General features: G+C 70.0%; 75 protein-coding genes and 1 pseudogene. 34 read left to right on the plus strand and 42 right to left on the minus strand.

Annotated features, from left to right (window positions below; all coding sequences use genetic code 11):
• Positions 1-143: 143 nt before the first annotated feature.
• The gene (locus AC16DP_RS23845; protein ID WP_329734667.1) at positions 144-662 is read right to left on the minus strand and encodes a hypothetical protein; all 519 of its coding nucleotides are present in this window, start codon (positions 660-662) and stop codon (positions 144-146) included.
• Between the two features lie 119 nt (positions 663-781).
• Between AC16DP_RS23845 and AC16DP_RS23850 the strand changes: the two genes are divergently transcribed.
• Positions 782-1,036: a hypothetical protein gene (locus AC16DP_RS23850; protein WP_329734668.1), complete on the plus strand. Its 255-nt coding sequence runs from the start codon at positions 782-784 to the stop codon at positions 1,034-1,036.
• A 93-nt stretch (positions 1,037-1,129) separates the two neighbouring features.
• Here AC16DP_RS23850 and AC16DP_RS23855 read toward each other — a convergent pair whose 3' ends face one another.
• From AC16DP_RS23855 to AC16DP_RS23880, 6 genes are all read right to left on the minus strand, one after another.
• Positions 1,130-1,630, minus strand: a complete 501-nt coding sequence (locus tag AC16DP_RS23855; protein WP_329734669.1) for a hypothetical protein — start codon at positions 1,628-1,630, stop codon at positions 1,130-1,132.
• 80 nt (positions 1,631-1,710) lie between these two features.
• On the minus strand, positions 1,711-3,183 hold the full coding sequence (locus AC16DP_RS23860) for a S8 family serine peptidase (RefSeq protein ID WP_329734670.1): 1,473 nt from the start codon (positions 3,181-3,183) through the stop codon (positions 1,711-1,713).
• Positions 3,184-3,652: 469 nt separating this feature from the next.
• On the minus strand, positions 3,653-4,684 hold the full coding sequence (locus AC16DP_RS23865) for an Rpn family recombination-promoting nuclease/putative transposase (RefSeq protein ID WP_329734671.1): 1,032 nt from the start codon (positions 4,682-4,684) through the stop codon (positions 3,653-3,655).
• A gap of 116 nt (positions 4,685-4,800) precedes the next feature.
• Positions 4,801-5,160, minus strand: a complete 360-nt coding sequence (locus tag AC16DP_RS23870) for a hypothetical protein (RefSeq protein ID WP_329734672.1) — start codon at positions 5,158-5,160, stop codon at positions 4,801-4,803.
• 218 nt (positions 5,161-5,378) lie between these two features.
• The gene (locus AC16DP_RS23875; RefSeq protein ID WP_329734673.1) at positions 5,379-9,794 is read right to left on the minus strand and encodes a trifunctional serine/threonine-protein kinase/ATP-binding protein/sensor histidine kinase; all 4,416 of its coding nucleotides are present in this window, start codon (positions 9,792-9,794) and stop codon (positions 5,379-5,381) included.
• A gap of 139 nt (positions 9,795-9,933) precedes the next feature.
• The gene (locus AC16DP_RS23880) at positions 9,934-11,310 is read right to left on the minus strand and encodes a carotenoid oxygenase family protein (protein ID WP_329734674.1); all 1,377 of its coding nucleotides are present in this window, start codon (positions 11,308-11,310) and stop codon (positions 9,934-9,936) included.
• A gap of 103 nt (positions 11,311-11,413) precedes the next feature.
• Here AC16DP_RS23880 and AC16DP_RS23885 point away from each other — a divergent pair, with 103 nt between their 5' ends.
• The gene (locus tag AC16DP_RS23885; protein WP_329734675.1) at positions 11,414-12,067 is read left to right on the plus strand and encodes a TetR/AcrR family transcriptional regulator; all 654 of its coding nucleotides are present in this window, start codon (positions 11,414-11,416) and stop codon (positions 12,065-12,067) included.
• Positions 12,068-12,115: 48 nt separating this feature from the next.
• Here the strand turns inward: AC16DP_RS23885 and AC16DP_RS23890 are convergent, their stop codons facing one another.
• Entirely contained in the window at positions 12,116-13,153 is a 1,038-nt protein-coding gene (locus AC16DP_RS23890; RefSeq protein WP_329734676.1) for a hypothetical protein, read from the minus strand.
• Between the two features lie 125 nt (positions 13,154-13,278).
• Between AC16DP_RS23890 and AC16DP_RS23895 the strand changes: the two genes are divergently transcribed.
• From AC16DP_RS23895 to AC16DP_RS23910, 4 genes are read left to right on the plus strand one after another with little or no spacing between them, the layout of a single operon-like run.
• Entirely contained in the window at positions 13,279-13,920 is a 642-nt protein-coding gene (locus tag AC16DP_RS23895) for an RNA polymerase sigma factor (RefSeq protein WP_329734677.1), read from the plus strand.
• Positions 13,917-14,516, plus strand: a complete 600-nt coding sequence (locus AC16DP_RS23900; protein WP_329734678.1) for a hypothetical protein — start codon at positions 13,917-13,919, stop codon at positions 14,514-14,516. The genes AC16DP_RS23895 and AC16DP_RS23900 overlap by 4 nt, the downstream gene beginning before the upstream one ends.
• The gene (locus AC16DP_RS23905; protein ID WP_329734679.1) at positions 14,513-15,025 is read left to right on the plus strand and encodes a hypothetical protein; all 513 of its coding nucleotides are present in this window, start codon (positions 14,513-14,515) and stop codon (positions 15,023-15,025) included. The genes AC16DP_RS23900 and AC16DP_RS23905 overlap by 4 nt, the downstream gene beginning before the upstream one ends.
• Positions 15,026-15,052: 27 nt before the next feature.
• On the plus strand, positions 15,053-16,822 hold the full coding sequence (locus AC16DP_RS23910) for a tetratricopeptide repeat protein (protein WP_329734680.1): 1,770 nt from the start codon (positions 15,053-15,055) through the stop codon (positions 16,820-16,822).
• A gap of 4 nt (positions 16,823-16,826) precedes the next feature.
• On the opposite strand, the gene AC16DP_RS23915 is transcribed toward AC16DP_RS23910, so the two are convergent.
• The gene (locus tag AC16DP_RS23915; protein WP_329734681.1) at positions 16,827-17,234 is read right to left on the minus strand and encodes a hypothetical protein; all 408 of its coding nucleotides are present in this window, start codon (positions 17,232-17,234) and stop codon (positions 16,827-16,829) included.
• Between the two features lie 10 nt (positions 17,235-17,244).
• Positions 17,245-17,880: a helix-turn-helix transcriptional regulator gene (locus AC16DP_RS23920; protein WP_329734682.1), complete on the minus strand. Its 636-nt coding sequence runs from the start codon at positions 17,878-17,880 to the stop codon at positions 17,245-17,247.
• On the opposite strand from AC16DP_RS23920, the gene AC16DP_RS23925 reads away from it, so the two are divergent.
• Together AC16DP_RS23925 and AC16DP_RS23930 are read left to right on the plus strand one after the other, a co-directional pair.
• Positions 17,872-18,522, plus strand: coding sequence for a cytochrome b/b6 domain-containing protein (locus tag AC16DP_RS23925; protein WP_329734683.1), 651 nt, complete (start codon positions 17,872-17,874; stop codon positions 18,520-18,522). The genes AC16DP_RS23920 and AC16DP_RS23925 overlap by 9 nt on opposite strands.
• On the plus strand, positions 18,515-19,222 hold the full coding sequence (locus AC16DP_RS23930; RefSeq protein WP_329734684.1) for a molybdopterin-dependent oxidoreductase: 708 nt from the start codon (positions 18,515-18,517) through the stop codon (positions 19,220-19,222). The genes AC16DP_RS23925 and AC16DP_RS23930 overlap by 8 nt, the downstream gene beginning before the upstream one ends.
• Positions 19,223-19,238: 16 nt before the next feature.
• On the opposite strand, the gene AC16DP_RS23935 is transcribed toward AC16DP_RS23930, so the two are convergent.
• Both AC16DP_RS23935 and AC16DP_RS23940 read right to left on the minus strand, forming a co-directional pair.
• The gene (locus tag AC16DP_RS23935) at positions 19,239-19,655 is read right to left on the minus strand and encodes a hypothetical protein (protein WP_329734685.1); all 417 of its coding nucleotides are present in this window, start codon (positions 19,653-19,655) and stop codon (positions 19,239-19,241) included.
• 12 nt (positions 19,656-19,667) lie between these two features.
• Positions 19,668-20,456: an alpha/beta fold hydrolase gene (locus AC16DP_RS23940; protein ID WP_329734686.1), complete on the minus strand. Its 789-nt coding sequence runs from the start codon at positions 20,454-20,456 to the stop codon at positions 19,668-19,670.
• Positions 20,457-20,785: 329 nt separating this feature from the next.
• On the opposite strand from AC16DP_RS23940, the gene AC16DP_RS23945 reads away from it, so the two are divergent.
• The gene (locus AC16DP_RS23945) at positions 20,786-23,170 is read left to right on the plus strand and encodes an isoamylase (RefSeq protein ID WP_329734687.1); all 2,385 of its coding nucleotides are present in this window, start codon (positions 20,786-20,788) and stop codon (positions 23,168-23,170) included.
• Between the two features lie 130 nt (positions 23,171-23,300).
• On the opposite strand, the gene AC16DP_RS23950 is transcribed toward AC16DP_RS23945, so the two are convergent.
• Positions 23,301-24,626, minus strand: a complete 1,326-nt coding sequence (locus AC16DP_RS23950) for a DUF4032 domain-containing protein (RefSeq protein WP_329734688.1) — start codon at positions 24,624-24,626, stop codon at positions 23,301-23,303.
• A 255-nt stretch (positions 24,627-24,881) separates the two neighbouring features.
• On the opposite strand from AC16DP_RS23950, the gene AC16DP_RS23955 reads away from it, so the two are divergent.
• From AC16DP_RS23955 to AC16DP_RS23970, 4 genes are all read left to right on the plus strand, one after another.
• The gene (locus AC16DP_RS23955) at positions 24,882-25,907 is read left to right on the plus strand and encodes a helix-turn-helix domain-containing protein (protein WP_329734740.1); all 1,026 of its coding nucleotides are present in this window, start codon (positions 24,882-24,884) and stop codon (positions 25,905-25,907) included.
• Entirely contained in the window at positions 25,897-26,754 is an 858-nt protein-coding gene (locus tag AC16DP_RS23960) for a nucleotidyl transferase AbiEii/AbiGii toxin family protein (RefSeq protein WP_329734689.1), read from the plus strand. The genes AC16DP_RS23955 and AC16DP_RS23960 overlap by 11 nt, the downstream gene beginning before the upstream one ends.
• 79 nt (positions 26,755-26,833) lie before the next feature.
• A complete protein-coding gene (locus AC16DP_RS23965) occupies positions 26,834-27,595 on the plus strand; it encodes an SDR family oxidoreductase (RefSeq protein WP_329734690.1) in 762 nt (253 codons plus the stop codon).
• A gap of 17 nt (positions 27,596-27,612) precedes the next feature.
• Complete coding sequence (locus tag AC16DP_RS23970) at positions 27,613-28,326, plus strand: TRM11 family methyltransferase (RefSeq protein ID WP_329734691.1); 714 nt, start codon at positions 27,613-27,615, stop codon at positions 28,324-28,326.
• A gap of 244 nt (positions 28,327-28,570) precedes the next feature.
• Here the strand turns inward: AC16DP_RS23970 and AC16DP_RS23975 are convergent, their stop codons facing one another.
• Complete coding sequence (locus AC16DP_RS23975) at positions 28,571-29,443, minus strand: alpha/beta fold hydrolase (protein WP_329734692.1); 873 nt, start codon at positions 29,441-29,443, stop codon at positions 28,571-28,573.
• The gene (locus AC16DP_RS23980) at positions 29,440-30,342 is read right to left on the minus strand and encodes a halocarboxylic acid dehydrogenase DehI family protein (RefSeq protein WP_329734693.1); all 903 of its coding nucleotides are present in this window, start codon (positions 30,340-30,342) and stop codon (positions 29,440-29,442) included. Before AC16DP_RS23980 ends, AC16DP_RS23975 begins: the two co-directional genes overlap by 4 nt.
• A 180-nt stretch (positions 30,343-30,522) precedes the next feature.
• On the opposite strand from AC16DP_RS23980, the gene AC16DP_RS23985 reads away from it, so the two are divergent.
• From AC16DP_RS23985 to AC16DP_RS24015, 7 genes are all read left to right on the plus strand, one after another.
• Positions 30,523-31,083 carry a Uma2 family endonuclease gene (locus AC16DP_RS23985; protein WP_329734694.1) on the plus strand — a complete coding sequence of 187 codons (561 nt, stop codon included), beginning with the start codon at positions 30,523-30,525 and terminating at the stop codon, positions 31,081-31,083.
• Between the two features lie 148 nt (positions 31,084-31,231).
• Positions 31,232-32,113, plus strand: a complete 882-nt coding sequence (locus AC16DP_RS23990; RefSeq protein WP_329734695.1) for a Dyp-type peroxidase — start codon at positions 31,232-31,234, stop codon at positions 32,111-32,113.
• On the plus strand, positions 32,110-32,472 hold the full coding sequence (locus AC16DP_RS23995; protein ID WP_329734696.1) for a response regulator: 363 nt from the start codon (positions 32,110-32,112) through the stop codon (positions 32,470-32,472). The genes AC16DP_RS23990 and AC16DP_RS23995 overlap by 4 nt, the downstream gene beginning before the upstream one ends.
• A gap of 77 nt (positions 32,473-32,549) precedes the next feature.
• Entirely contained in the window at positions 32,550-32,864 is a 315-nt protein-coding gene (locus tag AC16DP_RS24000) for a hypothetical protein (protein WP_329734697.1), read from the plus strand.
• Entirely contained in the window at positions 32,861-34,213 is a 1,353-nt protein-coding gene (locus tag AC16DP_RS24005; protein ID WP_329734698.1) for a sensor histidine kinase, read from the plus strand. Before AC16DP_RS24000 ends, AC16DP_RS24005 begins: the two co-directional genes overlap by 4 nt.
• Positions 34,210-34,932, plus strand: coding sequence for a hypothetical protein (locus AC16DP_RS24010; RefSeq protein WP_329734699.1), 723 nt, complete (start codon positions 34,210-34,212; stop codon positions 34,930-34,932). The genes AC16DP_RS24005 and AC16DP_RS24010 overlap by 4 nt, the downstream gene beginning before the upstream one ends.
• Before the next feature lie 149 nt (positions 34,933-35,081).
• Positions 35,082-35,543, plus strand: a complete 462-nt coding sequence (locus tag AC16DP_RS24015) for a hypothetical protein (protein ID WP_329734700.1) — start codon at positions 35,082-35,084, stop codon at positions 35,541-35,543.
• Here the strand turns inward: AC16DP_RS24015 and AC16DP_RS24020 are convergent.
• Positions 35,540-36,919: a sensor histidine kinase gene (locus AC16DP_RS24020; protein ID WP_329734701.1), complete on the minus strand. Its 1,380-nt coding sequence runs from the start codon at positions 36,917-36,919 to the stop codon at positions 35,540-35,542. The genes AC16DP_RS24015 and AC16DP_RS24020 overlap by 4 nt on opposite strands.
• A 158-nt stretch (positions 36,920-37,077) precedes the next feature.
• Between AC16DP_RS24020 and AC16DP_RS24025 the strand changes: the two genes are divergently transcribed.
• From AC16DP_RS24025 to AC16DP_RS24035, 3 genes are all read left to right on the plus strand, one after another.
• Entirely contained in the window at positions 37,078-38,226 is a 1,149-nt protein-coding gene (locus tag AC16DP_RS24025; protein ID WP_329734702.1) for a Gfo/Idh/MocA family protein, read from the plus strand.
• 125 nt (positions 38,227-38,351) lie between these two features.
• Positions 38,352-39,104, plus strand: coding sequence for a hypothetical protein (locus AC16DP_RS24030; RefSeq protein ID WP_329734703.1), 753 nt, complete (start codon positions 38,352-38,354; stop codon positions 39,102-39,104).
• Positions 39,105-39,296: 192 nt separating this feature from the next.
• Positions 39,297-39,854: a Uma2 family endonuclease gene (locus AC16DP_RS24035; RefSeq protein WP_329734704.1), complete on the plus strand. Its 558-nt coding sequence runs from the start codon at positions 39,297-39,299 to the stop codon at positions 39,852-39,854.
• 18 nt (positions 39,855-39,872) lie between these two features.
• On the opposite strand, the gene AC16DP_RS24040 is transcribed toward AC16DP_RS24035, so the two are convergent.
• The 4 genes from AC16DP_RS24040 to AC16DP_RS24055 form a co-directional block, all read right to left on the minus strand.
• A complete protein-coding gene (locus AC16DP_RS24040) occupies positions 39,873-41,078 on the minus strand; it encodes a glycosyltransferase family 4 protein (protein WP_329734705.1) in 1,206 nt (401 codons plus the stop codon).
• Positions 41,079-41,303: 225 nt separating this feature from the next.
• On the minus strand, positions 41,304-42,113 hold the full coding sequence (locus AC16DP_RS24045) for a hypothetical protein (protein ID WP_329734706.1): 810 nt from the start codon (positions 42,111-42,113) through the stop codon (positions 41,304-41,306).
• 148 nt (positions 42,114-42,261) lie between these two features.
• Positions 42,262-42,723 (minus strand): SRPBCC domain-containing protein, encoded by a 462-nt coding sequence (locus AC16DP_RS24050; protein ID WP_329734707.1) that lies wholly within the window; start codon positions 42,721-42,723, stop codon positions 42,262-42,264.
• A gap of 55 nt (positions 42,724-42,778) precedes the next feature.
• Positions 42,779-44,653, minus strand: coding sequence for a Fic family protein (locus AC16DP_RS24055; protein WP_329734708.1), 1,875 nt, complete (start codon positions 44,651-44,653; stop codon positions 42,779-42,781).
• 261 nt (positions 44,654-44,914) lie between these two features.
• On the opposite strand from AC16DP_RS24055, the gene AC16DP_RS24060 reads away from it, so the two are divergent.
• Positions 44,915-47,638 carry a hypothetical protein gene (locus AC16DP_RS24060; protein WP_329734709.1) on the plus strand — a complete coding sequence of 908 codons (2,724 nt, stop codon included), beginning with the start codon at positions 44,915-44,917 and terminating at the stop codon, positions 47,636-47,638.
• 21 nt (positions 47,639-47,659) lie between these two features.
• Here AC16DP_RS24060 and AC16DP_RS24065 read toward each other — a convergent pair whose 3' ends face one another.
• A complete protein-coding gene (locus tag AC16DP_RS24065; RefSeq protein ID WP_329734710.1) occupies positions 47,660-48,082 on the minus strand; it encodes a hypothetical protein in 423 nt (140 codons plus the stop codon).
• A gap of 603 nt (positions 48,083-48,685) precedes the next feature.
• On the opposite strand from AC16DP_RS24065, the gene AC16DP_RS24070 reads away from it, so the two are divergent.
• Both AC16DP_RS24070 and AC16DP_RS24075 read left to right on the plus strand, forming a co-directional pair.
• Positions 48,686-55,162 carry a HEAT repeat domain-containing protein gene (locus tag AC16DP_RS24070; protein ID WP_329734711.1) on the plus strand — a complete coding sequence of 2,159 codons (6,477 nt, stop codon included), beginning with the start codon at positions 48,686-48,688 and terminating at the stop codon, positions 55,160-55,162.
• Positions 55,159-57,000 carry an SWIM zinc finger family protein gene (locus AC16DP_RS24075; RefSeq protein ID WP_329734712.1) on the plus strand — a complete coding sequence of 614 codons (1,842 nt, stop codon included), beginning with the start codon at positions 55,159-55,161 and terminating at the stop codon, positions 56,998-57,000. Before AC16DP_RS24070 ends, AC16DP_RS24075 begins: the two co-directional genes overlap by 4 nt.
• A gap of 37 nt (positions 57,001-57,037) precedes the next feature.
• On the opposite strand, the gene AC16DP_RS24080 is transcribed toward AC16DP_RS24075, so the two are convergent.
• Genes AC16DP_RS24080 through AC16DP_RS24100 form a run of 5 tightly spaced genes read right to left on the minus strand, consistent with a single transcriptional unit; the run spans position 57,038 to position 63,868 of the window.
• Positions 57,038-58,189: a VWA domain-containing protein gene (locus tag AC16DP_RS24080; RefSeq protein WP_329734713.1), complete on the minus strand. Its 1,152-nt coding sequence runs from the start codon at positions 58,187-58,189 to the stop codon at positions 57,038-57,040.
• Positions 58,186-60,672: a DUF5682 family protein gene (locus AC16DP_RS24085; protein ID WP_329734714.1), complete on the minus strand. Its 2,487-nt coding sequence runs from the start codon at positions 60,670-60,672 to the stop codon at positions 58,186-58,188. Before AC16DP_RS24085 ends, AC16DP_RS24080 begins: the two co-directional genes overlap by 4 nt.
• Before the next feature lie 3 nt (positions 60,673-60,675).
• Positions 60,676-61,842, minus strand: a complete 1,167-nt coding sequence (locus AC16DP_RS24090) for an AAA family ATPase (RefSeq protein WP_329734715.1) — start codon at positions 61,840-61,842, stop codon at positions 60,676-60,678.
• A 10-nt stretch (positions 61,843-61,852) separates the two neighbouring features.
• Positions 61,853-63,460, minus strand: a complete 1,608-nt coding sequence (locus AC16DP_RS24095; RefSeq protein ID WP_329734716.1) for a hypothetical protein — start codon at positions 63,458-63,460, stop codon at positions 61,853-61,855.
• Between the two features lie 12 nt (positions 63,461-63,472).
• On the minus strand, positions 63,473-63,868 hold the full coding sequence (locus tag AC16DP_RS24100; RefSeq protein WP_329734717.1) for a hypothetical protein: 396 nt from the start codon (positions 63,866-63,868) through the stop codon (positions 63,473-63,475).
• Positions 63,869-64,317: 449 nt separating this feature from the next.
• On the opposite strand from AC16DP_RS24100, the gene AC16DP_RS24105 reads away from it, so the two are divergent.
• Both AC16DP_RS24105 and AC16DP_RS24110 read left to right on the plus strand, forming a co-directional pair.
• On the plus strand, positions 64,318-65,049 hold the full coding sequence (locus AC16DP_RS24105; protein WP_329734718.1) for an immunity 52 family protein: 732 nt from the start codon (positions 64,318-64,320) through the stop codon (positions 65,047-65,049).
• Positions 65,050-65,489: 440 nt separating this feature from the next.
• Positions 65,490-66,914 (plus strand): reverse transcriptase family protein, encoded by a 1,425-nt coding sequence (locus tag AC16DP_RS24110; RefSeq protein WP_329734719.1) that lies wholly within the window; start codon positions 65,490-65,492, stop codon positions 66,912-66,914.
• 3 nt (positions 66,915-66,917) lie between these two features.
• Here AC16DP_RS24110 and AC16DP_RS24115 read toward each other — a convergent pair whose 3' ends face one another.
• Positions 66,918-67,574: a cyclase family protein gene (locus tag AC16DP_RS24115; protein ID WP_329734720.1), complete on the minus strand. Its 657-nt coding sequence runs from the start codon at positions 67,572-67,574 to the stop codon at positions 66,918-66,920.
• Between the two features lie 183 nt (positions 67,575-67,757).
• Here AC16DP_RS24115 and AC16DP_RS24120 point away from each other — a divergent pair, with 183 nt between their 5' ends.
• Positions 67,758-71,855: an AAA family ATPase gene (locus tag AC16DP_RS24120; RefSeq protein ID WP_329734721.1), complete on the plus strand. Its 4,098-nt coding sequence runs from the start codon at positions 67,758-67,760 to the stop codon at positions 71,853-71,855.
• 15 nt (positions 71,856-71,870) lie between these two features.
• On the opposite strand, the gene AC16DP_RS24125 is transcribed toward AC16DP_RS24120, so the two are convergent.
• The 7 genes from AC16DP_RS24125 to AC16DP_RS24155 all read right to left on the minus strand — a co-directional run bounded on the left by AC16DP_RS24125 (position 71,871) and on the right by AC16DP_RS24155 (position 82,538).
• A complete protein-coding gene (locus tag AC16DP_RS24125) occupies positions 71,871-73,991 on the minus strand; it encodes an alkaline phosphatase D family protein (RefSeq protein WP_329734722.1) in 2,121 nt (706 codons plus the stop codon).
• Between the two features lie 357 nt (positions 73,992-74,348).
• A complete protein-coding gene (locus AC16DP_RS24130) occupies positions 74,349-77,207 on the minus strand; it encodes a vanadium-dependent haloperoxidase (protein ID WP_329734723.1) in 2,859 nt (952 codons plus the stop codon).
• Positions 77,208-77,235: 28 nt separating this feature from the next.
• Entirely contained in the window at positions 77,236-77,757 is a 522-nt protein-coding gene (locus tag AC16DP_RS24135; RefSeq protein ID WP_329734724.1) for a hypothetical protein, read from the minus strand.
• 265 nt (positions 77,758-78,022) lie between these two features.
• Entirely contained in the window at positions 78,023-78,517 is a 495-nt protein-coding gene (locus AC16DP_RS24140) for a GNAT family N-acetyltransferase (protein WP_329734725.1), read from the minus strand.
• A 16-nt stretch (positions 78,518-78,533) separates the two neighbouring features.
• On the minus strand, positions 78,534-79,880 hold the full coding sequence (locus AC16DP_RS24145; protein WP_329734726.1) for a hybrid sensor histidine kinase/response regulator: 1,347 nt from the start codon (positions 79,878-79,880) through the stop codon (positions 78,534-78,536).
• Complete coding sequence (locus AC16DP_RS24150; RefSeq protein WP_329734727.1) at positions 79,877-81,787, minus strand: ATP-binding protein; 1,911 nt, start codon at positions 81,785-81,787, stop codon at positions 79,877-79,879. The genes AC16DP_RS24145 and AC16DP_RS24150 overlap by 4 nt, the downstream gene beginning before the upstream one ends.
• Positions 81,788-81,920: 133 nt before the next feature.
• On the minus strand, positions 81,921-82,538 hold the full coding sequence (locus AC16DP_RS24155) for a DUF2378 family protein (protein ID WP_329734728.1): 618 nt from the start codon (positions 82,536-82,538) through the stop codon (positions 81,921-81,923).
• A 250-nt stretch (positions 82,539-82,788) separates the two neighbouring features.
• Here AC16DP_RS24155 and AC16DP_RS24160 point away from each other — a divergent pair, with 250 nt between their 5' ends.
• Positions 82,789-83,112, plus strand: a complete 324-nt coding sequence (locus AC16DP_RS24160) for a ubiquitin carboxyl-terminal hydrolase 14 (protein ID WP_329734729.1) — start codon at positions 82,789-82,791, stop codon at positions 83,110-83,112.
• A 17-nt stretch (positions 83,113-83,129) separates the two neighbouring features.
• On the opposite strand, the gene AC16DP_RS24165 is transcribed toward AC16DP_RS24160, so the two are convergent.
• Both AC16DP_RS24165 and AC16DP_RS24170 read right to left on the minus strand, forming a co-directional pair.
• Positions 83,130-83,519 carry a VOC family protein gene (locus AC16DP_RS24165; protein WP_329734730.1) on the minus strand — a complete coding sequence of 130 codons (390 nt, stop codon included), beginning with the start codon at positions 83,517-83,519 and terminating at the stop codon, positions 83,130-83,132.
• A 22-nt stretch (positions 83,520-83,541) separates the two neighbouring features.
• Complete coding sequence (locus AC16DP_RS24170) at positions 83,542-84,096, minus strand: GrpB family protein (RefSeq protein WP_329734731.1); 555 nt, start codon at positions 84,094-84,096, stop codon at positions 83,542-83,544.
• Positions 84,097-84,330: 234 nt separating this feature from the next.
• Here AC16DP_RS24170 and AC16DP_RS24175 point away from each other — a divergent pair, with 234 nt between their 5' ends.
• Together AC16DP_RS24175 and AC16DP_RS24180 are read left to right on the plus strand one after the other, a co-directional pair.
• Positions 84,331-85,617 carry an AAA family ATPase gene (locus AC16DP_RS24175; RefSeq protein ID WP_329734732.1) on the plus strand — a complete coding sequence of 429 codons (1,287 nt, stop codon included), beginning with the start codon at positions 84,331-84,333 and terminating at the stop codon, positions 85,615-85,617.
• Positions 85,614-86,396 carry a hypothetical protein gene (locus tag AC16DP_RS24180; protein WP_329734733.1) on the plus strand — a complete coding sequence of 261 codons (783 nt, stop codon included), beginning with the start codon at positions 85,614-85,616 and terminating at the stop codon, positions 86,394-86,396. Before AC16DP_RS24175 ends, AC16DP_RS24180 begins: the two co-directional genes overlap by 4 nt.
• A 93-nt stretch (positions 86,397-86,489) precedes the next feature.
• Here the strand turns inward: AC16DP_RS24180 and AC16DP_RS24185 are convergent, their stop codons facing one another.
• The gene (locus AC16DP_RS24185; protein ID WP_329734734.1) at positions 86,490-87,281 is read right to left on the minus strand and encodes a DUSAM domain-containing protein; all 792 of its coding nucleotides are present in this window, start codon (positions 87,279-87,281) and stop codon (positions 86,490-86,492) included.
• A gap of 99 nt (positions 87,282-87,380) precedes the next feature.
• Between AC16DP_RS24185 and AC16DP_RS24190 the strand changes: the two genes are divergently transcribed.
• Positions 87,381-88,364, plus strand: a complete 984-nt coding sequence (locus AC16DP_RS24190; protein ID WP_329734735.1) for a DUF2381 family protein — start codon at positions 87,381-87,383, stop codon at positions 88,362-88,364.
• A gap of 53 nt (positions 88,365-88,417) precedes the next feature.
• Positions 88,418-88,864, plus strand: a complete 447-nt coding sequence (locus tag AC16DP_RS24195; RefSeq protein ID WP_329734736.1) for a serine/threonine protein kinase — start codon at positions 88,418-88,420, stop codon at positions 88,862-88,864.
• A gap of 20 nt (positions 88,865-88,884) precedes the next feature.
• Here the strand turns inward: AC16DP_RS24195 and AC16DP_RS24200 are convergent, their stop codons facing one another.
• From AC16DP_RS24200 to AC16DP_RS24220, 5 genes and pseudogenes are all read right to left on the minus strand, one after another.
• Positions 88,885-90,225, minus strand: coding sequence for a hypothetical protein (locus AC16DP_RS24200; RefSeq protein ID WP_329734737.1), 1,341 nt, complete (start codon positions 90,223-90,225; stop codon positions 88,885-88,887).
• Entirely contained in the window at positions 90,222-90,593 is a 372-nt protein-coding gene (locus tag AC16DP_RS24205; RefSeq protein WP_329734738.1) for a hypothetical protein, read from the minus strand. Before AC16DP_RS24205 ends, AC16DP_RS24200 begins: the two co-directional genes overlap by 4 nt.
• A gap of 54 nt (positions 90,594-90,647) precedes the next feature.
• Positions 90,648-93,017, minus strand: coding sequence for a recombinase family protein (locus tag AC16DP_RS24210; protein ID WP_329734739.1), 2,370 nt, complete (start codon positions 93,015-93,017; stop codon positions 90,648-90,650).
• Positions 93,014-93,439, minus strand: a complete 426-nt coding sequence (locus AC16DP_RS24215; protein ID WP_414640815.1) for a DUF5372 family protein — start codon at positions 93,437-93,439, stop codon at positions 93,014-93,016. Before AC16DP_RS24215 ends, AC16DP_RS24210 begins: the two co-directional genes overlap by 4 nt.
• Positions 93,336-93,836: pseudogene (locus tag AC16DP_RS24220) on the minus strand (hypothetical protein); the annotation flags it as partial. The pseudogene AC16DP_RS24220 and the gene AC16DP_RS24215, both read right to left, overlap by 104 nt.

Raw genomic sequence — 93,836 nt, forward strand, 5'->3', positions numbered from 1 at the left:
CACAGCAGGAGCACGGAGGCGAGGGCCTTGCGGTTCATGGGAGCGGGGGGTGCCCAGTGTAGCCCGGAGCCCGGGAGCCGGCAGGGCGGGTTTTGCCCGTCCGCGCGTCCCGGCCGTCCGGGGAGCAGGCGCCCACCCCCCCGTCAATCGCAGACCGCCGTGGAGTCGCGGTGGAGCTCCATGCGCATGTCGTCCTTGGACACGTCCAGTATCCCGAAGCCGTTGCACCCTTCGTAACAGGTGCTGGGCGTGAGGAGGTACGTGCGTCCGTCCAGCACCAGGGAGGCAAGGGGGAAGGTACCGCCCGGGAGGTAATCCCCCGCTTCGCAATAGTGCACGGACTGGAAGATGCGGGGGGCCTCCCCGCTCATGTCCACCCAGTCCTCCGAGCGGCACCACTGGGTACACGCGGAGGCGCTGCCCTTCTCGCCGGAGGTGAAGGTGCGCCGGCGCTGGACGTAGCAGAGCCGCCTGCCCTCCGGCGCGGCCCCCGAGCACACCGTGGTGAGGCGGGAGTTGGGGTCCGGCACCTCGCGCCACGCCTTGAACGGCTCGCACGTGGGCTTGGAGTCGGGCGCCCAGGACACGGCGCTCAGCACGGCCCCGGGCGAGCGCGCCGTGAGGCGCTCCAGCGAGGCGCGCAGCTCCGGCGGGCTCGACACAGGTGGAGTGGCCCTCCTTCAGGTACTTGCGGGTCTTCGGGCCGCGATCGCCGGACGAGGCCAGGAGGGCCGCGGCGACGTACTGAGGGCCCTGGTCATTTCGAAGGTGAAACTTCAGGATGCGCCGCGCCGCCTCGAGCGCGCGAGGATTCTTCGCGACGCGTTGGAGCGGCTCCCAGCGCACGACGACATCCTCGCAGTGGAGCTCGAAGGTGACGGCCGTCCGCTCTCGAGCGTTCATCCTGCTCAACTGGAGCAGCAATCGCACCAACCGCTCCTCCTCCGGCTCGGCGGCGGGAGGCGCTGGCTCCACGGGGGCCGCGCCCAGGCTGGAGAGCCCCAACAGACAGGTGAGCCAGAGGGCGGCGAGGTGACTTCGGGTCTTCATCATCGGGAAGCTCCTGGAGGCTCGACCGAACAGCCCGCACGCGCATTGTGGCCGAAACCCAGAGGAGCCGAGCCTCCCTTCACCTTCCCGGTGCGGGCGCGGGGCGTGGGACGGTCTGGACGCTCTCCACCTCCGGGAGTTGCCGGAAGGCCGCCGCGATGCGCTCCGTGTCCGGTCCCGGTGGCAGCCGCAGCCGGAAGTACAGGTTCAGGTCCGGCAGGGGCTGGCCGGTGTTGCGCTGGCCCTCGGCCCGCATCGCGTCCAACGTCTCCTCGGACACCTCCTGCGAGCGTGTCCACTGCCCTCCCGCCACCTGCCGCAGCAGCTCCCGCGCCCGTGCGTGGGTGAGAAGCCCCTGGCCCGCGACGTCCGTGGGCACGCCGTCGCGCAGCCGGATGTGCTGGCCCTCGCGGAATTTGATCTCCAGGGTGTCCGGCTCGGCGCGCGGCGCCTCCACCCCTGGCGCCGGGCGGGGCTCGGCTCCCGCATCCGCCGGTACCCGGCCTGGCGCCGTGCACCCCGCGGCCAACATCAGCCACACCCCCCACCCGTACCACACCCGGCTCGTTGCTTCGTGCATGCCTGTCTTTCCTCCAGGGAAATGCAAAGGGGGGCCGCCCCACACGGACAGCCCCCCAGGCGCGATAGCCCTGCTCCAGCCTACAGGCCGGTGAGCGCCCGCCGGAGGTCCGGCAGGGGGCCGATGTTCTTGGTGCCCGTCTGCGCGGTGCCGTAGGTGCGCAGGCGGGACTTGACCGAGGCCGGCGACAGGGTGGTGCCGTACAGGGACTTGTAGCGGCCCTGGAGGCTGGCCACCGAGCCGGCGACGACGGGCGTGGCGCTCGAGGTGCCGTTGAACCCGCTGGCGAAGTAGCGGTTGACGCCCTCGGCGCTGTAGAGGGTGCCGTAGCCGGTCGTCACCACGCCATCGCCCCAGCCCTGCAGGTCCACCGTGGAGCCGTAGGTGGAGAAGTCATGAGCGGAGCGCGCCGCGGTGCCATAGGCGGGCGACTTGCCAGCCCCGACGATGATGGCGCCCGAGTCGTTCTGCGCCAGGAAGGGGTAGTGCCCGTTGTTGCCCGTGCTGTACATGGGATCGTCCAGGTTCTGCGAGCCGTTGCCCGCCGCCTCGACGACGATCTTGTTGGCGGCCACCGCCGTGCGGATGGCGTCGTACCACGGCTTGTACCACTCCACCGGCACGAACTTGCCGCTGATGGGGCCGCTCATCTGCTGCTCGATGACGATGACGTCACCGGCGGAGATGTTGGCCGCGCAGGTGGTGACGGCCGCGCCCACGTTGTAGCCGGACGCGGTGTTGGCCGCCGCGAACAGCTTCTGCGCGGCGTAGGCGATGCCCGTCACGCCCTCGGTGTTGGCGACCGCGCCGTAGACGCCGAGCACCGCGGTGCCGTGGTTGTTGTTGTTGTAGGGATCCACCGGAGCGCTGCCCACCAGCGTCACCGTCCCCAGGTCCACGTGCGAGGCGTTGTAGCTGTACTCGACGTCGCAGATCTTCACCCCGGTGCCGCGCGCGCCCACCAGGGTGCCGGCGTAGCGCCCGTCCACGCCCGCGGGCGCCGCGTCCTGGTACTTCTGGTAGGAGCCGGAGCTCACCGTGTAGTAGTCAGGCGCCACGGGGGACGGCGCCGGGAGGGGCACGCGGTAGACGGCCTCCACCTCCGGGAGCTGCCGGAAGGCCGCCGCGATGCGCTCCGTGTCCAGTCCCGGTGGCAGCCGCAGCTGGAAGTACAGGTTCAGGTCCGGCAGCGCCTCGCGGGTGCGCAGCTCGCCCTCGGAGCGCAGCGCCTCCAGCGCCTCCTCGGCCACCTGGTGCGAGCGCGACCACTGCCCACCCGCCACCTGCCGCAGCAGTTCGTGCGCCTGCGCGTGGCGCAACCCCCGGCCCCCGAGGTCCGTCGGCGCGCCGTTGCGCAGGCGGATGTACTGGTTCTCGTGGAACTTGATCTCCAGCAGGTTCCGCTCCACCCAGGCCTCGCCGCCCAGCGCGCGGACCTGCTCCTCACCGGCCGCCCGCGCGGCCTCCAGGGCCGGCGCCGCCAGCGCGCCCCCGCTCCCCGCCAGCCCGAGGGCCACCACCCACGAACTCAATGCCCGGCTCGTTGTCTTCATGTGCATGTTTCCTTCACTGTGTCTCGGAGGAAACAAGCTAAACGAGCTTTACTTGCACAACAAGACAATCGCGAGGAACGTGAATGTGCTGGCTCGATTCGCGGCCGCTCACCATCTCCGCCTTGGGAAGTACGGCGCCCGGGGTCTCCACCTGGGCGCCGGGGTCCACCCTGACAGCATTGCCCCGGTTCACCGTGACATCGACGTCGCGATTCACTCTCCACGGACAAAGGACAGGTCTCGACCGAGGACGAGCTTCCCAAGGGCTACTCCGTCACTCCCGGCATGTGCCAGGCAGGAGCGGTGCGAGGCAGCCGACGATCTCCGTCCTCTCGGACTCGCTGGTGAGCGTCATCGACGACTTCACGATGACCCAGGGCAAGCAGAAGATCACCGGCCGCAACACCTCCCTGCTCGTGAAGCGTGACGGCCAGTGGAAGTGGAAGCAGGAGGGGTCGGAAGGGCGCGTCTACTGCGCGCGCTCGTCCAGCACGTCGGAGAGAGTCGTGGCGTTCAGGGCGCGGTCGAACCAGCGGTCGAGGGTGGCCATGTCCGTGCAGGTGAGGATGCGCTGTCGGGCCCCCTCCTCGACGGACACGCCGCGCGCGGTGAGGATCCGCAGGATGGCCTCGCTCAGCCCCTGCTGCAACCCCTCCGCCCGGCCCTCCTGCCGGCCCCTGACCAGACCCTTCTGGACGCCCCGCTCGATCATTTCCTCGGCCCAGCTGCCCATCAACTCCTCCGCGCGCTGCTCATCCAGCACCGAATTTAACACCCGTTTCGCCGCTGCGTGGACGGCCGCATCCTTCCCCACCCACAGCAGGTAACGGATGACCACCACCAGATGCTCGGCGCCCCCGGTGTCCGCGTACACCTGGGCGAAGAGCGCCACCCACTCCGGCAGCTTCCGGGCCAGTTCCCCGGTACGTCCGTAACGCAGCACCAGCCACGCCAGCCGGGCCAGAGGTGGACCGGAACGCGCTCGCAGCGCCACCTCCCGCTCGGCCGTCAGGTCATCGAGCAGGTACTCGAATCGCGGCACCAGCGCTCGCCATTGCGCCCGTGCCTCTTCCCCATCCGGCAGTTCGAAGAGGTCCTCCACCCGGCGCGGCGCCGTCCAGACGCCATCCGCCCCGTGGTACATGACGAGCGGGATGATGACCGGCAGCCGCGTACTCCGCGGGTGTTCCTGTCTCCAACGCTCCACCTGCCGCACCACGTAGCGCAGCATCCGCAGCGCCATCCACGAATCCACCGATGACTGGTGTTCCAGCAACACGTACAACAGCAGCGGCTGGCCCGTGCGCAGGCGCGCAGTGAAGAGCAGATCGCTCTCGGTCTCGCGCAGCTCCGGGTCCACCACGCTGACAGGCTCTCGCCTCAGGGACGCCCAGTCCACTTCCGAGACGATGTGCGCGGGCAGCACCGCGCGCAGTTCAGCGGCGGCCCGCTCGGGATGACCGAAGGTGTAGCGGGCGAAGAGGTCATGCGGTCCAGACATGGCCAGCCGCGCTCAAGCATGCGGCGGGCCAGCGGCGCACGACCTTCAACGGGGTGTCGTCCAGAGGCATTACAAATCCTCTGACACCTTCCGCGGACACCTTCCGCGGGCAATGCCTAGCAATTACAGTCGCCCCACTTGACGTGTTCGACGCGCTTGTGATGCTGGCCGCAATAGTAGGCACCGAATTCGGTGCAGTTCCCATATTTGACCTTCGGGAACGGGCCTCTGTAAGCCGTATCCCCCTTGCACTTGACGAAGCAGCATGCGGAAAGGTCCCCGACGGCCCTGTCCTCTTCCTGCGTCGCGTCATCCTGGGAGACCTGGTCTCCGTCTCCGGTAGGCGCTTCATCGATGACGATGGGTGTGGTGGGGCTCTCGAAGGTGTCCTGCTCCTGCATGTCGGCGGGGCCGCACCCGACAGCGAGAGTGATTCCGAGGACGAACAGGCACACGCGGCTCAGTCTGGTCTTCACGAGTGTTTCCTTTGGGCGAGGGAAGTGAACCGTCGGTGTGGTTGCCGTCCAGTTCGTAGCGGAATCTCGTGCTCGGTCCTCACAGCGACCAGCCGACCTGCAGGGCAGGCTTCTGCGCCCTACTGGCTATTCGCGAATACCAAGGATTAATAGAAGTCGCCGCTTTATTGGAGTCCAAAGTACCCCAAGGAAGTGGCTTCGTAGCCACGGGGGCCCGCTCACGCGAGCGGCAGCTCCAGCGTGGCCGTGGCGCCCTGGCCCGGCCCGTCGCTCTCCAGCGTGAGCCGCCCTCCCAGTGACTTCGCCGCCAGCGCGCTCGAGTGCAGCCCCAGCCCCTGCCCGTCCGCGCGCGTGGTGAAGCCCAGTGAGAACAACCGCTCGCGGTGCTCCGGCGCGATCCCCTTGCCGCTGTCCACCACCTGGATGCGCGCCGTGCTCCCCTCCGCGTCCAACCGCACGAGCAGCCGACGCCGCGTCTCGGGCATCTCGCTCATCGCGTTGCGCGCGTTGGTGAGCAGGTTGATGAGGATCTGCAACACCCGGTGCTTGTCCAGCCGCGCCCTCGGTTGCGCGCGGAACTCCCGCGTCACGGTGATGCCATGCCGCTGGAGCGCGGGCAGTTGGATGCTCAAGGCATCCTCCACCAACTGCGAGAGCGGGAACTCCTCGGGCAGGAGCGAGCCGCGTGAATAGGACTGCTGGACCTGGAGGATGGCGCGCAGGTGCTCGAGGTGCTCGTTCAACTTCCCCGCGCTCTGCTTCATCGACGCGTGCTCGCGCAGCAGCTCATCCGACAGGCTGAAGAGGTACTCCAGGAGCTGCGCGCCCTGCTGCTCCCGTGTCAGGAACTCCCCCAGGTGCTCCCGGTGCGTCTCGAGCAGGTCCGTGAGCTGCTTGAGCCGGACCATGCGCGAGGTGCTCACCTTCTCGTTGAGCATCTGGGCATTGAGCAGGGCGCTGGTGAGGACGTTGCCCACGTTGTGCAGCACGCTGGCGATCATCTCGCCCAGCCCCGCCTCGCGCGTGGCGTCCGCCAGCCGCGCCTGGGCCTGCTCGAGCCGCCACGTCTGCTCCTCCACGCGCTGCGTGAGCGCGTCATTGGCACTCCGCAGCGAGGCCTCGGAGCGCTGGAGCTCGGCGTACCGCCGCGCGCTCTCGAGGAAGAGCGCGGCCTGGGCGGCCAGGTGTCCGAGCAGCGACAGGCGCGCCGGGGTGAAGGCCTGGGAAGACACGCGGTTCTCCAGGTACAGCACTCCCCGGAGATTCTCCGGACTCCCCAGCGGCAGGCAGAGCACCGACCGGAGCCCGCCGCGCCCGAAGTAGACATCCGACGAGAACGGGTGCGGCAGGGAGGCATCGGCGATGAGCACGTGCTCCCCGGTGCGCTGCACGTAGGCGAGCAGGCTCCAGGGCAGCGCGTCCTCCCCGGGCTCCGAGCGCGCCGCGATCGAGAGCACGCCTTCCCGCGCGAGCAGCACCACCCCCCGCTGGGCCTCCGCGTGCTCGACGGCCACACGCACCAGCGCCGCCGTCAGCCGCCCGAGGTCCAGCTCCCCGGCGAGGGCCCGCACCGCGGAGAGCGCGTCCTCCTGCGCCCTCATTCCCGGCTCGGGCGGGGAGGCGGAAGGCGCCACGAAGGAGACGAGCTGGGGCCACAGCGCCTCCAGTTGCCGGACCTTCCCCAGGGCGCCCCATTTCACATAGGCCTCGCGGGCCTGCCGGGCATAGGTGTCGGAGACGGTGGCGGCCCGCCGCTCGCGCCAGAACCTCGCCGCGAGCTCGCTGGCCAGGGCCACGTTCTGGAGGAAGCCGTGCGCGCGCGCGGAGTGGATGGCCTCCTCGTAGGCCTGGAGCGCCTCCTCCAGATGGCCGGTGAGGCGGGCGAGCTCCGCGGACACCATCCGCTCGGGAGCACGGAAGGTGTCGGGACAATGGCCCGCCCACTCCGCCAGTTGCCGGTGGTGCCGCCGCATCTCCTCGAGGTACCGCCGCTGCTCCTCCGGCGGTGCTGACGGATGGCACGCCGCCAGCGCCAGCGCCCGGTAGAGGTGGAAGCTCAGGAGCTGGATGTGGCCGAGCGAGGTCCAGGTGAGCCCGGCGGCCCGGTTCCCCGCCTCCAGCGCGCGCGCGAAATCCCCGCTCATGAAGCGCGACTGCAGCTGGATGATCCAATACCAGCAGGCGCCCATGTGCTCGGAGGCCATGCCGGCCTCGAAGGACGCCTCGTCGAAGGTGTCGCTGCTCAGCGTCTCGAACGAGCGCGACAGCCCGCGCATCTGCTGCACGTAGCACTGCACGTGGTGGATGACGTCCTCCACGGCCGGGAAGCCGGCGCGGCGCGCGAAGTGGAGGCGCGCGACGGACTCCTGGTAGACCTCCTCCAGGGGGTGGCCCAGGGTGAGGCGGTCCGTGACGATGTGGTTGCTGCAATAGCAGGCGATCTGGAAGTCCCCGCCGTGCAGCGCGTGGAGGAAGGCATCGCGCGCGTACTGCAGCGAGCGGGAGAGCGGCCGGACCCAGCAGCTCGTCATCTCCAGGGCGTAGAGCGCCCGTCCCCGCGCGGAGGAGAAGCCGTGGCGCTCGGCCAGCGCGCACGCGAGCAACCCGAAGGCATGGCCTTCCGGGTAGCGCGCGAAGAGCGACCCCAGCACCAGGCCGTACCAGCCGTACCCATGGACGGACGCCTCGGTGTTGCCGTGCTGGAGGCTCAGGGAGACCATCCGGCACAGGTGGAGCGCGAGCAGGTTCGGGTCGCTGTAGATGGCCGGCGTGAACAGCGCGGCGAGCACGTCCATGAGCGCCCGGGTGTCCGGGTCGGTCATGAGGGGCAGCTCGACGAGGCGCTCGATGGGGCGCTCCCCCATCAGGGTCCACACCTCCGCGTTGGCGGCCTCCACCTCCTCGCGCGAGGGGTGGGGCGACATGTGCATGCCCATCCGGGCCAGGCACTCCAGGAGGCAGGTGATGGCGCCCTGGATGTCGTTGGCGGCGAGCAGGATGTCGTTGCGCAGGCGGTAGACGGCCGCCAGTTGCACCCGGGTGCGGACCCGCGGCAGGAGCTCCAGCACCAGGCGACGGGCCTCGGCGGCGTTGCCACCCATGAACTCACCGTGGGCCCGGTCCAGCTGGAGCTTGAACGCCAGCTCGGGGTCCGTCTCCCAGGGCTCTCCGGGGATGAGCGAGAAGGCCAACGTGAAGTGGTCCACGGCCGAGCGGAACGCGGTGGAGGCCCGCGCCTTCCCGCCCGCCTCGGCGTTCAGCCGGGCGAGGCGGTGGCGCTCTCCCGCGTCGGAGATCTGCGCCACCCCCGCGTTGAGCTGCCCCACCACGTCGAAGATCTTCTCGTGCACCTGCTCCGGGGGCAGGCTCGCCAACATCAGGCGGCCGATGCGCAGGTGCACGGCCTCGCGCTCCCGCTCGGGGATGAGCGCATGGGCCGCCTGCTGGATGCGGTCATGGGCGAACCGGTACTGCTCCGGACCCTGGGCCACCAACATGCCCTCGCGCAACACCTCCTCCAGGCCCGCCTCCACCTCGCCCGGCTCCGCGCCGGAGACGATGACCAGGAGCTGGCGCGGGAAGACATTGCCCACGCACGCGGCGAGCTGCAGCAGGAGCTGCGTCCGGACGGGCAACTGGCGCAGCCGGCTCACCATGAAGTCGGCGACGTTGCCGGAGTAGCCCCGGGCCCGGACGCCCGCGGCATCCCACCGCCACTCCCCTTCCGGCGTCCGGGTCAGCAGGCCGTCCTGGTGCAACGTCAGCAGGAAGCGGGTGATGAAGAACGGATTGCCGCCCGTCTTCTCGTGGACGAGGGCGGACAGGGGCCCGACCGTGCTCTCCGCCGCGCCCGGGAGCGAATCCGCGACGAGCTGCTGGACGTGCTCGCGGCTCAGCGGCTCGAGCCGCAGCTCCGACATGCGCACCCCCGCCTCGCGCAGCTCCGTCAGCGCCAGCGCCAGCGCATGGGAGGGACTCACCTCGTTGTCGCGGTAGGCGCCGGCCAGCAGCAGCGGCGGCGTCCCCGGGCGGGTGAGCAGGTATTGAAGGAGCTGGAGGCTGGCCAGGTCGATCCACTGCAGGTCATCCAGGAACAGGACGAGCGGGCGGGAGGACCCGGCGAACACGCCGAGGAAGCGTTGGACCAGCCGGTGGAAGCGATGCTGGGCCTCACCGTGGGGGAGCTCGGGGAGGGCGGGCTGCCGGCCCAGCACCTGTTCGAGCAGGGGCACCACATCCACGAGGAGCTGGCCCTGTTCGCCGAGGGCGTCGCGCAGCCGCTCGCGCCACCGGGCGAGCTGTTCATCCGGGCCCGCCAGGAGCTGCCGCGCCAGTGCGTGGAAGGCCTGCGCCAGGGTGGCGTAGGGGATGTGCTGCTGGAACTGATCCGCCTTCCCGCTCAGGAAGAATCCCTGCTTGCCGGCCACGGGCTCGCGCAGCGCGTGCACCACCGAGGACTTGCCGATGCCGGAGTAGCCACAGACCAGGAGGAGCTCCGACCGGCCTTCCTGGGCCACCCGCTCGAAAGCCCGTAACAGTTGGGCGATGTGCGTCTCCCGCCCGTACAAGCGGTGGGAGGAGGGCCACGAGTCTGGCGGTGGACTGGGGAGGGAACCGCCGGGAGGGGGTCGCATGGGAAGGGCCGGAAGGAGGCAAGGGAATCATGCCACCTCTCGCGCTCCAGCACCTCGCGAAGTCCCACACCCGCTAGAGCCTCCCACTTGCGCCCGTGCGGAATCGCTGCGTTTCTGGGTGCGATAACGACCTGGAGCCTCAGCTCGCGGCGGCGAAGCCCCCGTGGAAGGTGACGGGGATGGGGTGGTCGAAGTGCACGGTCGCCAGGGGACCGTCCTCCAGGTGCTTCCCATCCAGGACGGCCACGTAGGAGTGATCGCTCGTCCCGTCATAGACGAGGTCCAGCACGAAGGCGTCGTCCTCTGCCTCGCCACGCGGCACGAGCACCGGCTCGCTCGGCACATGCCCGGCCGGCACGGCCCACTCCGCGCCCTTCCCGCCGTCGAGCGCGATGCGCGTCACGCCCGAATACTTCCGGTCCGCCCCCCGGCGCTCGGTCTGCGCGAAGAGGGTGCCGTAGCGCGCCCCGTGCACCCGCGGGTGCAGCTGCGGGAACTCGCAGGGGACGTCGAAGAGCCTCGTCTCCCGCACCTTGCCCGTCTTCAGGTCCAGGTGCAGGCGCGTCAGCAGCGGAGGCGGTCCCTTCTCCTCGAGCTCGCCGATGTCGTCGAGCCGGAACTCCGGGTAGCGGCACAGGTCGACACACGGACCGCCCTCGTCCTCGAAGGCATTGGCGAAGTGCCAGGTCCAGAAGGCATCGAGCTCGAAGGTCCGAGGGGACTGGATGTCGTCCAGCGGGACGACGATGAGCCGCGCGCCGAGCTCGGGCTTCCACTGGAAGAGCTTCGTGAAGTCGGAGAGGCCCATCATCGCGCGCAGGAGATGGAGCTTCACCGGCCCCAGGAAGAAGATGAGGTGCCGCTCGGTCGCGATGAAGTCGTGCAGCATGCCCAGCCAGGGCGCCTCCACCGTGCCGAGCTTCGAGGGGACTCCCGCGTCCGGCAGCGCGTAGAGGTCGATGAGCATCTTCGGGCCGTAGCGCACGCCGAAATTGAAGGTCGTCCGCAGCGAGGCCACGCGGTGCGGGTGCGCGGAGAAGGCGCCTGACACCACGCCCAGGTCCGTGGCCGCGAGCGTGTCCAGCGTGTCCGGGTTCATCTCCTGCAACAGTCCGCCCTCCATCAGCGCGAAGAGCCGGTCCTGCCACCAGAAGGTCGAGGTGTTCCCCGTCGTCTTCGCCGTCCCGCTGCGCGCGGCGCGCATGCGATCCAGCCACGAGGCCGCCGAGCTGTAGAGGAACCGCCCCGCCTTCTCCTCCTCACGGTAGCCGGCGCTCTCGACGATGCGGCAGGCCCCCTGCGCGCCACGGCCATCGAAGCGCACCGCGGTGATGGCGCCGTCCGCCTCGAACGCGTGCGAGAGGCTCGCGCCGAAGCGCTCGAAGAGCCCCGGGCCCGCACGGAAGAGCGTGCCCCGGAGCGCCTCGGGAAGCCGTCCCTCGACCCGCAGCGGCTCGAAGCCGTGGGGCCGCGCGAGGGACCGCAACAGGGGACTCACGGCGTTCTGGCGGCTCATCGGCACTGCTCCTCGGAAGGGTGGACCCGCGACCGCATTGAAAGTAAGTGAGTCTTACTTACTTTGCAACGGACTTCGTTTCCGGTCCAATCCGGAGCCACACATGACCCGAAAGACGGCCCCGCGCCCCTACCACCATGGGGACCTCAAGCGCGCCCTGCTGGAGGCGAGCCTCGAGCTCATCCGCGAGGAAGGCGTGGACGCGCTCACCGTGGCCGAGGTCGGCCGCCGCGTCGGCGTGTCCTCCGCCGCGCCCTACAAGCACTTCGCGGACCGCCCGGCGCTGTTGCGCGCGCTCGCCACCGAGGGCAACCGCCAGCTCGGCGAGGCCATCGTCGCGGCGACGCGGGGGAGCACCGACCCGCTCGAGGCCTTCCGCCTCTCGGGCGTGGCCTACATCCGCTGGGCGGCGGAGAACCCGGCCCTCTACCGCATCGCCACGGATCCCTCGCACATCGACTACGCGTCGACGGAGCATGACGTCGAGGCGCCCGAGGCCCTCCGGGGCACCCTGGAGACGTTCTGGCCGGAGCTGGCGGCCCTGGTGCGCTCGGGCGCCGCCCTCCCCGCTTCTCATCCGCTGATACAGCAACTGCACGGCCGCGCCCTGGCGCAGGGCATGGCCAGCCTCTTCGTCAGCGGCATCTTCGCCTCGCTCGGCATCACCACCGCGGACGCGGAGCGGATGGCGCGCGCGGTGACGGGAGAGGACGTCCCGGCCACGTCGCGCCGGAGCCCTCCCTCGCGCTCCCGCTGAGTCGTGAAACGAGGGCGCGGCCCGGGGGTGGCTTGGAGGGGGGGCGTCTCAGTGACGCCCCTTCCCGCCCGCACCGCGAGCGGGCATCTCCACGGCGGTGCCGTCGAGCGTCGCGGTTCCGCAGTCCGGCCCGAAGACGAGCACGTGCGTCTGCCCGTCACTGCTGGTCCGCGACAAGGTGCCGGAGGTCGGCCACGGGCACACGTTCCTCGGAGGCCGCACGATGCTCTCGAGCGTCACCGCGCCCGTCGTCCCGTCGAGGAACTCCTCGGTGTAGAAGCCGTTGAGCGTGCGGACCGGGGGCGTGTCGCTGGAGAACTCGACGTGGGTGGCGCCCTTGAGGTGCACCGAGCGCACCACCGCGCCCGTCGCGTCGGTGAGCGTGCGCGTCACGTCCGACTCCGTGCTCTTCTTGCGCGGCGGCTCGTCGCCGATGAGCTCCGCGCTCGAGGCGCTGGTGCCCTCCACCTTCGAGACGGCGCCCTCGTCGTCCGTGCGCGAGATGCTGAACGTCACCGCCTGGTTCTGCGTGATGGCGCCATCGCAGTTCGGCGGCGCCGAGTACGTGTACGTGATGTCCACCGTGCCGCTGGAGGGACCGCCGTGCGGCCGGCCAAAGCCCTCGGGACGGGGGCCATCGGTGGGAGGAGCTCCCCGGGCGGGCCGGCCACCGAAGAGCGTCGAGAGCACTCCGCTTCCCGTGCCCTCCCCCGGGGGCGGAGGACGACGGCCGTCACCGCGCCCGCCACCCCCGTGTCCGCCACCACCGGGCCGCATGGGCGCCGCGCACTCCGTCCACTCGAGGTGGACCGTGGCCGGCAGGCTCTTGCCACAGACGTCCACGTGGGTGATGTCCGGGCTCGCGTCACAGTGGAAGCCCTCCACCGCGTCCGAGCGTACCGCGTGCAGCCCGCGCATCAGGCTCGAGACCTCCACCGCATCGGTCGAGTCGGAGGACGCCTCCACGGCCTGGGACACCATCGTCGTGGCGTCCTCCGCCGTCGCCGGCGCGCCGCAACCACTCGCCATCGCGCCCGCGACGAGTGCACCCGCGAGCCACAGACCACCCCTCATCTTGTGATTCATTCGTGCTCCCTTGTGTTTCACCACCGCAACCGCACCCGTAGGACGAAAAGGGTATTTTTCGTGTTCCCGGAACCCGCGCTCCGCTTCTTGCGGAACGGCCCGCGCGGGCGGCTACACTGGGAAACGTGAGTGAGAACGAGGAGCTGCGCGCATTGATCGCCGAGGCCCAGGACGGCAACGTCCGCGCCTTCGAGCTCCTCGTCTCGTCCCACCTGCCCCAGGTGCGCCGCTTCGCGCGGGCCTTCGCGTCCTCGGACGCGGACGTGGATGACCTGGCGCAGGAGGCCCTGGTGAAGGTGTACAAGAGCCTGCGCTCGTACCGCTCCCAGTCCGCCTTCAAGACGTGGCTCTACTCCGTGGTGCGCAACGCCTTCTTCGACGCCCTGCGCGGCCGCGCGGGCCGGGAGCGCTCCCTGGAGGAGCCGCTCGCCGCGGACCACGCCCAGGCCCCCTCCACCGCCGATACGGCCGACGAGCGCCTGCTCCGAGAGGAGGAACGTCAACGTTTGTGGCGGGCCCTGCGCGCCCTTCCCCCGGAGTTCCGCACGGCGGTGGTACTCTTCGACGTGGAAGGGCACACCTATGAGGAGGTCGCCGCCATCGAGGCGGTGCCCATCGGGACGATCAAATCGCGCCTCTCCCGGGGCCGGGCCCTGTTGCGCACCCTGCTGGCGGGCGGGCAGGCGCCAGAGGCCTCGGAGAGTACAGGCGGGGCGGGAACATCCGACGGCGGTGTTTCGTCCCAAGGACGTAGGAGTGGGAAATGACTGAGCCCGAAGACATGGAAGATCGCGCGCTGCGGGAGCGGCTGGCCGGGCTGCGGGAAGAGCCCGCCGAGCGCGGCTTCCAGGCCTCGCTCCACCGCCGGTTGGTGGCGGCCGGTCCTCCCGAGCCCGCTCCGGGGTGGGACCGTGTGCGTTGGCTCTTCCGGCGGCGTGCGCCCTGGCTCTGGCCGGCGATGGGCGCGGCGGCGGGGGTCGCGGCCTTCCTGGTGATGAGCGCGGTGCAGCCGCCGCCGGTGCCTCCAGCCGTGCTCGCCGAGGCCTCGCGCCCGCTCGAGACGCCGGGCACCCAGGTGCCGGTGAGCAAGGTGGCGGTCATCAAGCTGGACTTCACGGCGGACGTGGCCGTGGAGCAGGCGGACTTCCAGGTGAGCCTGCCCGAGGGCCTGTCCTTCTGGGCGGATGGGCAGGAGCTCGAGCTGCGCTCCTTCCGGTGGACGCAGGCATTGAACGCGGGGAGCAACGTCATCCCCATCGCGGTGCGCGGGCAGAAGCCGGGCCGCTACCTCGTGACGGCCGAGGCGCGCACCGGAGACCAGCGAATCGAGCACGACGTGGTGCTCGAGGTGACAGAGGGATGAACACGACCCGGGCCCAACTCTCCGCGGTGCTCGCGGCGCTCTCGTTGTGCGTGGCCGGGACCGCGCACGCGCAGACGCCGGCGGCACCGCCTCCCGTGGACACCGGAGCGGCCCGTGCGCCCGAGGTGCCTCCCCCCTCCGAGCGGCCGGCACCCCCGGCCCCGCCGCCTCCGGAGTCGCGCGCCCACGTGCGCAGCTCCCACACGGTGGACGTCATCGCCCCGGGCGAGCAGGTGGACACCGTGCTCGGACGGATGCGCGTGGAACGCACCGCGCCACCGCCCCGGGGTGACACGGCCGGGCCACCGCCCGGGCAGGAGCCCCGGGGGCCTCGCGGCCAGGAGCCCCGTGGACCTCGCGGCCAGGAGACACGCGGACCGCCCGCGGGTCCGGGCCGCTCGGGGCCGCCTCGTCCGGGCGATGACGGACGCGGACGGCATACCTCGCCGAGAACCGATGGCGCCCGGCCGCCCCCCTCATCGCAGCCGCCGCCGCCGCCGCCCCGGTGATATCTCTGCGCCGGAATGCTCCTTCCGGTGCTCACCCTCCTGACGCTGCTGACCGCGGCGGACCCGCTCTCCGAGGCACGGCAGGCATTCGCCGACGGCCAGTACCCGGAGGCGGAGCGGCTGGCGCTCCAGGCCGCACAGCCGCCCCAGGAGGGAGCCGCGCTCTACCTGGTGGGGCTGGCGCGCTTTCGTGACGGGCGGCCCACCGAGGCGCTGGAGGCCCTCGACGCCGCGGGACGGGCACCGGACGCCCCCGAGCGTGCCGGGTGGAGCTTCAACCGGGGCGCCTGTCTCTACGCCCTGGAGCGCTTCGCCGAGGCCGAGCAGGCCTTCCTCGAGGCCACGCCGGATGAATCGCTCGCACGCCTCGCGTGGGTGAACGCCGGTTTCGCGGCGTTGGACGGAGGCTCGCCCGAGCGCGCCGAGCAGTGGGCGAAGCGCGCCAGGCCCGGCGCCTCCGAGCGGGAGACGGTGCTGGTGGAGGAGCTGCTCGCGCTCGTCGCCCGTACGCGGGGGCTCGCCGAGGACGCGGCGGCGGAGGCGTACCGTCAGGGCCTCGTGTCCTTCGACGCGGGGCGCTTCGAGGAGGCCCGCGCCTTCTTCCTCCAGGCCGCGAAGGGGGACACGGCTTCGGGACGGGCACGGCTCATGGCGGGGGCCTCGGCCTGGCGGTTGGGGGAGCGCGAGACGGCGCGCGAGGACATCACCTCGGCGCTCGCGCTGCCGCTGGAGCCCCGGGACAGCCAGACGGCGCGCGACTACCTCGACCGGCTGTCCTTCGGGTTGCGCGCCCAGGGGAAGGGATTCCAGGCGTCGGCGGGCGCGGGCCTGGGCTTCGACAGCAACGTGCTGCAGGTGGGCGTGGCGGCGCGCGATGTCTCCACCGGCACCGCGAGCGCTTTCGCGGAGGCCGGGCTCGGGCTCGTGGCGCGCTGGCGGCTGTCGGACACGCTGTTCACCGAGCTCTCCTACGGCGGGACGCAGCGGGCGTACGCGCTGTCCTCCGCGCAGGACTATTCGCTTCAGCTCCACCGCGCGGCCGTGGCGTTGGAGTGGGACGTGGCGCGCCGCGTGCGCCTGGGCGCCTCGTCCTGGGGGGACCTGTTCTTCACCGGCCTGTCGGCCTTCCGTGGGCTGCAGGGCTCCGTGAGTGGCTCGGCGTGGCTCGCGCTGGACGAGAGCGAGTGGACGAGCAGCCGGCTCGACGTGGCCTTCGCGCACAAGGCCGGGCTCGTCAGCGAATTCGACTTCCTCACCGGACAGCGCCTGGACGCGACGCTGTCCCAGGAGCTCCGCCTGAAGACCCTGGGGCTCACCGCGTGGTACCGCTACCGGCAGGACCGCATCGGAACGCTGGAGCAGGCCGTGTCCGGAGACACGACGCGGACGTACGTCATCCCCTTCGCGTGGACGGGGCACGCGGTGGGTGCCGCCGCGCGGTGGGTGCTGAACGAGCAGCTCGACGCGAGCCTGAACGCCGAGGCCGAGTGGCGTGACTACCTGAGCGACAGCTACCTGCGGGTGCGGACGGCGGAGGGAGCCGTGGAGGAGTGGGGCCGGCGCCGGCGAGAGGACTTCCGCTTCGTCCTCGGCCCCGCGGTGAGCGCCCGGTTGTCGAAGCACCTCCAGCTCTCAGCGCGGTACGAGCTGCTGGTGAATGCCTCCAACGTGGACACGCGGCTGACCGACACCGCGGGAGCGTGCGTGGCCCCCGAGTACGTGTGCCACCGCTACGACTACACGAACGGGAACTACACGAAGCACCTGGTGATGCTGGAGCTGGGCGCCACGTGGTGAGGGCTCAACCCGCCGCGGGGTGGCAGGACACCGCCAGCGGCAGTCCGAGCGCGGCGAGCTCCGCCAGCTCCTCGGGGGCGAGCACGAAGTCGCACTGCCGCTCGTAGGCGACGACCAGGTAGAGCGAGACCTCGGTGGCCCCCAGGCTCCGCAGCTCCGGCAGCCGTGCCTTCAACGCGCGCAGGGGCTCCAGGGCGGAGACTCCGGGCTCCAGGTCCTCGTCGAACAGCACCAGCATGGCGCTCCCGTACGGCAGGGCCCTGCCCTCGTAGCGGCCCGAGGGGGCCACCTCGCCGGGCTCGTTCGCATCCACCAGCAGCAGCCCCGTGCGCTCCTGGGCGAGCGATGGAGAGAAGGCATCTCCCTGGAGCAGACAGTAGAGGAAACGCCGTGCCGGGAGCGGCTGGCTCATGCGGCCCATCTCACTCCACGTCCACCCGGAGCGCCAGACGCCGGGCCCGCCCCGTGCGCGAGTGGGAGCGCGAGCGCCGGGACGCGGGCTGCCGGGAACGGCTCGCACCGGAAGGCTTCGCCGCCGGCTCCGAGGCGTCCTCCCCACACTCGGGGCCGAGCAGCTCGTCCACGGAGCTCTCCAGCACCCGGTACATGCGCCGCAGCGTCGAGGCACTCGGCACGAGGCTCGAGCTGTCGCGCTCGAAGCGGCCATAGGCCTGCTCGGGCATGCCGATGCGCTGGGCCATGTCCGCCTGCGAGAGCTCCACCAACTGCCTCACGGTGCGGAGGGTGTTCCGAAGGGGTTCGGCCAATCGTTTGCGGACCTCGGGAGGCACATGACCTGGCATGGTGGCCACAACCCTATCTACCAGCGACGTCAAGTCAACCCCATATCCTATTTTGGCGGTCACTTGTTTCATTCCCGCCGCCCCAAGTAGGGTCTCGCGCGGTGTCGGTTGCGAGACGGAGTCCGGGGTCCTGGCGTCCGGAACCGTGCGCCTGCCCCGGAGGGCACCTGCGTGGAAGTGGCGCGCGTGCTCCGCTCCGGGCGCACGGCGGCTCACGGTCCGCCACTCCCCGGGGGGAACCGCACCATGCCCCATGCCCGACGTCCGCAGCCCGGGCCCGTCCGCCTCGCGCACTGGGCCAACGTGCCGCTGCTCGCCCTCCTGGCGATGAGCGGCCTGCAGATTCTCACCGCCTACCCGATGATGGGTCCGCAGGGAGCGCCCTACGGCGTGTACCCCTTCCAGGGCACACCGCCTCCCGAGTGGGCCCGGCTGGGCGCGTGGCTCGCGGGGGGGCGGCACTGGCACTTCGCCTTCGGCTGGTTCTTCGTCCTCAATGGCGTCTTCTACGTGGCCTGGCTGGTGGGCAGCGGCGAGTGGCGGCGGCGCCTCTTCCTTCCCCGCCGCGACGCTCGCGACGCGCTGCACACGGCCGCGTACTACCTCCGGCTGCGCAAGGAGGCCCCACGGCAGGAGCCCTACAACGGCCTGCAGCGCTTCGCGTACACGGGCGTGCTGATGCTGGCCATCCTCGAGGTGCTCTCCGGGCTCGTGCTCTACAAGCCCGTGCAACTGCACGCGCTCACCTCCCTCTTCGGAGGCTACGACCCGGCGCGGCTGGTGCACCTCGGGATACTCGCGCTGCTGGCGCTCTTCACCGTGGGGCACGTGGTGATGGTGGCGCTCCACCCGCGCACGCTCGGGGAGATGGTGACGGGAGGCCGGCGCCATGAGTGACACGCGAGACAGACGGCTCCTCACCCGGCGCGCGTGGCTGCTCGGCACGGCGGCGGTGACCCTGGGCGCCTGTGACAGCAGCCGGCCCCGTCAGGGCTTCCTCGGGGCCATGGAGCGCTTCAACCAGCGCTTCCAGTCGGCGCTCTTCGATCCGGAGCAGCTCGCGCCCGAGGAGCCCGCGGAGGCCCTCACGCGGCCCGGGGCCTTCCCGCAGTACTTCATCTCGGACCGGGTGCCGCTGGCACCGGCGGGCTGGGCGCTCCAGGTGGGCGGACGGGTGGCGCGGCCGGGGGTGCTCTCGTTGGAGGAGCTGCGGAGGATGCCTCGCACGGACTACCGCATCCGCCACCACTGCGTGGAGGGCTGGAGCGCGGTGGCCTCGTGGCACGGCGTGCGGGTGAGCGAGCTCGCGAAACTGGTGGGCGCGGACCCGCGGGCCCGCTTCGTGGAGTTCCGCTCCTTCGACGCGGGCTATTACTCCTCCTGGGACGGGCCGAGCGCCTTCCACCCCCAGACGATTCTGGCCTACGGGATGAACGGCGAGCCGCTGCCTCCCGAGCACGGCGCACCGCTGCGCCTCTACTCGGGGGTGAAGCTCGGCTACAAGATGGTGAAGTACCTCACCGCGGTGAACTTCCTCCCAGAGCCCACGGGTGGCTACTGGGAGGATCGCGGCTACGAGTGGTTCGCCGGGGTGTGACGCACCGGCGAGCCGCTCAGATGGCCCTCTTGCCGGATAACGGGGCAAGCCCACCCGAGGCCCGGTCCGCCAGCAGCGCCCGCAGTGCCTCGTCGCGCGAGCGGTAGACGTTCACCGCCGCGCCGTTGATGACGCCGCTGGTGCTGACGAACATCTTCGTCATCTCGTCGCCGCCGTAGCGGAAGGAGCGCTGGGTGTAGCGCGACAGCACCTCGGAGCGCTCGCGCCCGAAGACGCGGCCCGCCGTGTACTTCACCACCAGCCCATCCAGGTTGATGAGCAGGTCCACCTTCGAGGGGTACTTCGACAGGTGGCCCTCCACCTCGGTGCGCCAGCGCGCCACGTCCAGCGAGTTGTTGAGGATGCAGTCCTCGAACGTCGCCGTCACGACGTCGTGCTCCTCGTCGTAGTCGAAGGACATTCTCCAGGCCATGGCACGAGCCTCCTAGGCGGCGCGGCCCAGGCCGGTGAGGAAGGAGGTGAGCAGCGCGGCCGTCTCGGCGGGGCGCTCCACCTGCGGGTAGTGCCCCGGCCCGGGCAGGTACACCAGGCGCGCGTTCTGGATGGGGCGCACCACCGCCTCGCGCAGGAAGGCCGGCGGCAGGAACGGGTCATCCGTGGCCACCACCAGCGTGGGCGCGGTGATGGAGGCCAGCTTCTCCACGAAGCCACCGCCCGTCCATGCATCGAAGCTGCCCTCGATGGAGCCCTTGGCCACCGCGCCCGCGACCTTCAGCAGCCGCTCCAGCGCCTCGGGCGACAGCTGCTTGCACGCCAGGCCGAGGATGATCTTCTGCTTCTCCCTGTCGTTGGCCGAGGTGCGGAACAGCCCGGCGGCGTCCGGCGGCAGCTGCATGCCCGAGGCGGGCACCGTGTTGAGCAGCACCACGCCGTCCACGCGCGAGGGCTCCTGCGCCGCCACCCACTGGGCCAGCTGGCCGCCCATGCTGTGGCCCACCACCGTGAAGCGCTTCAGGCCCGCGTGGTCCGCCACCGCCAGCACGTCGCGCGCGTGCTGCTCGAGCGTGTAGCCGCTCGCGGGCGCCCCGGAGCCACCCGAGCCCCGCAGGTCCGGAATCACCAGCCGCAGCCCCGGGGTGTCCATCAGCGCCACCAGCTCGTTGAACACCTCGCCCGACATCATCCACCCGTGGACGAGCAACACGTTGCGCGGGCCGTCTCCGATGACGCGGTAGTGGATGGACGTCTGATCGCTGGAAGCAACAGTGGGCATGGAAGGCTCTCCGTCAGAGGGGGGTGTCCCGCGGTGGGGGGGGCCGCGGTGAGGGACAGCGAAAGGGCGCGGATGCTACGCCAACTCTCCGACACGACTGTAGCCTGTCCCGGGCGTGAAATCGCCTCCCCGCCTGACACGCCGCGGCATGACCCCGCGGCTTCCACCCGCCCCCCGTGCTCATCACCGGGCAGAACGTAGGAGGGAGGGTGAGTCGGGAGCACCCCGGATTGACTCCCAGGAGGGGAAGGTGCTGGAAGGTAGGATAGGCGGGTAGGCGCGGGCCCGCCTCCTCGGCCGTTCCCCCTAACCGCGCTGGGAGTCACTCCATGAAGTCTGTCATCGGAAAGTTCCGCCCCTGGAGGGCGGCCCTGCTCACCGCGGGCCTCGTCACCACACCCCTGCTGTCCTGCGGCCCGGCCACCGAGGCCGAGGTCGTCTCCGTCGAGGGCACTCCGGAGGCAGTGGGTGATGCGCGTCAGGCCGCCATCTCCTGGACGCTGGGCGCCCAGTACGACGCGACGAAGAGCAACATCACCTTCAACGTCTACTCGTCGCGCGCCACCCGCATCGAGGTCTACATCTACAAGACGCCCAACGGCGCGCAGGAGGTGGCGAAGTACGTGCTGACGAAGAACACGACCACCCACGTGTGGTCCACCACCGTCTCCGTGGCCACGCTGCAGAACACCTACGGCGTCACCGGCCCGGTGTACTACGGCTACCGCGCCTGGGGCCCCAACTGGACGTACAACAGCAGCTGGACCAAGGGCTCCAGCCTGGGCTTCGTCTCCGACGTGGACGCACAGGGCAACCGCTTCAATCCCAACAAGCTCCTGGTGGATCCCTACGCGCTGGAGATGAGCCACGATCCCATCAACCCCAACAACACCGACGGCACCCTGTACGCCACGGGAGCCACGCACCGGCTCAAGGACAGCGGCGCCGTGGCGCCCAAGGGCGTGGTGCTGGCACCGGACACCACCAGCTACGGCACCAAGCCCACGCGCGCCCTGAAGGATGACGTCATCTACGAGGTGCACGTGCGCGGCCTCACCCAGGGCGACTTGAGCATCACCTCGTGCCGCGGCACCTACGCGGGCGCGGCGCAGAAGGCCGCGTCCCTGGCGGCGCTCGGCGTCACCGCCGTCGAGTTCCTCCCGCTGCAGGAGACGGACAACGACGCCAACGACGTCAATCCCACCACCACCACGGGCGACAACTACTGGGGGTACATGACCCTCAACTACTTCGCGCCGGACCGCCGCTACGCCTGCGACAAGAGCGCGGGCGGCCCCACGCGCGAGTTCAAGGCCATGGTGAAGGCCTTCCATGACCAGGGCATCAAGGTCTTCATCGACGTGGTCTACAACCACACCGGCGAGGGCGGCGCGTGGAGCTCCACGGACAAGACGACGTACAACGTCTTCACCTTCCGTGGCCTGGACAACCCCACGTACTACAGCCTCACCAGCGACTTCCAGAACAGCTGGGACAACACGGGCGTGGGCGGCAACTTCAATACGTTCAACCCGGTGGCGCAGGACCTCATCGTCCACTCGCTCAAGTACTGGAAGGACGAGCTGGGCGTGGACGGGTTCCGCTTCGACCTGGCCTCGGTGCTGGGCAACACGTGCCAGCACGGGTGCTTCAACTACGACAAGCTGAACAGCGGCACGGCGCTCAACCGCATCTGGCGGGACCTGGCTCCGCGCCCGGCGGCGGGCGGCACCGGGGCGGACCTCATCGCCGAGCCGTGGGCCATTGGCGGCAACAGCTACCAGGTGGGCAACTTCCCCAGCGGCTGGTCCGAGTGGAACGGCATCTACCGCGACACCCTGCGCAAGGACCAGAACCAGATGGGCCTGGAGACGGTGACGCCGGGACAGCTGGCCTCGCGCTTCGCGGGCTCCTCGGACCTGTACGGGGATGACGGCCGCAAGCCGTACAACTCCATCAACTTCATGGTGGCCCACGACGGCATGACGTTGAAGGACCTGTATGCCTGCAACAGCAAGAACAACCTGCAGCCGTGGCCGTACGGCCCGTCCGACGGTGGCGAGGACAACAACCACAGCTGGGATCAGGGCGGAGTGCTCGCCGACCAGCGCAAGGCGGCGCGCAACGGCTTCGCCTTCCTGATGCTGAGCGCCGGCACGCCCATGTTCAACGGCGGCGACGAGTTCCTGCGCACGCAGTACTGCAACAACAACGTGTACAACCTGGACTCGAGCGCCAACTGGCTCAACTACACGCTGAACACGGACCAGGCGAACTTCAAGACGTTCGCCCAGCGCCTCATCGCCTTCCGCAAGGCGCACCCGGCGCTGCGTCCGGCCAACTTCTTCAGCAGCGTGGACAACAACGGCAACGTGATGGAGCAGATGCGCTGGTTCCAGCCGAACGGCGCCGTGGCCGACTCGACGTACATGGGCAACGGTGGCAACCACGCGCTGGCCTACCGCATCGACGGCAGCGAGCTGGGTGACTCGGCGAGCGCCATCTACGTGGCCTACAACGGCTGGAGCGGCACGGTGAACTTCTCGCTGCCGTGGCCGGGCACGGGCAAGCAGTGGTACCGGGTGACGGACACCTGCCCCTGGGCCGAGGGCGCCAACCAGGTGAACAGCCCCGGCTCCGAGACGCTCATCGGCGGCGAGGGCTACAGCTACGGCGTGTGCGGCCGCGGCATGCTGCTGCTGATCGCGAAGTAGTCCGCTGACGCGGGGCCGTTCATTCGCGGGGCGCGGTGCCTTCCGGGGCCGCGCCCCGTGGTGTTTCCAGCCAGGACCCCGCGAAACGGCATGGCGGCCAGCGGCGGAGGTCTGGGTTTTCCGCGAGGGCTCAGTCCCGTGCCGACAGGGCCGTGGGAGCCTCCGGCGCGGCGGACGGGGACGCCTCGGCGCTGGCCTCCACGACGGGCAACGGGGCGCTCGCGGAGCGCAGGAGCGCGAGGGCGGGCTGCTCGCGGCGCAGCGCCACGTACCCCTTCACCGCCACCTCCAGGCCCACGTCCCGCTTCGCCCGCTCGGACAGGAACCACTTGTGCTCCAGCACCTGGCAGTAGAGCTCGGCCTCGTCCGCCGCCGGCCCGAGCTCCCGCTCCAGCTGGCCCAACGTCGGCCGGAAGCGCTCGTCGAGCCAGCGGAACGCCGCCACGCTCAGGGGCACGCTCCGGTTCACCTCGCGGGTGAGCGTGGCCTTCAGCTCGCGGATTTCGTTGAGCAGCAACGCCGCCTGCCGCTCCTCGGCCACCAGCCCCGTCAGATTGTGGAGCTGGTGCCGGTGGTACTCGCGGTCCGTCACGATGGTCCGCATGCGCAGCTGGCTGCCGTCGCCGCTGGCCACCAGGTCCACCTCGCCCACCGAGAAGCCCAGCTCGTTGAGCGCGCGGATCCGCTCGTGGATGCGGTAGCTCTCGCCGGGGGTGATGGTGAGCTCCTTGTTGATCTCCGCCCACAACCGCTCGTAGCGCTGGCGGATGCTCGGGGCCGTCTCGTAGACGTCGAGCGTCGCGGGCAGCTCCACCATCGCCGCGAGGTCCGCGAGCCCTCCGGTGATGTTCTCCTCCATGATGAGCAGGTCCAACTCGCGCTGGCCGTCGGAGAGCTTGGGGTGCAGCTCCGAGGTCTCCGCGTCCACCGCGTAGGCCTGGAGCTCGCCCGCGTCGCGGCGGAAGAGGACGTTGGACAGGGAGCAGTCGCCCCAGAAGAAGCCACCGAGGTGCAGCCGCACGAGCAGGCTGGCCATGGAGTCCAGCAGGCGCTCGCGGTAGCGCTCCAGGCCCTTGTTCATGAAGAGCACGCGGTAGGGCAGCGACGAGGGCAGGTATTGCGTGAGGAGGACGGCCACCTCGTCACCGGGCTCGCCCAGGGCGCGCACCCGGGCGAGTCCCACCACCATCACCGCGGGCAGGTGGCGCTCCTCGAGTCCGCGCAGCACGTCGTACTCGCGCTGTCCCACGGACACGGGCAGCTCCTTGAGCGCGTAGATGTGAGCGCCGTAGCTGACGAAGACGACCGTGTGCCGGGAGAGGCCACGGGGGACCTCGACGAGCCGGGAGCACACCTCCGGGCGCCACTCCTCCAGGGGCAGGTGCCACGGCAGGTCCAGGAAGTCCGGGTGGCCCTGGTGCAGGTGCAGCGCGTTGAGCCCGCGAAGTGGCGTCATGCCGGCAATCCTAGCGCCAGCGCGCCAGCCGGAGGGGGACACCATGGATGCAGAGGAGGACAACGAGGGCTTTTCAGGCTTTCACCCAGGGAGCATCTTCCTCTTCGAGTGAAAAAACCTCCCTGGTGAAAATGGATCTCTCAAACCATTGAACTCACGAGACCTCCTCAGGACATGAGGTAGAGAATCCGACGGGGCCCCTTTTTCACCTGGGCTTGATTTTCACTTCTCACCGAAGGAGGCTCCTGAGTGAAGATGACCGCTGAGATCCACCTTCCCACCCGACTTGCCCGCTGGCTACAGCCCCAGCCCTGGCTTCATGTCCGGAGCTCTGACAAGGCGGTGTTGAAGCTGGGTGGCCGCGTCATCCGCCTTCGATTCGTGGACGTTCCAGCGTCATTCCGCGTGGAGCACATCGACTTTCTGCTGCACAGCGTGCGCGCGTGGGAAGCGGATGAGGCAACGCACGGCATCCCGGTCATCGCGAGCCCGTTGCTCAGTCAAACCATCCGGCGGTCGCTCGCCGAGCGGAATGCCAGCTACCTGGACTCCAAGGGCCATTGCCATCTGGTGGCAACAGGAGTGCTCGTCCACCTGGATGAACCCCCGGCGCCGCTCGTCAAGAAGCGCGGGAAGAGCGGAGTGGGCGTCCATGGGGTCAGAGCCCTCCAGGTGCTGCTGGAACAGCAGGAGCCCATTTCCGTCTCCCAACTCGCGCAGCTGTCAGCCGTCTCCCTGGGGCAGGCGCACAAGTTGCTCGAGCAGCTCGAGCAGCTGGGATTGGTGCGCGCCTTCGGCAAGGGGCCCGCCAAGCGGCGTGTCGTGAGGGAGCGGACGGAGCTCCTCGACTGGCTCGAGCAACAACCCAGCGCCACCCGCTGGGAGCCTTCACTCGATGTGGCACTCTACGCGCGCCGGCCCGAGGAACTCTGGTCGCGGATGAGCACGAGGCTCACACAAGCGGGAATCCCGCACGCGCTCACGGGAGCCGCCGCGACGAGCTTGTACGGGGTGGGCCCGACCCACGTTCCGATATCCCTCGTCCGCATCTCCCCGGAGATCCGCCTGGAGCAGGCCGCCCAGGAGCTCGGAGCGGAAATCACCGATCGTGGCGCGAACCTCGCCTTGCTGCATGACACCGGCAAGGTGGGTTGCTGGCGTACGGAAACGAAGAACGGCATCCAGGTGGCGCCCGCGATTCGCATCTATCTGGACGCGCGCTCCGAACGCCGCGGCGACGACATCGCCCGGCAATTCCGTGAGGTGGTGCTTGGCTATTGAGGGGGGTCATCTCGACGAATACAACCCGGCGGTCCTATCGCAGCTGCTGGGAGAGGCCGCACGCGTCGTGCGCGCGTTCAGCTTCGCGGGAGCACATGTCGTCATCGTGGGAGGACTCGCCCCCTCCCTGCTCGTGCCAACGCTCGAGCCCGGCTTCGAGCCGCATATCGGCACCCAGGACCTCGACCTCTGCCTGCGCGTGGCGCTCATCGAAGGCGAAGTCGGCAACTACGAGCGCCTGGAGACGTGCCTCAAAGGCGCGAGCTTCAAGATGCTGAACGGTGAGAGCTGGCGCTGGCAAGGAGGCGTCGCCCTGCCGCTGACCGTCGAGTTCTTCTGTCCCCCAGTTCCGGAACGCAAACCTGGGCAGCTGCATCGTCCCGGCGGGGTCGTGGGTGGAAGACTGTCGGCGATGGTCCTCGCGACCGGAGGACTGGTCGACAAGGACTTCCGGGAAGTGGTGGTCGAGGTCCTCCTGCCGGGAGGAGGAGGAAAGACACACCAGCCGCTGAATGTGGCCGGACCCGCAGCCTATCTGGCCACGAAGGCCGATGCGCTCCAGCGGCGCAACAAGAACAAGGACGCCTACGACATCATCTGGCTCGTGGAGTCCTGGCCGGGAGGTCAGGCCGCGTTGGCTCCCGACATCCGCGCGAGTGTCGTCTTCAACGATCCCATCTTCCAGGCGGCCCTGGTCACCCTGAAGCGGGAGTTCGAGAACCTCGATTCCGCTGGGGCAAGGAAGTACGCACGTTTCATGGGTGGAGGGGGAGTAGACCCCGACCAACTCGCTCGCCGTGCCGTCGGCGCCATCAAGCTCCTTCTCGAGCAACTGAGCAGGCCGTAGCGGACGCGCTGCCCTCCATCATGAAACATGATGGAACGTGGCGTGCACTCCTCCGGCGGCCCATTAGAATCCGCGCCCCATGCAAACCCTTCAAGGATGGACGGCTCTCGTCACCGGCGCCAGCGCGGGAATCGGCGAGGCCTGCGCGATCGCCCTCTCCCAGGCGGGCGCCAGGCTCGTGCTCGCGGGCCGCCGCGGTGACCGGCTCGAGGCCCTCGCGGCGAAGCTCCCCAACCCCGCCCACCCCCTCGTCCTCGACGTCCGCTCGCGCCAGGATGTCGAGGCCTCGCTCTCCTCGCTCCCCGCCGGGTTCTCCGACGTGGACATCCTCGTCAACAACGCCGGCCTCGGCCTCGGCCTCGAGCCCGCCCACGAGGCGTCGCTCGATGACTGGGAGACGATGATCGACACCAACTGCAAGGGGGTCGTCTACGTGACGCGCGCCCTGCTGCCCGGCATGGTGAAGCGCAACCGCGGGCACGTGGTGAACCTCGGCTCGGTGGCCGCCACCTACCCCTACCCCGGTGGCAACGTCTACGGCGCCACCAAGGCCTTCGTGCACCAGTTCTCCGAGAACCTGAAGGCCGACCTCGTGGGCACCCGCGTGCGCGTCACCGACATCCAGCCCGGCATGGTCGAGACCGACTTCTCGCTCGTGCGCTTCAAGGGCGATGCCCAGCGCGCCCGCAAGACCTACGAGGGTATGGAGGCCCTCACCGCGGGCGACATCGCCGACATCATGCTCTGGGCCGTCACCCGCCCCGCGCGCGTGAACATCAACGTCGTCGAGGTCATGCCCGCCGACCAGGGCTTCGGCCCCTTCAACATCAAGCGCCGCTGAGCTCCGGGAGCCATCGCGTGGAGCAGGCACCTTCACAGGGAAAGAGGACGGTCCACTGCGCGGATGCCCTGGCGTGGCTGGAGGGCCAGGGCGTGCTCGCCGGGTGCTCGCTCATCACCTCGATGCCCGACGTGTCCGAGTTCCCTTCCCTGTCGCTCGCCGAGTGGAAGGAGTGGTTCGTCCGCACCGCGTCGCTCGTGCTCTCGCGCTGCCCCGACGACGGCGTCACCATCTTCTACCAGACCGACATCAAGAAGGACGGGACCTGGGTCGACAAGGGATACCTCGTGCAGAAGGCCGCCGAGCAGCTGGGGCACTCGCTGCTCTGGCACAAGGTCGTCTGCCGCACTCCGCCCGGGAGCACCACCTTCGGGAGGCCCGCGTACTCGCACATGCTGTGCTTCTCGCGAGGACTCCACGCGGACCTCTCGAAGTCCACCGCCGATGTGCTCCCCCAGGCGGGCGAAGTCACCTGGACCCGGGGCATGGGCGTGCAGGCGTGCCTCGTGGCCTGCCGGTACGTGCTGGAGAACACGCCCACGCGCACCATCGTGGACCCCTTCTGCGGCCATGGCTCCGTGCTCGCGGTGGCCAACTGGCTGGGACTCGATGCCGTGGGCGTCGAGCTCAGCCGCAAACGCGCGAAGAAGGCACGGGCGCTCCAGATGCCGATTGGAGACTCGGAGCCCTCGGAAGGTCCGGAGCCCGAGGGTGGTGACGGGGACGAATGAGCCGGGGCTCATCCCAGCGCGGAGGTCGGGAGCCCTCGGCCCGGCAGCTTGTTCATCCTGGATGGCAGCCTGCTTGTTCGCCGCACCATGCGACATCTTGAGCCTGCTGACGTGGGCGACATCGACGGCGAACTGACGCCTCCGTTCCTCCGTCTCCTTCGCCAGGATGGTCTTCTCTTTCTTTCCCCCTGGAACTCTCGGAGCAGGGCTGCAAGCTCCCTTGGCTGGACGCGGCCGCCTACGCTCAGCTCGACGAGCCCTGAAGGCCCTCCAGCCGGGGCCGCTCCTCCACCCCCAGGAATCCGTAGAGCGCCGTCATCACCGCGTGCGGCTGATCCCACATGAGGAAATGCCTCGCGTGCTCCACCCGCACGAGCCTCGCGCCCGGAATCTCCCACGCGAGCCGCTCGCCCCACTTCACCGGCTGGAAGGTGTCCTCCACGCCCCAGATGATTCGCGTGGGCACGCCCATGTGCGGCAGCCTCGGCACCAGCTCCTGCGTCTGGTTGGTGTCCAGCGCCGCCGCGTCGCGCACCAGGGATGTCTTTCCCACCTCCGTCGCGTACGGCGCCAGCAGCCCGTCCAACACTCCGTCCGGCGGAGCCGTGGCGAAGCCCGTCCGCTTCAGCGCCAGCCTCAACATCCGTTGCAGCGCCCGCGCCGACAGCCGCTTCACCACCGCCGGGTGTCCCAGCTGCACCATCATCTCGATGGGCCACGAGTCGAAGCAGATGCTGTTCATCAGGCACAGCCGGGACACGCGCCGCGGGAAGCGGATGGCCAGGTGTTGCGCGATGCCTCCGCCGATGTCGTGCCCCACCACCACCGCGTCCCGCACGCCCAGCCGGTCCATCCACGCATCCAGCGCCTCGGCCTGCCGCGCGATGGAGCGGTCGAAGCCCTCGCGCCGGTCCGAGTACCCGTACCCCAGCAGGTCCGGAATCAGCACCCGGTGCGTCAGCGACAGCGCCGGCAGCAGCCCGCTCCACAGGAAGCCCCACGTGGGAATGCCATGCAGCAGCACCAGCGGCTCGCCCCGCCCCGCGTCCACGTAGCTGATGAAGCGGTGGCCCAGCTCCACCACCCGCTGCTCCGCCTGGTACTCGCGCCAGTTCATCGCAGCTCCTCCCCCACCACGAAGTCCGGCACCAGCCGCGCCTCCCCCGGGAAGGGCAACCGCCGCTCGAGGTCGCTCACGTCGCCCACCAGCGTCGCCATCCCGAGCACCAGCACCGGCAGCCGCCACTCGCTCTGCACCGTCACCCGCTGGATGAGCTCCGCGTCCTCGCGCAGCACCTCCAGCCGCTCCTTCGACAGCGCCACCTCGTAGGGCAGTTGCCTCGCCAGCCGCCGCGACGTCTCCAACAGCGCGTCACAGGCTCGCGCCCACTCCTCCGTCCTCATCCGCGGCTTCAGCCGCTCCCACGCCGCTTCCAGGTATCCGGGCCACAGCGCCAGGCCCCGGAACTCTCCCGGCAACGCGGGCGGCCCCACCGTCTCCTCGATGTCCTCGAAGAGTCCGCGCAGCCGCGCATCGTCCGGCCGCTCCTCCACCGTCTCCATGGCCATCATCCGCGCCGGAGCCCCCCGCGCCACCCGCTCCGCGCTCCCCAGCGGCTGGAGCGTCCCCACGCGCTCGTCCTGCAGGGCCAGCTTCACCGCCGAGGTGAACACCAGCATCTTCGGGTTGAGGTAGTGGTACAGCTCCAGCGCCCCTCGCACGTGGTAGCGCTGGCTCTCGCCCAGCATCGCCGCCTCCCACGCGCCCAGACGGCCCAGACGCTCGGCGGCCTCCACCGCCCGCGCCCTCACCTCGTCCGCCGCCGACTCGAACGCCCGCGTCTCCGTGTTCGGCCCCATCGCCTCCCACATCGCCACCAGGAAGCGCTCGAAGCCCGCCCACGTGCGCACCGTCACATCCAGCCCCGTCACCCGCAGCGTCTGTCTCATCTCGTGGAGGACCCGCTCCACCTCGCCTTGCGCCTCGTGCTCGCTCACCTGCCCGGGACTCGCCATGGACGCGCCTCCTCCGGTCGGAAGATGGACGGTGCTTCCAGAGCCGGCAGCCGAGCACGTCCGCATGGTTGCCCCACGAAGGGGCGGACGATGGGTAGGGGCCCGGCTCCTGGAAACCCGGATGACCTGTCCCGAGGGGTAAGGCTACCCTATTTCAAAAGTAGGACATAGACTCCGGACATGAGCGGAAGCCAACAGCGCAAGGCGAGCTACGCGGACCTGGAGGCGCTCCCGGCGCACGTCGTCGGAGAGCTCATTCATGGAGAACTGTATGTCAGTCCCCGGCCCGCGCCTCTGTATGCAATGGCCAAAGCAGAGCTGGTGGGTGAGCTGTTCGGACCCTTCCATAGAGGGCGGAACGGGCCTGGAGGTTGGCGACTGTTCTTCGAGCCCGAGCTGCACCTGGGAGAGGACGTTCTGGTGCCAGACATCGCGGGCTGGCGGCATGAACGGATGCCCCAGATTCCAGACACGGCGGCCGTCACGCTCGCTCCAGATTGGGTATGCGAGGTGCTCTCTCCCTCCACGTGGGTGCTGGACCGCAAGGCGAAGCTGCCGGTGTACGCGCGCGAGGGCGTGCGGCATGTGTGGTGGGTGGACCCGGACACACGCACGCTGGAGGTGTTCCGGCTAGCGGGAACCCACTACCTCCCGATGACGCCCCACTCGGGCCCCGCCCGCGTTCGCGCCGAGCCCTTCGAGGCACTCGAATGGGAGCTATCCGTCCTTTGGAGGAAGTGAGACGACGCGGAGATGACATTCCTTCCACCCCCCCTTTGACATCACGCGACCCCATGGGTTCTCCTTGTCCATGCGCGGCGGCCTCCAATCCTCCGCGCACACAACCCTCCGTGCCGGAGCATCGGTGCGAGGGTGGGGGGATACAGAGATGCGGCCACAAGAAGGGCTCTTTCACGCGCCTGGCGCGTTCAGTGCCATTGCCGTTCTCCGGCTCAGCCGCAACGAGGCCCTCCCGCAGCTGCGGGAGACGGTCCGCGCGCTCTACACCGAGCTGAGCGCCGCCGGGGGTCTGCACACGGTGCTCGGCCTCCAACCCTCGCTGCTCCCCGGCGCTCCCGCCGCCTCCGCGCTCCTGCCCCGCGAGGGCCCCACCGCGCGCTTCCCCTCCACCCAGTCCCACGTGCTCGTCCAGGTGAGCGCCAACGGCCGCGAGCTGCTGCTGTGGGCCCTGCGCCGCGTGCTCGCCCTCTCCCAGGCGGTGCTGTACCTGGAAGAAGAGGTGCTCGGCGGCCGCATCGGCGAGGGCCGTGACGCCTTCGGTTTCCGCGACGGTCTGCTGCGCCCCACCCGCGAGCAGGTGCGCCGCGCTGCCCTCGTGCCCTCGGGGCCCCTGGCCGGCGCTTCCTGGCTGCTCTACCTGCGCTTCCTGCAGGACCTGGAGCGCTTCGGCCGCCTCAAGCCCCAGGCCCGGGAGCGCGTGGTGGGCCGCACCCCCGACGGAGAGCTCGTCCCGGACGCTCCCGCCGAGGCCCACCTCCACCGCGCGCGCGCCTCCGGCGCCGGGGAGAATCAGCTCCTCATCCGCCGCGGCTTCCCCTTCCGCCACACGGGCGAGGAGGGCCTCGCCTTCGTCTCCGCCTCGGCGGATCCGCAGTACTACGAGCGCTCGCTGGACGCGCTGCTCGGCGTGGGCGGCCAGACTCCGGACGCCCTGCTCCGCTACGCCCGGGCCGTGAGCGGCGGCCTCTACCTGGCGCCCCCCACCAACTGGTTCGACGCCTCCTCCTCCCAGCGGGAGACGCCCCCATGAAGGTGCTCGTCCTGGACGGGGATGACCGGGTGTCCCGCGGACTGGAGCGCACCCTGCGGGTGCTCGGCCATGACGTGCTCCGGCCCACCTCCGCCGCCCAGGCCCGCGCCACCCTCGAGGCGGAGCCGGCCGTGGACATCATCCTCGCCGCGCAGCACCTGGACGCGGGCGAGACGGGCACCGGCTTCCTGCGCTGGGCCGCGGCCCAGGTCCCCCAGGCGCGCCGCGTCCTCATCTCCGGCACGCACTGCCCTCCCGACTTCATCGAGCAGCCCGGCCTCCAATGGTTCCTGCCCAAGCCCTTCGGCCGCCGCGAGCTGGAGGCCCTGCTGTCCACCCCTCAACCGACACGCTCATGACCCTCCCCCCCGACGACGACCCCCCGAATCAAACAGACAACAGTCCGGCTCCCTGGGCCGGCGGAGGCAATGCTGTCATGAGCTACAACGACATCCGTGGGCCCCGTGTGGTGGGATTGAACGTGGCTTCGTCGCTCAGCGAGTACTTGATGCGCATCCAGGAGCTCGGCGCCGTGGAAGGACCCGACGGCGCGTTGGAGATCAGCCCCGAGGTGATGCCCATCCTCGAGGCCATCCACCAGGTGCTGGCCGGCGGCACGGTGGAGGTGAAGGTGGTGCACCGGGGCAACCCGGACATCTTCCATGAGCTCAAGCGCCGCGTGGAACAGGTGGGCCGGGAAGCCAACGCCATCAACAAGGCGGCGGGCTTCTATCTGACCGCGACCTTATGAGCCCTCTGCCCCGCTGGCGCCGACTCGTCCACGACTCCTTCAAGCGCTGGGTGCGCTCGCAGGACCCCCAGGAGGTGCTGGCCGCCTCGTCGCTGCAGGCGTGGTTGAGCTCCGCCCTGGTCATCCCAGCGGTGCTGGCGCTCGCGGTGTGGGCTCCCGGGGCCCAGAGCTTCTTCGACCTGCCCTTCGCCAAGGCGCTGGCGTGCCTGGCACCGAGTCTGGTGCTGGGCATCGTCTTCGCGCTGCTGCACCGGGGCCGCCAGCGCCTGGAGTGGTGGGGCTGGCTGTACCTGGTGGCGGGGACGGGCGCCCTGCAGTTCTACCTGGCCGCGCTGATGGCCCTGGCGAAGATGCCGGGGGCCATGGTGTTCGGCGCGGTGCTGCTCTTCACCACCGGCTACCACGGCCGGCTCCACCGCGTGGCGCCCTCGCAGCCCTTCCTCGCGCTGGGCTCGGCGGTGGCGCTGGGGCTGGCGGCGCTGCTGTCGCGCACCGAGCAGCACGTGGCCCTCTTCGCCGTCATGGGGCCGCTGGCCGTGCTCCTCGAGCTGTACACGGGCACCTTCGCCCTGCAGCACGACCTGGCCCGCGCCGAGGCCGAGCAGCTGCGCGCCGCCGTGCAGGCGCAGATGCTGGAGCAGCAGGAGCGCGACGTGGGCCGACTGTCCCAGGCCCTGGTGCAGATTCTCGGGTACAACCACGACATCAACAACACGTTGATGAGCGTGAGCGCCGCGGCGGACATGCTCTCGGTCATGGGCGTGCAGCGCAACGCCCTGCCGCGCGCCGAGTTCGAGGAGCTGGTGCGCGAGGTCAACGAGGGCCTGGCGCGCATCCGGGAGATGGTCATCGAGATCCGCCAGAAGGGGCGGCGCTCGGTGAGCCACGAGCCGGAGAACGTGCACCTGGTGCCGGTGCTGGAGTCGGTGCGCTCGAGCCTCGGCTGGCGCTTCCCGGACGTGGACATCCACGTGAAGGTGGAGGACCAGGCCACGCACGCGCTGCTGCGCGGGGGCGCCACCACGCTGCGCCGGGTGGTGGAGAACCTGGTGCTCAACGCGTGCGAGGGCAATGGCCAGCAGGGCGCCGCGAAGGTGGACATCCTCGCGCGCTCCGAGCCGTACAGCGGCCGGCTGGAGCTGCTCATCGCCGATGATGGGCCGGGCTTCCCCGCGGAGAGGCTGAAGGCGCCCATCGAGGGGCTGTCCACCACCAAGCCGAACGGCACGGGGCTGGGCCTGTACACCTCCGAGTGTCTCATCCGCGCGAGTGGCGGCATCCTGGAGCGCCACAACCGGCCCACCGGAGGAGCGCAGCTGCGCATCCTGCTCCCGCGGGAATTGGGATGAGCGCGGGCGCCATCTTCCAGGAGGCCCTGCGCGCGCTGCGCCGGCACGGGCTCCCGGAAGAGGCCGAGCGGCAGGTGCTGGCGGCGATGGAGGCGGGCCGGCCCGGGCCCCTGGCGCTGCTGTACGCGGCGGGGGCCGAGGTGGGGCTCGGGCGCGAGGTGCTGCTGCGGCGCGCGGCGGGGCTCTTCTTCTGCTCCTGCGCGGCGAACCTCGCGGATGACCTGGCGGATGGCGAGTGCGCGTACCTGGAGGCGCCCCAGCGGGTGGGGCCCGGAGCGCAGTTCGTCCTGCAGTCGCTGTGCTTCGCCACGCTGGCCCGGGCGGAGCTCTCCGCGCCCGTGCTGGCCGAGGCCGCCGGGGACATGGTGACGGCCGCGGGCCTGCAGGTGCTCGAGGTGCGCACGGCGGCGTGGACGGCGTCGCGCTTCAAACAGGTGGCCGAGGGCATCTCCGGACAACAGTGGGCGCTCTACCTGCGGGTGCTGTGGGAGGGCACGGCGCGGGCCGGGCGGGCGGTGGAGGTGGGGAGGAGCCTGGGCGTGGCGGCGCACGTGGCCGAGGACGTCCGCTCGGGGGACTGGCGCTTCCACGGCATGCCCGAGGAGGACCGGCACGAGGTGGTGGCGTGGGCCAGGCAAGCGATGGACACCGTGCGCCGCGAGGGCCTCGCGAGCCTGGACGCGGCCCTGCGCACGGTGGAGGGCCTTCTTCCGTCTTGAGCCCATTTCCCCTCGCCCCGAGGGCGAGGGAGGAGTGACGGAGTAGGGCTCATTCTCTCCAGGGCTCACTGTCTCGGATGCACAGCGGACGGGCGAGCGTCTGTCTCCCGCCATCCCCATCTTCCTCCTTCAGAGCACCGGAGGAGCACATGGAGGCAGTCGAGCAACTCGAGTCCGAGCACGCCGAGCCAATGGCCTCGGGACTGGCCGTCACCCAGGGCGTCTTCTACCTCGCCACCGGCCTGTGGCCCATCGTCCACCTGCGCAGCTTCGAGGCCGTCACCGGCCCCAAGCTCGAGGGCTGGTGGGTGAAGACCGTGGGCGCGCTCATCGCCGTCGTCGGCGGCACCCTGCTGGCCGCCGGCCTGCGCCGCCGCGTCCACCCCGAGCTCATGTCCCTCGCCGCCGGCAGCGCCGCCTCGCTCGCGGCCGTGGACCTCCTCTACTCGCCCCAGCGCATCTCGCCCGTGTACCTGCTGGACGCCGTCGCCGAGGGCCTCCTCGTCACCGGCTGGGGCGTGGCCGCCGCGCGCCTCTGGAAGCACCGCCCCCTCCCCGTCCCTCCCCAGCAGTACACCTCTCCAGAGGACGCGGCCGGCTTCCCCACCTAGCCCTCGCGCTGCCCGCGCGCGAGCGGCCCCTGGAACACGTGGATCGTCGAGGCGCCCGGCGGCTCGGGCACCTCCTGCGCGGCGATGAACTTCATCGGCGGCACCCGGGGCAACCGCACCGTGAAGGTGCTCCCCTCCCCCGGCTGGCTCTCCACCCGGATGCGCCCCCCATGCGCCGTGATGATGCCGTGCACCACCGCCAGCCCCATCCCCGTCCCCTCTCCCGCCGCCCTCGTCGTGAAGAAGGGCTGGAAGAGGTTGGCCACCACCTCCGGCGCCATCCCCACCCCGGTGTCCCTCACCGTCAACACCACGTCGTCCTCGCCGTCCGGCCTCGTGGACACGAACACCGTGCCCCGCCCCTTCATCGCCTGCGCCGCGTTGATGAGCAGGTTCACCACCACCTGCGAAATCTGCCGCGGGTGCCCCAGCATCGGCAGCAGCTCGCCCAACTCAATCACCACGTCGCACTCCGGCAGCACCCGGCTCCGGGTGATGCGCAGCGCCGCCCGCACCTCCTCGTTCAGGTCGTACTCGACGAGCGCCTCGGGGTCTCCCCGCGCGAAGCGCCTCAGGTCCGCCACGATGGAGCACACCCGCTTGATGCCATCCAACGTCTGCGGCAACACCTCCGTCACGTACTCGCGCAACGGCCCGGGCAGCTCCTTCTGGTCCTTCATCTCCTGATGGAGCGTGTGGATGTTGCTCTTCACGTAACTCATCGGGTTGTTGATTTCGTGCGCGATGCCCGCCGCCAGCATGCCCAGGCTGCTCAGCCGCTCCTGCTCCCGGGCCCGCCGGTGCACCAGGTCCAGCTCCGCCAGCGCCCGGGCCAGCTCCTGGTTGCGCTGCTCCAAATCCTTCATGGTGAGCTGGTTGAGGTGGATGCGCGCCTCCGAGATGCCCGCGAGCACCACCGACAGCACGAAGAAGGTGAGCGGCAGGGCCGGCGGACACCCCTCGAACAGCGCGAAGCCCACCACCGCCGAGAGCAACACCAGCAACCGCACCCGCGCCTGCGTGTCGATGAACCCCCCCACCCACAGGCTGTTGAGCGGCAGGTGGATCCACACCGGAAGCACCCACCCGGTGAAGTGGCCGTAGATGGGCATGGAGACGAGCAGGTTGAACGTCATCCGCAGGGCCTCGGCCGTCCGCGTCCGCTCGGGCGGAAACCGCCGCGCGATGACGAAGTTGATGCAGGCCACCCCCAGGAACATGGCGGTGATGATGCCGATGCGCTCCCACTGGCCCCAGATGGACACCACCGCCATCACGTGGGCGGCCACCACCAGTCCGAGCACGAACCAGTCCAACCGCGCACGTATCCGGCCCGCCGCCGTCCCGGGCTCCTGGCCCTTCTCGGGTGAACGCATACCTCCTCCAAGCGGTCCCCCCACACTGTAGCAGACATGCCAGCCCGGCCGCCCCGTCCGCCCTCCGACACGGGAGCCCTACTCGCCCCCGGGTGGGTTGTCGCCTCCCCCCTCCATGCCGAGCTTGCCCCGCCGACAGGTTCCAGGAGGACACGCACATGGCGTCTGGGAAGCAGGCAGGAGCGCGGGACACACGGCGAAAACGTCAGGAGGCGCGCAAGGTGGGCTACGTGGTGGTGGGGCTCGGACACTTCGCCCAGGACGCCATCCTCCCCGCCTTCCAACACGCGAAGAAGAACTCGCGGCTGGTGGCGCTCGTCTCCGGCGACCCCAGGAAGCAGCGCGTGCTGGGCAAGCGCCACGGCGTCCCCGTCTACGGCTATGAGCAGTTCGAGGAGTGCCTCGCCCTGCCCGAGGTGGATGCCGTCTACATCGCCCTGCCCAACTCCCTTCACGCCGAGTACGCGGTGCGCGCGGCCCGGACCGGAGCCCATGTGCTGTGCGAGAAGCCCCTGGCGCTCGACGAGCGGCAGTGCCTGGACATGATTCGCGCCGCCGAGGACAGCGACGTGAAGCTGATGACGGCCTACCGGCTGCACTTCGAGTCCACCCACCTCGCGGCCATGGAGGCGGTGCGCAAGGGGAGGATTGGCGAGCCGCGCCTCTTCAGCTCGTCCTTCAGCTTCCAGATTCAAGCGCCCAACATCCGCCTGGAGGCGGACAAGGGCGGCGGGGTGCTCTGGGACATCGGCGTCTACTGCGTCAACGCCGCGCGCTACCTCTTCCGCGCCGAGCCCGAGGAGGTGTTCGCCTTCCGGGCCCGGGGCAGGGACGAGCGTTTCGCCGAGACGGAGGAGGCCATGTCCGCGGTGCTGCGCTTCCCGGACGACCGGCTGGCCTCCTTCAACGTGAGCTTCGGCACCGCCTCCACGGGCACCTACCAGCTCGTGGGCACGAAGGGCAGCCTGCGCCTGGAGAACGCCTACGACTACCAGGGGAAGATGACCCTGGAGCTGGAGACGAAGGGCAAGAAGAAGCGCACCCTGCCCGTGCGCGATCAGATCGGCCCGGAAATCTCCTACTTCAGCGACTGCATCCTGAACGGCCGCGAAGTCGAGCCGAGCGGCTGGGAGGGACTGGCCGACGTGCGCATCATCCGCGCGCTCTACCAGTCCGCGGAGACGGGACGCGCGGTGCGGCTGGAGCCCTTCGAGAAGCGCCAGCGGCCCACCGGGGAGCAGGAGCAGCGTCAGCCGCCCACCCATCCGCCCGAGCCCGTCAACGCCTCTCCGCCCATGGGCGGGTGAGGGAAGTTGGTTCCGCGAGAAGCGGAACAACTTTCGTGGAATCCGCACTTCCGCTGGAGCGCGGCGTGGTGCATCTTCCCCGCCCCCCGCCGCTTCCACGCGGGGTCATCCAGGAGCCCTGTTGCATGTGTCGCGCGCTCACCCTGGTGGGTCTGCTGCTCTCTTCCCTCCCCGTGGCGGCCCAGGGAGGCCCCACGCCCACCGTGGAGGCCGAGGTGCTCGCCCGGCGCCTGGGTGAGACGACGTGGGGCATGGAGGAGCTGCTCGCCGGCAAGGTGGAGCAGGTGACCATCACCCTGCGGGTGGAGGAGCTGGACGGGGACGGCAACGTGAAGCACACCCAGGAGCGGGTGGATCGCGTCACGGTGAAGGACGGCCAGCACCACCGGGAAGTCCTCCAGGCGCGCAAGGACGGCGAGGACGCCACCGAGGCCCTGCGCAAGGACCTGGAGGAGCGCCAGCGCAAGGGCGAGGTGCGCACGGCGTTCAACTCGGTGAACCTGCCCTTCGCCGCCTCGTACCTGGCGCAGCACCGCTTCTCGCTGGCGGGCCCGGACCCCCGCGAGCCCCACACGCTGCGGCTGCGCTTCGAGCCCCGCGCCGATGACACCCGGGCCCCCTCCGTCCACAAGGGCGAGGCGGTGGTGGACCCCAGCTCGGGCCAGCTCCTGCGGCTCGTCTACAGTCCCACGGAGCTGCCGGACATGGCGGACCGGGTGGACGTGCGCATGGACTTCCGCGCCCAGCCCGGCGTGGGCCAGGTGCTCGACACCCTCCACGTGGACGCCGAGGGCGGCTTCCTCTTCTACAAGAAGCACCTGCGCATCACCGCGCGCTACTCCAACCTCGTGCTCGCCAAGGCCCAGGCCTCCCGCTAGCCCCGAGGCTGGAAGGCGATGGCCTCCCGGCTCGCTCGCCGTACTCACGAGCCAGGTCCACATGACCTTTGACATCGGGTTGGGCTTGCTGACTTCACAGGTCACGGGTAGACTGTGTCCATGAGTCATGGCTCGCTCGACAGTCCCTGGACGCAGCTTGAAGAAGCACCCGCGACTCCCCATGCTCCGGGCATGAGCGGGTCGAGACGCAAGGCCACCTACGAAGACCTGGAGAGCGTTCCCCCCCACCGCGTGGGGGAGATCGTCGATGGCGAGTTGTACGTGAGCCCTCGCCCGGCTTCGCCTCATTTCCGGGCCGCCTCTCGGCTCGGAATGCTTCTGGGAGGACCCTTCGACCTCGGAGAGAGAGGACCTGGAGGCTGGCTCATCGCGTACGAGCCCGAGCTGCACCTGGGCGAGGACGCCCTGGTCCCAGACCTGGCGGGCTGGCGCCGGGAACGAATGCCCCAGATGCCGCACACCGCGGCCATCACCCTGGCCCCCGACTGGGTGTGCGAGGTGCTCTCGCCCTCCACGGCGGTGCTGGACCGGGAGAAGAAGATGAAGGCCTATGCCCGCGAAAGCGTGAGCCACCTGTGGTTGGTAGATCCACTCCAACAGGCGCTGGAAGTCTACCGGCTGGAGCGGCGGCGCTGGAGCCGGCAGGGCCACTGGAGCGGCGAGGCCACCGTGCACGCCGAGCCCTTCGCGGTGCTGCCGTTGAAGCTCGCCACGCTCTGGGAGCGATGACCCGGGGGCGTGCGCCCCTCACGCCTGTGGCGCGGTCCAGATCTCCGTCAGCTTCCGGGCCACCACGGAACCACCGAATCGCTCCGCGGCGGCCCTGGCGAGCAGGGACCTGTCATTCAGGTGGAAGGCCCGCTCCACGGCCTCGGCGAGGCTTCGCGCGGACAGGTCTCCGGCGATCTCCCCCAGCCCGCCCTCGAGCATGAAGGGGAAGGGATAGACGGGGAAGGTGACCACGGGCGTGCCGCACAGGAGCGCCTCCACGGCGGCGTAGCCCCACTCCTCGTAGAGGCTGGGGAAGAGGAAGACATCCGCCGAGCGCATATGGGCCTGGACCTGCGCCGCCGGGAGCGGCCCGGTGAAGCGCACGTCGATGCCCTCCGGCAGGGTGCGCGCCAGCGCCTGGAGCCGCTCCGGGTTCTTCCCAATCACCTCCAACTGGAGCCGCCAGCCGCGCGGCACGAGGTAGCGCAGGGACTCCAGGGCGAGGAGGAGGTTCTTCCTCGGGTGGGAGAGGTCTCCACTGCAGATGAGCAGCCTCTTGAGGTCCTCCGCGCGCCCCTCGTGTGCCGGGGACAGGTTCGGGCGCTCCACCTGGACGGGCGGAGGGCAGAGCATGGCCTGGATGCCCTGGGAGCGGAGCTGGGCGGAGAGCGAAGGCGTCGGAGCCACGACGCAGTCCGAGGCGCGGTACCCCTCCACATCGCCGAGGTAGTGGGAGAACGACTTGAGGGTCATCACCATCCGCCGCAGCAGGTTGCCGCCCCGCGTATGCCGCCAGGTCTCCACGGCGCGAAGCACGGGCTCGTGGGGGTAGAACCACGCGGCCGAGACAAGTCGGCGCGCGAAAGGGCGGATGGCCGGAGCCAGACCCGGGCGGTTGAGGTGGACCACGTCGAAGCGCTGCCCGGTGCATGCGAGTGCCGAGGCCAACCCGCGCTCCAGCCGGCGCCGCTCGAGGCGGGGCCAGAAGCGCGCCGCCAGACGGGCCACCCGGCCGGGAGGAGCGATGTCGAGCTCCAGGATGCGAACCCCGGCCAGTCCGAGGCACGAGCGGAGACGGGAGGCTGCGGACGTCGTGGCCGCCAGTGTCACCTCGTGCCCGGCCGCCACGGCGCTGGCCGCGACCTGCTCCGAGTACGTGTCGATGCCGTTGAACCCGCCTTCATGCACCCCGACGAGCAATCGCAACCGGGAGACGCATTCGGACTGGCCAGGAGCATCCACATCGGCCTCCTCTGAGGATCGCGGAGCGCGACGAGGAGGGATGTAGTGCTCCCTGTTCCTACTGCCTCCTGCCCGCCAGGACGGAGTGAGCGTGAAGGTTTCCAGGCAGACAGCAGTGTCGCGCATGGACTCCACGGACGTCTGCTATTGCATGCATGAGAAAGCGTTTCCCACCGCGTGAGAGCACACGGAGGCGTCTCTCATGCGGCTCGAGCGGGCTGTAACTCACGGTTGGATGGATTGCGGCTCACGCGGTTTCCGCGAGCGCGCCGAGACCGGCGCGTAGCACTTGCCTTGGTATTCGGCATCATCCTCATAACAGGGCGGGCGTTTCTCAAGGGTCTTCCAACAGCCGCCGTTGATCTCCACCTCCCCCTTTTTCGGCAGGCACGGCGCCTTCGCCTGATCGCTGAAGGGCTTCGATGGGAGGGGATAGGTGATGCCAGCCGGGCTATCCTCACCCGTGTCCACCAGCGTGGGCGCGCGGCCCCCCTCCACCACCTGCACGGCAACCCCACCGGCCTCGTGCTGCTCGCTCCGCTGGTTGTCGAAGTAGGCCTGCACGTGCACCGCGATCATCAGCAGCACCAGGGCCACGACGAGCAGTTCGATGCTGTAATCCGCCCCCTTCTCCAGCACCCGGCGAGCACCCGAGGTCCACCGCTTCAGCCGCCCCTCTGGCGGATGCGTCAGGTGTCTGCGAGCTTCGTCGCTCCACTCCACCCGCTCCATCAGGCGGGTGAGCATCTCGAAGAGCCCCGCCAGTCCCGCCAGCCCGCCCGTGGCCGGCGCCTGTTCCACCTCCAGTGCCACGTAGGGCGGCCGGTCCCGGGTCGTGACGCGCACCGACCAGTCCTCCTCGGACTCACCACACTCGCCCGGGCCCGGCACCAGCACCAGCGCTGGCTTGTCCGTATGCACGTTGTGCGCCTCGTAGAGCCGGCCCAGGTCCTCCTCCGAGCCCTTGCTCCCGTGCCGCCTGCCGAGCCGATAAGGGCCCAGCCTCCCATCCTTGCCGCGCTCCGCGTCCGTCATGCGAGAGTCTCCTCCCGCCCGCTTCTACACCTGCAGGCCCAGCCCGTCGCCCGTCCAGCCGCTGGACTCTACGCATCGACGTCAACCTGACATGCGCCGCATCGCTCCGCGGGGCGAGCCCCGGCTCACGAGACGAGTCGCGAGTGCATCAGCCCGCCTCGACGAGCGCCGCGAGTCTCTCGAGGGACAACCGCCAGCCGAGCTCGTTGTCCGCGGGCGACACGCCGCTCGGTACCCCCTCGTGCACGGCGAGGACATCGGTGCCACCGTCCTCTGCATCGGCAAGCGAGAGGGTGAGCGTCATCTCGCCGCGCAGCGCGGGATCCGTCGTCTCGAACTCGACCACTTCGACCACCTGCTCGTCCGGCACGAGCTTCACGAAGCGGCCGTGATACGTGTCGGTGTGCGCGGTCGTCTTGCCGGTCCCGGTCGGTGCGTCGTACGTGAGAGAGATGCGGATCGAGCCACCTTCGCGGGGCTCGAACACATGCACGTGGCTGGTCATGCCGGGCGGCACCCTCCACGCCGAGACCGCGCGCGCATCGACAAGCGCGCGATAGACGCTCGCGCGGGGTGCATTCACGTGGCGGGTGATGCGGGTTGAACTCATGCCCGAACACTAGCAAATGCAAGAGCCACAGCGGGGTTCCGGCGCGGTGGAAAGACTACCCTCGGGTACGAGAAACGAAGGTGTGCTTCGATGAGCGAGGCTGCCCGGCTTCCGGGTCTACCTCCTCTGAGGCTGACGCCTGCTTCGCTCCAGACACCTTCCCGGTGGGCATGAGATACGTACGGACAACCTTCTCCAGCCCAGCGATCTCCCCATCGGTCAACATCGAGAAGCGGGTCTCACGCTTGCTCTTGGAGAGACGCCCTCCATTCTGCCGGCAGAGCGACACGAAGAGGTTGGCATCTTGCTCTCGCAGGTCCACCACCTCCGCCATGGCCTTCCGCGCCTCGCGAAAGCGGGCGATGAAGTCGAGTTCCTGCTGAAGCTCGGTATCCACCGTCTCGAAGACCCAGTGGTAGAGATCCTCCGCCATCCGAGTCGCATCGAAGTAACGATACAAGGGTGCACTATCCCCCTGGACCGTGACCTTTCCATCCTCACCTTCGGTGTAGTCGAGCAACTTCATCAGCGGACGGGAGAAGCTCTCCAGGCACTTGTCGTACTCCATTCGCCTCGACTCCATGACCGCTGAGACCGGGAAGATGAAGTCTCCAGGAGTGACCCCACGCCTTGAAAGGATGTAGTGGATGAGCAACCGGTGCAGTCGGCCATTCCCATCCGGGAAGGGATGAATGAAGACGAAGCCGAACGACGCGACGGCCGCATCGACAACCGGATCGCACATGGACCTGGCCATCCGTTCCATGCAGTGGAGCAGACCAGACATGAGTCCAGGCACGTCACCGGGCTTGGGAGCAATGTACTCGATTCGCTGGCGCGTCAGCCCCAAGGGCATGGCCACATAGACCTGGTCGTCGCGGTAATCCCCACGCGCGTAGCGGGGATCCACTGTCGCGCCCTGGAGTTGGACGAGTTTCTCCTTGGAGAGTGCGCTCAGTTTCGGGACACCCTGGAGCAGTGCGACGAACCGTTCTTCCTTGTTCGCGCTTGGGCGTTCACCCTCGATGGCGAACGAGGAGCGTGTCTCCTTCGTGTAGAGATAACCCGCCGCACGGTGCAGGGCGTCAGGGTCATATTGCTCGACGATGCTGGCAACCCTGGCTCGGATGTCCTTGCGCTCGAATTCCGCCAGTTTTTCCGTCCGCCGGACGATCGGAGAAAAGTTCCGGTCGCCCAGGAGGTTCTCATCGATGCGCTGCCGCCGGAAACGCTGCGGAACTCCCGTGTAATAGGCCTCTGGATCGAGCAGGAAGATGTAGTTTCCCTTGCTGAGATCCGAGACGGGCAGCCGACGGTCGGTCAACCACTCGTACAGGAACCAGATCCGCCGACGGTACTGTCCCAGGGGTTGTGAGCGAATCGCGTCCACCAGCTCTGCCTCGAAGGCTTCTCGATCCACGCGCCGGAAGAAGGTCGCCAGCACCTCGAGGTTGAGGCCCTCATGCTTCAGGGCAAACTCCAGCTGGTCCATGGTGCGTGGCCCAGGCGCGTACCCGGGTGGGAACACGATGCGGGTCTGGGACTCATCGTGGATTTCACGGCGGACGTTCGTCGTCCCTAGAAAGCTGAGCCGGTGCGGAGCAAGCACCGCCAATGCGAACTCGGAGATGAGCCACGCATAACCGATGGGCGCCGTCCCCTGGGGCGGCTCGATGTGGTTCGCCGGTCCCGTCGGAATGAGGACCCGACCTGCTGTCGGGCCAATGCCTTCGCCTCGCTCGGCCAGGTGCGCCCGGCACATGTTGGCCCATTGGCCCGAGTCCCGGAGCCGTCCATCGACGACGGCAGGGGAGGACCTGCCCTCCTTCTGGCAGAGCTGGCAAGCAGGCGAACTCTCGATGAGTGCCGTCCACCCCTCGACCTTCCGGCCCTCCTCCAAGAGGCGATCGAGCTGGGTGAGTTCGGGCATGAGAGACCCCAAAAAAGTTAGACTTGAGTGAAAGTGCTTATAAAATGCCCATCCCTCCGAAAATCAATTAGGCTTACGGCCTCTGCCGCCTTTCGACGCCCCCTTCGTGCTCCTCCGCCAGGTGTGCAGATGTAGGAGCCCCTCGGGTCAGTGCATTCGCCCTTGACAGAGAGAAGCGTCGAGGCCGGAGCGCTTGAATCCCGACGAGGTGGGCTCATCCGCGCTGGTCGACTGCTCACCTGTGCTAGACCCGTCCGCCCGATGGCCACGAGCGACGAGCTGACGGCAGCAGATCTGGAGCGGTTGTCACGGGCCGAGGCGCCCGACCTCGCGGAGGCCGTGCTGGCCTTCCTCGAGCAGCCCGACAAGGTCCCCGAGAAACTCCCCCAGGGCGCCCTCGCCTTCGACGGGCTCCTCAACCTCCTGCGCCAGTCCCAGTCCCGCCACAGCGCCGAGGCCCGCCACACCGGCGCCCGCGAGGCCTGGCAGCGCTACCTCGCCCAGAAGGACGTCCCCCTCCCCGCGCGCTTCGCCCTCGCGGACCTCCTCGTCTCCCTCTACGAGCGCAACACCAGCGCCTCCCGCGCCGTCCTCTTCGCGCTCGCCCGCAAGGCAGACCTCCGCTTCGGCCTCTGGGGCGGCCTCAAGCGCATCTACAAGCTCGCCGAGGCCCGCCATGACGCCGAGATGTTCGGCGTCCTCGCCTGGCGCTTCGACACCGAGCGCTCTGAGTCCTACCGCTCCCGCGACGTCTCCCGCGGCACCCTCACCTACCTCCAGCGCCGCGCCTGGCGCTACCTGCGCCAGCTCGGCATGGCCGTCCCCGAGCTCTACCCCCAGTTCGCCATCGAGGTGCTCCGCCACTACGAGCCCGATACCTCCTGGCGCTCGTGCTGGCTCTCCAACCACATCTGGGCGCACGAGAACGGCAACTACTCCGCCAACTCCTTCTCCATCGAGCCCCCCAGCGACATGGTGAAGAAGCGCGCCTTCACCGACGCGTGGAAGCGCTCGCCCGATGCGCTCATGCGGCTGCTCGACACCTGCCAGTCGGACCCCGCCGCCCGCTTCGCCATCCAGGGTCTGCGCAAGGACTTCCCCGATACCCTGCGCAGCAACATCACCCCCGCCTGGTTGGACAGACTCGCCCGCCGCCCGCTCGCCAGCGCCCATGACTTCCTCGTGGAGACCCTCCAGGGCTCCCCCGAGTTCCACCAGGGCAAGCTGCGCGGACTCGGGCTCCACGAGGCCGTGCTCGCCCTGCTCGTCTCCGAGAGCAACAAGGCGCGCACCTACGCCATCGAGTACGCCCGCGCCCATGCGCAGGACCTCCCGCCCGAGCGCCTCGCCGGGCTGCTCGAGGGCGAGCACACCGACGTGAAGGCCTTCGCCGCCGCCGTGCTGGAGAAGCGCAACCCGCGCGAGCTCGGCCCGGACTTCCTCGGCCGGCTGCTCGTCCACAAGCAGACCGCGAAGTTCGCCGCCAAGGCCCTCGAGCAGAGCTTCGATCGCGCCGAGCTCACCCAGAAGTTCCTCTTCGACATGCTCTTCGGCGACGAGGAGCAGATGGAGTGGGCCACGAAGTACCTCAAGTCCAAGTACGGCAAGGGCGAGCTGCCCCCGTCCTTCTGGAAGGCCCTGCTCGATGACTCGCGCCTGGAGTCCTACGGCAGCGACGTGGAGGAGCTGGCCCTCGAGTCCCTCAAGGCCTTCAAGCCGGCGGACATCGGCGCCGACTGGCTGCTGGACCGCGCCATCCACCCGAACTTCGGCGACACCGTCTCCGGCTGGCTCGGCGAGGCGGAGGCGCTGCCCGGCCTGGACGTGGAGCGCGTGAAGGGGCTCGTCTTCAACGCGAAGTACCGCGAGGTGGCGCTCAAGCTGCTCGGCAACCGCAAGCTCTTCGCGCCGAGGGACGTGGGCATTGCGTGGTTGCTGGCGCTCGCCCGGCGCGCGGACCCCACGCTGCACCAGTTCGCCCACCGCTACCTGCTGGAGAACGTGTCGCCCGCCGACTTCAGCGAGTCCGGCGAGGCCGCCGCGGGCCTGGAGCGCCTCTTCGAGCTGGCGCTCGGCGCGAAGCAGCCCGCGCCCGTGCGGACGTTCGCCCAGACGTACCTGCGCTGCCACCACCCCGTCATCGGCCCCGAGCAGCCCGAGTCCAAGTCCTACCAGCTCAAGCCCAAGGCGCCTCGCAACGCGTACACCCCCGAGCGGCTGTGGCCCGCGCTGTTCGACGCCCGTGATGACGTGCGTCACTTCGCGCTCGCCGTGACGCGCGTGGAGCTGCGCGCCTGGGGCTGGCACACCCGCGTGTACGAGCTGGCCGAGGCCAACGCCAAGGAAGTGCGCAACCTCGCCTATGACGCCCTGCTCGAGGCGGGCGAGGAGGGGGCCGACAAGCGCCGCACCCTCACCCCCGAGGAGTTGGACCCCGTGAAGGTCTTCACGCTCACCGAGAGCACCAAGCGCTCCACGCGCGAGGTGGCCGTGGAGCTCATCCGCCGCCACTACGCGCGCCTGGGCGGGCCCGAGCGGCTCGCATGGTTGATGGAGAGCGCCGACCGCGAGGTGGGCCTCTTCGCCATCCGCCTCCTCTGGGAGAAGCACCGCCCGCTGCACCTGCCCGAGGGGTGGAAGCCGTCGGGGGCCGCGGAGTCTCCGGTGGCCGCCACCGAGCGCTTCGCCAACGTGGAGGCGCTGCGCACCTTCCTGCGCCGCATGCTCTTCGGCCTGCCCCCGGGGCGCTCCAAGGAAGGCCGCGAGGGCAACGTGGTCCGCCGGGTGTCCGCCAGCGAGGCCAAGCGCCGGGTCATTGAGCTGGTGCGTGATTTGGGATTGGAAGACGAGAGCTTCGCCCGTGTGGTGACGCCGGTGCTCGGTGAGTTCACCGGCTCGCTGGCCAAGGGCGAGTGGCAGAGCTGCCTGTCCTCGCTGGTGAGGCTGCGCGCGGCGCACCCCGGCGTGGAGCTCGGGGGACTCTGACGGCAGGCCGCGTGCCTGGAGTCAGAAGTCCTGCCGGGCCTGGGCGAGGGTGTACTCCGTCTGGGCGGGGACGAAGGTTCCCGTCTTCTCCACGAGCCACGCGGGAGCACCCTGGGGCAGGTAGAAGTCCTCCTCGAAGGGGGACAGCCCCAGGTGGTGCAGGTACTCCTTGAGCATGTCGAAGGTGAAGCGGTCTCGCAGCCTGCGCGCCTGGTAGCGATCCAGCTTCTCGAAGGGCAGGGGCTCACCGGACTGGCCGAACACCCATTTGCCTCCATCGTTGGAGACATAGAGGGTGCGCAAGTAGTTGAGCCAGTGCGTCTGCTGGGGTCCGTACAGCTCGAACATCACGGCCCCATAGCGCCCCTTGTCGCCACGCAAGGTGTGGGGCACCGCGACCACCCGCATGCCCCGGCAGCCCAGCGTCCGAGCCATATAGGACATGACACTCCCGGCATCGGTCCCACCCCACCCGTTCTCGACGTACGCCGTCCAGGGGCTTCGTGTCGGAATGAAGAGGTCTCGCCGTGCCTCCGGGCTGGTCAGGGGCAGCAGGGACGAGAGGGCATGCTCCAGGGAGCCCGGAACCGGGCGTACTTCCACGGCAATGCCACGGGGCGCCATCAGCCCTGCCTGCCATGCCGCGAAGGCACGGGCGGCATGCTCCGCACCGGTCTCCAGAAATCCCATCTCCGAAGTGATGGGGGCCCATCGGTTATCGAGGAGCAAGCCCTTCATGTTGTCGGTCATCGGCTGGTGGCGGCCTCGAAGTCAACCTCGATGGTCCGAGCCCCGGCGCTCACCGTCCCCGGCAAGCCCCCAGCGGAGACAGGACCACTCTGCCCATACCACCGAGGAGCCCTCGCCGGGGACTGCACAGCGCATCCCGTGAGCCACAGCAGGAGCGCCAGCCCGCTCAATCGATGAAACCACCCGGCCGTGAGTCGCACCCGGGACACGTTGCCGGACAGGCGCGGAAACCTGAAGGACGGCGGAAGTAGATGGCCGCTCCTGTGCTAAACCCCCCCGACCGGAGGATTCCGACGTATGGCTTCACTCTCCATCGGCCACTACGAGAAGGTCCGCGCGCTCGCGGCCACCCCGCGCCTGCTGCTCGTCGGCGGCTCCCGTGCCGCTTCCAACAGCCGCCTCACTGCCTACGAGCCCTCCACCAACAAGGTGGCCTGGACCGTGGACCTGCCCGCCGCCGTCCTCGGGCTCGCCCATGCCGGGGAAAGCTGGGTCGCCGCCTGCGCCGATGGCTCCGTGCGCATCGGCGCGCTCGGCGATGGCTCCGTGCAGCGCGAGCTCAAGGACGCCCACCGCGGCCCCTGCACCGCCGTCGCCCTCAGCCCCGATGGCGCCCGCGCCTTCACCGTGGGCCTCGATGGTTTCCTCCGCGCCTGGGAGCTCGCCAAGGGCAAGCGCGTGCACGAGTGGCAGGCCTCGTCCCAGCCCCTGCGCGCCGTCGCCGTGGACCCCTCCGGCACCTATGCCGCGTGCGGCGGTGACGACTCCGTGGTGCGCTCCTTCACGCTCGCCAACGGGGCCCGCCGCGACATGCCCGGCCACGAGGGCGCCGTGCGCGCGCTCGCCTTCACCCCGCGCGATGGGCGCCTCGTCTCCGCCGGAGATGATGGCAAGCTGCGCATCTGGTACCTCGTCGGCGCCGTCGAGCACGAGGTCCGCGGCGACAAGGACTCCGGCCATACCGGCGCCGTGACCGCCCTCCTCTTCCCACCCACGCCCCCTCCCGAGCGCGGCGAGGAGGCCTCCGACCGCATCTTCTCCTCCGGTGACGACGGCAAGGTGAAGGCGTGGCGCCTGGACGAGCGCCGCAAGCCGCGCACGCTCGACTGCGGCAGCAAGCCCGTGTACGCCCTCGCCTTCGCTCCGCCCGTCAGCGCGCGGCAGGCCAAGGTGCAGCTCGGCTTCGTCTACGCCGGTGGCGAGGACCGCACGGTGCGCCGCTTCGAGCTGGACACCGAGGGCAAGCCCACCAACGACACCGTCTCCTTCTCCCACGGCTTCGACCTGCTCGAGGAGTCTCGCAAGGGCAACCGCCCCAAGCGCGAGGCCTCCGTCCGCGAGGCCGCCGCCCTCGAGGAGCCCGAGGCGCTCGACTTCGTCCTCGCGATGCTCTCCTCGGACCGCGAGTACGAGGTGCGCAAGCTCGCCGCCGAGGAGCTGGGCCGGCTCGGCCGCACCGGCGCCCGCGTGAAGCTGCGCGAGCGCCTCGACGACGAGCACCCGGCCGTCCGCGCCGCCGCGCTGGAGTCGCTCGCCACGCTGGAGAAGGAGTCCCCGCTCGCCGCCCCGCGCGCCGCGCTCGACTCGCGCTACCCGGACACGCGCATCGCCGGACTGCGCCGCCTGGCCACGCTCGGGGGCACCTCGCCGCTCGTGCCGGGCCTCATCTCCAGCAAGCTGACGGACTCGGATGCCACCGTCTCGACAACAGCGCTGGACGCGCTGGTGGAGGTGTTCCCCCAGGACAGCACCGAGCCCCTCAAGACGGCTTTCGAGCGCGGCACCTCCCACCTGCGCGCCGAGGTGCTCATCCGCGCCGCCGGTGCCGGTTGGCTGGGCTCGCCCCAGTTGCAGCCCCTCGTGGCCCGGGCCCTCGATGACTCGGACGCGGACGTGCGCCGCGTGGCCTTCACCGTGCGCGTGCTGGAGCGCCGCCCGCTCGCCCACGTGCTGGAGGAGAAGGACGAGGACTTCGCCCGCGCCGCCCTGGACGTCGCGCGCCGCCTCGCCCGCAAGCCCCGGCCCACGGATGACGAGGCCCGGGCCGCCCGCGCCGCCCTGCCCGGCACCGGCAAGGCCGGCGAGCCCCTCGCCGAGGCCAGCCTGGAGCCGCTGCTCGCCGCCATGGCCTGCCGCACTCCCGACACCGCCGTCCGTGGCGCCCGCGGCCTCGCGCAGCTCGGGGATGCCCGGGCGCTCGGTGCGCTGCTGCAACTCTCCCGCGAGCCCGATGCCGCCATCCGCCGTCAGGCCGCCGAGGCCCTCCGCGCCCTCCAGGACGCCCGCGGCCGCGAGCGCCTCGTGTGGATGCTGGATGACGAGAACGCCGACGTGCGCGCCACCGCCCTCGACGCGGTGGTGACGCTCGACACCGAGGCGCCCCTCTCCACCGCCGAGGCCGCCCTCCGCTCCTCCTTCGAGGACGTGCGCGTCCGGGGCCTCGACCGGCTCGTGAAGCTCACGGGCAAGCGCTCCGAGGCCGCCGTGCACCTGCTCGGCGATGCGCTCGAGGACGAGTCCGCCAAGGTGCGCGACGAGGCCTTCCGCACCCTCTGGGCCTGGAACGAGAAGAATCCCCAGGAGGCCCTGGAGCGCGCGCTCGCCGGCCGCTTCCCCGACCTGCGCCGCCGCGCCGTGGACGAGCTCGCCGCCCGCATCAAGGAGGGCCCGGCCCTCGAGCGGCTGAAGAAGGTCGTGGGGGACCGCGACGCCGGTGTGGCCCAGGCCGCCTATGAGGCCTGGGTGAAGCACGTGGGCAAGGAGCAGGCCGAGCCGCACCTGGCCGCCTTCGACACCGCCCACGCCTCGCTGCGCACCCTCGCCGCGAAGAACGCCGCCCAGGCTCCCGCCGAGGCCGTGCGCTCGCCCCTCCTCAAGCTGCTGCTCGCCGAGGAGCCGCAGGTCTACCTCGCCGCCATCGAGGCGCTCGACAAGCTCATCAAGAACGAGAACGGCCCCCTGCTCGCGGGCCTCGGCTCCGGTGAGCTGCCCCTCAAGGTCCGCGCGGCCGAGCTGCTCGCCGCCCGCGGCGCCGAGGACATCATCGAGCCGATGCGCAACCTCCTCACCGACAAGGAGTTGCAGCGCATCCACCCGCCGGCCTTCCTCGCCCCGCTGCGCCACCGCGCCGCGAGCGCCCTGGCCACCCTCGGCTCGCGCCGCCTGCTGTCCTTCTTCGCCACCACGCTCCTCAAGGACGAGGCCAGCGAGGTGCGCGAGCAGGCCGCCCGCGGGCTCGCCACCGCCAGCCGCCGGGGGGACGAGGGCTATCTGCTCGACGCGCTCGGGCACGCGGACGTCGCCGTGCGCTCGTGGGCCGCGGATGGCCTGTCCCGCCTCGGTGACATCCGCGCCCTGCCCGTCCTCACCGGCAACCTGCGCCACGAGCACCAGCCCATCCGCATCGGAGCCATCCTCTCCTTCGCGGCGCTCGGGCCCGACGGCGACAGCGGCCTGCTCCACGGCCTGGAGGACCGTTCCCGCGAGGTGCAGGAGACCGTCTTCGCGATTGTCCTCGCCCGCGACCTGCGCGCCTCGCGCCGGGGCGAGCCGCCCGACCTGCTCATCAGCGCCCTCTCCAGCGGCCGGCCCGAGGTGCGTTACGCCGCCGCCCGCGCCCTGGAGCTGCGCACGGAGACGGAAGCCTCCCACGCCCACCTCGTCGAGGTGCTCCAGCCGCCCCGCCCCGAGAAGGCCGGCGACATGAAGGACTGGCCCGCCGAGGCCGAGCGCGCCCGCGCCATGGTGGGACTCGCCGAGGCGCTCGCCAGCGACGTGCCCGAGCAGCGCTACGCCGCCGCCCAGGTGCTCCAGCTGCGCCACAAGCCGCTCGACTACTTCCGCGAGGCCGCGAAGGTGGCCCGCCCGCGCTCGCTGGAAGCGCCGTGGAAGCCCGAGACGTCGCCCCAGGCCCAGGCCCGGCCCGTGGAGGAGAAGCCCGCGCGCAACTGGCTGCGCCGCCTCTTCTCCACCCCCTCCGGCAAGGCCGCCTCCGCCGAGCCCTCGCCCGAGGCGCTCGTCTCCGCCGAGAAGCAGCACCTGCGCCGGCTCGCCTTCGGCGCCTACGTGGGCCTGCTGCGCCAGGTGTCCTCCGGTGACGACGAGGGCCACCGCGTGCGCCGCGATGCCGTGGACCGCGTGGTGAAGCTCACCCAGGAGGGCCATGCCGGCACGCCCGCCGCCGTGGCCGCCCTGCTGCGCGCCCTCGAGGATCCGCACCAGCTCGTGCGCAAGGCGGCCCTCGCCGGCCTCAAGGAGCTGTACCCCGCGGGCTCCGATGAGCCACTGGCGCTCGCCCTCGCGTCGCTCTCCGCGGACGTGGCCCGCGCCGCGCTGGACGAGCTCGCCGCCCGGGGCACGTCCGCCAAGGGCCGCCTCGCCGCCGCGCTCAACTCGCCCCTGTCCGACGTGCGCAAGTACGCCTTCGAGCTGCTGGAGCGCCTCAGCCCTCCGGGCAGCCTCGAGCCCCTGCTGGCCGCGCTCGGCAGCGAGCACGCGGACCTGCGCGTGGGTGTCATCGAGCGGCTCGCCGGGGCCAACGACGCACGCGTCACCGAGGCGCTCGGCCGCGCGGCGGGCAGCGAGCACGAGGACCTGCGCCTGCGCGCCGCGGAGTTGCTCGCCTGGCGCCAGGATGACCGCGCCGTGGAGGTGCTCGCCGCCTTCCTGCGCTCGGAGAACGCCTCGGCGGTGAAGCGCGCCCAGGAGGCCCTGGCCCGGCTCGGCTCGGCCGCCGCCGTGGGGGCCCTGGCCGCCCGGCTGCGCGCCACCTCGGAGCAGAACGAGCGCTTCGCCCTCGTGAAGGCCCTGGGCCACACCCGCCGGCCCGAGGCCGTGGATGCGCTCGCGCGGCAGCTCGACGACGAGGCCGCCACCGTGCGCTACGCCTGCGTGGGCGCCGCCATGGAGGTGGCCACCCCGCCCCAGAAGGACGAGAAGGGCGAGACGAAGCGCGACATGGCCCTGGCGATGCGCTTCCTCCGCGCGGCCGTGCGCAGCGCGGACCCGAACGTGCGCAAGGCCGCCGCCCTCGAGCTGGTGCAGGGCGACGACGTGGGCCAGGACGAGCTGCTCGCCGGCCTCTTCGCGGACCGGGACCTGACGGTGCGCATGGAGTCGGTGGCCGGCTACGCCTCGCGCGTCATCCACAAGGGCGCGAAGGTGGAGCCGCTGGAGGAGGTGCTGCGCGGCGGTGCTCGCGAGCTGATGCTGCCCGCCGCCGAGGGCGTGGCCTCCCGGGGCCGCACGAGTGCCCTGCGCCCGCTGCTGCTGTACGTGCGCGCGGGCGAGGAGGGAGAGCGCGAGCGGGCCCTGCTGGCCCTGGGCACGCTCGGAGACGCGCGCGCCCTGTCCGAGCTGGAGCAGGTGGCCGCCGGTGGCACGCCCGAGGCGCCCGTGGAGGAGAGCATGGTGGCCGCGGCCCTCGAGGGCCTGGGCCGGCTCGCCCCGAAGCTGCCCGAGGGCGAGGATCGCCGCCGCGTCGAGGAGAAGGTGGAGCTCGCCGCCATGGAGGGCCGCTCCATCGAGCAACAGCAGGCCGGTGTCCGGGGCCTGCGAGCCATCGGCGGCGAGCGGGCGCGCTCCCGGCTGGAGACGCTGCTGGCCGACGACAACGTCAACAACACGGTGCGCCTCACCGCGGCCGAGGAGCTGGGCAAGCTCGGGGACCCCGCCGCCGAGCTCACCCTGGCCAAGGCGCTGGATGACTGGGATGACGATCTGCGCGCCGCGGCTCGCAAGGCGCTCGACGCCCTGTTCCCCCAGGAGCGCATCCGGGTGGAGCTGCTCGCCGTGGCCAGCGAGCAGGAGGACATCTCCGAGCCCGCCGCCAGCTACCTCGCCACCGAGGCGGACCCCATGCAGCTGCTCCCGCGTCTGGCCACGCTGGACAAGGAGGAGCTGCGCCAGCGGTTGCGCAGGGGACTCGTGCGGCGCGCGTCGCTGCCCGCCGGAGCCCTGGCGAACCTGCTCGGCCACGAGAAGCCCTCCGCGCGCGAGGAGGCCGCGTGGCTGGTGGGCGCGCGCACCGGTGAGCAGGAGGCCTCGCGCGCCTGGTCCACCGACGACCGCGCCGTGCTGGGCCGTGCCATCGCCACCGCCGAGCGCCGCACGGCCTCCGAGTGGGCCTCCACGCCCGCCCCGAAGCGCGAGCCCGTGGAGACCGCCTGGGAGCGGCTGCTGTGGGCGGGCTCGTGCCTGGGCGTGAGCGAGCTGGCCAAGGCGGGCAAGGACATCCTCCAGGGTGGAGAGGCCAAGGCTCCGGCCGGGGTGCGCCTGGAAGCGGCCCGCGCGCTGGGCCGGCTGAACACCGCCCCCGAGGCCCTGCGTGCCGCCCTGTCCGACCCGGACGCCGGGGTGCGCGAGGCCTCCACCTCCGCCCTGGCCCGCATCGCCCCCGAGCGCGCCGCCGAGTGGGCCCTGGCGGTGCAGCCGTTCGACCCGGTGGCCACGGGCCCCGCGGGAGGAACGGTGCGCAGCCCGAAGCAGCTCGCCACCTCCGAGGCGCGCCGCATGGCCCTGCCCTCGGTGCTGGCCGGCAAGGAGCTGGAGCCGCTGCGCCCGCTCGCCACGAACAAGGATGAGCAGGTGCGGCAGGATGCGTGGGCCGCGCTGGGCCGCCTGGGCGGCACCGAGGCCGCGGAAGTGCTGCGCGGCCAGGCCTTCGACAAGTCGCAATCCGTGGAGCTGCGGAAGGCCGCCTACCGCGCCCACAAACGTGCACTCCGCGCCGCCGAGCGCGCCCGGAAGGACCAGAAGGAAGGGAGCCCGTCGTGAGCACCGCCACCCACCACGCCGTCGAGCTGCGTTACGCCACCACGAGTGACGTGGACGCTGGCGCCAATGCCTCGCACGTCCAGCTGGCCCTGGAGGGCTCCCGTGGCACCGTGGGCGTGCGCGGCAGGGTGCGCGAGCCCGCCCTCTTCCGCGATGCGCTCGCCGCCACGCTCGGCATCCTCGCCAGCGACTTGCGCTACCGGGGCAAGGACCGGACCGCGTACCTCGCGTACCTGATGAAGCAGGGCAAGCGCGCCACGGCTCAAATCTGGGAGGCGCAGAAGGCCTTCCTGGAGCAGTCGCTCGAGGGCGAGCAGAAGGCGGACGCGGTGCTGGACCCTGTCCTCACCGTGGATCCGGACCAGGTGTCGCTGGAGGTGTTCTCCCGCGACGAGAGCGCCTATGCGCGCCTGTCCTTCGACAACGCGCTCTTCGAGGGCCGCGAGGCCGCGCACGGCTCCACCTTCCTGGACGTGCCCGCGGATCTGCTGGCCAAGGTGGACCGGCTGCGCACCTATGTGCCGGTGTCCCTGGAGGCCCACGTGGCGCTGCCCGGCGGCGCCGGGTCCCGCGCCCCGCGCAACGTGGAGGTGCCGCACGCGTGGTTGCGCGGCTTCCTCCAGGTGCAGTCCGCCGCCACGCTGCCCGCGAGCACCTGCACGCTGGCGCCGATTGATTTGTACAACCTGCTCTTCGCGCTGCGCACCCGGAAGGCGAAGAAGGCCCCGCGCGCCCTGCGCTTCGAGCTCGTCCCCGGCATGCAGCCGAGGCTCGTGATTGAACCGTGGGAGCTGGTGCTGGAGTGCCACGGGCCGAAGTACCAGGGCAGCGCGCCCGCGGTGGTGCGCACCTTCGGACGGCAGCGGCTCGCGGCGCTCGCGCGGCTGTTGCCCCATGCACAGGGCGTGCGCGTGCAGATGCTCGGGCCCGGCCTGCCGGTGTTCTGGGTGATTGAGCTCGGCCCAGCGACGCTGACGCTGGCGCTCACCGGGTGGACGGAGAGCGGCTGGTCCAGCGCGGCGGCCTTCGATGCGCTCATGCCTCGCGAGGTGCCGGACGGGCTCGCGGAGAAGCTGCGCAACCGGCTGCGCAAGGAGGGCCCGCTGAGCTTCGAGGCGCTGGCCTCGGGGACGGACTCGCCGAAGGACGCGGTGCGCGGGGCGTTGCAGCTCGAGTGCCTGCGCGGGCGCGTGCTGTATGACATCGCCAAGGGGACGTACCGGCCGCGCGAGCTGCTCTCGGCGCCGGTGGACGAGGCCGTCATCCGCTACGGCAACGAGCGCGAGGAGCGGGCGCACCGGCTGCTGGGAGACGGAGGCCCGGGAGCGGGCGAGGTGAAGCTCACCAAGGTGCACGAGGTGGTGGGCGTGGGCACGCGGCTGAGCGGCGAGGTGGTGGACCGCGAGGCGGTGCGCAGCTTCTTCCCCGGCTTCATGTTGGACCTGGAGGGCCGGGTGCGCGAGGCGAGCTGCGGCTGCCCGCCGTACCGGCGCTCGGGGATGCGCGAGGGCCCGTGCGAGCACATGATCGCCCTACGTCTGGCGTACGCACGGCAGCGGGCGCAGGAGGAGGCGCTGCGGCAGACGCCGAAGGGACGGGCTCAAATCCGCGCGGAGACACGCTCGTACGTGCGGCGCGACGAGGCGGGCCAGGAGCAGGTGTACCGGGTGTCGCTGGACGGCAAGCTGGTGTCGGTGGAGTGGGGCCCGCGCCTGGGCGAGCAGCGCCACCAGCGGCTGTGGTTCGACACGGACGGCGAGGCCCGCACGGCCTACTTCGCGCGCCTGGAATCGCTGGCCGCCGAGGGCTTCATCGACTCGGTGGGCGGGGCGGTGTAGGCGTCACCAGGAGAGGCTCGCGGGAGGCTCACACGCCTCACCCGGTGATGATCTTCCCCATCGCCTCCGCGAGCTTCTCCGGCGTGCACACCAGGATGTCCATCCCTTCCTTGCGCAGCCGGCCCGCCGTGCTCCGGTTGTATTGAGGCTGCGCGTCATAGCCGAGCGCCCCCAGCCCCACCATGCGCACGTTCGCGTCCACCAGCCGCCGCACCACTCGCACGAGGTCCTCCTCGGAGCGGCCTTCGTAGAAGTCGGTGATGAGCACGACGATGGTGCGCGCGGGCTCGCGCACCAACCCCGAGCAGTACTCGAGGGCCCGGGTGATGTCGGTGCCACCGCCCAGCTGCACGCTCAGCAGGACGTCCACCGGCTCTCCGACCTTGTCGCTCAGGTCCACGATCTGCGTGTCGAAGAGCACCAGCGACGTCTTCACCCCGGGCAGCTCCGCGAAGATCGACGCCATCACCGCCGAGAAGATCGCCGACTCCAACATCGAGCCGGACTGGTCCACGCACACGATGACGTGCCAGGGCCGCTTGTTCCTCTCGGCCGCGTGGAACCAGATCCGGTCGATCAACAGCTTCTGCCGCTCGCCGTTCCAGTTCTTGAGGTTGCGCCGCAGCGTCGTCCGGAGGTCCAGGTTCTTGAACACCCGCCTCGGCGAGTGCTTGTCCTTGCGGATGGCTCCCGTGATGGCCTGCTCCACCCGCACCTCGAGCTTCTTCTTGAGCTCGTTGACCACCTTGTCGATGACCTTGCGCGCGAGCACCCGGGTCTTGGGCGTCAGCAGATCCTTGTGCGTCAGGAGCGTCTTCACGAGCTCCACGTTGGGCTCTATCCGCTCCAGCAGGTCGGGCTGCTCCAGCAGCTGGCGGATGCCCTTGCGCTGGACGAGCTCGCGCTCCAGCACCTCCCTGGCCTGCCGGGGAAACAGCTCGTTCACCGAGTCGATCCACCGAGGGACCGTGAGGTTCGAGCCGCTCGAGCCGCCGCCCCGCTCGTTGAAGAGGAAGTCGAGCGCTTCCTCCGCGCCCTCGCAGTCCCCGTCGCCCACGCCGGGCGAGAGGTGCAGGCCGCTCTGCTCGGCGCTCTTGCCGAGCACGAGCCTCCAACGATTGAGCAGCCCGCGCTCCTGGTCGCTCAAGTCCTTCAGCGACCGCGCCCCGGGCTTTCGCGGCGTGCTCATGCGAAGTCCCACTCCTTCATGATCTCCCCCACCCGCGCGTCCAGCTCGGAGAGCTTCAGCGCGGCGCCGACACTCGTCTCCAGCTTCGTCACCGCCGCCGCGTCGTCATCCTGGAGGCCATACATCACGGCGACCCGGTCCCCGAGCGAGATGCGCGCGCGCTCGTGCACGGCCTCGAAGGCGCCGCGCGTGCGCGGCAGCAGCATGAGGAACTGGTCCCAGCTGGCCACGCGTAGCAGCTCGTCGATGGCATGGACGATGCCATCGGCGCCGAGCATCAACGCCGTCCTGCTCGTCTCCATGACGCCGCTCAGGTAGTCCCCGCACTGGACCATCTCCTCGGGCAGGGCCCTGGCGAAGCGCGCCACGTCGGCGGCGAGGTCCTCGGGCGATTGCGCGCGGATCTCCGTCAGGACGCCAGAGAGCGCGCCGCGCAGGCGCTGGCTCTTCGAATCGGCGAGCGTGGTGCGCGCGTTCTCGATGAACAGGTCGCGATCCAGGCTCGCGCCCTTCTCGCCGATGAGCACCTCCGCGAGGCTCTTCACCCCGGCCACCACCTCGTCGAACTCCTCGGGCGGGACATTGGCCGCGTTCGGCATGGCGAAGCACGCGCGGCCGAAGCACCGCTGGATGAGGCCGTCGAGCAGGTCCTTGTTCAGACGGCGCCGGGCGGCCTGACGCTCCAGCACCACCAGGTGCGTCAGCGCCTTTCCGAGCGAAGCCAGGCGTGTGTCCGCGTCGATGGCCCCGCCCACCGACGCCTGCAGGCGCAGCACCATCCCGGGGAGATCCATGTTCACGGCGCGCAGCAGGCGCTCCGCGACGGCGCCGGCCGAGCCCGCCTCCCGCGCCAGCTCCTCGTCGAGCCTGGCGAGCGCCGCGGACTCCACGCTGTCGCCGTGGACGCTCTCCTCGATGAGCGCGGCCTCGGCCTTGGGGGTCCACGCGACCTCCCACTCCTCGGTGAACAGGGTGCCCGCCTTGTCCACGTTCAGCTGCCGGGCGAAGGGGATGCCCATCTGCGCGAGCCGGTGGAAGAAGATGGATCGCCGCTCGTCCTCCGCCTGTTGCAGCTTGAGAACGACCTTGGCCTTCCTGTCCTGGGTGACGTGCTCGCCCAGGTCCAGCTCGTCGAGCGCCTTGTAGAAGTCGTAGAGGAGCGGGAGCTTGCCGAGCGCGGGGGTGACGCGGCCCACGGCCGTGCCGGTCTCCACCGCCTTCATCGCGCCCAGCAGGTACCTGCCCTCCTCCTGCGGCGAGCCCTTGCAACAACAGGAGATCAGCGCATCCCGCACGTCGTCGAGGATGGGCGCGGAGCGGTTGCGCAGGCTCGCGAGCATGCGCGCATGCTGCGTCACCGAGATGGCGTCCGCCGGGGACAGGAGCTCTCCGTCACGCCGGCCGCGCGCCAGCACGCCGACCACGTGATCCACCATCGCGGCGACGGGCGCGTTCGCGGGGTCGGACTCGGAGTGCTGGAACAGGCGCTCGTAGTAGAGGGGAGCGCGGTTGCCGGCCCCATAGCCGGTGCCGGAGCTCGTCCTCAGGTACGAATACGGCGCCAGGGAGTTGTACACGGTGCCCGGCGGAAGGGCCCGGCCAGGCTCCGTGCTCTTCTCGAGGAAGATGTGGAAGCCTCCGCACACCACCATGGCCTTCTCGGGCGGCGTCCGGGTCTCGGCGAGGGTGCGGGTGATGGTGCTCCACATGTGCGCTTCGCGCAGGAGCGTGCCGTCGGACTCCATCCACTCGCGGGGGGTGGTGGCGCGCACCGCGGCGCAGAAACAGGCCAGGTCGCGCCGGAAGCTCTCCGTGTCCGCGTGGCGCGAGGGCACGTCGAAGAGCGCGTCCCAGCACTCGTCGAAGGTGCGGTACCCCGCCGCGTCCGCGAGCTTCTGGTAGAAGCTGCTCTCCACCGCGAGGTGCTCCCAGCCGGGCTGGCTCTCGGGGTGCTCGGCCACGGGAGGCGCGTCATCCCGGGTCGGCGGGCCGCTCTCCCGTGGCGGCCCCTGGAGGCCTCGCTCGGCCGCGCTCTTCACCCGGGCACGGAAGGGCAGATCGATGAACACCACGCGCGCCCCGAGCGCCACCGCCTCGCGCATGGCCACGTACTCGGGTGAGTACGAGAGCAGCGGATAATAGACGGACACCTTGAAGGGCACGTCGGGCGCCGGGCTCTCGATGCCCGCGAGCCCGAGCACGTTGTCGTCGTCGCGGTACGAGGAGAACAGCGCGATCGGCGGCTTCGTCTTCTTGTCGACGATGTGCGGCACCAGCTCCGAGGCGTCCGAGGGCGCCTCGATGAAGACGATCGACGGCCGCCGCGCCTGGATGCTCCGGGCGACGTGGCGGGCGACCGTGGGCGAGTGATGCCGCACCGGGAACCAGTGGAGGGGCTCGGCCAGCACGGCGTTCGCGCGCGCTTCGATGCGCCCGGCGTCGAGCTCCTCGAGGAGCTGAGCGATGGGGGAGGCGGGGGTCATCGGCTATTTGATGGCGGAGATGGCCGCTTCGTAGAAGGCCTTCCACTGCGCGTCGCCCTCCCCGCGCTTCTTGGCCACCAGGGACAGGTACTCCTTGAGCACCTTCACGTCGTCGAGGTCCTCCTTGACGATCGAGCCCACGAGGTTGCGGCCGATGGAGTCGGCGCCCACCACGCCCGAGCCGAAATAGCGGCTGTGGATGGCGGCATCGAGCGCCACGCCGATGGCCTCGGCGGTGGACAGCGTGGTGGAGGGCTTCTGGATGTTGACGCCCTCGGCCGTCACGCCATTGCGCATCTCGCGGAACACCGTGGCGAGCAGCTTGAGCACGGGCTCCTCCACGCGGGCGGCGATCTTGTAGCGCTCGAGCAACTCCTTGGAGCGGGTGCGGACGATCTCCACCTCGGTCTTCTGGTCGGCGACCACCGGGATGTGCACGTAGTTGAAGCGGCGCTTGAGCGCGGCGGACAGCTCGTTGACGCCCTGATCCCTCGCGTTGGCGGTGGCGATGATGTTGAACCCGGGCCGGGCGAACACCATGGCATCCCCCGGCAGCTCGGGCACCGCGATGGCCTTGTCCGAGCAGATGGAGACGAGCGCGTCCTGCACGTCACCCACGCAGCGGGTGATCTCCTCGAACCGGAAGATGGCGCCCTTGCGCATGGCGATCATGCACGGCGAGGCGATCATGTTCTCGGGCTTGGGGCCCTCGGCGATGATGCGCGCGATGTTCCACGAGTATTTGATCTGCTCCTCGGTGGTGCCGGCCGTGCCTTGAATCGTCAGCGTCGAGCAGCCGCTGATCGCCGCGGCGAGGTGCTCGGAGAGCCAGCTCTTGCCCGTGCCGGGATCTCCCACGAGCAGCAGCGCGCGCTCGCTCGCGAGCGTCACGATGGACCGCTCGACGATGGTGTCGTCACCGAAGAACTTGCGCGTGATGGGCACCTCGACCTGGGCGCCGTTGAGGGTCGCGGTGAGCGGCTTCTTCGTCCCGACGATGTAGGCCAGCACCGAGCGCGGAGACAGCTTCCAGGCGGCGGGGACCTCGTCCTGCTCGTTCTGGCGCAGGGCCTCCAGCTCCTGGGCGTATTTGATCTCCGCCGGCTCCTTGAGGAGCTCGGATACGGGAGGGGCCGCGGTCTCTTCGGATTTCTTCGAGGGTCTCGCCATGCTTCGGTCCTCAGAACAGATTGCCCACGAGGGCGGAGACATCGAACGTCTTGTCACTCAGCATGAGATGCTCCAGGCCGTCCTTCTTCACCTTCGCCTTGCCCTCGCCCTTGGTGCCCTTCTTCTTCGCGGCCGGGGCCTTGGGTGCGGACTCGGGCTCGGGGGCCGCGGAGCCGGTGTGGAGCAAGGACAGCGGCAGGAGCATCATGCGGCCGAACTCATAATAGGTGATGCCATAGAGGAGGGGTTTGTCCGCCTGCTCGAGCGCCGCGCGCAGGCGGGGCAGGAGCTCCTCTCCGTCCGGGCCATCGGGGATCACCGCATCGAACGAGAGCCCGTCCGCGCCGCGGAGCGCGAAGAGCCGCCGGCCGTCACCGGTCTTGAGCGGCTGCTTGCTCATCGTGGCCCCGGTGACGACGACCTCTTCCTGCAGCTCGACCGCGAGATCCAACGGGCCCGGCGTGTAACGCTTCACGCGATCGAGCGCCGCGGCGGGGTCGAACTGGAAGAGGGGGGGCCAGTCCGTATGGGCGGGGCCCTCGGTCACGGTGCTCTTGGGCCCGAGTGCGAGCCGGCCGCCACCGCGCTCGTCGAGCATCACCGCCGCGTCGGTGATCTTCACGACCTTGTCCTGGCGGAAGACCCGGGGCATGAACTTCTGCGGCTGACTCAGGTGCAGATAGGCTTCAGCCGGGAGATCCTTCGCCTTGCCCTCGGTCTTGCGCGCGAACACGAGGCTGTAGGTGAGGCTGCGCCCCACGAGCTCCGGCTCCGAGGCGCCCACGATGCGCAGCTTGAACTCGAACGTGTACGCACTGGCGACGGTGCGCTTGAGCACGCCGAGCGTGACGACCTCGAGGGACTTGACCGGTCGCGGTGCGGCCACCGGGGCCGCGGCCAGTGCCGCGAACAGCGCGTCGTTCTTGTCGCGGATCGCCTTCACCATCCCGCGGGCGAGGAGCCACGAGCGGTGGAGGAAGAACGAGAAGCGCCGGATGGAAAACTGCGGGTCCCCGGAGAGGTAGCGGCCGACATCGTCGTTGACGTAGCGCAGCGACGGACCGAGCCGGAGGAACTTGCGGCGCGACGCCTCCTTGAAGGACGCATCGATCTTGGCGCGCGTGGCCTCGGTGGCGACGGGGACGCCCGTGCGCACCAGGTCCTCGACCGCGCGTGACAGCTCCTCGAGGAGCGCGAGCGCGCCTTTGGGATCCTCGATGGGGGGCGCGGCGGCGGGCGGCTTCACGGCGGGCGGGGAGGAGGCCGCCGGGGCCGCGTCCGCTTCGCCTTCTTCACCTTCCTCGCGCCGTGCCGCGACAGCCGCGGCCCACGCCTCGGCGGCGGCCTCGAGGCTGAGCACGCGCTCGAACACGTGCAGGCTGGTGTGCGCGGAGAGGAGCGCACGCGGCGCGTCCTTCGTGCCGGTTTCGGCGGCCCGCAGCGCGGCCATCAGACGCGACGCGATGTGCCCCGCGCCGATGCGCTCCCACTGCTCGGCGAGCGATGCGAGCTTCTTCCAGTCCGCGGCGGACGACGCCGCGAGGCCGCGCACATAGAGTTGCTCGAGCTCCGTGCGGAGCGTGTCCGCCTCCTGTCCGACCTCCTCGAGGCTGTTCATCGGGCGAGCCGGCTACAAGGCATAGTAGTCTTCAGGAGTGGTCTCGGTCGGGCGCCACTCGATTTCACCGGCCTCGGCGCCCTTGTATTTGACGAAGGTGGCGCTCATCGCGTCCTTGTCGATCACCGGCTTCTTGCCCTTGGCCGCGTTCGTCCACGCGGAGAGCCGGGCGGCGTCGATCTTCCCGCCCTGCACCAAGCCGATCATCAACACGAGCATGTGCTTGCAGGGCTTGTTGCCGCTGAGGCCGCCGCAGCGGTTGAGGTTCTGCGTGCAGCACATGAAGTTGCCATGCTTGTCGATCTTGCACGCGTAGAAGAGCGAGTAGTCCGTCTGGCTCTTGACGACGCCGGTGACGTGCTCCTCGGTCACCTCGTCGAAGAGCTGGAAGCGATCGCTCTGGAGCATCGAGGTCGCTTTCTGGACCCGGGCGGAGTCGGTCTGCTTCCTGAGCTGCTCGACGAAATCCGGGAGCTGGGGGGTACGCGCTGGCACTGGAGCGGGTGCCGCGGCGGATGCCGTGGCAGGCGCCGCCGACGTTCCGGTGTTACCAGCCGCTGCGGGTCGGATGATCTTTCGCGTGGCCATGACCTTACCTCTCGGGTGCGCAGTCTAGCGAGGGCAGGGGTCCTCCTGTCCAGCACCCGCCGGAAGCCCGGAGCCGGCTCGAGCGTCCGGGGAGGTGTCACGAAGGGTGATGATGGAGCCGAGGCAATTCAGGGCCGCCAAAGGGACTCCCATTCGGTGGCACATCGCCGAACGCGAGGTAGCCGACCTCCTGCGAAAGATCTTCCAGAGAGAAGCGCTTGGCACCATCAAGGTCGTTCACACTCCGCTCACACACCCTTGAGGTAGGAATGGACGAATCGTACTACTTGGGAACGTATTGGCTGGCGAGGCGAGAGACCGCCGAGGCATGTGCCCGGCGTACCGAGGCCTTTTTCCGGCTGCTGGCTCCATGTGACCCGAGCCTGTCCCAGTGGTTCGAAAAGGGTTGGACCCTCGAGGAAGCGCTGGCGCATCGCTGCGAGCTCGATGCAGCGAGCATTGCAACGGAGTTCAGCCAACAAGAATGGAAAGAAGGACGATTCGCTGGTGAAGGCTTCTCCCTGAGGCTCTGGAATGGGGAACTCCACGAAGCAGCCAGCAGCATGTCGCTTCTCTGTGGCGACGCATCCGTCTGGGTCTCCAACCTGTGCCTCTTCAACCCACCCGCAGAAGGGCCCGCTGCGGAGCGCGTGCTCCAAGCCCCCATCCTCGCGCGGATACTCCGGGCCATGGCCGTGGCCTTCGAGCCCGAGTGGGGCATCGCCACCTCCCATGAGCTTCACGAACGGGTGGCACCGGAATCCACCGAGGGCGGCACCTTCATCGGCTGGCTCACGTACTTCTCCCACCGCCGAGGCCCCCTGCCGCCCCTGCCCTCTCCCGTCCACACCGAGCCCGTGGAGGACAAGGGCACGCTCGTCATCCTCACCCCCGAGCGCCTCACCGCCTCCAACCCCGCCCACGTGGCCCTGGCCCGCGATGTCTCCGAGCGCCTCGCCCGGGCCGGCCTCCTCACCCCCCTGCGCCCGTGGAATGAATGACGCCGTTCATCGACTCGGCCTGCGGGATGGTGTAGAAACCCCAACCGTCATCTGGCCGCGACCCTCGCGGCCGGGAGGGGTGGACGCGACGACGCACGGCAGACGCGCCAGGTAGCGCGAGTGGTCGAGAGAGGTCCGGAAAGCATCAGCCTTCGCGCCTCGAGCGCGGGAGCGGCGCTGCGCCGCTCTGGAAGCAATGCAGGACACTCTCCGCAAGGTAGCCTGTTCTTGGCTCTCTCCCGGTAGAGGGGTCTAGGCCTCTCGGGGAGCTGAGCCAACGACGCAACCGCCGTTTCCCCAAGAGGCCTAGACCCCTCTACCGGGGAGAGCCGGTGAGGCTACCGTGCCCCAGGTGAGCATGTGGTGATTCCAGGCCTCTCTCGACCGCTCGCGCCGCCCCGTCCCCCCCTGACGCCTCCTCGCATCAACGAGGTGCTGTGATGACCGCGAAGCTCGAGACGTTCGTCCCCGCCGCGGCCCCCGTGGTCGTGCCCTCTCCCGCTCCAGCCGCCCCCTCGGCCAACGCCGTGGCCCAGCGCGATGCCTCTCAGCGCGAGGAGCAGGCCCGGCTCGCCCGGTGGAAGGCGATTGAGGAGGCCGGCGGCCAGGAAGCGTGGGTCGAGGCCGAGCTCAAGGCCAAGGGGCTCGCGCCCGAGCACGAGGATCCGAGCGGACTCTCTGAAAAAGAGAAGACGGCCTGGAAGGAGAAGAAGAAGGCCGAGGCCGCCGAGCGCCGCGCGCTGAAGCGTCTGGCGTGGGAGGCGTGGCGCACCGCGCACATCCACCACCTGGGCGCGGGGGTGCACTGGGAGGAGGCCGGGGGCCCGGACAAGTTCGACCTGAAGGACCGCGAGGAGCGGGCGAAGTCCAACGGGCTGCCGGAGCTGGAGTCGGCGCAGACGCTCGCGAAGGCGCTGGGGCTGAGCGTGTCGCGGCTGCGCTGGTTCGCCTACCACCGCGAGGTGGACACGGGGACGCACTACCGCAGCTGGGAGATTCCCAAGCGGGACGGTGGGAAGCGGACCATCACCTCGCCGAAGAAGGAGCTGAAGGAGGCGCAGCGCTGGGTGCTCGCCAACGTCGTCGAGCGGCTGCCGGTGCACGGGGCGGCGCACGGCTTCGTGGCGGGGCGCTCCATCGTCACCAACGCGCTGGCGCACAAGGCCGCGGACGTGGTGGTGAAGATGGACATCAAGGACTTCTTCCCCTCGGTGACGTGGCAGCGGGTGAAGGGGCTGTTGCGCAAGGGCGGGCTGGCGGAGGGCACGGCGACGCTGCTCGCGCTGATGGCCACCGAGGCGCCGCGCGAGGTGGTGCAGTTCCGCGGCAAGACGCTGTACGTGGCGAAGGGGCCGCGCGCGCTGCCGCAGGGAGCGCCGACGTCTCCGGGGATTACGAACGCGCTGTGCCTGCGATTGGACAAGCGGCTGTCGGCGCTGTCGAGGCGGCTGGGCTTCACGTACACGCGCTACGCGGACGACATGACGTTCTCCTGGAAGAAGAGCCGGGGGAAGACGGAGGCACCGGTGGCGGTGCTGATCGCCCGGGTGGAGAAGGTGCTGGAGGCGGAGGGCTTCCGGGTGCACCCGGACAAGACGCGGGTGATGCGTCCGGGGAACCGGCAGGTGGTGACGGGGCTGGTGGTGAACGAGGCCGCGAAGGGCCAGCCCGCGGCGCGGGTGCCGCGCGAGGTGGTGCGCCAGCTGCGGGCGGCGCTGCACAACCGGGAGAAGGGCAAGCCGGGCAAGGAGGGCGAGACGCTCGAGCAGCTCAAGGGCATGGCCGCCTTCATCCACATGACGGACCCGGCCAAGGGCCGCGCCTTCCTGGAGCGGCTCAGCGCGCTGGAGAAGCGCGAGGCGTAGGCCTCACCCCCGCGCCCACGGGCGCAGCAGCGCACGCGCCGGGGCCCCGTCCGAGCCCGCCACGCGCAAGGGCAGACACACCAGCTCGTAGTCTCCCGGCGCCGCCTCGCCCAGGTACAGCCCCTCGATGATCCAGATGCCCGCGTCGAGCAGCGTGCGGTGCACCCCCGGGCCGTCCTCGTGGAAGCCCGCCACCGACAGGTAATCCACCCCCACGCACCCCACCCGGCGCTCCGCCAGGAAGTCCGCCGCCTCCTTCGTCAGCCCGATGAAGGACTCCTGGAACGGCAGCTCCCACCAGCGCCGGTCCGAGTTGCGCGTGCGCAGCAACAACTTCTCCCCAGGCTTCGGCTCATACGCCCGCAGCGCCTCCGCGCGCACCTGCCCCTCCCCCGGCACGTGCACCACGCGCGCCCGGCCCATCGTGGCCTCCAGCGGAATCTCGTCGATGCCCGCACGCCCCGAGAAGAAGTGCACCGGCGCGTCCACGTGCGTCCCCGCGTGCGCGCTCAAAGACAGGTGGGTGACATTCGCGTCCGCCCCCTCCTCCAGCGACTGCACCCGTTTGATCTCCGGGACCGGGTCTCCGGGATAATGGGGCATCGCGGAGGACAACGGGATGGAGACATCCAGCCACGGGGTGGAAGGAGGCGGTGCCATATCCTCACAATCTGGAGCACCTCACCCGCCGCGAAACCCACCCACGCCCGGCGTCCCACCGTGCTCGCCTGCCTGCTCGCCCGGGGAACTGGCCTCCAATGTGGCTGGAGCGCCCACCATCTGCTACGAAGGGGGCCTCTTCCACCCCGGGACTTCCCCCCTGCCCGCGGGTGGTGGCCCGGCATGAATTTCCCTTCGCGGCTGCACGCACTGGCGGCATTCCTGCCCGGCTCCCTGGTGCGCGCCCTCCAGGCGGACACCTCCCGCCCGCGCGCCGGTGCCCTCAGCGAGCAGCAGGGCGCCGTCCTCTTCGCCGACCTCACGGGCTTCACCGCCGTCGCCGAGGCCCTCGAGAACAGCGGCCCCTCCGGCGCCGAGCGGCTCCGCGGCATCCTCGACGCCTTCTTCTCCCGCCTCATCGACACCCTCCTCGCGCACGGGGGCGACGTGCTGCGCTTCGCCGGAGACGCCCTCGTGGCCCTCTGGCCCGTGGGCGCGGACGGAGACCTCGCCCAGGCCGTGCGGCTCGCGGCCCAGTGCGCCCAGGCCGCCCAGGGCCTCATCGACGGCAGCCAGCCCGTGGATGGCGTGCGGCTGCGCCTCAAGGTGGGCATCGGCGCCGGCACCGTGCGCCTGTCCGACGTGGGCGGCGAGAAGGGCCGCTGGGACTTCCTCGCCTCGGGCGAGCCCCTCCTGGAGATGGCCAAGGCCCAGGGCGCGGCGCTGCCGGGGGAAATCATCCTCGGCCCCCGCGCCTGGCCGCTGCTGCGGCGGGCCCAGGGCGAGCCCAAGGGCGCCGCGGGCTGGAAGCTGCTGTCCATGGATCCCGGGCCCCTGCCGGACGTGCGACCCCAGGAGCCGGTGCCGCCGGAGCTCGAGCCCGCGCTGTGCTCCTACCTGCCGCGCGTGGTGACGCACCGCCTGGAGGCCGGCCACGGCCAGTGGCTCTCCGAGTTCCGCACCGTCACGGTGCTGTTCATCAACCTCGCCGCGCCCGGCTTCGCCTCCGGCCAGCGGCCCGAGGAGCTGCAGCGCGCGCTGAGCACCCTCCAGGCCGTCCTCTTCCGCTACGGCGGCAGCGCCAACCAGGTGGTGGTGGACGACAAGGGTGTCGTCATGGTGGCGGCCTTCGGACTGCCCCCCCTGTCGCACGAGGACGACGCGGCGCGCGCGGTGCAGACGGCGCTGGACCTGCGGGGCGCGCTCCAGGTGCTGAATCTCCCGTACCGGCTGGGGCTCGCCACCGGCCGCGTCTTCTGCGGCACCACCGGCGGGGCCACGCGGCGCGAGTACGTGATGGTGGGCCACACGGTGAACCTCGCCGCGCGGCTGATGCAGGCCGCCGTGGACGACGTGCTGTGCGATGCCACCACGCTGCGGCTGGCCTCCTCGCGGCTGCGCTTCGAGACGCTCGCGCCCCTGAAGATGAAGGGGATTACGCACCCGGTGCCCGTGTACCGCCCCGAGCCCGGTGGCGAGAACCCCACCGCCCCCGCGCAGGGCGCGCGGCTGGTGGGCCGTCAGGAGGAGCGCACCCGGCTCGCCTCGGCGGTGCGCGCGCTCGCCGAGCGGGGCGTGGGCGGCACCGTGCTCCTCGAGGGCGAGGCCGGCATCGGCAAGTCCGTGCTGGTGGGCGAGCTGCTCGAGCGCGCCCGCGTCGCGGGACTGTCCACCGCGCTCGGCCTGGGCACGGCCGTGGAGGGCGCTCCCGTCTGGCACGCCTGGCGCTCCATCTTCTCGCGCCTGCTCGGCCTCGAGGGACTGCCGGACGAGGCCGCCCGCACCGCCCGTCTCCTGGAGCGGCTGAGCGCCTGGCCCGAGCAGGAGGCGTGGGCCCCGCTGCTCAACGACGTGCTGCCCGTGGAGGTGCCGGAGAACGACGCCGTGCACACCATGCCGGCCCCCCTGCGCACCGCCACCACCCGTGAGCTGCTCGTGCAGCTGCTCGACGACTGCGCCCGCGAGCGGCCCCGGCTGGTGGTGCTCGATGACGCGCACTGGATGGACTCCGCCTCGTGGGAGCTCGCGCTCGCCGTGCAGCGCCGGGTGAAGCGGCTGCTGCTGGTGCTCTCCACCCGCCCCCCCAACGAGTCCACCCCCGCCGAGTACCGCCAGCTGCGCGACTCGCCCGGCACCGTGCACCTGCCCCTGGGGCGCATGTCCTACGAGGACGTGCTGGCCCTGGTGCGCCAGCGGCTCGGCGTGCGGCACCTGCCCGCCCAGGCCGCCACCTTCATCCGCGACCGCGCCGAGGGCCACCCCCTCTTCAGCGAGGAGCTCGCCTGCGCCCTGCGCGACGCCGGCTGGCTCGTCATCGAGCGCGGCGAGTGCCGCCTGGGCGCCCGCTCCGTGGAGAAGATGGCCCTGGAGCTGCCCGGCACCATCCAGGGCCTCATCACCAGCCGCATCGACCGGCTCACCCAGCAGCAACAGCTCACCCTCAAGGTGGCCAGCGTGCTCGGCCGCGCCTTCCCCTTCGAGCTGCTGCGCGCCGTGCACCCGGTGGAGGCGGACAGGCCCACGCTGCCGCAACAGCTCGCCGAGCTGGAGCGGTTGGACCTGGTGCAGCGCGAGGAGTCCGACTCCGGCCCCGTGTATGCCTTCAAGCACGTGCTCATCCAGGAGGCCGCCTACCACCTGATGGCCTTCTCGCAGCGCCGGGAGCTGCACCGGGCCGTGGCGCTGCTGCACGAGCGCGAGCAGGAGGAGCGGGGCGAGCAGCTCCAACCCCTGCTGGCGCACCACTGGCGGCTGGCCGAGCAGCCCGAGCGCGCGCTGGAGCACCTGGAGCGGGCCGCGGAGGCCGCCGTGGCCCGGGGCGCGCACGCGGAGACGGTGGCCCTGCTCAAACGCGCCCTGGAACTGGCCGCGAGCGGCACCGAGCCGGTGGACGCGCTGCGCCAGGCCCGCTGGAGCGCGCGGCTCGGCGCCGCGTACCACGCGCTGGGCGAGACGGAGCACAGCCTGCGCCACTGTGATGCCGCCCTGCGCATGCTGGGACAGACGCGGCCCGGCTCGGGCGCGGGCTGGGGCGGCCGGCTGGCGTGGGAGGTGACGCGGCACGTGGGGCGCATGCTGCTGGGGCGCTGGCTGCCGGCGCCGCGCTCGGACGCGGAGCGGGAGCGGCTCACCCTGGCCGCGGGCATCTTCAGCACGCTCGCCCAGCAGAGCTTCTACACGGACCGGATGTTGGAGCACTTCACCGCCAACATCGCCGCCGTGAACTTCGCGGAGGCGGCGCGCGACTTCTCCACCTCCACCCTGGCCTACAACTCGCTGGGCTACATGGCGGGCCTGGGGCGGATGAGCGGGCTGGCGCGCCGCTACTTCCACCGCGCCAGCGTGCCGGGAGCCTCGCGCCACCCGCATACGGACATCGTCGAGGGCGCCTGGCACCTCACCTTCGGCCGCTGGGAGGAGGGCCTGCGGCTGGTCGAGCGGGGCGTCTCCGAGGCCCGCCGCCTCCACGCGCACTTCACCCTGTGCACCGGCCTGGAGGTGCTGGGCATGGGGCTGGAGCTGGCGCGCGAGCCGGGCGCCGCCCAGTACGTGCGCGAGTCCATGCTGCGCGAGGCGACGGAGGTCTCCAACGTCATCAACGTGCTGTGGGCCCTCACGGAGATGACGCCCACGCTGCTGCTGCTCGCCCGGCAGGACGAGGCGGCCGAGCGGCTGCGCGAGGCGGAGGTGCTGCTGGGCCTCGCGGACCCCACCAACGCCCTGCGCTTCCGCTGCAACGCGGCGCTCGTGGCCTGGCGCCAGGGAGAGCCCGGCCGGGTGCTCCTCCACGCGCGCGAGGCCCTGCGGCTGCTGCGCAAGCGGCCCCTGGTGATGTGGTCCGACCTCACGTCCCTCACCTCGCTGGTGCAGGCGTGTCTGGAGCTCTGGGAGGCCTCGCGCGGCACCGGAGACGGCGAGCCCCGGGCGCTGGCCACCGCGTCCCTCCGGATGCTGCGCAAGGCGAGCCGCTTCCACCCCACCGCCCTCAGCCGCACCGCCCGTCTCGAGGGCACGCACGCCTGGCTCGAGGGCCGCACCGGCCGGGCCCGGGCCCTCTGGGCGCGCGCCATCGCGCTGGCGAGCACCTGGCGCATGCCCACCGACGAGGGGCTCGCCCATTACGAGCTGGCGCGCACCTCCGAGCCCGGGGGCGCCCGCGCGCTCCACCTCTCGCGGGCCCGCCACATCTTCGAGCACCTGGACGCGCCGGGCCCGCTGCGGGCACTCGAGGCCCTGGAGCAGCCCCTGTTGCCCGCCCCCGCGAAGGCCTCGGCGGGCTGAGGCGCTCCGGGGCCGTCACGCCGCGTCGAGGGTGCCTCCGGGCCGGATGCGAAAATCCCTCCGGGAGAAGCGCGCCGCGAGCGCCTCGGGCCGCGCCGAGTAGTCCACCCCCACCTCGCTGCTGGGGAGGTAATGGTACGCGGCCCGTACCTCCTCGGGACCCACCGCCACCACCGTGAAGCCGTGGGCGTTGGGGTCCACGAAGGCGATGCCCGGATTGCCCTCGCGGAAGGTGGCCGCCTGCTCGGTGACGACGTAGCGGTAGACGGCCGAGCCGGGAGGGAAGCCCGCTGCCTCCACCGCCGCCCCCGCCTCCTCCTGCACCGCGGACGAGGAGATGGCGGGCGCGGTGAGGACCGGCACCCCCTCCTCCACCGATGCGAAGGCCGCGTGGATGTCCCCCGCGACGACGAGCGCGTGGCCGTCCGTGCGCCCCCCCAGCGCCGACAGCAGCGAGCGCCGCTTGTCGGGGAAGCCGTCCCACTGGTCCACGCTGAAGTAGTAGCGGTTGCGCACCGTGGGCGGCTCCACGTCCGTCTTCGCCCTCAGGTCCCAGATCATCGACGTCATGGACACCGAGCTCGCCATCACCTTCCACGTCTGGGGGCTCGCCCCCTCCTGTAGCAGCCCCAGCAGCCACGCCTCCTGGTCCTTCCCCAGCGCGTCCTGGGCCTCGCCGTTCGAGGCGATGTTCCGCCAGGCCGCGTACACGTCGAAGGTGTCCTTGATGACCACGTTGCGCGCGCCGATGCTGGAGAACAGCTCCTGCTTGCCCATGTGCACGAAGGCGATTCCCCGGGGCTTGCCCGCCGGGTCGATGGGACCCGCCCCCGGCTGCGCCGCCGCCACCAGCACCGGGTTGGCGTAGGCCAGCGCGAGGGGGCCCTTCACGAGCGCCGCAGCCCGCGCCGAGGCCGCCTCGGCCGTCAGCCCCGCAGCCACCGCGAGCTGCACGTACGCGCCCCGGAGCACGGCCTGCTGCGCGGGGAACTCGTCGATGTTCACATAGGCGAAGGTATCGGCCGCGAAAGCGCCCGTGAGTCCCAGCGAGCCCAGCGCCTCCGCGTTCACGGCCACCGTGGCGGGGTACGCATCCTCGGGGATGAGGTGGTCCGGCCGGTAGGTGCGGTAGTCCGTGACGAGCAGCCGCAGGTGCTTGCCAAAGATGAAGTCCCGCCAGAGGCGCGTGTCCGGGTAGCGGGGCAGCGTCTCGGGATCGATGACTCCCGCTCCCACGTCGGGGTCGAGCGGCATGTACTCGAAGAAGGCGAGCTCCGCGTTGCGGCGCCGCTCGGGTTCGAACTCCTCGGTGCGCCCGTCGGTGTACGTGGCGTGCGCGTCCCAGCAGTCGTTGGAGAACTCATGGTCATCCCAGGTGACGATGAACGGGTAGCGCTCGTGCACCTGCTGGAGGAAGGGGTCCGAGCGGTAGGTGCGGTAGAGGTCGCGGTAGTTGGACAGGGATTGGGCGACGAGCTCGCCGCGTCCTCCCCCGAGGTCCCTCGGCAGGGCGGAGCCGGGGTCGGAGAAGCGCACGACGCGCGCGGGGTCCGGCGAGGGCACGTCCGAGGAGTCGGACTCGTAGATGTAATCGCCGATGAAGAGGACGAAGTCGAGGTCCTCGTCGAGCTGCAACAGGCGCTGCCAGGAGTTGTAGTAGCGGCCGCGGAAGTCCTGGCAGTTGGCCACGGCGAAGCGGACGGGCATGTTGGCGCCGTAGGCGGGAGCGGTGCGGGTGCGGCCCACGGGCGAGCCCAGGCGCTGTCCCTCCTTCTCGACGATGAAGCGGTAGTAGTAGCGCGTCCCAGGCTCCAGACGGGTCACCTTCACCTGGAGGGTGTGATCATTCGCGGCCCGGGCGAGCAGGCCGGACTCCTCCAGGACGCGGTGTTTGAACGCCGCGTCCCGGGCGACCACCAGGGTGAGCGCGATGTCGGCATCGGGGCGCTCGGGGTCCACCCCGCGCGTCCACAGCACCACGCTCAGGGCGTGGGGATCTCCCGAGGCCACGGATTGGGGGAAATACATCCGCCCGTCCTCCACGGGCAGCTCGTCGTCATGGCAGCCGAAGGCGGTGCTCGCCGCGGCGACGACGAGGCACTTCAGGACGGTGCGGCGGTGCAGGGGCTGGGACAAGGAGACTCCTCCGCGTCGGACCGGGCGGGGGGCCCGGAGCGCGCGAGGGTACGCGGTGCACGAAGACACACGGCTCCGACTCCAGGGCAACGTGTCTCCCGTCCGCCACACGCGAGCCGGAGAGAGTCCACTGTCCGATGTTCCCTCTCAATGTTCCCTCTCAATGTTCCCTCTCCCCCCGGGAGAGGGTCAGGGTGAGGGTATCCGGGCCCGTTCTCCAACCCGTGGCTCACGGTGTGGACAGCGGGTTGAACCCGGGATGCGTGGCACCCTCACCCCGTCCCTCTCCCGAAGGGCGAGGGGAAATGACCGCAGTGAAATGACCGCAGTGAAATGACCGCAGTGAAATGGCCCTGCTCAGGGAAGGGCGGTGCCGTCGAAGAAGCGCTGCGCACGCTCGAGCGCGGACAGGCCCACCTTGTTGCCGAGCCGCCGGCCCATGAAGTCATCCGGCGCCACGTGGATGCCGCCCCACAGCCGTGACTGTCCCGCCTGGTCCGCCGCGTCGTAGTACGTGGCCCACTGCAGCCGCACCTCCGTGGAGGGGCCCCGCTCGAACGTCAGGTAGGCATCGCGGCCCGCGACGAACTCGCCGAGGCCCCCGGGGAAGTACGCGCTGCCGGTGAGCGCGGTGAGCACCTCGGCCGAGGCGCGGCTGAAGGTGCTGTGTCCGGAGATGAAGCCCGGGAAGGCGGGCGTCACGAAGGTGCGCAGCTGGTAGGGCATCCACTCGATGGCGCGCATCCACCCGGTGCCGCCCACGTCGTGCACCCGGTCCCCCGGCTCGCCCCGCCAGGTGTTCACCACCACCTGTCCCCGGAAGCGGGCCAGGTGCGCGTGCCGCTGTCCCGGCGCCGAGCTCTCCGCGGTGACGACCTCGATGAGGCCCGGCACCAGGGGCAGACCGTCCGGGTGGTACGCCGGCCCCGAGGGGTCCGTCGACTGGCCCAGCCCGCCCATGTACCGCAACAGGGTGATGGGGCGAGCGGTGGCGTGGGCGCGCTTCACCTCCCAGGCGACGATGGCCGCGTCGTGCACGGCGCCGTTGAGCGCCAGGTACACCTTCACGTCCCACTCCAGCGCGTCCAACGGCTCGCCCGTGCCGAACAGGCGCCGCGAGAAACCGGTCGAGTCCGCCACGCCGTTGGCCAGGACATTCCAGTGTCCCGGCGGCGTCTCGGACTTGGGGCCGTCCGCCCAGAACTCCGCCAGCACGCGCGCGAAGTCTCCCCGTCTCACGAGGTTCGGCGCATACGGCTGACCGGTGATGGGATTGACGGGATGGCCGGTGCCATCGTTCGCGCCCAGGCTGTTGTTGCCGAAGGCTCCGGGCGACAGGTCCACCCGCTCGTCGCTGCCCGTCCAGCTCGTCTTGCGCAGCACCTCCACCACGTGCTCGCGCAGCTCCGGGCCGAACACCGGCGGCGCACCTGCATCCAGGTACAACCCACCGCCCTCGGGGCGCGTCAGGGCGAACGGCGTCACCCGGCCCCAGTGCGCGCCGATATACCCCTGCACCCCCGAGGCGGTGATGATGCCGTTCTGCGTGACGGCCACCGCCAGGTTGAGCGGCTGCCAGAGCGAGGGATGGGCCACCGTCAGCCCGGGCGCGTCGACGCTCAGGGGCAGGTTGGCCGCCTGGAAGCCGGTGGTGTCCTTGTAGTCCTGCTGCTCGTTGGCGCCGTCATCCGCGCCCGCGCCGATGATGAGTTGAGCAACGCGATTGCCCAGTGCGCGCGGGCTGTCCCCCTCCGTGCCCGTGGCCTCCGGCGAGTGCCCGAGCTTCTCCATGAAGGCGCGGAAACACGCGGCGGACGTGGCACCGCCAATGGCTTTCGTATAGCGGTGCGTGAGCACGCGGTAGGCGGCGTAGCTGATGGCCTCCGCGCGCGCCGCCGCCACATCCGGAGCGGAGTGCTTCTCGCGATAGAAGACACCATCGGCCGTGGCGTCATAGGCGGTCCACACGTCCCACATGGCCGCGGACAGGTGGTACAGGTTGCGCGCGTGCACCGTGGGCCGGGGAAGGTCGCGGCGGATGGCGCCGAGAATCTGCTCGTTCCACCGGCGCGCGATGGAGCCCTCGGGGCGCGGATCCACCGACGCCGCCGGACACGAGGCCACGGGAGTCGGACCAGGGCCCACGGGCGCGGGCACCTCGGCCACCGTGGGCCCCCGGTGCAACAGCGTGCCGGCGTTCAGCCCGCCCGACAGCACGTTGCCGCCCACGGCCCACACCCCGCCCTGAGGGTCCACCCACGTCGCGTGCAGCGACTCCAGTTCCAGCGGCAGTCCGACCGCCGCCCGCTGCCACAAGCCACCGGAGCGCCGCTGGAACACCTCGCCGCGGAAGCCCGTGGCCCAGCCGGTGCCGTCCGCCGAGAGGGACACGCCCTGCAGCAGCGGACAGCCCTCGGGCGAGCGGCTCACGAAGCGGCCGGCCGCCTCATCCAGCTCGAGGATTTCGCCCTGGCTCTCGCCGCCCACCACCGTCACGACGCCCCCGGCGCCGTGCACCGTGAAGAGCCGGCTCGTGGTGTCCGTGGGAATCCGCGTGAAGGCCCCCCCCGCACGCGAGCGCAGCACCACGCCCCGCGCGCCCACCACGTACACGTCCCCGCCCGTGCCCCACACCTTGAAGAAGCCGGGGATGTCTCCATCGGCCGTGCGCGGCAGCTCGTCGTACGGCAGCGCCACGTCGCTCCACTGCGTGCCGTCGTAATGCCAGATGAAGCCACTCTGGCCGGACACACTGCCCACGGCGTAGACGTCCTCGGGGCTCGCGCCCCACACGCCGTACACCGTGTGGCGCGCCAGGCCCGGCGTGCGCATGCGGGTGAAGGCGCCATCCTCGTAGCGGAGGATGGTGGCGTTGCCGCCTGCCAGCAGGACGGGACCATTCTCGAAGGCATGCACCCACCACAGGTCCCCGCGCTGGCCGGTGGACAGCTCCGTCCACGCGGTGCCGTCGTAGTGCAGCACCGAGGGCCCTCGTCCCCGGTCCGCGCCCACGGCCCACACGTCCGAGCTCGAGCGGCCCGACACCGCGAGCAGCGCCTCGGGCCGAGCCCCCGCCACGCGGGTCCAGGCAACGGGCTTGGGGTCTGGCGGCACCGGGCACCCGCTCAGCAGTGCGCCCAGCAGCAACGTCAACAGCCAGCCGCCGCGCATGCGGACCCGCGGCTCGAGTGCGGAGAAGAGGGGGTGCTGCGCCATGGGGAAGGCTCCTGCGGACGGCGGGGGTTCAAGGGGCTGCGCCACCGGGGGCGCACGTCTCGGTGCCCCACTGGAGCGTAGCGGAACGGGTATCGGTGGCGCGCTCGGAGGCCTCTGTCTCGAGGGAGGCCGTCAGGCGCACCTCGCGGCCCAGGGACGCGGCCGGGTCGGGCACCACCAGCAGCAGGCCCTCCAGCGTGGCCGGCGCATCCCGGGTGGTGCCCGCCTCGAAGGGCAGGCGGAGCACGAAGGGAGACGACACCACGCTTCCATCCTCCACGCGCTCCAGGGACAGCGTCACCCGGGCGGTCAGGGACGTGAGCTCCCAGGCCCGCATGGACACGAAGACATGCTGGCTGCCCTGGCAGCCGCGTGCCAGCTCGAGCACGGCACCGTCTCCGAGTGCCGTGAAGGCACGTCCCGTCCCGACTTCCAGGCGCGCAGGCGCTCGCGGCGGCAACCCGTCCCCGCCACATCCCGCCAGCAGCAGGCCCAGGACGGAGAGAGCCGACACCACGCGAGGGGGCAAGGGACAGAACGTATCGCGCAAGAACTCTCCCAGGCCGCAGAAGCGTACGGCGCGGAGCATAGGCGAATCAGGCGCTGGCCAAGAGTTGCTCCCCACGCGCGTGGGCCTGCCTGCTCCCCGAGGACCTCCCGGGCTCGCGGCTCACCAACTGGTCCGACTGTCGGACCAGTTGCTCGACCTCGCGCCCGGAGGGTGGACCCGCTCGCCGGCCGGGAGCCTCCCGGGCTCGCTCTTCACGAAGTTGTCCAGCTGTTGGACAAGTCGTGGAAGACCGCGCCCGGCGGGCTCACTCCGCCTCGGAGTCCTCCACCTCGCGCGTCATCTCCACCATGGTGGGGCGCCAGCCGTGCTTCGCGAAGAGCCGCTGCGCCGCCTCGTTCTTCGAGGCGCTCATCAAGATGATGCGCTTCACGCCCCGCGCCTTCAGCTGCCGCACCATCTCCTCCAGCAGCAGTCCCGCCACGCCACCACCCCGCGCCGCCTCGTCCACCCAGACGTCGTGCAGCTCGCCGTGCGCATCGAGCAGCGCGTTCCAGTCCCGGCCCTCCACGGTGGCGTAGACGTAGCCCACCACCGCGCCGTCCCGCTCGGCCACCAGCACCACCGCCCCCTGCCGCTTCAGCTCCCGGGACAGCCACCACTGGTAGCCGGACTCCACGTCCTCCGCGGGTTGCATGAAGCGCTGGGCGTCATACGAGTGATGCAGCCGGACGAGCGCCCCGCCCATGCGACCCAGCGCGGGGGCATCCTCGACGCGTGCGGGCCGGAGGGTGAGGGACATGGCGAAGGGAAGCGGGCTACGGGCTGCTCGCCGAGGCCACGTTCTCCGGGGCCTTGGGCAGCTTCACCCGGAACGTCGCGCCCTGTCCTGGCGAGCTGTCCACCTCGATGGCCCCGCCCAGCCCCGACACCACGCCGTAGCAGATGGAGAGCCCCAGGCCCGTCCCCTCTCCCGGCGGCTTCGTGGTGAAGAACGGATCGAAGATGCGGCTCAGGTGCTCCTTGGCGATGCCCACGCCGTTGTCGCGGATCTCCACCACCACCCCACCGTCCTCCCGCTGGCGCGCGATGATGGCCACCCGCGGCTCCGCGGTGTTCTTCAGCGCGTGCCCCGCGTTGTTCAGCAGCCCGAGGAACACCTGCTCCAGGCCCTGCTCGCTGCCCCACACCGGCGGCACGTCCTGGAAGTCGCGCACCACCTGCGTCTTGGGCCCCAGGTTGTAGCTGGCCCCCGACAGCGCATGGTCCAGCACCTCGCGCAGGTCCACCCACGCCTGCGGCTGCCCGTCCAGCTTCGAGAAGAGCCGGAAGTCATTCACCAGGCGCAAAATCCGGTCCGCCCCCATCAGCGCGTCCGAGCACACCTCGCTCAGCTCCGCCGGGTCCACCTGGTGGCCGCCCTTGGCCTGGTCATCCAGCTCCGAGCGGATGAAGCCCACGCTGGCCATGATGACGCTCAGCGGGTTGTTGATTTCGTGCGCCAGGCCCGCCGACAGCCGTCCGAGCGCCTCCAGCCGCTGGGCCTGCACCAGCCGCAGCTCCAGCCGCGCCCGGTCCTCCATCTCCTTGCGCAGCCGCTCGTTGGCCATCGACAGCTCGCGCGTCCACTCCTCCACCTCGCGCGTCAGGTCCTCCAGCCGCCGGTGGCTCTGCCGCAACAGCTCCCACTTCTCCGTGAGCGCGTGCGCCAGCTGCCGCACCTCGATGTTGTCGAAGGGCTTGCGCAGGATCAGCAGCCGCTGGCTGATGCCCAGCCGCTGCGTCATCTCCTCCCACGAGTAGTCGGAGTACGCCGAGCAGAGCACCACCTGCAGGTCCGCGTCCTCCTTCCACAGCCGCTGCACCGTCTCCACGCCGTCGATGCCCGGCGGCATGCGGATGTCCACGAAGGCCAGCGCGTACGGCCGCCCCTCGGCCACCGCCGCCTTCACCTTCGCCAGGCCCTCCTCGCCCTGGTAGGCCGAGTCCACCTCGAAGCCCGTCTCCACCGGCGCCGCCGACGGCCCGCCGAACAGCGCGGCCTCCATCGCGTCCAGTGCGGTGCTCGCCGGGGCGGCACAGAGAATCTTGCGGAAGTCCTGGTGGATCGCCTGATTGTCATCCACCACCAGGATGCGGCGGTTGGGTGCGGTGGCGGCGTTCATGCCCTGCTCTCCTCGCCCGAGATGGGCAGATCAATGGTGAACGTAGCACCCTGGCCGCGGCCTTCGCTCGTACAGGAGAGGAACGCGTCCATCTCCGCCGCCGCCAGTGCGCTGATGTGAAGGCCGAACCCGTGTCCGTCCTTCTTGGTGGTGAAACCCTGGGTGAAGAGGCGGGGGGCGTCTTCCGGTGAAATCCCCACCCCATTGTCCTGCACCGCGATGCGCAGCCGCTCGGCCACCATGCGCTCCACGCGGATGATGAGCTGCTTGTCCGCCCGCCCGCTCTCCACCAACGCGTGCCGCGCGTTGCTCAGCAGGTTGAGCAGGATCTGCAACAGCTTGTGCCTGTCCACCTTCACCAGCATCCCCCCCGTGTACTCGCGCTTCACCTGGATGCCCAGGCGCTCGAAGGACACGGACTGCAGGCGCAGCGCATCGTCCAGCAGCGCCGTCAGCTCCAGCGGCTCCACCACCCCGGAGAAGCGCGCGTGCTCCTGCTGCATGCTCACCACGGACTTGATGTGCTCCACGCTCTTCTGCAACGTGTGCACCTCCTCCAGCAACTCCTCGCGCTCGCCCATCAGCTGGGACGCGAGCGCCTGCAGGTACGAGGGCAGCTGCCTCCCCCGGCCATCCGCCGTGAGGAAGGCCGCCAGGTCCGCCCCGTGCGAGGCCATCAGGTCCGTGGCCTTCTTCAGGCCCGGCATCCGCGACTGGTGAAGCCGCTCGGCCAGCAGGTTGACGGACACGTTGACGCTGTTGAGCGCGTTGCCCACGTTGTGCAACACGCCGGTGGCCATCTCCGCCATGCCCGCCTGGCGCGACACGTCCAGCAGGCTGCGGTGCATCTCCCCCAGCCGGGCCTCGGCCTCCTTGCGGTCCGTGATGTCCCGGCCGAACACCGTCATCCCCACCACCCGCGAGCCCGTCACGTCGAACACCGGGTTGAGCGAGATGTCCAGCACCCGCGGCCGCTTGAGCCTGGAGGGCGAGGCCTCGAAGCGCACCCGCTTGCCGGCCAGCACCTGCGCGGCGCACTCCTGCCACCGGCGGCGCAGCCGCTCCGGCGCGCGCTCCGGGAAGAGGAAGTCCCCCGGCCCCAGCTCCGCGCCGATGAGCTCCCGGTACATCTCCTCCAGCGCCGGGTTGGCCGCGATGAGCCGCCCATCCGCGTCCACCGAGCAGACGATGTCCTCGGTGTTCTCCAGCAGGCTCGTCAGCTTGCCCTCGTTCTCGCGCAACGAGCGCAGCGCCCGCACCATCGCCAGGTTGGCCTGGTCCCTCGCGGCCAGAATCAGCCAGCTCAACGCCCAGGCCCCCAGCACGAAGAGCGCGGCGAACACGGAGCGCATCCACAGGCCCGCGTTCACCCCGAACCAGAGCGGCAGCACCCCGCCCACCCACACGGCGACCGCCGCCGCGAAGAGGAAACCCGGCCGCGGCCCCAGCAGATAGACGGAGAGGAGGGGGACGAGCATGCAGATGGCATGCGTGCCCACGTGGGGATCCGGCCCGCGCAGCCCGGCGGCCAGGAAGCCTCCCGCCAACATCCCGCACAGCAGCCACCCCGGAAGCCGCGAGGAGCGCCCCCGGCGCAGCAGCACCAGCGAGGCCACGAAGCCCGTCCCCGTCACCCCCCCCACCGCCCCCAGGAACAGGGGCGAGGGCGTCCTCGGCACGAACAGCAGGAAGAGCAGGCAGCACAGCAGCAGCACCAGGTTGGCGCCCACCAGCACCCGGCCCCGGCCGAGCTCCTCGGCGGGGCCGTGCCGCAGCCGCTCGGAGAGGAAGGTGTCCAGCGCCGCCAGCAGCCGGGCCGTGGCTCCCGCACGCGCGAGGCCCTGCCCCGCCGGCTCCAGCCCTCTGACTCCCTGCGCTCGCGCGACCCTGGTGGACATGCTCGACATGAACGGGCGGCTCTCCCTCGCCCCGGCGGCGGGAGTATGCCTGAAACCCGGCGAGCCCCGCAGGAGAGCGGTAAGTCCCGGCGGACAGGAAGTATCCGCTCGCCGAGTCTCCTGCTACCCACGTGGGTAGACTTCACCTCACACGCCCGGCCGTCTCCTCCTCCCACTCCACGTGAAGCCGCGCGCCCAGCCCCTCGCGCGCCACCACCCGCACCCGCGCCCGCTGGCCCCCCGCCAACGCCAGGCACGCCTCCAGAATCCCCTGGTAGTAGGTGGGCTGGCCCATCACCTCGTTGATCCACACCTCGCACGCCGTGGGCGACAGCTCCGTCAGCCGCGACTCCACGTAGTTGTCCGCGCTGCGCAGCGTGTTGTTCAACCGGCGCAGCGAGCGCAACGGCCCCAACAGCCGCGCCACCCCCACCATGGCGCGCCCCATCACCGTGTGCACCAGGCCGTGGACCACCTCCTGCCCCAGCCGCCGCCAGCCCTCCTCGCGCGGCAGCCGCGGGTAGAGGTCCGCCACGGTGAGCTCCAGCGCCCGCTTCCACGTCTCGTCCGAGTAGGCGGGCCGCAGCGGCTTGGACAAGTCGATTCCCACCGCCTTCAGGCCATTCCACGCCTGCAAGGACAGGCGCGAGCGCAGCGAGAAGCGGAAGAGCCCTTCCACCGTGTGCTCGAACACCCACCGCCGCTGCGTCGCCGCCGGACGTCCCACCCCCAGCTCCCGCGACCCCTCGAGCCCCTGCATGCCCCACGCTCCCGTGACAATCACACGGAAAAATTAGGAACGCGCTCCCTCTTCCCCCAGTCCGGCGGCGATCAGCGGGGCAAGGCAGTGATGGATGGTGAACGCCGCGCGGCACGCGGTGCGTCCGGGAGTGTTCAATGGAGGACAGCCTTCCCGGCGGGAAGTGCGAGCCGCCCGGCCGAGCCCTGTCCAGGCGCTCCGCCTCGGGGCCCCCGGGGGGTGCCTACCCTGTGGGGAAAGGAGCCCCGCCATGGAAACCTCCGGCTGCCAGCACCTCGACTCCCTCCGCGACGTCCGCCCGAGCACCCCGAACGGGTGCGAGGACTGCCTGCGCTTCGGCGGCCGCTGGGTGCACCTGCGCCTGTGCATGGAGTGCGGCCACGTGGGCTGCTGCGACTCCTCGCCCAACCGCCACGCCACGAAGCACTACCACGCCACCTCGCACCCCGTGGTGCGCTCCCTCGAGCCCGGCGAGGACTGGGGCTGGTGCTACGAGGACGAGGTGATGCTCGACGGGGAGGAGCTGCCTGCGCTCCCCCCGCCCGGCCAGGGCGTTCCCGCTCCGTCCATTTGAGCGCGGGGGGGAGTGGCTCAGACGGTGATTTCGAGGCGGTTGCCCTCGGGGTCGAGCACGACGCATTCGTAGTAGCCGTCGCCCGTGCGCCGGGGGCCGTCGATGACGGGGTGGCCGTCGCGCCGGAAGCGCTCCGCCAGGGCATCCACCGCCTCTTGCGAGCCCACCGAGAGCGCCAGGTGCGCGTAGCCGGTAGGCGGTGCACGGGTGTCCCCGTTCGCCGCCACCAGGTGCGGCACCGTCATGAGCTCCAGCCGCGCCCCCGAGGCGAAGCTCAGGAAGTACGAGGTGAATTGCTTGCGCTCGTTGACGTACCGCGGCCCCGCGCTCGCCTGGAAGTACGTCTCGTAGAAGGAGCGGAGCCGCTCGATGTCCTTCGCCCAGAGGGCCACGTGTTCGATGCGCATGGGGCCAGTCTACCGGGACGGGCTACCGGGAGCCCTTCAGGATTTCCTCGATGACGGGGCCCTTCGCCTCCGAGTAGTCCCCGCTGTGGGTGATGCCCTGGGCGAGGAGCTCCCGCTTGCGCGCCACGTAGGCCTCCAGGTGCGCGGGGTTCTCCCGCAGCCGGTCGCGGAAGCGGCGCTGTGTCTCCACCTCCGGCGAGTCCGCCGGAATCACGTGCACGTGCAGGTTGTAGCGCGTGCCCTCGTGCTCCAGGCTGCCCTGGCGCATCGGCCTGGACTCGGGCCACGGCTCGTGGCCCGCGGGCGCCACCTGCTTCTGGAAGCCGAGTGCGTCCAAGAGGGACTTCACAGGCTCCAGTTGCTCGGGCGTCACGGGAATCATCAGGTCCACCACGCCCTTGCCCTCACAGCCCGGCACCGACGTGCTGCCGATGTGCTCCACCGTGATGCCGGGCAGGTGGTGGCGTATCGCTTCGCTCACGCGACTCGCGACGTCCGCTGAACGTGGATCATGCGGACGGCAGACCACGGGTTCGCGCACGTAGGGTCCGATGATGCGGAGCACGGTCTCGAACATCCTCCCATCATGCGGTGGATCCTCGGCCGGCGGGAACCCGGGGACCTCGATACCCTCACCCCGTCCCTCTCCCGGAGGGCGAGGGGTTCTTGGGCACGGTGGCGAGGAGTGAGAGGAGCAAGGGCCGAGCACGGTCCTGGACTCCCGGGTGCCGGGACGTATCCTCCGCGTCCTCCTCCGTGGGCGCACAGCGCCGCATCCAGGTGTCCGATGGTCAAGCTCCGATGGCTCCAGGTGAACAAGTTCCGCACGGTGAAGCCAGGGACACGGCTGGCCTTCAACCCGGGCTACAACGTGCTGCTCGGACAGAACGGCACCGGGAAGACCACGCTGCTCAACCTCGTGGCCGCGGCCATCAAATCGAACTTCGCCGACTTCAAGGACGAAGAATTCGACCTCTCGTACGAGCTGGAATCCGACAAGGCAACGGCAACCCTCTCGGTGCGCAACCAGAACCGCGCTCTCCCGATATCCCTCAACTTGAAGGATATTGCGTTCGAGCATCCGCAGCCTGGCGCATGGGTATCCGAGGGCGTGATGCACTCTCCCTCCCTGTCCGTCAGTACGAGCATTTCCAGCAAGAAAACAGGCCTTCACGTCCAACTCGACCTCGAGAACCAACGGGGCTCGGCGCGACGTACAGATGAAGCGGTGCCGGGCCCCTCCCTCGAATTCGATCTGTCCCTGCTGAAGAACTTCCCACCGTGGGTGTTGCTCGTCACCGCGCTGGAGCAGTGGGGAGACAAGACCTCCACCCCGCGGGAGCTGCTCTCCGACTTCCGTGAACTCTTCCTCGAATCGACAACCAGCCGCTTCGACGAGTCACTCGAATACTTCAACAAACTCGGAGAACTCCCTCTCGAGTTGTTCCGATACCCGGACGGCCACATCGCCTCCAGCGGAGCCCTTGATCCCACCGGGGTGATGAATGAGCCGCTTGGTTCGCAGGCACGCGGCAAATGGGGAGCACCCGAGTACCTCCTGACAGATGCCAACCTGCAGCCGTTGAAGCAGACCCTCCAGCTCCTGGACTTCGAATCCGCCGAAGCCATCCTCGAACTGGTGGACTCGCTCAAAGGCCAACAGATCGACATGATGCGGCTCGGCAACCTCCGGTTCTATTTCAGCCACCGTGGAGGATGGAAGATCTCGGAGAAGATGCTCAGCTATGGCCAGAAGCGCGTGCTCTCCTTCATGTTCTATCTGTCCACGGCCAAATCGACCGTCATCGCCGACGAGCTGGTCAATGGCCTCCATCATCGATGGATTCGCGCCTGCTTCGAGGCACTCGGTCCACGTCAGGTCTTCCTCACCAGCCAGAATCCACTCCTCCTCGACTACTTGAGCTTCAAGTCTCCCGAAGAGGTGCGCTCCGCCTTCGTGCTGTGCCGGTGGGAGAAAGGTCCCGAGCAGATGGTCTGGGAGAACATGTCCCAGGAGGCCGCCGCGGACTTCTTCGACTCCTACAAGGTCGGATTCCAGCAGGTCGGTGAACTGCTTCAATCGAAGGGGCTCTGGTGAGCGGCCAGGCCCCGCATCCCTCGGTCATGGTGCTGACCGAGGACTCCGGCGCGGGCGCCTATGACACCGTGTGCGCCCTCTCGAAGGAGATGCTCAAGCAGCTCGTCCCCGGCGTGCAGACCCACCGCGTCCACTTCACGCCCCTGGCGGACGAGAATGCCCGCCGGGCCATGCATGCCAACCTCTGGAAGAGCACCCGCCCGCTCGACCAGCCCAACATCCGCCTGCTCATCCGCAGCATCATCACCGAGCTGCTCAAGCCTCACGGATTCGTCCTCTACCACATCGACGGCGACCGGCCCTGGTCCGAGCAGGAGTCGAGCGAGAACGAGCGCGAGTTCAAATCGCGCATGCTTCCACCCATCGAGGCCGGCATCCGCGCCTACTTCCAACGGCAGCCGCATGACGCAGCGGCGCCCGGCGAGCGCATGAAGCGGCTCCGCCTCCTCGTGCCCTTCTACAGCATCGAGGCGTGGCTCTATCAGAACACCCGTGAAGCACGGCGCCTCTGCGAGGAAGAGGGCTGCAAACAGTGCCCCGTGAAGCTCGCGGACTGGGAGAAGGACCGCGCGAGCCTCGACGAAGTCATCCGCCCCAAGGAGGCGCTCTGCTTCCAGGACAAGCACAACGCGCACCTGGCCTCCTCGGGCTTCCCGGCCAGGCAGGTCTACGACGCCGGAGCCTCCTTCGCTCGCGCGGTCGACGGACTCCTCGACTGTGACGCGCTGACCACCGCCCTGGAACGGACCTACGCTCCCTCCGAGCCGCAGTCGCCCTGATTCACGGAGACCCGGCTCGGGCCCACGGTGGTCGTGCTCACCGGCCGCAATGTCTCCTGGCGCCGCTTCGAGGAGCTGGTCCGCGGGTGAGCCTCACGATTCCAGAGGCGGACTGTCGAGGCCGTTGAGCACTTCCTCGGCCATCCGCCGGTACTGCGGCACACTCTCCACGGCGAGCACGTCACGCATCTGTTGGCGGGCCCCTTCGAGCTCTCCCGCGTCCCGGAGGCTCGTCATCCGGTACATCGCGCGCAGGAATCGGCGCTGCGCCTTCTGGAAGCGGGAGACAATCACTCCCATGAGGGCCTCGGCGCCTTCCGGACTCTTGAGGAACTCTTCTGCCTCGGCTTCACCGATGGCCGCCGTGGGGGCGGTGCGGCGCAGGAGGGCGAGCAAGTCATCGGTGAGCGCCAAGGCGTGCCCCTGCTGGGTGCGTTGCAGGAGAACGGCGAGTTGCTGCCGGTCGTGCAGGTCCGGATTGAGCTGCCCGGTTGTGCGCACCTCCGCCAGCCCGGCCAACTTCTCCAGGGCAATCTCGGCCTGCTCCCGGTAGAAGGGGACGACCTCCACGGCGAGCACGTCACGCATGAGTTGCTGGGCACCGTCGAGGTCGCCCGCATCCCGCAGGTCGTAGGCCCGGTTTTGAGCACGACTCAGCCGCCACGAACCCTCAAAAATGCGGCGCCAGATTTCTTGTAACAGCGTCGTAGCGGTAGACAGGCTGAGGAGGGCGCTCTCCACATCCTCGTCGCTGATGGCCACCTCGCGGGCACTTCGCAGCAAAAGGGCGCACGTTTCATCCGTGAGTTCCAGGGGCTCGCCTTGCTCCAGGACCCGTCTTGCCAGTGCCCCAATGGGGTCCCAATCCATCCGCCAGCCGGACATCTTCGCTCCTACTTCCTACTCGTACGGCGTTCAGGGCACCTGTCACCCGGCCATTCGTGCTGGCTCTCGCAATGCAGACCGGGTCGTGGGGCATGCGCCTTGCCGCAGCGGACCATATCCGTTAGGTTGGTTCGTGAAATGCGGAACTTCTTACCTCCCCGGTCTACCCTGCTTCTGGCTCTCCTGGCGTCCACGGTCATGGCCCATGGACGCGAGGTCAACGTACGAAGCGCCTACATCTCCGGCCGCTCGAGCGAGGGGGTTGATCGACTGTACGTGGCTCCCGGCGCGGCAACCCTCCTCCGGTTTCAGCAACCCTGTGATTCGGCGGGAACGAAGATGCTGGGGTGGGAGGGTCGCTTCGAGCCGGTGGGATGTACCGGGAAATCGGTCGTCATCGTGCCGCTCGTGCGTCTCGAACCCGAGGACCGATTCCTCCTGGTGGTGAGGCTTGCCGATGGGACGCAAGTGCCCTTCACCTTGTCGGGTGCCAACCGCGAGGATGCGAGGCCGCCGGACCAGCAAGTGAACATCTTCCTCGAGCCAGACACCCGCGAGACGCTCCAGGAGCAGCTCGAGAACGCCCGAGCGCGAGAAGAGGGTCTGCTGGATGATGTGCGCCGCTTCTACCGGGAGGACACGCCAGATCATGCGCTCGCGAAGCTCGTCGCGTCGGGGGCCATCCAACAAACCCCGTTCAGGCTCTTCAAGAAGCGAATCATCAAGAGCGAAGGCGAGGAAACGACGGTCCGGATCTACAAGGGCAAGGCCAAGGCCGCGGTCCTCTTCACCGTGAAGAACAATGACCCCTCGAAGCCTTGGAATCTGCTCGAGGCCCGCCTCGTGACGATTCGCCCGGGACAGGACCCGGAGCCCTATGTCTTCGGGGACAAGAAGCCGTTCGCGTTGCGTGCGGACCGCGACGAGATCGCTCCTGGCGAGTCCGGGAACGTGGCCGTCGTGGTGGACAGAAGCGCTTTCACGGCCGAGAACGGGAGCGCTGAATTGCTCCTGGAAATCTATCGCGAGGATGGTTGGAGACAGGCCTACGTTGTTCTGGATGAACGCCTCACGCGCGAGTAGGAGCGCCCCTCATGTCAGTGAATAGAACCCTCCTCCTCCCTTCGATTGGCCTGATGCTCACGTCCCTGGGCTGCCCTGCCGCGGGCGTGGCCCTGCGCGCGGATGGCACCCCCGGACCCGAGAAGTGCTCGGAAGAAGCGCTGAAGACGATGCGGATTCTCCGGATGCACGTCAGTGATGCGGCAGACGTGGAGCTCGACGCCAACCAGATTGGCGCGAGGCCCATCACGCTCTATGAGGGTCCAGTCGAGAGCGTCCTGGATGGTTCGCTTGGCACGCTCGAGCCCATCACACGGCTTTACGGACGGGTATGGACCACCGGGCCCCAGGTGGTCATCCGGTACTACGAGGCGAAACCCCCGGATGGAGATACCGTGCCCATCTGCGCGGTGGCCCGGCTCGGAGACGGTCAGCTCAGGAAGCGTCCGGAGTCGAAGCCCGGAACGGCCATCATCGAGTTCTCCAACGCCTCGGTCTTCGTGGTGGACGCGTTCCGCTGAGCCCGACTCCCCGCCGGTGCTCAGCCCCGGTGTCGCTCCGCCACCCGGTAGAGCCAGGTGAGGGAGCAGTCCAGCAACGCCTGTCGCGAGCGCATGTAGTTGCGGGCCCGGAGGAATGGAAACCAGACGCGGTCGCCCACGAGCACCTGGGCCTCCTCGCGCTTCTGCCGCGGAATCCACCGGCCCCCCAGGTTGCGCACCAGCACCTCTCCCAGGTACGCGCCAATGGCGGGCACCGCGTGCTCGTCAATGGCTTCCCTCAGACGGCTCTTCGGAAATTCCTCGCGCCAGAAGTAGAAGTCGGCATCCGTGAGCGACTCGGGCGTGGCCTCGAAGACGGAGGGCACCTCCGAGTGCAGCAGCGCTACGAGGTGCTCGGCCAGGTCGCTGTACTCCTCGAGCGAGCGCTCCGGGTCGTCCACGTCCGCAGGCAGGGCGGAGCCGGCGGGGCGCCACTCCTCGGGCTCGGGGGGCTGCCACGCGTTGAGCTCGGCAATCCTCCGCTGGCGCTCGTGACTGGCGGCGCGGTCCACCACCCGCGAGAGGAGCGGGGCCAGGTCCGGGTGGAAGCGAGGCTCCACGGGCGCGAGCCTGGCACTGCGCTCCTGCAAGGTGCACAGAATCGTGTCGAAATCGAGGTCCGGCCGCAGGTGGGCGTGGGCGCGGGCCTGCGCCAGCCGTGCCTCCTTGCTGGCGAAGTCCGCCACCGTGGGCCACGTCACCAGGAGGATGGAGCCATTGGGCAACTCCTCCACACGGTGAGCCGGCGTGGACAGCATGCGCTCGCGGCCCACGGTTTCCACCAGCTTGGGGCCAAACACGTTGAGCCAGAACACCTCGTAGATTTTGTCGAACCCGTCCCGGTACTCCGTCTCGTCGTCGCGGCCGAAATTGGGGGCTCCCGCCAATGTTCTGTCGTCGGTACCGTGGGCCATCGCATAGGTAACCGGGTACCGAGAGGCCCAGACGCGCACCAGTTCCACGAAATGGCGGCAACGCTCCACTTCCGTGAAGAAAGAGAGCGGCTTCACCTTGAGCAGGATGCCCAGTCCGGGAGCTCGCGGTGGGAGCCAGAGACTGAGCGACATGTCCAGCACGGGCCAATCCGTCCGGTAGAGCCCCAGGGCCGTTCTGTTCCCATCGCGCCGCTCTTCCAGCGCCTTCCAGACGGCGGCACGGGCGTACTTGCGTTGCCGCTTACCGTTGACGACATCCGGCATCCACTCGCCGGCGTACTCCTCGAGCGCCTGAAGAAGGGGCGCCAACTCGTGCTCCAGTGCCGCTTGCGGGTTGAAAGCACCGTCAAATATGAGTTTGAGGCTGTCCTCCGGCTTCACGCCGTGAAATTCCAGCACCTTCATTGGAATGACACCACCACTCCGGGAACCGCATTCTTGGTCGTGTTCACGGCTCTATTCAAATCGTCAATATCCGTGGGCCTGAGTGCGCCTCCCTCGTAGACGAGGCGGACCCGCTGGACGGGCACCTCGCCGACCGCGCCGAAAAGACGTTGGAGGGAGTCGCGGCGGATGTCCAGCCTCTCGCCGTACTTCCGCAGAGCCTCCCTCGCGTCCTCCATCATCTGCGCTTCCAGGGCTTCGTACTTCAGCCCCGAAAGGTCGCGGCTCTTGAAGCTGAACGTCTCCACGCGCCGTGGCCCTCCGCCGAGCGCACCCTCTTCGATGACAAGTACGTCCGCGTAGCGCAGGCCAGTGTCCGGCTTCCTCACGCCCACCTGGATTTCGATGCGAGGTTTTTCGAAACTGGCATCAGAACACCTGTGTTAGTGGGAATGGATGTGACGACGGTGGTGTTGCTTGGATCCGCGAGACCGCCTTTCTCGAGCGAGGGTTGCCTGGATGCGCCGCTCGACCGCAGGTGTCAGCCGGAAGCAGAAACTGCCCCCCGGCAGAGCACGCTCAGGCGTGAGGATGCCCCTCCTTATCCAGTACCGCACGGTGTTCCAAGTTACTCCGTACTTCTCGACGAGGCCGCGAGTGGAGTAGCGGCCATCAGGCAGACGGGCCGGCGGGCGCGGGCGGCCACTGGGGTGTAGGCCGGGCGGTGGATTGCCCGGCTCGTAGCCCTGGGCGCGCGCCTTGGCCAGCAGCGCCTCCAGTTGTGGCGTCATCTCGAACCAGAAGGGCTCCGTCCCACGTTTGGGCATGGGCGTGCGGCTGTGCACGGGGGTGACCAGGCCGCGTCTGACCCAGTGGTGGACCATCGCGACCGTCACCCCGAAATGAACGACCAGTCCTCTGGTGGAATAGAGCCCCTGCTCGTCGCGCTCGGGCATTCGCGTGTTACATCCTCCCGGGCGTCGCCCAGCAGCAATGCCCCGTCGCGTGCGAAGGACCGCCACGAGCCGCGTGTTGAAGGCTTGGCGCAGGCCGCTCTTGAAGCCACGCCGGTTGAGGTCCTCGGCTATCTGCGTATCGGAGTAGTGCTGCCGAGCCAGGCGCCGGATTTCGGCGATGACCTGTGGCGGCGTCCTTCTGGCCTCATGCATGGTCGGCCGAGGTACCAGCAACTCCGTTATAGCCCCCGTCTTCCAAAGGATTCGGATGCGGATGGCTCGTTTGGGCACTTCCACCGGCGAGAGCACTACCTCCTGGATGAGCAGCCGCAGTATCCGTTTCTTGTCCGAGTTGGTCGTGGTCGGTGCGTTCCACAAGCCAGGCAGATCACGTGCGAGCGCCAGTATCTTCTTCTTGTCCTCGTCCGACAGTTCCAGCTTGTGCGTGCTCCGGGCCTGCTCGTACTCGTGCTCCACCTGAGCGAGTTCCTGGAGCTTCTGGTTCCAGCGTGTCTCCAGCGTGCGGGCCACCACGCGATTCTCCGGCTCCACCGCGTTGTACTGGCGCTCGGCGCGCTGAGCCTCGTAACGTGCCCGCTCCAGGCGCAGCTTCCACTGGCGGTCCACATCAGCGGCCTGCCGTTCCACTTCCTTGAGGACCGCCAGCGAGAGGTCCAACTCGGGCGGCGCGAATGCCGCGAGCAGGGTCTCCACCACCTTGTCATCAATGCGGCGCGCGACGGTGGACCAACAGTTTCCCTCACCGTAGTTGTGCCGGCTGCACTGATAACTGGGGCTGTGGGCGACGGGGTAGAGCGGGCTCATCCGCCGGCCACACTTGCCACACAGCACCAGTCCCTGGAGGAGCGCCTGCCCGTTGCGAGGAGCGCCTCGGCCATGGACATACCCGCTCCTGACCGCGTTTTCTTCTATCCGTTTCAAGTTCTCCAGATGTTCTTCCCAGGTAATGTACCCAGGGTGTGCATCGCGGAAGAACGCGTGCCATTGCTCACGGGCCTCGAGCTTCTCCTGCTTGCGACGCACCACGCCTCCGACGAGGACACGTCGCTCACGGTTTCGTCCCCAAGCATAGGCACCGGCGTACACCGGATTGCGCAGGATGGAGAGGGCATGAGGGACGTCCAGCACGTGCCAGCGGATTTCGGCGGGAGCGCCCCGGTGGGCATGCCGCGAGGGGAAGAGCAGCTTGTTGCGGGCAAAGTAACGCACGGTGCCGCTGACACTGCCCTCCAGGCGGAAGCGCTCGAAGAGAAGGCGGATGGCCTTCTGCACCTGCTCGTCGGGATCGAAGACGAGCGCGCCGTTTTCGAAGACATAGCCGGTGGGAGGGGGGAAGACGAGCTCTCCCTTTTTGGCCTTGTGCAGGATGCCGCCTCGCAGGCGTAGGTGCATGGAGTGGCGCTCGGCGTCACTCATGGTGCCCTTCATGCCCAGCACCAGCCTGTCGTTGAAGTCGTTGGCGTCGTAGACACCATCGTCATCAATGATGAGCGTGTCGGCGAGCGCGCACAGGTCCAGCAGCCGATGCCAATCCGCCGAGGAGCGCGCCAGTCGGGACACCTCCAGCGACAAGACGGCGCCCACCTTGCCGAGGCTGACCTCTGCCGTCAGCCGCTGGAAGCCCTTGCGCTGAGTGGCACTGGCGCCGCTCTGCCCCAGGTCCTCATCAATGACCTCGACCTGGGCGGCGTCCCAGCCGAGCGTCTTGGCCAGCTCCACCAGGGCGTACTGGCGCTCGGTCGACTCGCGATGTTCGTGGACCTGCAACAAGGTGGACTGGCGGATGTACACCAGAGCGGGTCTGGCCAGGTGCTCTGGCCGAATCTTGGTGCTCATCGCTTGCCTCGCGTCTTGAGGGAGACTCGGTGATGACTTTGAGCAGCACGTCGGCCAGCACGCCCAGCAACTCGTGCCGGGCCGCCGCGGGTAGTGCGGCGTAGAGCGCGCCCGGCGGTGGCCGGCCATGGGTGCTTTTCGTCCGACGCACCACCTTCCTGGTCATGAAGCTGCAACCTATGCCTCAAGTCGTCAAGAAGGGCACTGAGCTTGCGGAGCGATTCAGGGTGGAGCTTCGGACATTTCCCTCGGAACTCGAGCGGAGTGGGCCAGGGCCTCAAGTCCGTCCAGTCCTCGGGGATTTTGGCGGGTCGGCCATCAGGAAAGAGCAGCACGACACAAGGGCGTCCGAGGTGCCGGATGTGCTGTAGCAGAGGAAGCGTGCGACCTGCGAACGGATGGAGTGGGTGGGTGATGACCACCGAATCTCGCGACCATTGCGACAATGCGGGGGTGCGTCGATGGAGGCTTGTCGAAGCCCCCCAGGAAGCGGCGCTCGGCCCGAGGCTTCTGTGCGTCGTCTCGCAGAAGCCTCACCATGTCGCGCTCGAAGGCCAGCCCCCGGGCAAACCATCCGCGCAACTGCTCGTAGCCTTTCCACTTGAGGGGGCCCTCGGCGGCCGTGCCCTGCTCCACCTCCTTGAAGCGCTTGTCGTAGTACTCCACGTACTCGCGCCAGCGCGGGCTGCCCCGGGCCTCGGGCGGTGGGGCTTCGAGGGCGGGGCGGTGCTGCTCCAGCACCTTCACGTCCTTGGGCAGGCGCGGGCCCGTGGCCTCGAGTTCCGCCGCCGCCAGCTTCGCCTCCACCACCTCCCGCGT

Source organism: Archangium sp., from assembly GCF_057119385.1.

Bases quoted from the DNA above. Each gene is read 5' to 3' on its own strand.
- AC16DP_RS24090 (WP_329734715.1), bottom strand. From the start codon at position 61,842: ATGGCGAGACCCTCGAAGAAATCCGAAGAGACCGCGGCCCCTCCCGTA.
- AC16DP_RS24055 (WP_329734708.1), bottom strand. From the start codon at position 44,653: ATGCCCGAACTCACCCAGCTCGATCGCCTCTTGGAGGAGGGCCGGAAG.
- AC16DP_RS23890 (WP_329734676.1), bottom strand. From the start codon at position 13,153: ATGAATCACAAGATGAGGGGTGGTCTGTGGCTCGCGGGTGCACTCGTC.
- AC16DP_RS24130 (WP_329734723.1), bottom strand. From the start codon at position 77,207: ATGGCGCAGCACCCCCTCTTCTCCGCACTCGAGCCGCGGGTCCGCATG.
- AC16DP_RS24035 (WP_329734704.1), top strand. From the start codon at position 39,297: ATGAGCGGGTCGAGACGCAAGGCCACCTACGAAGACCTGGAGAGCGTT.
- AC16DP_RS24020 (WP_329734701.1), bottom strand. From the start codon at position 36,919: ATGCGTTCACCCGAGAAGGGCCAGGAGCCCGGGACGGCGGCGGGCCGG.
- AC16DP_RS23930 (WP_329734684.1), top strand. From the start codon at position 18,515: ATGAGTGACACGCGAGACAGACGGCTCCTCACCCGGCGCGCGTGGCTG.
- AC16DP_RS23865 (WP_329734671.1), bottom strand. From the start codon at position 4,684: ATGTCTGGACCGCATGACCTCTTCGCCCGCTACACCTTCGGTCATCCC.
- AC16DP_RS24080 (WP_329734713.1), bottom strand. From the start codon at position 58,189: ATGAGCACGCCGCGAAAGCCCGGGGCGCGGTCGCTGAAGGACTTGAGC.
- AC16DP_RS23945 (WP_329734687.1), top strand. From the start codon at position 20,786: ATGAAGTCTGTCATCGGAAAGTTCCGCCCCTGGAGGGCGGCCCTGCTC.
- AC16DP_RS23900 (WP_329734678.1), top strand. From the start codon at position 13,917: ATGACTGAGCCCGAAGACATGGAAGATCGCGCGCTGCGGGAGCGGCTG.
- AC16DP_RS24045 (WP_329734706.1), bottom strand. From the start codon at position 42,113: ATGACGGACGCGGAGCGCGGCAAGGATGGGAGGCTGGGCCCTTATCGG.
- AC16DP_RS24050 (WP_329734707.1), bottom strand. From the start codon at position 42,723: ATGAGTTCAACCCGCATCACCCGCCACGTGAATGCACCCCGCGCGAGC.
- AC16DP_RS24120 (WP_329734721.1), top strand. From the start codon at position 67,758: ATGAATTTCCCTTCGCGGCTGCACGCACTGGCGGCATTCCTGCCCGGC.
- AC16DP_RS24030 (WP_329734703.1), top strand. From the start codon at position 38,352: ATGTGTCGCGCGCTCACCCTGGTGGGTCTGCTGCTCTCTTCCCTCCCC.
- AC16DP_RS23885 (WP_329734675.1), top strand. From the start codon at position 11,414: ATGACCCGAAAGACGGCCCCGCGCCCCTACCACCATGGGGACCTCAAG.
- AC16DP_RS24060 (WP_329734709.1), top strand. From the start codon at position 44,915: ATGGCCACGAGCGACGAGCTGACGGCAGCAGATCTGGAGCGGTTGTCA.
- AC16DP_RS23920 (WP_329734682.1), bottom strand. From the start codon at position 17,880: ATGGGGCATGGTGCGGTTCCCCCCGGGGAGTGGCGGACCGTGAGCCGC.
- AC16DP_RS23965 (WP_329734690.1), top strand. From the start codon at position 26,834: ATGCAAACCCTTCAAGGATGGACGGCTCTCGTCACCGGCGCCAGCGCG.
- AC16DP_RS23880 (WP_329734674.1), bottom strand. From the start codon at position 11,310: ATGAGCCGCCAGAACGCCGTGAGTCCCCTGTTGCGGTCCCTCGCGCGG.
- AC16DP_RS23995 (WP_329734696.1), top strand. From the start codon at position 32,110: ATGAAGGTGCTCGTCCTGGACGGGGATGACCGGGTGTCCCGCGGACTG.
- AC16DP_RS24195 (WP_329734736.1), top strand. From the start codon at position 88,418: ATGCTCACGTCCCTGGGCTGCCCTGCCGCGGGCGTGGCCCTGCGCGCG.
- AC16DP_RS23955 (WP_329734740.1), top strand. From the start codon at position 24,882: ATGACCGCTGAGATCCACCTTCCCACCCGACTTGCCCGCTGGCTACAG.
- AC16DP_RS23875 (WP_329734673.1), bottom strand. From the start codon at position 9,794: ATGCGACCCCCTCCCGGCGGTTCCCTCCCCAGTCCACCGCCAGACTCG.
- AC16DP_RS24015 (WP_329734700.1), top strand. From the start codon at position 35,082: ATGGAGGCAGTCGAGCAACTCGAGTCCGAGCACGCCGAGCCAATGGCC.
- AC16DP_RS24165 (WP_329734730.1), bottom strand. From the start codon at position 83,519: ATGCGCATCGAACACGTGGCCCTCTGGGCGAAGGACATCGAGCGGCTC.
- AC16DP_RS24200 (WP_329734737.1), bottom strand. From the start codon at position 90,225: ATGAAGGTGCTGGAATTTCACGGCGTGAAGCCGGAGGACAGCCTCAAA.
- AC16DP_RS23860 (WP_329734670.1), bottom strand. From the start codon at position 3,183: ATGAAGACAACGAGCCGGGCATTGAGTTCGTGGGTGGTGGCCCTCGGG.
- AC16DP_RS23850 (WP_329734668.1), top strand. From the start codon at position 782: ATGCGCCGCGCCGCCTCGAGCGCGCGAGGATTCTTCGCGACGCGTTGG.
- AC16DP_RS24100 (WP_329734717.1), bottom strand. From the start codon at position 63,868: ATGCTCCAGAGCGATCGCTTCCAGCTCTTCGACGAGGTGACCGAGGAG.
- AC16DP_RS24065 (WP_329734710.1), bottom strand. From the start codon at position 48,082: ATGTCCTATATGGCTCGGACGCTGGGCTGCCGGGGCATGCGGGTGGTC.
- AC16DP_RS24210 (WP_329734739.1), bottom strand. From the start codon at position 93,017: ATGAGCACCAAGATTCGGCCAGAGCACCTGGCCAGACCCGCTCTGGTG.
- AC16DP_RS23855 (WP_329734669.1), bottom strand. From the start codon at position 1,630: ATGCACGAAGCAACGAGCCGGGTGTGGTACGGGTGGGGGGTGTGGCTG.
- AC16DP_RS23905 (WP_329734679.1), top strand. From the start codon at position 14,513: ATGAACACGACCCGGGCCCAACTCTCCGCGGTGCTCGCGGCGCTCTCG.
- AC16DP_RS23915 (WP_329734681.1), bottom strand. From the start codon at position 17,234: ATGAGCCAGCCGCTCCCGGCACGGCGTTTCCTCTACTGTCTGCTCCAG.
- AC16DP_RS23925 (WP_329734683.1), top strand. From the start codon at position 17,872: ATGCCCCATGCCCGACGTCCGCAGCCCGGGCCCGTCCGCCTCGCGCAC.
- AC16DP_RS24000 (WP_329734697.1), top strand. From the start codon at position 32,550: ATGAGCTACAACGACATCCGTGGGCCCCGTGTGGTGGGATTGAACGTG.
- AC16DP_RS23980 (WP_329734693.1), bottom strand. From the start codon at position 30,342: ATGGCGAGTCCCGGGCAGGTGAGCGAGCACGAGGCGCAAGGCGAGGTG.
- AC16DP_RS24150 (WP_329734727.1), bottom strand. From the start codon at position 81,787: ATGTCGAGCATGTCCACCAGGGTCGCGCGAGCGCAGGGAGTCAGAGGG.
- AC16DP_RS24095 (WP_329734716.1), bottom strand. From the start codon at position 63,460: ATGAACAGCCTCGAGGAGGTCGGACAGGAGGCGGACACGCTCCGCACG.
- AC16DP_RS24105 (WP_329734718.1), top strand. From the start codon at position 64,318: ATGGACGAATCGTACTACTTGGGAACGTATTGGCTGGCGAGGCGAGAG.
- AC16DP_RS23935 (WP_329734685.1), bottom strand. From the start codon at position 19,655: ATGGCCTGGAGAATGTCCTTCGACTACGACGAGGAGCACGACGTCGTG.
- AC16DP_RS24155 (WP_329734728.1), bottom strand. From the start codon at position 82,538: ATGCAGGGGCTCGAGGGGTCGCGGGAGCTGGGGGTGGGACGTCCGGCG.
- AC16DP_RS24025 (WP_329734702.1), top strand. From the start codon at position 37,078: ATGGCGTCTGGGAAGCAGGCAGGAGCGCGGGACACACGGCGAAAACGT.
- AC16DP_RS24170 (WP_329734731.1), bottom strand. From the start codon at position 84,096: ATGTTCGAGACCGTGCTCCGCATCATCGGACCCTACGTGCGCGAACCC.
- AC16DP_RS23975 (WP_329734692.1), bottom strand. From the start codon at position 29,443: ATGAACTGGCGCGAGTACCAGGCGGAGCAGCGGGTGGTGGAGCTGGGC.
- AC16DP_RS24110 (WP_329734719.1), top strand. From the start codon at position 65,490: ATGACCGCGAAGCTCGAGACGTTCGTCCCCGCCGCGGCCCCCGTGGTC.
- AC16DP_RS23990 (WP_329734695.1), top strand. From the start codon at position 31,232: ATGCGGCCACAAGAAGGGCTCTTTCACGCGCCTGGCGCGTTCAGTGCC.
- AC16DP_RS24085 (WP_329734714.1), bottom strand. From the start codon at position 60,672: ATGACCCCCGCCTCCCCCATCGCTCAGCTCCTCGAGGAGCTCGACGCC.
- AC16DP_RS23985 (WP_329734694.1), top strand. From the start codon at position 30,523: ATGAGCGGAAGCCAACAGCGCAAGGCGAGCTACGCGGACCTGGAGGCG.
- AC16DP_RS23940 (WP_329734686.1), bottom strand. From the start codon at position 20,456: ATGCCCACTGTTGCTTCCAGCGATCAGACGTCCATCCACTACCGCGTC.
- AC16DP_RS24185 (WP_329734734.1), bottom strand. From the start codon at position 87,281: ATGTCCGGCTGGCGGATGGATTGGGACCCCATTGGGGCACTGGCAAGA.
- AC16DP_RS24070 (WP_329734711.1), top strand. From the start codon at position 48,686: ATGGCTTCACTCTCCATCGGCCACTACGAGAAGGTCCGCGCGCTCGCG.
- AC16DP_RS24140 (WP_329734725.1), bottom strand. From the start codon at position 78,517: ATGTCCCTCACCCTCCGGCCCGCACGCGTCGAGGATGCCCCCGCGCTG.
- AC16DP_RS24115 (WP_329734720.1), bottom strand. From the start codon at position 67,574: ATGGCACCGCCTCCTTCCACCCCGTGGCTGGATGTCTCCATCCCGTTG.
- AC16DP_RS24145 (WP_329734726.1), bottom strand. From the start codon at position 79,880: ATGAACGCCGCCACCGCACCCAACCGCCGCATCCTGGTGGTGGATGAC.
- AC16DP_RS24010 (WP_329734699.1), top strand. From the start codon at position 34,210: ATGAGCGCGGGCGCCATCTTCCAGGAGGCCCTGCGCGCGCTGCGCCGG.
- AC16DP_RS23950 (WP_329734688.1), bottom strand. From the start codon at position 24,626: ATGACGCCACTTCGCGGGCTCAACGCGCTGCACCTGCACCAGGGCCAC.
- AC16DP_RS24160 (WP_329734729.1), top strand. From the start codon at position 82,789: ATGGAAACCTCCGGCTGCCAGCACCTCGACTCCCTCCGCGACGTCCGC.
- AC16DP_RS24005 (WP_329734698.1), top strand. From the start codon at position 32,861: ATGAGCCCTCTGCCCCGCTGGCGCCGACTCGTCCACGACTCCTTCAAG.